The organism is Phocaeicola acetigenes (genome assembly GCF_027529745.1).
In the GTDB taxonomy this organism is placed as follows: domain Bacteria; phylum Bacteroidota; class Bacteroidia; order Bacteroidales; family Bacteroidaceae; genus Phocaeicola; species Phocaeicola acetigenes.
Window position 1 is genome coordinate 1 of record NZ_JAPZVM010000010.1, and the last position, 115343, is coordinate 115343.

Consider the following 115343-nt stretch of genomic DNA (forward strand, 5'->3'; position numbering starts at 1 on the left):
GGGAAAGAGCTATCTTTGCAAAAACTTATTTTTGAGATTTATCACTATGAAAAAACTACTATTACTTATTACAAGTCTTTATTTTCCTTTATCAGGATATGCAGCCGAGCATTCACAAGCCTCTATGCGAATCTGGTTTGATACCCCCAACCCCTCTGTAGCAAACCCTGTATGGAATGGAGCTTCTTCTCTTTCTACTTGCGGAGACGGACCTGCTAATTTAGATCCTAATTGGGAAAACTATTCACTTCCTATTGGAAATGGAAATATAGGAGCTAACATTATGGGGTCGATTCAAACAGAACGTATTACTTTCAACGAGAAATCATTATGGAGAGGAGGTCCCAACACATGCAAAAACAGTACACATTATTGGGATGTAAATAAACAATCGGCTTCCATTCTGAAAGAAATACGAGAAGCATTTATTCAAAAAGACATAGACAAAGCAACACAATTAACTCAAGATCATTTTAATGGCAAAGCAGCTTATAATGCTGATGGAGAAACTCCATTCCGTTTTGGAAGTTTTACCTCTGCCGGAGAATTTCAAATTAAAACAGATATTCCAGAAAACAATATCCAGCATTACAATCGTTCACTATCCCTCGACTCTGCCTTAGCTACAGTTGAATTTACACATCAAGATATACATTATCAACGAAACTACTTTATCTCCTACCCCGACAATGTGATGGTAATCCGTTTTTCTGCCAGTGAAAAAAGGAAACAAAATCTCACTTTTACCTACTCTCCTAACCCTTTATCCAGTGGGAGCTTTAAAAAAGATGGGAAAAACGGAATCAGCTACATAGCCCGGCTCAACGATAACCAAATGCAATATGCTGTGCGCATAAAGGTTCTTACTCAAGGAGGAAAGGTTGAAAATACGAAAGATAAACTGATTATCACAGCAGCTGATGAAGTCACATTCCTCATTACAGCTGATACAGATTATTTTATGAACTTCACTCCTGACTATAAAAACCCTAAGACTTATGTGGGAGTAAATCCAATCCAAACAACTCAACAATGGATGGAACAGGCAGCCCGACAAAGCTATAGCCAATTATTCCAAAAACATTATGCCGATTACAGCAGTCTATTCAAACGAAATACCCTATCCATCAATCCTCAATATACTTCTCAGGAAGTTCTGGATTTATCTATCCCCAAACGTCTTGAACGATATCGTACCGGTGCCCCCGACTACGATTTAGAAACTCTTTATTACCAGTTTGGACGTTATCTACTCATTGCCAGCTCACGCCCTGGAAATCTTCCAGCCAATCTGCAGGGCATATGGCACAATAATATCGATGGTCCTTGGCGCGTAGATTATCATAACAACATCAATATCCAGATGAATTACTGGCCTGCCTGTCCAACTAATTTAGCTGAATGCGAGAAGCCTCTAATCGATTTTATACGTACCTTGGTAAAACCAGGAGAGGTGACAGCCCGTTCTTATTTCAATGCACGAGGATGGACAGCTTCTATTTCGTCTAATATTTTCGGATTTACCAGCCCATTACGCGATAAAAACATGACATGGAATTTCTCACCAGTAGCAGGTCCCTGGCTTGCAACTCACGTATGGAACTATTACGACTATACCCGCGATTTAGATTTCCTCAAGCAGACTGGTTACGAGCTTATCAAAAGCAGTGCTCAGTTCGCGGTCGATTATCTGTGGAAGAAACCCGATGGAACCTATACAGCAGCCCCATCAACCTCACCCGAGCATGGACCGATTGATGAAGGAGCAACTTTCTCGCATGCTGTCATACGGGAGATCTTATTAGACGCAATTGAGGCAAGTAAAATACTCGAAACAGATGAAACCGAACGAAAACAATGGGAAAAAGTACTCAGCCATTTAGCTCCCTACCGCATCGGCCGATATGGGCAATTAATGGAATGGTCTACCGACATAGACGACCCCAATGATGATCATCGTCATGTAAACCATCTTTTTGGGCTGCATCCAGGACATACTCTATCTCCTATTACAATCCCTCAATTAGCCCGTGCAGCCCGTGTAGTACTGGAACATCGAGGTGATGGAGCCACAGGATGGAGTATGGGATGGAAACTTAACCAATGGGCACGCTTACAAGACGGAAACAGAGCTTACACACTTTTTGGAAATCTGTTAAAGAACGGCACTAACGACAATTTATGGGATTCTCATCCACCTTTCCAAATAGACGGCAACTTCGGAGGTACAGCTGGTATTACCGAAATGCTACTCCAAAGCCACATGGGATTTATACAACTTCTTCCAGCCTTACCGGCAGTATGGCACGAAGGTAGTTTTACCGGAGTACGTGCACGAGGTAATTTTTCTATTGATATGAAGTGGAAAGACAATAATCTTACTCAAGCAGTCGTTCATTCCGGCTCAGGAGGTGTCTGCCACTTATACTACAAAGGAGAAAAGCTAAGCTTCAATACAGAAAGTGGAAAAAGTTATATTATCACTTATACAAAAGGGAAATTAACACTGAATCCATAAACAGCTAAGACAACTATCAGTACCTTTTATTTTGGAAACTTCTGAATGAAAAAGGTACTGATAGTGTTTTAAATAATGACATAATATCACCAAACAAGAGAGAAAACAGCTAAAATCAAGAAAAAGCAACATAAAAATGGGCTGAAATTACAACAAATCAAGAATATTTTGTAACTTCGGGGAAAAGAGAGAAAGTCCAATGGTATCATTACCATACATTTCACCTTTATCTAATTATCACTCTCCTAAAAAATAGCCCATGGATCTGACTTTAAGACTAAATGCCCGTTTACAGCCCATACATCAATTTCAGTTTGAAGATGTAATCCACACCCTACTTACCAAAAAGGGAATAGGAGAAACAAGCGGAGGAGGTGTTGCCCAAGACCCTGAAGGTGAAACAACATACTGCGAAATAGAAATTCATTTAGACGATACCAAACCCAATAATATTATTCAGCTTCTTGAGATACTAAGTAAAACAGGAATTCCCAAAGGTTCCACCCTTTGGAGTGCAGACCCCGAGTTCAATATTGAAGTCGGTACATTGGAAGGACTTGCTTATTATTTCAACAATACAGAACTCCCCTATTCCATTTACGAGACTTGTGATGTAAACTATGCACTGGAACAAATGGAAAAGGCTATTGAAGGAATCGGGAAACTATATAGCTATTGGAAAGGAAGAGCATACACAGCACTCTACTTCTACGGCCATTCCTTCTTCGAAATGAAGCAGAAGATAGAAGCTTTCAATGCCACATATCCCCTTTGTCAGAAAAGCCGTATCGAACAAATTGCATAAGCCACACCCATCCTCTCTTACTCAGAGAATGACTTTTCTTTTCCGACAGACACAAATGTAACAAAGAAATGACTAACTTTGCAGCCGTAATACATTGAATTATAATTTAGATTAAATATTATGGCTTTACAATGCGGTATTGTCGGATTGCCAAACGTAGGTAAATCGACACTTTTCAATTGCTTATCGAATGCAAAGGCTCAGGCAGCCAACTTCCCTTTTTGTACCATCGAACCCAATGTGGGTGTAATCACCGTACCCGATGAACGTCTGAACAAACTGGCAGAGCTGGTTATCCCCGACCGTATCGTACCGACAACTGTAGAAATTGTCGATATTGCCGGATTGGTAAAAGGAGCAAGCAAAGGCGAAGGATTGGGAAACAAATTCCTTGCCAACATTCGTGAAACAGACGCTATTCTACACGTACTGCGTTGCTTCGATGATGAAAACGTTACACATGTAGACGGTAGTGTAGACCCTGTGCGCGACAAAGAAATCATCGATACAGAACTTCAGCTCAAAGACCTTGAAACCATCGAAAGCCGCATCCAGAAAGTACAGAAACAAGCACAGACTGGAGGCGACAAAGTAGCCAAGCAAACTTACGAAGTATTGGTTCGTTTCCGCGATGCATTGCTGCAAGGAAAATCGGCACGTACCGTACAGTTTGAGACTAAGGACGAACAGAAAATTGCTCATGAGTTATTCCTGCTTACCTCAAAACCTGTAATGTACGTATGTAACGTAGATGAAGGCAGTGCTGTAAACGGAAACAAATATGTAGAACAGGTACGCGAAGCTGTGAAAGAAGAAGGAGCTGAAATCCTGATTGTAGCAGCAAAAACAGAAGCAGACATTGCGGAGCTTGAAACCTATGAAGACCGCCAGATGTTCTTACAGGAAGTAGGTTTGGAGGAATCTGGTGTAAGCCGACTGATTCGTGCCGCTTACAAACTTCTTAATCTGGAAACCTATTTTACAGCCGGTAAGATGGAAGTTCGCGCCTGGACATTCCACAAAGGATGGAAAGCCCCTCAATGTGCAGGTGTTATCCATACAGATTTTGAGAAAGGTTTTATCCGTGCCGAAGTAATCAAGTTCGACGACTTTATCAAATATGGCTCTGAAGCAGCTGTACGCGAAGCCGGAAAACTGAATGTGGAAGGTAAAGAATACATAGTAGAAGACGGAGATATCATGCATTTCCGTTTCAATGTATAACGCATCACTTTTCAGAAAAACGAATGGCAGCTTTTTCTTAAAGCATCGTCTTTCTAAAAGAGTTATTTATACGACCAATAATCAGCAGAGGGCATCGTTATCTTTACAGACAGCAATGCCCTCTGTAAACTATATCCCTGTAATTTAATATAATATGAAAATACTTTCTTTTATTCTTTTCATGCTATTGGGTACTACAGCCTACGCACAACAACTAGGTAGCGACAGAGATGCTCACGGTTGTATTCCATCTGCCGGATATACTTGGAGTGAAGCACAAAAAGATTGTATCCGCTTATTTGAAAAAGGAATTCGTGTAGAATCGACCGACAGTACCCGCCAACAAGCTTTTATTGTATTCAGTCCGGATTCTACATTAGCAGAAATTTTTCTACCCGATTGCTCCCAAGGAGAAATTCTCTACAGACGCAATTTACCTAAAGGTGGTTATGCATGGAACATAGAAGACGACGATACTAAAAACGTACGCCTCATCGAAGGAATCTGGACCATCAGCCAGAGAGGTAAAGTCATTTATAAACAGAAACAATATACATGCTGCCCGAAGCACTCTTGTAAAAAGACTTGTGACAAGAATACCTGCTGCAAGAAAGCATGTAAAAAGAAAGTATGCTGTAAAAAGAAGAAATAACCATGAATTATCTGATTATAGGTACAGGAGGTGTAGGAGGAAGCATAGCAGGCTTCCTTGCACTGGCCGGAAGAAAAGTAACATGCATTGCCCGCGGAGAACATTTGGAAGCGATACGGGCACGGGGACTTCATCTGAAGTCTGATTTGAAGGGAGAACATTTTATCCCGGTCTGCGCCAGTACAGCCGACGAAGTGACAGAAAAGGCAGATGTAATCTTCGTCTGCGTAAAAGGATACTCCATCGACTCTGTAAAAGAGGTAATAAAACGTGCTTCTACTCCTACTACATTAGTAATTCCTATTCTGAATGTATACGGCACTGGTCCGCGTATCGGGCGCCTTGTTCCGGGAGTTGATGTACTGGATGGCTGCATCTACATTGTTGGCTATGTGTCGGGTAAAGGAGAGATAACCCAGTCAGGCAGAGTATTCCGTCTGGTTTGCGGAGCACGCCCCGAGCAGGGTATTGTCCAAGAACGGATAGAGCATGTAGCCGAAGACTTGCGCCAGTGTGGTATCAAAGTTGACGTATCCGACGATATCAACCGCGATACATTCATCAAATGGTCCTTTATCTCTGCCATGGCGTGTACCGGTGCATATTACGATGTACCCATGGGAGCTGTACAGCACGAAGGGGAACCACGCAATACCTTCAAGGGACTTTCTGCCGAAAGCGAAAAAATAGGCAAATGTCTGGGTATTACCTTCCCCGAAGATATGGTAACCTATAACTTGCGGATTATCGACAAGCTGGAACCGGAAACAACTGCTTCCATGCAAAAAGACTTGGCCAATGGTCATCAGTCGGAAATACAAGGTATACTTTTCGATATGATTGAGTTGGGTGAAAAATTTGATATTGAACTTCCTACCTATCAGAAGGTAGCTGCAAAATTCCGTCAAATATGAAACATCTGGTCGACATCGACACCTGGGAACGGAAAGATAATTACCTTTTCTTCCGCGATTTTGCCAATTCATGGATTGCAATAACAAGCGAAGTAGACTGCACCGAAGCTTATGATGCAGCCAAAAGCACCAAACGCTCTTTTTTTCTCCATTATCTGTATGCCGTAGTACGTGCTGCAAATGAAATCAAAGAGTTTCGCTACCGATGGGATAAACACGGACAAGTGGTCTATCACGATACTGTAGATATCACAACTCCCATAGCCGTACCGGGTAAGACTTTCTACACCGTACGTATTCCCTACATCGAAGATTTTGAAGCTTTCTACCGCAATGCGCGGCATATAATTGAAAACATCCCTACAGACGGAGACCCTTACGGCACAGACAAACAGATAACCGAACAGGGCGATTTTGATGTCATTCTGCTCAGTGCTACTCCCAAACTGTATTTTACCTCCATTACATATACCCAATATGCGCCCGGACACTCACTGGACTATCCGTTGATGAATGCCGGAAAAGCAGTACGCCGTGAAGGAAGGCTGGTAATGCCGCTCGCCATGACAGTGAGCCATGCCTTTGTAGACGGAGCCCATGTATCCCTCTTCTTCGAGAAAGTAGAGCAATACCTCAAGGAGGTAGGAAAGCAAAGCGTATAATCGCCTTATTTTATACAAAAGCATCCCATACACGTGTACATACGTGTACGGGATGCTTTTACTCTCTTAACGGTTCAAATAAGCACACAGAGCCTGTACGGCACGTGCACGATGGCTGATACGGTTCTTTTCTTCACTTCCCATTTCTGCAAAAGTTTCGGTATATCCTTCCGGCATAAATACCGGATCATAACCAAAACCGGAAGCACCGCGTTTTTCTTCGATAATTTCGCCTTTTACCACACCTTCGAACAAATGCTCTGCTCCACCCTCAATCAGGCAAATAGCCGTACGGAATTGCGCCTTACGGTTAGTTTTTCCTTCCATTTCTGCAAGCAGTTTACGCATATTCGCTTCCGAGTCGTGTCCTTCACCTCCGGCATAACGGGCAGAATACACTCCCGGAGCTCCATTCAGTGCTTCTACCTCCAGACCAGTATCATCGGCAAAACAGTCCAATCCGTAATGACGGTAGATATATTCTGCTTTCAGAACCGCATTTCCTTCCAGTGTATCAGCTGTTTCAGGAATATCAACATCACACTGAATATCCTTCAGACTCAACACTTCTACTTTATCACCCAAAATAGCACGGATTTCTTCCAGCTTATGAGCATTGTTTGTTGCAAATACTAATTTTCGCATATATGTAAAATTATAAGTTTTAAATTCTTACTGAACTGCTTTTTCCTGTGGTATGCACACCACATTTTTCATTTTCCCTTTAAAGCCCATCATACTATCTCCTATCTGTCGGAGCGGAAACACCAGCGTTTCCATGTACCAGATCCGGTCCTTACGCTTCCATTTCGCATTATACACTTCACCGACGCGGCCTTCCAAACGCTCCTCCAATTTCCCGTTTACAAACAGAGAAGTCCCTTTACCGTCTCCCTCTATTCTTATTTTGGTCCATTGTGCCGCAGGCAAGCGATAATTGTGAAACACAAACTCATACCCCTCTCTACGAAATGCAAATTTTCCCGTTCCATTCCAGTTGGTAAGCACTACAGAATGAGGTCCTTTGAACAACACCGCATCTGTCACCGGCTCTGCATCCGGACAGATTTCAAACTCCACAGCATAGGGATAACCGATTTCATCCAATACGGTATTCACAGTATCTGTCCCCGAGAAAACAAGTACCTCTTCGGAAGGAATTAAAGCTGTTTTTCCCTTTACCTTCGCCAGCAAATTCACTCCCGGTGCCTCTGGCATGTTATGACACAGCTTTTCAAAAGCCTCATAAGGCATCCTGTTCCGGTTTTCTCCTCCCCACATTTTCTCCGAAAGTACCTGTAAAGCAGGGAAACAACGGGCGTGTACATCTTGCTGGCTGATTCCGTTTCCTACTCTATCGTTCCATACCGCAAACATAGCCCCCAGCAAATCCGGATTTCCTTTTTCTACTTCAAACCCATTATTCATTTGCTCCGGAGTCCATTCATTGTACAACCATCGTGTATCCAGATAATCATGATAATAGTTGACACCGGGTACAATATAAAGATAGGCATCACAGGTATTAATCACTTTATATCCCTCTTTCAATGCCGTCTCAAGATCCAGCCACCCATAATTCCACGCATTTACATAACAGCCTTTTATATCTACCTGTGTAGTTCCCTTCATCTGTTTCAGACTTCCCCACAAACGGGGAATCTTGCCAAAACTTCTAATGTATTTCAGATAATAATCTGTAAAGTAACGGAATTGCTCCACTTCTTTGATGTTGTATTCATCGGTACCGATATGTACATACGAACCGGTAAAAACAGGATCATCACCCCCAATATATTCGGCAAACAAGGTATCGAGAAAAGCATATACCTCCGGCTTATACAAATCCAGATGGTCCATGCCGTACTCCTTCTTCTCGGCTGCCAGTCTCGGGTTATAATGAGTAAACGCCAACGAATGGGCCGGTACATCGATTTCCGGTATTATTTCAATGCCATAACGGTTTGCCAGTTTCTGAAACTCCTTGAATTCCGCCTTAGTATACGAACCATCTTTTGCTGTCAGCCCTGGAAAACAGTCGCTTTCCAGGCGAAAAGCGGCATAAGTCTGGTTCCAGTCATTATTGAAAAACTCCACAAATCCATTGTCATTCAAATGAATCTGAAACTCATTCATTTTATAGAATGAAAGTATTTTGACATAGCTTTTAAGAAAATCCATCGAAAAGAACTTTCTCCCGGTATCGAGCATAAAACCACGGTGTGCATAAGCCGGAAAATCGGCAGCCTTTCCTTTCTGCAACCCTTCCGGCTGGTTGTACAGCATTTGCAGCAAGGTACGGGTGCCCCAGAACACACCTTTCGGTGCCGAAGCACCTAACGATACATACGAACGGATGTCCAATTCATACCCCTCTTCACCCAGTGCTTTATCGGGCTTTGCCAGATACAGATAAATATCCTGCCGCGACGGCTTTCCGGTTGTTACCCGATACATCCGTCCGAACATTTCTTTCAAATCGTCTGCTAAAGTAGCAGCCACCTCACCAAGTTGTGCTTCTGCCGATGGCTCGATGACAATCCGCCCCTCCCCCGGCAAAACCAGTCTTCCTGAATATCCTTTCCAGTTCTGTAATGCAGGAATAACCTGCGGTATACTTTCCTGTGCCCATGCAGCCAAGCTACATACCCAGAGACTAATGATTAACGTGAACAGTTTTTTCATAAAACAAATAGGAATTAACCGGTACGAAGATACCGATTAATTCCTATTTACAAAAGAACCCTACCCAGATTCCGATACAATCTTACAAACGGTTCAGCTCGTCGTTGGCTGCACCCGTTCCTTTGTATTTGCTCTTCGATGCATTGAAACGGTATTGTACGGTCAGGCTCACGCTGCGCAGATTCAGCTTGGCAGTCTTGTCGAACCACATGTGAGGAGCGTAAATAAGATAAGACTCCTCGCGCGAATTAAACAAGTCGGCCGCTTTCAGACGCAGGTTCAGACGGTCGTCCAGCAGGCTTTTATTCACACTTAAGTCTACATAACCATTCGGTTTGAGTACAATCACCGAACTCTCTCCACGCGTTGAATATACTCCCATTACATTTGCTGTCCATCCTTTCCCGAAACGGAAGTTATTGTCCAGCGAGAACACTCCCATCGGATTGTTCAAATTACGGTATTCTCCCATCGCTTCTACTCGAAAGAACTGTTGCTGATACATCAGGCTCAGAGTAGGTTCGTAGAACCCGAATTTAGGAGATAAGATGAGTGAGAGGTTCAACTCCTCTTTCCTGTCGTAATTGATATTGGTAAAGATAGAAACCGAAGGGTCTTTTTCATAGATAAACGACGTACCCTCGATGGCATCCTTTCGGTAAATATAACTTGCCATGAACTGAATCCAGCGATAATTTCCCATCAAGGTTACATCGTGTATGGTTTCAGGCTTCAGCAGCGGGTTGCCTCCCTCGTAGGTAAAGCGGTCGTCGTACTGAAGGTTGCTACGCAACTCGTAATAAGCCGGACGGCGTGTCTTAGCCGTATAACTGAGCGACCACTGTGTATTCCGGACAGGAAACGACAAGGACACGTTGGGCAACAGATTGTCGTACGTACGGCTCTGCTCATCAATCCGCACTCCTTTGTCGAAGTAATCAGACACCACATGTTCGTAGCGAAGCCCTGCCACCATCTGCACCTTGCCCACAGAGAAAGCATATTCGGCAAAAGCGGCTACCTTTTCTTCCTGATTGCGCGTATCGCTGTCGGGCAGATAACCTTCGGGATTGAGATACCAGTCCGAACGCTCCGTATGGCTGTACTCCGCTCCTCCCTTCAGCTCACCGCTACCCAACAGATGAGACAGAACCAATTTCGCTGCATACAAGTCGGAGTTCACCCGGTTGTCGGTCGTTACCACGCGGTCATCCTGCACCTCGTTCTGCTCTTGGTTGTACTGGGTGTTGTGCTCCCCTCCTTTGTAATAGTCGGCATTGAAATCAATATTCAGTTTGCCCGCCGTACCTACGTAATACACGTTCAGCCGATGGTCATCACTCTGATTACTCCAACGCTGGTCGTAAGACGAACGGTCGAACCAATCTCCGTCCCGGTAGATTTCGTAATTGGAAGAAATGGTAGGCTTACTGTTAGGATTGCGTGAGAACTGATACTTACCTCCGAAAGAATGGTTTTCGTTAATCATGTAGTTGAATCCTCCGTTCGCGGTAAGATACTGGCGTGTACCCGCCAAGATCATATCGGAAGTCTGTTCCCACAAGTTTTCACTTTCCACATGCGTACGGTTCGACTGGTCAAGATGCGTCCCGCTGTGCGAATAATACGCCCCTCCAAACACATCAAGCCCCCCTTTGCGATAATTCAAATCCACTCGTTCGGCATGACTGAAGTGATATTTACTTTGTCCGGCATTGGCCCATACATTGGCACCGACTCCCTCTCCTTTCGGCTTCACGGTCTTAATCTTAATGACCGACTTCACGGTTACATCATACTCTGCCCCCGGATTGGTAATGACCTCTACGCTCTGTATGTCTTTGGCATCAAGGCGGTCGAGTTCGGTCAGGTCGCGCACCTGACGTCCGTTCAAGTAAATCAGAGGAGTTCCCTTCCCGAACACCGTATAGCCATCGTCTTTTGCCTGTACAAACGGTACATGCGCCAAGACTTCTCCAGCACTGCCTAAGGTACTGAGCAAAGAGTTTGATACACTGGTAACGAGACTGTTCCCCTTCATTCTATACGTAGGACGGCGGGCAGTAACCACCGTTTCCTGCAACTGCACAGCATCAGGCTGCATTGCAATCAGCAGATTGCCTGTACCATTCCCCTTCTCACACATACGGTACACTGTCTGATACCCTACCGATGAAACTTTCAGCAGATTTCCTCCGATCGAAAGCGCATCAAAGGCAAAGGCTCCTTCCTCATCAGTTACGGTTCCGGCAACAAAAGCCGAGTCTTGTCGTGTCAGTAAAACTACATTTGCATAAGGAAGTGGCCGATCGTTCTCGTCCAATAGTTTTCCTCTTACTTCTTGTGCTTGCAACGGCAGGAAAGCCAGTGCAATTCCTACCATCAAAAATAAAATCTTCATTCTATCATTGCATTAAATTCATGCGAATTTAGACTACACATTGATAGAAAGCAAATAAAAAAGGAATAAATCACTCAAAAAGATATACCCCCCCCCATTTATATACATACACTTTTTATGCAATATTTCCTTTGTCTTCTCCACGAATCTTTAAAAAGTTCCACTCCATCAGACACAAAAACACATCTTTTTGCCGATAAAATAAGAACGACGTCGTCGACCGTATAATCAGCGACGCCGGCTTTACATTCGGCGATGCTGAATCTACAGTCGACGGCGTCGAATATAGAACGTAATCAGAGAAATCGGTATACTCCACTCATCGCAAGTGCTTTATATACCAACTACCCTATCTGTATTTCAATGTTTCTTTAATTCTTCTGCCGGTACAATACGGTACAGTTTATCGCTCGGACGTACCCGTTCCGGTACTTTAAACGATACATGTACCCCCTTCTTCACTACATCTACCGGTTTCAGATTGACACGAGCCTCTTCCAACGTTACATACATTGCTCCTGTAGTAGGTCCTGTAATCAGCAACTTGTCGCCAACCTTGATTTCACTGGCTTCAATCAGGAACTCTGCCACGCCGATATTGGAGAAGTATTTGATACCTTTTCCGGCATAAACTTTACGTTCTGTAGCTTCCGAACCGTAATTACGGCTCCACTCTCCCAAACGCTGTCCCAAATAATATCCGTTCCAGAATCCACGGTTGAACACAGTCTTCAAGCGAGTATCCCAATCTGCCTTCTTTTCTTCGGTAAAAGTTCCATCCAGGTAAGACTGAATTGCTTCCTTGTAACACTCCACTACAGTACGTACATACTCTGGTCCACGTGCACGTCCTTCTATCTTGAACACCCGTACACCTGCCTCAATCATTTCATCCATAAAATGAATGGTCTTCAGGTCTTTAGGTGACATGATATACTGATTGTCCACTTCCAGTTCGATATCGCTCTCCTTGTCTTTCACTATATACGAACGACGGCAGACCTGCATGCAAGCTCCGCGATTGGCAGATGCATTCAGTTCATTCAGACTCAGATAACACTTGCCCGATACAGCCATACACAAAGCACCGTGACAGAACATTTCAATGCGTACCGGCTCTCCCATCGGTCCTTTGATACCTTGTTCCTGAATGGCATCGTATATCTTGCGTACCTGCTTCAGATTCAGTTCACGAGCCAATACCACGACATCGGCAAACTGTGCATAAAACTTCAAGGCTTCCGCATTGCTGATGTTGAGCTGTGTAGAAAGATGTACCTCCTGCCCTACTTTATTGCAGTAGGCCATTACTGCTACATCGGCAGCAATTACCGCACTGATACCTGCTTCTTTTGCCGCATCGACAATCTTGCGCATCAAAGTGATATCTTCGTCGTAAATAATCGTATTAATAGTAAGATAACTCTTCACTCCATTTTCATCGCAGATCTGTGCAATTTCGCGCAAATCATCGATAGTAAACGTACTTGCCGAACGCGCACGCATGTTCAGACTTTCGATACCAAAATAGATAGAGTCTGCTCCAGCATGAATAGCAGCAGCCAGAGATTCACGAGAACCCACTGGTGCCATGATTTCAAAATCCTTTATTGAATAATTCATCGCTTCTTATTGATTTACGCTACAAAGGTAACGATTTTTCCGGGAACCACAGAAAAAGCTTGTACAAACACCCCTTCCCCCCTCTCTTTTTCTCCTTCAGCAAACAGAATAATAAATAATTATTCATACAGATAGTAAGAAAAACGACGATTTTTTTTACTCTTTATTACTTTTTAATTAAAAATTTTATATTTTTGCGCCCCGATAAAGAAGAAGTATATAAAAATTTTAAATACTTTGAAAAATATTGATGCGAATCAATACCCTGATGAATAAAAAAACAGAGAGTTGTTTAATTATAAATCTAAGTAAACTTTAATTAAGAGAGATTTTATGAGTAAGATTTTATCCCTATTATGCAGTATGCTAATCTGCATAACGACTTACGCACAGAACATTACTGTGAACGGTAAAGTTACAGCCAACGGCGAAGAGATGCCGGGTGTAACAGTAGCGGTAAAAGGAGGAACCCAAGGTACCATTACCTCTATCGACGGAGGATACTCCTTGCAAGTAGACGCTAAAAGCACATTAGTTTTTTCATTTATTGGCTATGAAACTGTAGAAGTTCCCATCAAAGGCCAAAAAGTAATCAACGTAAATCTGGAAGAATCATCTATTGCGATGGAAGAAGTAGTGATTGCCGTGCCTTATGGTACTGCAAAGAAGTCTACCTTTACAGGTTCAGCCAGTGTAATTGACAAAAAAATTGTGGCCTCATCACAGGTAGCCAGCGTTTCTAAAGCATTGCAGGGAACCGTAGCCGGTTTGCAGTCATTCTCTACCAGCGGCCAACCGGGTGAAGATGCAGATATCTATATTCGTGGTGTAGGATCTGTAAATGCTTCACAAACTCCTTTGTATGTAGTTGACGGAGTTCCTTATGACGGAAAATTGTCTTCTATTTCATCACAAGACATTGCTTCTGTCACTGTACTGAAAGATGCAGCAGCAGCTTCACTGTACGGTTCTCGTGCAGCCAATGGTGTAATTATGATTACAACCAAGCAAGGACAAACCGGTTCTGCACCAACCATCCAGTTATCTGCTAAATATGGTTTTTCAAGCCGTGCTGTCAGCGATTATAATCAGTTAAGTACAAACGACTACTTCAAACTGCAATGGGAAGCACTCCGCAACAGCTATATGACCGGAAAAAATGCAATGAGCGCTGAAGATGCCGGAAAAGCAGCCTCAGCTGTCTTGACTACTACCGGTACTGGCGGACTGGGTATCAACCCTTATGGTAGCAAATACCCTCAACCCATTGACCAGTACGGAAATTTGGTAGAAGGAGCCACTCCTCTCTGGGACGACAGTTGGGAAGATGCATTGACACAAGATGCACATTATGCAGATTTGAATGCCAGTGTGTCTGGCGGTAGCGAGAAAACCAAATATTATTTCTCATTGGGTTACCTGGACGATCAAGGTGCTTATATCTGTTCTGGATTTAAACGTTACAACTTAAGAACCAATATTACCACTGATTTACGTGATTGGTTGCAAGTAGGTTTGAACGTATCAGCAAGCCACTCTATCCAAAATTATCCGAAACAGGATGATACAGCTATTGGCAACGTTGTATTGGCTGCTCGTGATATACCTTCATTCTATCCTGTTTACGAACGTAATATGGATACAGGAGAATATATTCTGGATGAAAACGGTAACCGGATCTATGATTACGGTACCTATCGTAAAGGTTCTTACAACGGACAGAACTTTGCACAGTCTATGTACTATGACAAAAAAGAATACAAACGTGACGCTGCATCTGTACGTGGATTTTTACAGATTACTCCGATTGAAGGACTGAGCTACAAGATGTCTGTAAACTTAGACTACAACAGTCGCTTTACTCATTTCTACGACAACCCGACTTATGGTAAACAACCTTTGATAGGAAGTGTGCAGAAAGAAAACGACCGTACTACCGGTATGACATTCAACAATGTAGTAAACTGGAATCATACATTCAACGATGCACACGATGTACGTGTAATGTTGGGTCAGGAGTATTATGAATACAATACATCCAGCTTCGGCGGTTCACGTTCGGGTGTAATTACCGACGGATATTTTGAACCCGATGCTGCTTCTACACTGAACAGTTTCTCTGGTTACAGCGACCAGTACAAATTATTGAGTTATTTTGGTAGTGCAGAATACTCATACCAAGGAAAATATTTTGCATCAACTTCTGTACGTACAGACGGTTCTTCTCGTTTCCATCCAGATCATCGCTGGGGAACATTCTGGTCTTTTGGTGCTTCTTGGAAAATCGTACGCGAAAAATTCCTCGAATCAGCAGCAAATGACTGGTTGACAAACTTGACTTTGCGTGCCAGCTATGGTGCACAGGGTAATGATAATGTAGGTTACTATGCATATCAGGCTTTGTATGGTATGGGAAGCCTGTTTGGAAACCCTGCATTGACAGCTTATCGTCTGGCTACTCCTAACTTGACTTGGGAAACTAACTTAAACCTGAATATCGGTTTGGATTTCGGATTCTGGAACAACCGCTTGAACGGTACTATCGAATACTTCCAGCGTTCATCTAAAGATTTGCTGTTCTCACGCGACCTGGTTCCATCAAGCGGATTCTCTAGTATTGATGCCAACATCGGTAAGCTGAAAAACTACGGTTGGGAATTCACAATCAGCGGTACTCCTATTCTGACCAAAGACTGGACATGGAAATTAAGTGTAAATGCAACTACCTATAAAAATGAAATTGTAGAACTTCCTACAGATGTTATGTGGAACGGTTCGAAGAAATGGGTAAAAGGCGGTTCTTTGTACGACTATTGGATGTATGAATGGGCAGGAGTTAATCCTGAAACAGGTGCGCCACAATGGTATAAGACACAAGAAGACGGAAGCCGAGTACCTACAAGCGACTACTCTTCTCTGAATTCAAACGATAAGGTGAAGTTGGGAAGTTCACTGCCGACACTGACCGGAGGTTTCCAGTCTGATTTGACTTGGAAAAATGTATCCTTGTCGATGCTGTTCTCTTATGCAATTGGTGGTAAGTTATACAACAACGACTATGTGATGATGATGAGCACATCAGGAGGTAACGGTAGCTCACTGAGCGAAGAAATGCTGGAACGCTGGCAAAAGCCGGGTGATATTACAGATGTCCCCAAACTGTCTTATAACCAGACAGACTACTTCACCAGTGGTTCAAGCCGTTGGTTGGTAGACCGTTCATTCTTACGTTTAAAAACTGTGACATTAAGTTATACATTACCGAAAAAATGGATACACGTAGCTTCACTGAAAGAAGCAAGCGTCTTCTTGCAAGGTGAAAACCTGCTGACATTCAGTCACCAGCAAGGTCTTGATCCGGAACAGCCTATCAGTGGTTCTGTTTCATTCCGCTACCCTGCCATGAAAACTTTCTCATTCGGTATTAATGTAACACTTTAATTTAATTCTTAAAATATGAAATTCAGTTATAAAAATATAACCTGGGGAATATTACTCGCATGCAGTATGGCATCTTGCGATCTGGATACCACCCCCACCAACTACCTTCCTTCTGAAGACGCATTTAAAACTACAGCGCGTTGCGAAAGTGTGCTAAACGGTACATGGAGCTCTCTTTTTACAAACGGTTCCACCTACGCATCTATCGGATTAGGCTCTATTATGATGAATGATGATTTTGCCGGATCGGATGTAGTAAGAACAACCAGCTACGGATATAGCTCAAGCTACAGTCTTACCAACGGCTACGGACGTGGAGAAATCAACGATATGGCATGGGATTTGTTTTACGATGCCATAAACAACTGCAACAACATCATTGCATACATTGACCAGGCCGAAGGAAGTGAAGAAGACAAAAACATCATCAAAGGTCAGGCTTTGGCTACCCGCGGTTATGTATATATGCTTCTGGCTACTCACTATTCTTTTGGAGTGGGTAATGAAAAGTATGCCAACAACGCTTGTGTACCTATCTACACAGAGCCGACAGACCTGAATATGGCATTGACCGGTAAGCCTGCATCCACTGTAAAAGATGTATTCCAGCGCTCTTTAACCGACTTAGGAGATGCCTATTCTTTAATTCCGGACAACTATAATAGAGGTATTAACGCAACTGACCAATACCGTATTGATAAAACTGTGGTAAAAGGATTATTGGCACGTACTAACTTATATGCAGGAGAATGGCAAGCTGCCTACAACTATGCAGACGAAGCGATGACAGCCAAAGGTAAATACCTGATGTCGGAAGAAGAATTCAAGAGCGGATTCAATGATGCAACCAACGAAGAATGGATGTGGGGATTTTCTTCTACACTGGAAGACAATCTGGCTGCCTACAATTTCAATTTCAAAGATTGTACAACCGAAGGCTCTTATTACAGTTGCTTTAATGTAGATCCGTTTTTCAAGGAAAAATTTGAAGATAATGACTATCGTAAAGATTTATTCCGTTGGGGAGCTAACGCTGGTTACGGCGAATGGACTATGCTGAATTATAAGTTTAAATTTGCGGATATCAACAACGGATTGGGAGACATTATTCTGATGCGTGTAGCAGAAATGTTCCTTATTAAAGCAGAGGCCGCAACTCACCTGCCAGGCAAAGAAGGAGAAGCACAGAGCTTACTGAAAGAATTACGTCAGGCACGATTGAAAGCCGGTAATACAGCAGCAGAAGTTACTGCTACAGGCGATGAACTGAGAGAAGAAATTTGGTTGGAACGCCGTAAAGAGTTATGGGGAGAAGGATTCTCACTGACAGATTTGATTCGTAACCAAAAGAGTCTGGAACGCAAAAACTGGAGTCACTACGTAGAATGTATCCTAAATCCGGATGGTAGCAACTCTAATATTCCTATTTTGGACGAAAATGGCGAACTGACTTATGCTGATGATAAACCTGAAAGCTATAAGAAAGAAAGATGTACGCTGCTTCAAGGACATATTGCATCCAGAACAGTATTCCCTGATGGTTCTGAGTTTGAGCCAAACAGTAAATACTACCTGTTCCGAATTCCTGAACAGGAAGAATTGCAAAACGCAAACTTGTATACAGAACATCCCATGCTTCCACTTTATAATTAAGGTGCGCATAAAAGAACTAACATAACTGCTCCCAGACGAAAATAATATTCGTCTGGGAGTTTTTTATTTACCTCCTTACCTTACTTCAATATACTTATCATTCCTTCTACACTGACTGCTCCTACCCCAACCATCATCAACTCATGCAGATTTTTATTAACTTTGCAGCCTAAAAGCATGTCAATATGAAGATTAGAAACATAGATTTAGGAGAAAAGCCTGTACTATTGGCTCCAATGGAAGATGTAACCGATCCGGCTTTCCGACTATTGTGTAAGGAATTCGGAGCCGATATGGTATATACAGAATTTGTATCGAGCGATGCACTGATCCGTTCCGTTGGGAAAACGATGCTAAAACTGAACATCAGCGATGCAGAACGTCCGGTTGCAATACAGATATACGGAAAAGATACAGAAACCATGGTAGAGGCTGCACGTATCGTAGAACAGGCACAGCCAGATATTCTGGACTTAAACTTTGGCTGTCCTGTAAAACGAGTAGCAGGTAAAGGAGCCGGATCTGGCATGCTGCAAAATGTACCTAAAATGCTGGAAATTACCCGAGCTGTCGTAAATGCTGTAAAGATTCCGGTCACAGTCAAGACTCGTTTGGGATGGGATGCCGAGCATAAAATTATTGTCGACTTGGCAGAACAGCTACAGGACTGTGGAATCGAAGCACTTACCATACACGGACGTACCCGTGCGCAAATGTATACCGGAGAAGCAGACTGGACACTAATTGGAGAAGTAAAAAATAATCCTCGGATGCGTATTCCTATCATCGGAAACGGAGATGTCACTACTCCCCAACGCGCCAAAGAGTGTTTCGACAAATACGGAGTAGATGCCATCATGATAGGACGCGGAAGTTTTGGACGCCCCTGGATTTTTAAAGAAGTAAAACACTATCTGAATACTGGAGAAGAACTTCCTCCCCTCTCCTTCAAATGGAGAATGGATGTCCTGCGACGGGAGGTGCAAGACAGTGTAAACTTGCTTGATGAACGCCGGGGTATTTTACATGTACGACGACACTTGGCGGCCTCCCCTCTTTTTAAGGGAATACCGAACTTTAAAGAGACACGGATTGCCATGTTACGCGCTGAAACTCTTGAAAGTCTGAATCAGATTCTGGATACAATAGAAGCTAATTTTGGAGAGAACTAATTCATAGTCACTCTAAAATGGTTTTTCATGCACATAATATATAAAAATGTGCAAAGAATATGCATTTATTTGCCGGAATATTTGTATAGAACAAGAAATATTCACACCTTTGCACCGAAAAGTAAACAATTTATTCTATTTATAAACTTAAAATTTTAAAATTATGTCTGAAATCGCATCAAAAGTACAGAAGATTATTGTTGATAAATTAGGCGTAGAAGAATCAGAAGTAACAACAACTGCAAGCTTCACTAACGACCTGGGTGCTGACTCTTTGGATACAGTAGAATTGATCATGGAATTCGAAAAAGAATTCGGTATCTCTATTCCAGATGATCAGGCAGAAAAAATCCAGACTGTAGGCGACGCTATCTCTTACATCGAAGCTAACGCAAAATAATTAATTCTTCTTATGGAATTAAAAAGAGTTGTAGTAACAGGTCTCGGTGCATTGACTCCTGTAGGTAATACTGTTCCTGAATTCTGGAACAACCTGATTAACGGAGTAAGCGGAGCGGGACCTATTACTCATTTCGATGCCAGCAAGTTCAAGACTCAGTTTGCTTGTGAGGTAAAGAACTTCAATGCGACCGATTTTATCGACCGCAAAGAGGCTCGTAAGATGGACCTTTATACTCAGTATGCCATCACTGCTGCCAAAGAAGCTGTAACTGATGCTAACATTGACGTCGAAAAAGAAGATTTAAACAAAATCGGAGTAATTTTCGGAGTAGGAATCGGTGGACTTCATACTTTCGAAGAAGAAGTTTTAAACTACGCACAGACCAAAGATACTATTGGCCCACGTTTCAACCCATTCTTTATCCCGAAAATGATTGCAGACATTGCATCAGGACACATCTCTATGATTTATGGATTTCACGGTCCTAACTTCACTACCACTTCTGCTTGTGCTTCTTCATCAAACGCTATCGGTGAAGCATTCAACTTGATTCGCTTGGGAAAAGCAAACATGATTGTGGCTGGAGGTGCTGAAGCAACAATCTACCCTGCTGGTGTAGGTGGCTTCAACGCAATGAATGCACTGTCTACCCGAAATGACGATCCAAGCCACGCTTCACGTCCGTTCAGCGCAAGCCGCGACGGTTTCGTAATGGGTGAAGGTGCCGGATGTTTGATTTTGGAAGAACTGGAACATGCAAAAGCCCGTGGTGCTAAGATTTATGCCGAACTGGCCGGAACAGGTGCATCAGCCGACGCTTATCATATAACAGCCTCTCATCCTGAAGGTCTGGGTGCGAAACTGGTTATGACAAATGCGCTCGAAGATGCAGGTATGCAACCGGAGGATATCGACTACATCAATGTACACGGTACTTCTACACCGGTAGGAGACATTTCAGAAGTAAAAGCAATCCAGGCTTTGTTTGGAGAACATGCTTACAAACTGAATATCAGCTCTACCAAATCTATGACTGGACACTTGCTTGGAGCTGCTGGTGCAGTAGAAGCAATTGCTAGCGTATTGTCTGTTAAGAACGACATTGTTCCTCCTACTATTAACCACGAAGAAGGTGACAACGATGAACAAATCGATTACAACCTGAACTTCACTTTCAACAAGGCACAAAAACGTACCGTTCGTGCTGCGTTAAGTAATACATTTGGTTTTGGTGGACACAATGCATGTGTAATCGTAAAAAAATACACTGAATAAACTGTGTTTAGCAATATAACAGATAAGATAAGACTCCTCTTCCGAAAGGATAAGGAGCCTTATCTTTGTTTTTATAGAATACTTGGATTTTATCCACACAACATTAGCATTTATCAACAAGCTCTGCTACATAAGTCTTCTTCTATCAAAGCAGGGAAGGGACGCTTGTTGAATAACGAACGACTGGAATTTCTGGGAGATGCTATTTTGGATGCAGTTGTAGCAGATATTGTTTACAAACGTTTTGAGGGAAAACGGGAAGGATTTCTTACAAATACACGTTCTAAAATAGTACAGCGAGAAACTCTGAACCACATCGGTAAGCAAATAGGTCTGGATAAGCTAATAAAATACACTACGAAACAGTCGTCGCACAACAGTTATATGTGCGGGAATGCATTCGAAGCTTTGATAGGAGCTATTTATTTGGACCGAGGCTACGGTGCCTGCAAAATGTTCATGGAAGAGCGTATTATCAAACAATATTTGAATTTGGAGAAAATCTCACGCAAAGAGGTAAACTTTAAATCGAAACTGATAGAATGGAGTCAGAAAAACAAATTTGAAATCAGCTTCGAATTACTTGAACAATCTCACGATGAAGATCAGAATCCTGTTTTCGAATCGCAAATATTGGTTGAAAATATAGCTGCTGGAAAAGGTAAAGGATACTCTAAAAAAGAATCACAACAGGAGGCTGCTCACGAAACACTGAACAAAATCAAAAATGATCCGCAATTTATTGATATCATTTTTGCAGCAAAAGCAGAACGTGAAAAAGCTGAAAATCCGACAAATACAGAAGAGGAGAAGCATCCGGCGCCGATTGATGAGCTAAAAGAGTCTTTCATACAGGAAGAAACTATTTCTGAAAAATATGAAGACCACGAACGCATTATTGCAGAAGCAGAAGCGGCTGCATTTCTTGAAAAAGAAACAACCGGAACAGATAACTAATAACCGGAATTTAGACAAAAAATATCCTATTGTACCAAGCTATTTTAATGCTCGATACAATAGGATAAATTGTATTTATATTTTCACTTATTTCACGAAATCAGCCCAGTTAGTCAAACGCATATCACCTTTCTCCATAAATACTTGATGCATACCCAATACAGCAGGCAAATAATGAGAAGTCTGTCCTTTGGTAGAGATCTTGAGATAATCCCACAATAGCTGTTTATAGTCGGGGTGAGCACAATTCTCAATAACAGTTTTGGCACGTTCCATAGGGCTTTTACCACGCAAATCGGCAACACCTTGTTCTGTGACAATCACATTAACAGAATGTTCACTATGATCCTGATGAGACACCATAGGTACGATAGAGCTGATACATCCTCCTTTAGCTGTAGACGGACAAGAGAATATAGAAATGTATGCACTGCGGGTAAAATCACCAGAGCCGCCAATTCCATTCATCATCTTCGTTCCGCAAATATGAGTTGAGTTCACATTTCCATAAATATCTGCTTCAATTGCAGTATTCATTGTAATGACACCGATTCGACGGACAACTTCCGGACAATTGGAGATTTCAGAAGGGCGTAGAATCAATTTGTGGCGGAAGAAGTCCATGTTATCATAAATATCCTGCAAACAATCATTGGTCACACTCAAAGAACAGGTACTTCCAAACTTGATACGACCTTCTTTTATCAGCTTGATTACTGAATTCTGAATAACCTCAGTATACATTTCGAACGGCGGAATGCTGGAATCTTTACCCAGAGCACTTAATACTGCATTGGCAATATTACCCACACCTGATTGCAACGGAAGGAAGGTAGAAGGAATTACACCTCTTCTCATATCTGCTGCCAGGAATTCAGCTACATTCTGGCCAATCTTATCAGTTACAGGATCTGAATCGTGGAAGCCACGAGCTTCATCCGGTATATTTACTTCAACTACACCAACTATCTTCGAAGGGTCCACTTGGATATAAGGAAGACCTATACGGTCGCTAGGACGTACAATTGGAATCGGACGACGATAGGGAGGACGTTCCATCTCATATAAGTCGTGCATACCAATCAGATTCTTACTATGGGCTGCATTCAACTCCACAATTATCCGGTCAGCCAGACGAGCAACAGTAGGAGTAACACCTACACCGGCTGTCAAGTAAATACGACCATCATCCGTGATTTCGCAAGCTTCAATAATTGCAGTACTTACATGACCAAGAAAACCCGAACGCAAGCGTTGAGCTAATTGTGAAAGATGAATATCTGTATAACGGATTTCTCCATTGTTTACAGCTTTACGGAAGTCTGTATTAGTGGTATAAGGAGCTCGGAAACTAATAGCCTTTGCACGGGTCAATGCACCGTCACAAGAATCTCCTGTAGAAGCTCCTGTAATAATTCCTACCTGGAACTGTTCACCACGTGCGTGTTTTTCTTCAGCTATCTTTGCCAATTCTGAAACAACAGCTTTCGGAGTACCTGCAGGGGTAAAACCACTCAATCCCAGAATCTCTCCGTCTTTTATAAGGCTTGCAGCTTCGGCTGCCGACATAAAAGTAAAACTCATTTTATTCAGTGTTTATCGTTAGTATTAAAAAAGTTCGGTTATCAAATTCAAAAATAGAAAAAATTCAGCAGGTCTGCCATACTATTCATACTTTCTGCTAAAAATTTCAGAATAGATAAAAGCACGACGCGCTTCTTCTCGCATATTCAGTCTGACAGAGGACGTCCGGGTTTCATGAACAGCTGATTGAGAAGGAAGAGGAGAGGTGGATGCTTGCTCAATCGGTTTTCGTAATTCTTCTTTCTTTTTTGTCCTTGCCTCCACAGGTATAGGAGGAGGTACAACAGTCAGATGTGCATCCAGTTTTTTCTTTAACTGTTGCTTACGAATTTGCATGCGTTTCACCCTTTTCTCTCTACTTTTTTGCCAAACAGCAATAGCAATCATTGCCACTACAACCAAAACCTGAAAGATTTCCATATCAAACAAATATTAAGGGTTTTAGCCAAAGATACGAATAAATCCTATATATCCTACCGGTTTTATGGAAGTTAACACGGAAAGAGGTATCTTTGCAAACAGTAACACTAATTTTTATAATAAGAATCCTATGACAAAAGAAAACACAGGAGCAGACTTTAAATCTGCAACTGAACACGAAAACAAGAAACTGTTTATCGAAACTTATGGCTGCCAGATGAATGTAGCCGACAGTGAAGTAATTGCTTCTATCATGCAAATGGCGGGATACTCGCCTTGCGAAACATTGGAGGAAGCCGATGCTGTATTCATGAACACCTGTTCTATCCGCGACAATGCAGAACAGAAGATTCTGAATCGTCTGGAATTTTTCCACTCTTTACGCAAAAAACGTAAACACCTTATCGTAGGAGTGTTGGGATGTATGGCCGAACGAGTAAAGAACGACTTGATTGAAAATCATCATGTAGATCTTGTGGCCGGTCCAGACTCATACCTGACACTTCCTGATTTGATAGCAGCTGTAGAAGCCGGAGAAAAAGCAATCAACGTAGAACTGTCTACCACCGAGACTTATCGTGATGTCATTCCATCCCGTATCTGTGGAAACCACATCTCCGGATTTGTATCAATCATGCGTGGCTGCAACAATTTCTGCCACTATTGCATTGTGCCTTATACACGCGGACGCGAACGTAGCCGTGATGTGGAAAGTATTTTGAATGAAGTACACGACCTGGAAAAGAAAGGTTATAAAGAGGTAACTTTGCTGGGGCAGAATGTCAACTCTTACCGGTTTGAAAGAGAAGGGGAGACAGTAACTTTCCCTATGTTGCTCCGTATTGTAGCCGAAGCGGTACCGGGCATGCGCGTACGCTTTACGACTTCACATCCTAAAGACATGAGTGATGAAACCCTCCATGTCATTGCAGAAGTTCCCAATGTATGCAAACATATTCATTTACCCGTACAAAGCGGAAGTTCCAGAATTCTGAAACTGATGAATCGTAAGTATACCCGCGAATGGTACTTGGAAAGGGTAGAAGCTATCCGTCGCATCATCCCCGATTGTGGCTTAAGTACTGATATTTTCTCCGGATTCCACTCCGAAACAGAAGAGGATCATCAGATGTCACTCTCGCTCATGCGCGAATGTGCCTACGATTCAGCCTTTATGTTTAAGTATTCTGAAAGACCAGGAACTTATGCATCAAAACATCTTCCCGATGACATTTCTGAAGAGGTAAAAATCCGCCGTCTGAATGAAATGATTGAGTTACAAAATCAGCTTTCAGCAGAAAGCAATGCCAAAGATGTGGGTAAAACATTCGAAGTATTAGTAGAAGGTGTTTCCAAACGATCTAAAGAGCAGTTATTTGGCCGTACCGAGCAAAACAAGGTTGTCGTATTCGACCGAGGAACACATCGTATCGGTGACTTTGTCAAAGTCCGGATTACCGAATCAAGTTCTGCTACATTGAAAGGCATAGAAGTTACAGAATAAACATTTCGAAATAACTATATTAAAATCGAGCAGGTAAATCAAGCATTCCTCAAAGCTTGTCTATCTGCTCGATTTTCTTTAGCCCAAAGCATTCCCTTTTCCATCTGAATGTATTCAAACAATCACACAAATTACACATCAGTTTCCTACAGCATTTTCAAGACCATTCCCATTATTTTTATACAATATATTAAAAACGTTTAATAGAATAGGGTATATAATCAATTTATTTGTTATTTTGCAGCAAATTAGGGAATAAAGTGAATATACTAAATATAAATAAATGTCCCCTTTGTGGGAATAGCCAATTTCAGAAAGTGATGACCTGTACGGACCACTATGCTACCGGCGAAAAATTCGACGTGGAGCAGTGTACCCATTGTCACTTCCTTTTCACTCAACGTGCCCCTGTAGAAGCCGAAATAGGCAGATACTACGAATCACCCGATTATATTTCGCACAGCGATACACATAAAGGCCTGATGAACCAAATATATCATCAGGTACGCCGTTATATGCTTGCCCGCAAGGCAAGACTCGTTAAACACAGCAGTCGCCTGAATGAAGGAAGTTTGTTAGATATCGGTACAGGAACCGGATATTTCAGCCATTTTATGGCAGAAAAAGGATGGAAAGTCACTGCAATAGAGAAAAGTCCACAGGCACGTGAATTTGCCAAAAAACATTTTGGCTTAGACGTACAGCCTTCCGAAGCACTTTCATTACAAGAAGAAGCATCGTTTGACGTTGTTACTCTTTGGCATGTAATGGAACATCTCGAACATCTGAATGAAACATGGGAAATATTGAACCGTATTCTAAAGGAAAGAGGAGTTCTGATTGTTGCGGTTCCTAATCCTAACTCATTCGATGCCCAGAAATACAAAGAAATGTGGGCAGCCTATGATACGCCACGACATTTGTGGCATTTCACTCCGTCTACCATGCAACAATTCGGAGCTAAACATGGCTTCATTTTAGCAGAACAACATCCCATGCCGTTCGATGCCTTTTATGTATCCATGCTCACCGAAAAATACAAAAAAAGCCGTCATCCATTCCTGAAAGGATTGTTGACTGGTACAGAAGCATGGTTTGCTTCACAAGCTAAAAAGGAGCGAAGCAGCTCCATTATCTACGTTTTTAGAAAGAAGTGATTATGAGTAAAAAATTGGTAGCTTTCTTCGACATGCAGTTTATCACTTCCAGTATCAGTACGATGCTGGTACTGCTTCTATTGGGATTGGTCGTGTTCTTTCTCATGGCCGCCAATAACTTATCTGTATATGTACGCGAAAACATAGCAGTATCAATACTTATCAGCGATGATATGAAGGAAGCAGAAATTACACGTTTCCAGAAAGAGCTGAACGGATTTCCTTACATCAAGAAAACTACTTATATATCCAAGGCACAGGCACTGAAAGAGCAGACCGAAGCCATGGGTACTGACCCTGCCGAATTTTTAGGCCATAATCCATTCACCGCTTCCATTGAGGTCACACTCAATGCCGATTATGCCAATGCGGACAGTATTGCGTGGATAAAGGATGAAATACTTTCCCATAAGCACATACTTGAAGTCAACTATCCGCAAGATTTGTTGGATGCGGTAAATAAAAACATCCAAAAAATCAGTATTGTCCTGCTGGTTCTGGCTGCTTTACTGACTCTAATCTCATTTGCTCTAATCAACAATACAATCCGATTGGCTATCTATTCCAAACGTTTCCTTATCCACACAATGAAGCTAGTAGGAGCCAGCTGGAATTTCATACGCCGTCCTTTCCTCATCCGTAATATTTGGGTAGGAGTTTTAGCAGCAGCAATGGCTAATGCTTTACTAACTGCAATGGCTTATCTTCTGGTACGATACGAACCGGATCTGTTAGCAGTCATCACTCCTTCGGTAATACTGGTTGTCATGACTTCTGTATTTGTTTTCGGTATCATTATTACAACTTTCTGCGCCTTGATATCCATCAACAAATACTTGCGTATGAAGGTTAGCGATTTATACAGCAAATAAAAAATCTATTAATATTTTATTTTTCATCAGTATGGACAAAAAGAACTTTGCCTTTGATAAGACTAACTTCATCCTATTGGGAATAGGGATGGTAGTAATTATTATCGGCTTTTTACTCATGACCGGACCTGGTTCCAATGAAACGATGTTTCAACCAGACATTTTCAGCGTACGTCGTATTAAAGTCGCTCCGGTAGTTTGTTTCCTGGGATTTATATTTATGATTTACGGTATACTCCGAAAACCTACAGATAAAATAGAAAAATAAACATGAGTTGGATTGAAGCTTTAATCTTGGGTATTCTGCAGGGATTGACAGAATACCTTCCAGTCAGCAGTAGCGGACACCTTGCTATCGGATCAGCATTATTTGGTATTGAGGGAGAAGATAACCTGACCTTTACCATCGTTGTCCATGTAGCTACAGTATTAAGTACACTGGTCATTCTTTGGAAAGAAATTAACTGGATATTCCGTGGACTATTCAAGTTCCAGATGAACGAAGAAACCCGTTATGTAGTCAACATCATCATATCCATGATTCCGATTGGCATCATTGGTGTATTCTTTAAAGATTATGTCGAAGATATTTTCGGATCAGGTCTGCTTGTGGTAGGATGCATGTTGCTTATCACAGCACTTCTGCTCACTTATTCTTATTATGCCAAGCCGCGTCCAAAAGAAAAAATCAGTATGAAAGACGCATTTATCATCGGTTTAGCCCAAGCTTGTGCTGTATTGCCCGGATTGTCACGTTCCGGCTCAACAATTGCTACCGGACTTATCTTAGGAAATAAGAAAGAATCGTTGGCACAATTCTCATTCCTAATGGTCATTCCTCCTATTTTAGGAGAAGCCTTGCTCGATGGAATGAAAATTATAAAAGATGCCTCCATGGCCGGAGCCGAAATATCTACCTTGTCACTGATAGTAGGCTTTTTGGCGGCATTCATATCGGGATGCATCGCCTGCAAATGGATGATCAACATTGTAAAGAAAGGTAAACTGATTTATTTTGGAATTTATTGTGCCATTGCCGGTATACTGACCATCATACTCAGCTAACCCATTGTCCCCATATATAAAGAATGAATTTCAAGGAAGGAGAAATATTATATTTCAACAAACCGTTACGATGGACATCGTTTGCGGTTGTCAACAAGATAAGATATCACATCAGCCGAAAATTAGGCGTAAAAAAGATTAAGGTAGGACACGCCGGAACACTCGATCCGCTGGCTACAGGAGTCATGATTATATGTACCGGAAAAGCGACCAAACGTATCGAGGAATTCCAGTACCACACCAAAGAGTACATAGCAACCCTTCAACTGGGAGCTACTACTCCTTCATTCGATTTGGAAAAAGAAATTGATGCGACTTATCCTACCGAACATATTACCCGGGAACTGGTAGAAGAAGTGCTGAAAAAGTTCGTAGGAACCATCGAACAAGTACCACCGGCTTTCTCAGCCTGCAAAGTAGACGGAAAACGTGCTTACGACCTGGCAAGAAAAGGAGATGAAGTAGAGTTGAAAGCCAAAACACTGGTCATCGACGAAATAGAATTGCTGGAATGTAACCTGCCGGAAATAAAAATCAGGGTAGTATGCAGCAAAGGCACATATATCCGTGCGCTGGCACGCGACATTGGTGAAGCGTTGAACAGTGGTGCCCATCTGACAGGACTCATACGCACAAGAGTAGGAGAGGTCAGACTTGAAGATTGCATGGAAGTAGAAAACTTCCCGGAATGGCTCGAGAAACAAGAAATAGAAGTTATAAACGATTAAGGAAAGAAAGGAACGCAAAAGATGAAGCTATCACAATTCAAATTCAAATTACCGGAAGAACGTATCGCCCTTCATCCGGCAAAATACAGAGATGAATCTCGTCTGATGGTAGTCAATAAAGCTACCGGAGAAATTGAACATAAAATCTTCAAAGATATTTTAAACTACTTTGATGACAAGGATGTATTTATCTTCAATGATACTAAAGTCTTTCCTGCACGTTTGTATGGAAACAAAGAAAAAACCGGAGCCCGTATTGAAGTATTCCTGTTGCGCGAACTGAACGAAGAACTGCGTTTGTGGGATGTATTGGTAGACCCGGCCCGCAAAATCCGTATCGGAAACAAATTGTATTTTGGTGATGACGATTCGATGGTAGCCGAAGTAATCGACAATACCACTTCACGCGGACGTACCCTTCGCTTCCTGTACGACGGGCCACACGATGAATTCAAAAAAGCCTTGTATGCACTGGGAGAACCCCCATTGCCTCCATTTATCAAACGACCGGCAGAACCTGAAGACGAAGAGCGTTTCCAAAATATCTTTGCTAAAAACGAAGGAGCAGTTACTGTCCCTGCCGCAGGCTTGCATTTCAGCCGCGAATTGATGAAGCGTATGGAAATCAAAGGTATTGACTTCGCTTTCATTACCATGCATGCCGGTTTGGGCAACTTCCGCGACATTGATGTAGAAGACCTGACCAAACATAAAATGGATTCAGAGCAGATGTTTGTCAATGCAGAAGCATGCCGCATTGTCAACGAGGCCAAAGACCGTGGCAGCCGTGTGTGTGCCGTAGGTACTACAGTGATGCGTGCCATCGAAACTGCCGTAGGTACAGACGGACATTTGAAAGAATTCGAAGGATGGACCAACAAGTTTATCTTCCCTCCTTACGACTTCTCTGTAGCCAACGCTATGGTAAGCAACTTCCATATGCCGCTGTCTACCATGCTGATGCTGGTATGTTCTTATGGAGGTTATGAACTGATTATGGAAGCCTACAACACCGCATTGAAAGAAGATTACCGCTTCGGAACATACGGTGATGCCATGTTGATTTTAGACAAATAAAAACACAACTGCATCATGGCAAAAGTATACGTAGGCTTAGGTACAAACTTAGGCAATAAAGAAGAAAACTTACGTACTGCCGTCTATTTAATAAACAGGAAGATAGGGAAAGTAATTTCCCTGTCTTCTTTTTATGAAACCGCTGCATGGGGATTCGTTTCCGAGCATACCTTCCTTAATGCGGCAGCTTGTATAGAAACCACATTATCTCCTACTGATATATTACACTTTACACAGGAAATAGAACGGGAAATGGGACGAAAACAGAAATCTGTACAAGGAGTATATTCCGACCGTCCGATAGATATTGATATCCTGCTGTACAATAATCTTACACTGCAGACTCCCGAACTTACCATTCCGCATCCCTTGATGACGGAACGTCGCTTCGTAATGGAACCTTTGGCAGAAATTGCTCCTGATTTCATTCATCCTGTTCTTCATCAGTCTCTTTCCGAACTAAACAAACTCTTGCTCACTGAATCCGAATAAATTGCATCGCAATCACAAAGAAAGAGGTGTTAAACAGTTGTAAAATTCTGTCAAAATTCCGATATTGCGTACCCTTAGAAAACCTATTATACGCAATGTTATGAAGACATCTGGCTTAATGTTCCTTTTCTATTATGCAGGAGCATTCCTATCGGCAAATTCTTTATTTGCACAAGAAACACAAGTAGCCCATACAGACACTGTAACTACAGCTTTAGGTCGTGCACAAGACCTTCGTACTCTCCCTTTCCAGATTCAAAAGATAGAGGGGAATGAACTAACCCAAGTAAAAGACGCCAATTTCCTCCATTCACTGATTGGAAGAACCACGGGTGCCACTCTCAATCCAAGCTCTGCCGGAACAGGAGCAGGAGTACGTGTACGAATGAGAGGTACACGCAGTATTTGGGGAAACAACAATGTGCTGTATGTCATCGACGGAATTCCCTTCCCCCAGCTTTCCACCAATACCCTTTCGGCTATCTACACCGGATACGGGCTGACCGCCGATGCCATTGCTTCTCTTAATGCCGAAGATATAGAAGATGTCTCTATTCTCTCCGGTCCGTCGGCAGCCGCACTGTACGGAAGCGATGCCGCCAACGGTGCCATTCTTATCACCACCAAGAAAGGGAAGGCTACCCACCGGCCTGCCATTCATGTGTCTCAAAGCACTACGTTCAGCAAGCCTTTCGTCATGCCGGAATTTCAGAATCAGTATTATCAGTGGAATACAGCTTCGGATACCGGAGATCCCACCTGGAATCCTTCCGACTTCTACCGTACCGGACACACCATTCAGAATCATGTCAGTCTTTCTGCCGGTACCGACATCAACCAAAGCTATTTCTCGGCTGCCACACAGCATGCCACCGGACTGATAGAAAACAATCTCTCCAACCATTACAACCTGACTTTCCGCAACAGCACCCATCTGCTGAACAACAAGCTGCATATTGATTTCGGCCTAATGTATATGCGCACCAAAGAACAGAATATGCTGTCGCACGGAGACGATTTTAACCCTATCATTCCCGTTTACCTCTATCCGGAATGTCTGAACTTCCGACCTAATCAATATGGACAAATTACCGGTGTTCCCTGGTACGAACGCTATGACCCTGATAAAGATTACTATGCCCAATACTGGCCGTATTCCGAGTGGCAGAATCCCTATTGGATTATCAACCGAAACACCTTTCTCAATAAGAAAGACCGTTTCTTAGGCAATATCGGTATCAGTTACGACATTACCCCCTGGCTTTCTGCCTCCGCCCGCGTACGCTATGATAAAGATGTAATAAAGCAGGCACAAGAACTTTACGCATCGACCAGTGCCTATCTCATCAACTCGGAAAACGGACTGTACGGGGAAAATAAAGCCGACCTGCACCAACTGTACAGCGACCTTTCCCTTGACCTGCACCATCGCATAGGAGCATTTTCGTTCAATGCATTATTAGGAGGAAGCATACAGAAACGGCAATACGATTTCGATTTGCTCAACGGAGGTCTGATCCAACCCAACGGATTCTCAGCCGACAATATTGATGATGCGCTGAAAAACAGTGTTTCCGAATCATTCGAAGATAAAAGGAAAAGTCTCTTTGCCTCCTTGCAGATAGGCTTTAAAGACATGCTTTACGTGTATGCTACCGGACGGAAAGAATGGAATGATTTCAAGTACCGCACTTTCTATTCGGAAACCGATGGATTTTATCCCTCTGTCGGAATAGCCTTTATTCCCACAGCTTTTTCTGCGATTCGCTCCGATATTCTGTCATTCACTAAACTCCGCTTCGATTACAGCGAGACTGGAGCTACCCATCAGTATGCCTTGATAGAAGGACTGTGGCAAAAGAACCAAAACTTCGACTACGAGGCACTAACACAAGGAAAAAGCCCTGTCGAAACCACCAAATCGTACGAAGCCGGCATCGACTTAGGAATGTTCCAAAACCGGTTGAACCTATCTCTTACTTTATATACCTCTACCACTCACAGTGTAGCACTGACCCAACAAGCGAACTATAACCAGTTAATGAATGCCACTATCGAAAACAGAGGAGTCGAAATGTCTCTCCAACTCAAACAGCCCTTAGGTCCTGTAGAATGGAATAGCAACCTTACTTACACACTAAATAAGAACAAGATAAAAGACTTTACAAATATCTCTTCTGATGGAACAGAAACAGATATCCCATCGTTTGAAATGATAACTTCTTATCACCCTATCGCACAGGAAAAACTTGTAAAAGGCGGCTCCATAGGCGACATATACGTCCGCGCATTCCGCACCGACAGCAAAGGAAACCTTGTCATCGGGAGCGACGGGTTACCGGAAAAAAACAATGAATACACCTATGCCGGTAATGCTGCTCCCAAGTATCAGATAGGATGGAGCAACGACTTCAACTGGAAAGAAATAGCCTTAAGTTTCGTTCTACAGGGAAACTTTGGAGGAAAAGGTCTGTCCCTCACTCAGGCGATGATGGACCAGTACGGTGTATCGAAGGCTACTGCTGATGCACGTAACAACGGCGGTGTATGGGTAGGACAGCAGCTTATCCCAGCCAAGCAATATTATAATTATGTAACTGGTCTGGAGGGGGTAGGAGCAGCCTATATATACGACGCTACCAATGTGCGTCTGGCAGAACTCTCGGTAGGATATACCATTCCTATGCACCGTTGGGTAAACTGGATACAGAGTATCAAGGTTTCGTTTGTAGGACGCAATCTGTGCATGATTTACAACAAAGCGCCGTTCGACCCCATGAGTACGGCCAGTATGGGCAACTTCATGCAGGGAATAGATTATTTCAACCTGCCCAGTTTGCGCAACCTCGGTTTTTCTGTCAGCATGGACTTTTAGTTCAAAAAACAATTTAGCTGACACAGTAAACTGATAGAAAAGACTCTTCAAGAAGAGTAAGTAATATTAGTCGTATAAAGTGTCCCACTGCAAGGAGACACCTGTCTCCTTGCAGTGGGACACTCGTCTCTTTATAGTGAGACGGACGTACCCTTACAATGAGACACCCTTCCTGTTTAAGTATCCAACGAGATAAAACATCAAACAAGATACAACTATTTCATTTATTTTCTATATTTGCTCACGAATTGGTTCCACATCCTTGTTCTAGGAAACGGATTAAAAGGGAATCGGGTGAAAATCCCGGACAGTCCCGCTGCTGTAAAGCTCTATACCAAACTTTCTGAAAAATGCTCATACCACTGATATACAATGGCTATATTGGGAAGGTTTCAGAGAGGGAGTCAGTCAGAAGACCTGCCATCATTCATTTGCTCAGTGCCCTCTGGGGTTAGGGAAACTGTTGCCTGTTTTTTCATTTTATAAGAACCGACATGTATAAGCAGACCATCATGCGTGCCGTTTGGCTGATGTGTATCCTTGTATGGGGACATTGTATCTCTATATATGCACAAAGTAAGCTGGATAGCCTACAACATTTGGGAGAAGTCGTAGTAACGGCACGTACTTTCCAAAAAGAAGTTATTCCCGTACAGCAACTGTCCGGAAACGAATTGCAGCGCCTCAGCTCACATAATGTGGCCGATGCATTGCGTTATTTCTCCGGAATACAAATCAAAGATTACGGAGGAGTAGGAGGTCTGAAAACCGTAAACATCCGAAGCATGGGAACCAATCATGTAGGGGTATTCTACGATGGCATTGAACTGGGTAACGCACAGAACGGTACCGTAGACCTGGGACGATTCTCTTTGGACAACATGGAATCGGTTACACTGTACAACGGCCAGAAAAGTGCTATTTTCCAACCTGCAAAGGATTTCGGCTCTGCCGGCTCTATTTATTTACAATCACGTACCCCAAAGTTTGAAAACGAAGAACGTTACCATGTAAAGACAACCTTTAAGACCGGTTCGTTTGGAGTAGTCAATCCCTCCATATTATGGGAGCAGAAAATTCACGACAAACTTTACAGCTCTCTCAGTGCCGAGTATATGTATACCACCGGAAAATATAAATTCCGCTATCAGACTAAAGACGGATACGATACTACCGCTGTACGTCAAAATGGTGATGTACAGGCTCTGCGCGTAGAAGGCGGACTGTTTGGAAAAATAGACCAGGGATATTGGCGTGCAAAAGCCTATCTGTATAACTCCGAGCGAGGATATCCCGGTGCCATTGTACGCAACAAGTTCTCACACGAAGACCGTCAGTGGGATACTAATTTTTTCACACAGGGTACATTCAAAAAAGATTTTTCGTCCCGGTACAGCCTGTTATGCAACATAAAATATGCCTACGACTATTTGCATTATCTGGCAGACCCGAACAAAGATGAATCTTTGATGTATACCAACAATCATTATTACCAACAGGAAGTTTATGCTTCGGCTGCAAACCGGTTTACCATTTTACCGGGATGGGATGTCAGCGTGTCTGCCGACTATCAGTTCAATTTACTGAATGCCGATTTACAGGACTTTGTATATCCTCGCCGGCATACCGGACTGATAGCAGCTGCCACAGCCATTTCACTCGACCGGTTTAAAGCACAGGCCAGCCTGCTTGGAACTTTTGTACACGATAAAGTCCGGACAGAAAACGAATCGGCCCCCAACAAACAGGAATGGACTCCAGCTGTAGTCGCCTCGTATCAGCCATTCAAATCAATTGACTTGAATATCCGTGGCTTTTACAAGCGTATCTTTCGAATGCCAACCTTGAACGACTTGTATTATACTTTTGTAGGAAATGTAGATCTGGACCCTGAGTATACAAACCAGTACAATCTGGGATTTACTTATAGCAAATCTTTTTCCCACAGTTGGCTTCGCTACATAGAAATACAGACAGACGTATATTACAACGAAGTTGAAAACAAAATTATAGCTACACCGACTTCCAATTTTTTCCGGTGGACAATGATTAACCTGGGAAAAGTGGAAATACGAGGTATTGACGCTGCCCTGCAAACGGGATGGCAAATAGGAAGAGAGTTCCGCCTGAACGGAAGAATCAACTATACCTATCAAAAAGCACAGGACTTCACCGACCCTTACGATGAGTTCTATGGAGGACAGATACCTTACATTCCCTGGCATAGCGGTTCGGCAGCAGTAAATGCCAACTGGCGCTCGTGGGAAGCCAACTATAGTTTTATCTATACAGGAGAGCGGTATTCGTCGCAAGCCAATATTCTGGCCAATTACCAGCTGCCGTGGTATACCAGCGACTTATCGGTAGCCAAAACCCAGCGAATCGGTCCGGGCGACTTGAAACTAACATTAGAAATCAACAATCTGTTCAACCAGCAATACGAAGTGGTGATTTGCTATCCTATGCCGGGTATCAATTTCAAACTCATTGCACAATATACTTTTTAAATGAAAACGGACTTTATAAAATTATTCCACCATACATACAGTTTTGTTCTATCTGTCTTCATCGGCTTCATGCTTGCAGGATGCCGGGGAGAACTGCCGGTCATTGAATCTGAAATAGAATATGTAACCGATCCCACTTTGCCGAAGTCAATCAAAGGACTCTATGTATTGAACGAAGGAAATATGGGAAGCAACAAGTGTACACTCGACTTCTTCGACTATAATACCGGAGGCTATCACCGCAACATTTATGCAGAGCGAAATCCCGGAGTAGTAAAGGAGTTAGGCGATGTAGGAAATGACATTGCTATTTACGGGAATAAACTTTTTGCCGTAATCAACTGCTCACACTTTGTAGAAGTAATGGATGTACGCACAGGGGTGCATATCGGAAGCATTAATATCACAAACTGCCGATACATCACTTTTAATGAAGGAAAAGCTTATATCAGCTCATATGCAGGTCCCGTGCAAATTGACCCTAATGCACGTCCGGGAAAAGTGGTAGAAGTAGATGTCAATACCTTGCAAATTACGCGGGAAGTGGTAGTAGGATACCAGCCGGAAGAAATGGTAATCAACAACGGCAGACTATATGTGGCCAATTCCGGAGGATACCGTTTCCCCAATTACGACCGGACAGTTTCTGTAGTCGATTTGAATACATTTCAGGTAGTCAATACCATTGATGTAGCCATCAACCTGCACCGCATGGAAATTGACAAGTTCGGACGTATCTACGTCAGCTCAAGAGGAGACTATTACGGTACAGGATCTGATGTTTTCGTAATCGACAGCCAGACAGAAAAGGTTATCGGGAACTTAGGAGTGGCAGCCAACGAAATGTGCCTTTGCGACGACCAGCTCTACATGATAAGTACCGAATGGAATTACATAACCGGAAGTAATACAATCGGATTTTCACAATACGACACTCAGAAAGAAGAACTGATTCCGGGCAATTTCATTACCGATGGCACAGAAAAAGAAATCAAACTTCCTTACGGAATAGCTGTTAATCCGGAAACGAAAGAAATCTTTGTATCCGATGCTACCAACTATGTAACACCTGGATACTTGTATTGTTTCTCCAAAGAAGGAAAGCTACGCTGGAAAGTTCGTACAGGAGATATTCCGGCACATTTTGCCTTTACGACACAAGATTTTAATTAAATACTAAATAAAGAATAGATCTTATGAAAACAAAGTTACAACATTCAGCCTGGTTAATTATAGCCGCAAGTAGCCTGATGGCGGGAACTATGATATCTTGCTCTTCCGAGTACGACCCTAATGAAAAACCTGAAGTCTGTCCTCCAGGAAGTACACCCTATATTACTCAGGTTCTTGATTATATGCCAGCCGTAGGACAGCTGACCAATACCATGCCCGAATACGAAGAAGGAGATACTCAGGAGACTATGAATCAGAAGGTTTTAAAAGCCATCGGTCATAACAAGAAAGGAATGATTTCTTTGGGAGGATATGGAGGATATGTGACTGTAGGATTCGATCACACCATTGAAAACAAAGACGGGCTATGCGATTTTCGAGTATTGGGAAATGCCTTTTACTCTGCTGCTAACCCTAACCCTGATGCCCCGATAGGAGGAAGCTCAGAACCAGGCATCATCATGGTTGCCTATGATAAAAATGGGAATAAACAGCCGGACGCAGACGAATGGTACGAGATAGCCGGAAGTGCTCACCGAAATCCTTCGGGAGAAGCCTGGTACACTCTGGCGCAAAATGCAGGAAACGATGTCCATCTGTATAAAGGATATGAAATTACCTATTATCGCCCGGAAAAAGTACCTACAACACCGGAAGAGAAGGAAAAATACATCCGATGGGAAGACAATCAGGGTAACAGTGGTTATAAAGTGATGAATCAGTTTTACAGCCAACCTTATTTCCCACAATGGGTCAATGCCGATAAACTTACCTTCAAAGGAACCTGCCTTCCACAAAACGGAATTGATGAAAGCGGCCAAGGCAACTATTTTGTATTATATAAATTTCAGTATGGATACGCTGACAATGCAATGAACACAGAAACAGAAGCAGCTATTGACATTGACTGGGCTGTAGATGCACAGGGAAATCCCGCTCATCTTCCTGGGGTAGATTTCATAAAAATATATACAGGTATTAACCAGGAAAATGGATGGATAGGAGAGTGCTCTACAGAAATATCAGGCGTAGAGGATTTACATTTGCTGAAAGAAGAAATCAGATCACTTTATTAATACTAATCACAACACAATAAAATGAAAACAAAACCAATTAATCTTTGGAATATTGCTTTACTCTCACTTTTGATATGTACCTCTTGTAATGACCTTAATGATCCCACTCAAGAGGGTAATATAATTGAAGACTCTACGCCAACTCCTCCAGTGGCTGCAAAAGGATTTTTCGTAGCCAATGAAGACTGGTTTGGACATGACGAGGGAACAGTCAATTATTTTCTGAAAAATGGAGATAATTACGACATCACTTATCGTGCTTACCGCAATGCCAACGAAGGAGAAACACTCGGTACAACTACCGAATTTGGTACGATATGGGGAGGCTGCATTTATCTCATATCCAAACAAGGTACTCGCATGGTGGTAGCCGATGCTACGACCTTAAAAAAGAAAGTTTCCATTACAGATTTGCAGGGAGATGGACGTTATTTTATCGGAATAGATGATCAAAAAGGCTACGTCAGCACAAGCAACGGTATCATAGTATTTGATATTGCCCAACTAAAAACAGGTAATGCCATAGAAGGAATAACCGGGGAAATAGGAAACATGTGTTATGCCAATGGTAAAGTATTTGCTGTATCTTCCAGAAAGATATATGTAATTGATGCTCATACAGATCAGTTAATCCATACAATAGAAGGTTCTTTCAACTCAATTACCCAAAGTAAAGATGGTACAATATGGGGAGGCGGTTCCGACAAGCTGATGAAGATAAATCCTGAAACATTGGAAACTACAGAGATAGACTATCCTGATGGACAAAAAATGAGTAATGTATGGGGCGCTTGGAATGCCGGAAGTTTTTGTGCAAGCACACAGAAAAATGTACTCTACTGGGCAAGTGGAGGCGGTATGTTTGGAGGTTCCAAAAGTATTGTCCAATATAATATTGATACAAATACAGCTAACACTAATTTCTATAAGTTGGGAATAAGTGATGAAGGACAGCAGCTTTGTTTTTATGGAGCTGGATTACGTGTAGATCCCCTTACCGACGAACTGATTCTCACGGTTTGTCATGACGGATGGGGAAGCAGTTATTTATATAACTGGATTTACAAAATCAATAATGAAGGACAAGAAATTACTCATTTCGGACTAAAGGGAAACAACGGCACAGCAGGAGAAGGAGAATGGTATTATTGGTTCCCGGCAATTCCTTTCTTCGAAGATGCCAACAAGCCCCAAATTTTATTGAATCAGATATCATTAGCACCAGGAGAAACAAAAACCATCAATCTCAACGATAAAGTTGTAGACTACGATAACATACAATCTACTATCCAAAAATCTGTAGAATTTGCCAATGAAGATTTATTCAGCAAAATAAACCTTGAAAATGGGATATTGACGATTACAGCAGGAAATACGACTGGGGAAACTACATGTACTATCGATGTAATATCAAACGGAGTACGTATAAACAAAACAATCCAGGCTATTATTACTGCAAACAGCAAAGTTCAATAATCAATATCTATTTGTAAATAAAGATCCGTATAAATGATATACCAGTCAATTTATACGGATCTTTTAGTTTAAATACTCTATAAACAAAAGACAAAAGAAGTACTAAAACATCCATAATCTGAGTGTTATTAACCTGATACCCAATTGTTACCCCAAACGGATATTCCAACAAACCACCCCACAATAAACCGACGTTAAATGTGTTAAAATAAAGCATAAATTGTAATTATTCCAATTTATATCTCTATCTTTGCAGCCGAAAAGAAAAAGTGGAAAGATTTGAGTAGCTTGCAACCACGCAAAAAAATGCTAAAATACATAGTGCTTCCTTGCAGATAACACTTCTACTCTTGTCCGTACACGGATAATATTAATCATTAATTACTTAATTATTAAAAACATGGGATACTTATTCACATCTGAATCTGTGTCTGAAGGACACCCTGACAAAGTAGCGGATCAGATTTCTGATGCCGTACTCGACAAATTGCTGGCTTACGATCCTAACTCGAAAGTAGCTTGCGAAACATTGGTTACTACCGGACAGGTAGTTTTGGCAGGAGAAGTGAAAACCAAAGCGTATATCGACCTGCAACGTGTAGCACGCGAAGTCATCAACAAAATAGGATATACCAAGAGTGAATACATGTTCGAAGGAAACTCTTGCGGTGTATTCTCGGCTATCCACGAACAGAGTCCTGACATCAACCGAGGAGTAGAACGCGAAGACCCGATGAATCAGGGTGCAGGCGACCAGGGAATGATGTTTGGCTACGCAACCAAAGAAACAGAAAACTATATGCCACTGTCTCTCGACTTGGCACATAAAGTACTGATGGTACTGGCAGAAATCCGCCGTGAAGGCAAGGTTATGACTTATCTTCGTCCGGATGCAAAGAGCCAGGTAACCATTGAATACGATGACAATCGCCGTCCGGTTCGTATCGATACAATCGTTGTTTCTACTCAGCACGACGAATTTGTTCAGCCTGCCGACGACTCTAAAGAAGCACAGTTGAAAGCAGACGAAGAAATGCTGGCACAAATCCGCAAGGATGTCATCGAAATCCTGATGCCTCGTGTCATTGCAGAAATTCACAATCCGGAAGTATTGACTTTGTTCAATGACCAGATTACTTACCACGTAAACCCAACCGGTAAATTCGTAATCGGTGGCCCACATGGAGATACCGGACTGACTGGACGTAAAATCATTGTCGACACTTACGGAGGTGCCGGCGCTCATGGCGGTGGTGCTTTCTCTGGAAAAGATCCAAGCAAAGTAGACCGTAGTGCAGCTTATGCAGCACGTCACATTGCCAAAAACCTGGTAGCTGCCGGAGTAGCCGATGAAATATTGGTACAGGTTTCATATGCTATCGGAGTCGCTCGTCCGATTAATATCTATGTCAATACATACGGACGCAGCAATGTAGCTATGACCGACGGTGAAATTGCCAAGAAAGTTGACGAAATATTCGACATGCGCCCACGTGCCATCGAAGAGCGCCTGAAACTGCGTAATCCTATTTATAGCGAAACTGCAGCATACGGCCACATGGGACGTGAACCTAAAGTTGTAACCAAATACTTTGAATCTGCCTACGAAGGTAACAAAGAAGTAGAAGTAGAACTGTTTACTTGGGAAAAACTTGACTACGTAGACAAAGTTAAACAAGCTTTTGGACTCTAATCCTTTTCAATAAAAGAATAAAATAAAGAATGAGTTATAAATTTATTTCTCATTCTTTATTTTTTATTTCCCGTATTGTATTCCTCGTTTATGAATGATATAAAAAATGTATGCGTCTATAGTGCTTCCAGTACTAAAATCGCTCCGATTTATTTTGAAGCAGCACAAGAATTAGGTAAACTACTTGCTCGTCAGCGTATCAATTTAATCAATGGTGCCGGATGTTTAGGCTTGATGTGTAGTATCAGCGATGCCGCACTGGCTGCCGGAGGAACAGTGACGGGAGTTATACCTCATTTTATGGTAGAACAAGGATGGCACCATAAAGGGCTTACCAAACTGATAGAGACCGAAAGCATGCACGAACGCAAAAAAATCATGGCCGATCTTTCGGACGGTGTCATTGCACTGCCGGGAGGTTGCGGAACACTGGAAGAATTGCTTGAAATCATTACCTGGAAACAACTTGGACTATACTTGAAACCGATTGTCATTCTTAATATAAACGGATTCTACAATCCGTTACTTGAAATGCTGGAGCATGCTATAGAAGAAAATTTCATGCGCCGGGAACATGGACATATCTGGCAGGTAGCTACAACTCCACAAGAAGCCCTCAATTTATTATACTCTACTCCTTTGTGGAGCAAAGATATTCGTAAATTTGCAGCAATATGAACGGAGAACCCATACCTTACATGCTGCGTGCAGACTGGTTTATCACCTGCATTGTACTGCTTTGCTTTTTTCTCGGTACATTTGTACTGAAAGACGGCAAGAAATATCTGCTCTTCAGAATCAAGAAATTATTTCAAGGAGGACGGAAAAACAATCAAACAACAATTGTAGCAAACGCATACTTTCATCATAGTATTGTTTTAAACTGCATCACCTATATTTTAGGAGGATTATGCCTGTATGATTACTTTGCAGATCACTCTTCCTATCTTTTCACTCATATACCACATGGGCTTCTTTTGACGATCTACATTTTTACGGTCGTTTTATTTATATTGCTGAAATACGCCTTATATTCTTTCATTAACTGGATTTTTTTCGAGAAAGAGCAAAACAAGGCATGGATAGAAACATATTTTGACGTAATAATTTTAGGAGGGCTATTATTATTTCCGGTGGTACTATTGATTATTTATTTTGACCTGAATTTTGCCACAACAAAAGTTTTCATACTATTTATTCTTATTTTTACTAAAATATTGCTATTTTATAAGTGTATTAGAAACTTTTTCAAACAAATTCATGGTATTCTACATTTAATTCTGTACTTTTGCGCTCTCGAATTAGCACCCTCTTTCTTGTTATGGGAAGGAATAAATTATACTAATCATTTTTTATTTTTAAACTTTTAGAAAATTGAAGATAAAGAAAATTCTGGTTTCTCAGCCTAAACCCACATCAGAAAAGTCACCCTATTTTGACATTGCTGAGAAGTACGGCGTGGAGATAGTTTTCCGTCCGTTTATAAAAGTTGAGAGTCTGTCGGCAAAAGAATTCAGACAACAAAAAATATCAATTTTAGATCATACAGCAGTCGTATTTACATCACGTCATGCTATTGATCATTTTTTCAATCTGTGTACTGAGTTGCGCGTCACAATTCCTGAGACAATGAAATACTTCTGTACTTCAGAAACAATTGCATTGTACATACAGAAATACGTACAGTATCGCAAACGTAAAGTATTCTTTGGAGCAACCGGTAAGTTTGCTGATTTGATACCACAAATCGTCAAACATAACACAGAAAAGTATTTTATCCCAATGTCTGACGTGCACAACGATGAAGTAAAAGACTTATTGGACAAACATAAAATACAACATACAGAAGGCGTTATGTACCGTACGGTAAGTAACGACTTTACTCCTGAGGAAAAGTTCGACTATGACATGCTGATATTCTTCAGTCCGGCCGGTATCCAGTCGCTGATGAAGAATTTCCCGAACTTTGAACAGAAGGACATTGCCATTGGTAGTTTTGGACCTACTACAGCCAAAGCTGTAAAAGATGCAGGATTACGTCTCGACTTAGAAGCTCCTACAAGTGTAGCACCTTCTATGCCTGCAGCATTGGACATGTTCATTGGCGAGCATAACAAGTAATTCATTTGAATATCATTGTCCTGAACATAATAAAAAGTCTGCAACTGCGCTGAGAAACGCAATTTAAGTTTATCTTTGTAGACAGTTATTATGTTCAGGACTATTTTTATATAATTCCCATCATGGCAGAAACAGAAAAACAGACTTTACGAAAAGCAGAACGTTTAAACAGCCGGATTCTTATTGAACGTTTGTTTTCCGGTGGCGGAAAATCATTCCCTGCCTTTCCGCTACGTATTGTCTATATGCCTGTTGAAAAAGAAAATCTGCCAGTTGTGTCTATTCTTATCAGCGTACCTAAAAAACGTTTTAAACGGGCAGTCAAACGCAATCGTGTGAAACGTCAGATAAGGGAAGCCTACCGCAAACATCGGCAAATTCTGACCGACTCTCTGGCTGCTTCCGGCAAAAAGGCTATCATAGCCTTTATTTGGTTGGATAATGAACTTCATTCTTCCAATGAAGTAGAAGCAAAAGTAAAGAAACTTCTGACGCTTACTACAGAGCATTTCTCATGAGAAAACTGATTACGTATCTGCTTTTACTTCCCATTTATTTCTACCGGAACTGTATTTCTCCTTTCACGCCTCCTTCATGCCGGTTCACCCCAACGTGTTCACAGTATGCCATTGAAGCACTTCAGAAACACGGACCGATAAAAGGATTATATCTCACCATACGCCGTCTTCTGCGCTGTCATCCATGGGGAGGCTCAGGATATGACCCTGTACCGTAATAATCACCAGACTATGTTGCTCGATATCCATACCCACCGGTTGCCTTCCTCTGCATCATCAGCTATTCTCAGCTGTTCCATGTGGAACACACCAATACCCAATGAAACTGTATTCCTATCGGCAGGTATTCATCCGTGGTATGTATCTGAGGCGGATTATAAAGACCAATTGGAATGGGTTCGTACCATGGCTGCAACTGACATAAGGACTATTGCCATCGGCGAAGCCGGATTGGATAAATTGTGTCAAACTCCCTTTGAACTTCAGCTAAAGGTATTCCGTGAAATTATTTCCATAGCCGAACATTACCGGCTTCCACTTATTCTACATGCCGTTAAAACCACAAACGAACTAATCGCATTAAAAAAAGAATACTGCCCACATAATGCGTGGATTATCCATGGTTTCAGAGGGAAAAGAGAACTGGCACAGAGTCTTGTCCGACAAGGATTTTATCTTTCTTTCGGAAGTAAGTATAATCACGAAGCCTTACAAAGTATCCCCAACGACCGAATTCTGATCGAAACAGATGAAGATGAACAGTCCGTACACAGTCTTTATCAAGAAGCCGCATCTTTACTCCATACCGCTGAAGAAGAGCTCAAAGATAGGGTTCAGACAACGATTAACCAGCTCTTTTTTAGCCGATAAAAGTTGGTTATTCAGAGAAAGAGTCGTACTTTTGTCTTTTACAAGAATCTAACAAATATTTAAACCAAAGAATATCATTCGATGAATTTTGTAGAAGAATTAAGATGGCGCGGAATGGTACATACCATGATGCCCGGTACAGAAGAGTTACTGGAAAAAGAAATGGTTACAGCTTACGTAGGTATTGACCCAACAGCCGATTCATTGCACATCGGCCACTTGGTAAGCGTAATGATTCTGAAGCATTTCCAGCGTTGCGGACACAAACCGCTGGCTCTGGTAGGCGGTGCAACAGGTATGATTGGAGACCCTTCAGGAAAATCACAGGAACGTAACCTGCTGAACGAAGAAACACTGCGCCACAACCAGGAGTGTATCAAGAAACAGTTGAGCAAATTTCTCGACTTCGAGTCGGATGCTCCTAACCGTGCAGAATTGGTCAACAACTACGACTGGATGAAAGATTTCACCTTCCTCGATTTTGCCCGTACTGTAGGAAAGCACATCACTGTAAACTACATGATGGCAAAAGACTCTGTACAGAAACGTTTGAACGGTGAAGCACGCGACGGTCTTTCATTTACCGAATTTACTTATCAGCTTTTACAAGGATACGACTTCCTGCATTTGTACGAAACCAAGAACTGTAAACTTCAGATGGGTGGTTCAGACCAGTGGGGAAACATTACTACCGGTGCCGAACTGATCCGTCGTACAAACGGGGGAGAGGTATTTGCATTGACTTGCCCGTTGATTACAAAGGCAGACGGAACTAAGTTCGGAAAAACTGAGTCGGGAAATGTATGGCTGGATCCACGCTATACTTCTCCATATAAATTCTATCAGTTCTGGCTGAATGTAAGCGACGAAGATGCAGAACGCTATATCAAAATCTTTACTTCTCTTACCAAAGAAGAAATTGATGCATTGATTGCTGAACACAAAGAAGCTCCGCATTTGCGTACATTGCAGAAACGTCTGGCAAAAGAAGTTACTATCATGGTACACTCTGAAGAAGACTACAATGCAGCGGTAGAAGCTTCGAATATCTTGTTCGGTAATGCTACTTCAGAAGCATTGAAAAAGCTGGATGAAGACACTCTGCTGTCTGTATTCGAAGGAGTACCTCAGTTTGAAGTAGCTAAGACTGACATCGAGGCTGGTATCAAGGCTGTAGACTTGTTTGCCGAAAAGACCAACATTTTCCCATCAAAAGGTGAAATGCGTAAAATGGCACAAGGTGGAGGCGTATCACTGAACAAAGAAAAGTTAACTGCTTTCGATCAGATGATTACCACAGCAGATCTGTTGGATGAGAAATATTTGCTCGTTCAGCGTGGTAAGAAAAACTACTACTTGATTATTGCTAAATAAACAGAAACCTGTTTATATCTTATAAATACCCCTTTGCAAGTCAAACATTTGCAGAGGGGTATTTTTATTTCATATACTATCCAATTAATAAAAAGAATGATGCCACTGCAAAAACACAACGATACGATTCGTATAGATGTATTTCTACAGCGGCATAACCACTCTATTCTTCATTAACCTTTATCTCACAAAAGAAAAATATCTATTTATATTCTTTCGTAGCTTTTACCTTATACTTTCTTAATTCGGAACGATACCAGTGCCAAATAAAGCAAACAAAGCAATAATACCGCCATTCCAGCTGTCAGACTAAATCCATCTGAAACGACTCCCATCAACAATGGAACCAGTGCTCCACCAGATACGCCCATGATCATTAAAGCAGAGATTTCACTATCGTATTCTGGTTTATGTTGCAAGGCACAAGAAAACAGAATAGAAAATACATTAGCACAAAGCAAACCTACCAGTACAATCATTGTACAAAGCAACCATAAAGACTGAAATGATAGCAATCCAATAAATACCGGAATACTAAGCAGCATGCTAAGCTTAAGGAAAGTACCGGAAGAAATTCTTACCAAAAGGAAAGTTCCGACAAATGTACCGATAGTACGGGCAGAAAAGTAAAGACTAGTACCCAATCCAGCCTCATCCAAAGACAAGCCAACACGTTCCATCAACAGTTTAGGGATAGTAGTATTCAGTCCCACATCAATTCCGACTACGAATAAAATACCTAGGAACAACATCAGGATATAACGGTCTTTAAATAATCCGATAGCTGAAGAAAAACTGGTTACATGTACCTCTTTTGATGCATTTTCGTGTACACATCCCAACAACCAAAGCATTGAAATCAATGTAACAATGGCATATACGGGAAATATCAGTTTCCAATCTCCCCATAAAGAAGCTGCTCCTCCGGCGATAAGCGGACCAAGGAAAGAAGAAACTGCTTTCAAAAATTGTCCCAATGTAAGCACACTGGCCAATGCATTCCCCGAAATCAGTCCAGCCACCATAGGGTTTAAGGTAACCTGCAGAATTGTATTACCAATGCCCAACAAGGCAAAGGCAAACAAAACTACAGGAAAACTGTAACTACACATCGGCAAGATCATTGCTACAATGGTTATCAGCATAGCTGTAGCCACTGTATTTTTCTTACCAATCTTACTCATCATCACTCCGGCTGGGATAGAGAAGACAGCAAACCAGAAGAATACCATCATCGGCAACAAATTGGTTAATGTTTCCGACAGAACAAAGTCCTTCTTTACATAGTTTGCTGCAATCCCTACCACATCCACAAATCCCATCACAAAAAAGCCAAATAAGATGGGAAATAACGTATTCTTAGATACGTATATAGGCGTTTTCATAGTAATGTCATTATTTAATATTGATCTTTAGGCTGACTGCCCATTTCTATCTGTAAATATCCTCCTTCTGTCAGTGCAGAGAACGGTATACGCGTTTCATGCAACGCTTCTCCATTTAATGTATATTGCTGTACATAAGGATTTTCTGCTGTATTGTTCTTCACCTCAATGACAAATTCCTTACCTTTGTAGTATTGATTATTTAATTGAATGGTAATCTTATCGAACAAAGGAGCTCCCAAACCAACAGAGGGTTCAGAATCTGTCAATCCTTTTACATCAAAAAGTCCCATTGAAGAAATCACGTACCAAGCTCCCAACTGACCTTGATCCTCATCCTGACCATATCCATAGCCGTGAATACCTTCTGTTCCATAGAACTCGTTCAAGATAGCACGAACCCATTTCTGAGTGAGCGACGGACGACCAGCTTCATTGAACAACCATGAAATATGCAGACAAGGCTGGTTACCCTGATTATAAAGCGTCTGAAGTCCGGCAAAGGCTCCTACCTCAGTACCACCACTAAATATCTTCTTCTGCGACTGAGTAAAGATACTGTCCAAACGAGCAGTAAACACATCAGCTCCCACTTTTTCGACCAAAGACTTTGTATCATGAGGTACATAGAAAGTATACTGCCATGCATTTCCTTCCTGGAATCCTCTCCAAACCTGCATCGGGTCGAAAGGTTCTATAAACTGACCATCAGCCTTCTTCGGGCGGATAAAGTTTGTAGAAGCATCATAAAGTCTTTCCCAACCCTTAGACAAACGCATCAATTCATTATAATTCTTCTCATCTCCATTTTCTTTTGCCCATTGAGCTACCGCCCAAGCACTGTACGAATACTCCAATGTATGAGAAGCAGAGAACATAAACGCCTCATCGGGGCCATTTCCTTCATCCAGATGAGGAACATAGCCATATTTTACAAACATCTCTGTATCGACTTTTCCAGCTCCTAAAGGACGGTTCTTTCCATCCAGTTCGTTCTTCAAGCAAGCTTCATAAGCCAGTTTTGTATCAAAATCACGTATACCGCATTGATAAGCTCCCGCAATTACCGTACTCAACAGATTAGTACCTACTCCTGATACATAACGGTTATTGGCTAAGCCATCGGCCAGCCATCCTGCATCTTTGTAAGCCTGCAAATGACTACTGATATAATCGGAAAGGTATTCCGGATAAGCCAATGCCCAAATCTGAGCCAAATTCCACTGACCTCCCCAAATAGCATCGGTATTATACACATTGTGTACAGGCTTGTCTCCTTCCATTGGAAGCTGACCAATAGAGCCATTGTGATGCGGATAAGCACCATTCACATCGTTCACCAGTCCTCTTCCCAGCAACGCATGGTACAGACCGGTATAGAACTTAATTTTATTGTTCTTATCGGCTGTTTCCACACGTACTCGTCCTAAGTAGTTTTCCCATGTTTGGTGTGACTGTTCTTTTACTTCGTCGAACGACAGATTTTCAGCTTCTTTCTGCAAGTTGATTCGTGCATTTTCTACAGAAGTATACGACAAACCCACTTTTGCAGTCACTTGTACAGAATCTTTTACCTGATAAGTGAGATAAACACCAGCGCCTACACCTTTTGTTTCACGTACTCCCTGTTTTACATTATCACCATTGAATACACCAAAACCATCAGGCTGTTTGTCTACTACAGCAGAAAAATACAATGGCACTTGTGCTCCCGGCTGATATTTCTTTACATATTCGGGTTCAGTTATTACCCATCCCTCTATCCTGCCGTCTTCGGTATAAACGACAGAAGCATCTACTGCTGCTCCACTCTCTCCCTGACGGTTACCTATATCAAACAAAATATGATTTTCTCCACCTTTCGAGAAAGAAAAACGTTGAAAAGCGACACGAGGAGTTGCAGTAACCTCTGCCTTAATCTGATAATCTTTCAGTAGTACAGAATAATATCCAGGCTGTACAACTTCTGTATTACGGTCGAATGCCGAACGATATCCCTTCTTTACACTATCGGTAGGTAGTCCCGGTATTGTTTTCAACTCACCTTGAGTAGGCATCAAAACGATTCCTCCTACTTGGAATTCATGTAAGCATGGAAAACCTTCAATAGAAGTATCACGATAATCGTATCCCGTTGCTTCCCATCCGGAAGCATTTCCTAAAGAGCCATTGGTAGAAGGTCCCGGTTTAGCCATACCAAAAGGCATTGCACCTGGTGCAAAATGAAACCAACGGCAATGAGCCGTACCGATACGCGGCTCTACATATTGCGATAATTCTTCCTGAGAAGCTACCTGCTCTTTGCTTGTACTACAAGCTACGCCACCCAAAGCAAGTAATGCGACCGACAATGTCTGTATATATTTCTTCATATTCTATTTATTTTTATCCAACTCATTCAATGCATACCAATATGCTCCTAAAGCAATAGCACGATTTGCGCCCACATGAGACAAAAGTACACCAATCTTCTTATCGAAGCAGCAACGTATTTTCTTATCTGTACCCGGTATATCAAGTTCATAAGAATCGCTTTGAAGAAAAGCTTCCAATTCATTCGGATTCTCCAGACAATACGGAATTGATGAAAGTCTATTAAACTCTGTACCGTCTTTCATACTGATTTTTCCTTTCAATTCGTCCATCAGTGCCGGCAGAATATACTTCGCTGCACCAGCCAGTCCTCCCCCTATCACGACCAGCCCGTCTATCAGTGACAAAGCTGTAGCAATGGCATCACCAGCCATGGTTCCCAACTCAGAGAAAGCTGCTATAGCTGCTTCTCTGTTACCAGGACATACCCCTTCGGCAATATCAAATACATCTTTAGGGGTCAATTCAGAAGTATTACCAGATAATTCATTATATACTCTGGGAACAGCCCGTTTGCTTACACTTTCTTCTACGATGTACGAAGGATACTTCTTATTACGCAAGCACCAGATGTGTCCACCAGTCTGATTGTCTCCAAACAATAATTCCTGGTTAATAACAATTCCACATCCGAATCCGGTACCAAACGTAATACCGATAAGATTATGATAGCGTTTCGAGTTACCTGCCTTTTCCAGCAATGCGTTCACTTCCGGCAATGCTCCAGCCAAAGCCTCTCCATATGCAAAAAGATTACCGTCATTATTAATGAACACAGGAATACCGAAATGCTCCGACAAAAAAGGACCCAAGGGAACTCCCTTTCCACGGAAAGCCGGGAAGTTAGGCAGATTTCCGATAATACCAGCACGATAATCTGCCGGACCGGGAAAGGCAAAACTGATAGCAACAGGAGATTCGGAAAGCAAAGCCTTTACTTCCTCAAAACCTTTCAACAGAGTTTGAAGACATATCTGAATGTCATCCACCTCCGACGGATATGTAATAGGGGAGACTATCTCCTTTCCGTCCTGAATGGCAGAGAAAACCAGATTGGTTCCCCCTGCATCCAATGTCATTACAATTCGTTTTTCCGTCTTCATAATCTTATGCATTAAAGCGTACAAATGCCTTGATGGTACCACATTCCTTACCTTCTGAAGTACCGTAAGGGCGGATAGTATATTCACCTACCGAAGCCGGTATAATAAATGTTTCAGCATAATGTACTACAAATGGTTCGAATGCATTTGTCGGACTTTCTACAATCAATTCTTCGCCTTCGATTACGTTCAATACATTCACACCGCCATTTGTATGATGAGCAACTTTACCAGTAAACCAGTGTCTGCGTGTTTCGATAAATTCATTTTCATGCAAACCTGTACGTTCTTCTCTCCAGCCTTCTCCAGAACCCATCGGTTCTACATGGTTGATAAGGTGTTCGCGAGTAAATTCTGTCTGACGTTCCCACTGAATTACTTTTGAACCATGACCAATATTGATAGGACGAGGACGACCATCCAATCCCAAACGGCCCCAGTCCCACAACTTAAATGTAAAGATATTCGGAGTAGAACTGATTTCCAATACCATTGCACCTGCTCCAGAGCAGTGAATAGTACCACCAGGAATCAAATAATGGTCATGTTTCTTAGCCGGCCACTGATTTACATATTTATTTGCATCAAAAGCTTTTCCTGTCTGCTGCGATTCATTCAAAGCATCAATCATTTCATCCGGATTTACACCTGTCTTCAAGCCGAGGAATACAGTAGCACCTTCTTCTGCATCCAACAAATAGTAACTTTCGTCCTGAGTATAGTAGATACCGAATGTATCACGGATATATTGTGTAGTAGGATGTACCTGCAAACTCAAGTTGCCTCCCTGCATCGTATCGAGGAAGTCGAAACGGATAGGGAAGTCCTGACCAAAGCGAGCTTCTACCGGTCCACCCAACAGATTTCTTGTCTGATAGAATACCAAGTTGTTTGCAGGCATTTCAAACAATTCACCTTGTACCTGAAGATTCAAGCTGTTTTCCTCAGGAACACAGTCGAAACACCATCCGAAATTTGCTCTCGAACGATCCAAATCGCACACTTCCTTCATCCACTGTCCACCCCAAGGTGCCGGATCGAAGAATGGTACTACACGGAACGGACGATGTGCTGTTTTTTCAAGACCTTTACGCAAAGTTTCTCCTTCAATCATCTTAGGTTGTCCGCTGATAGTTGTATCCAACCAATAGTCGGCTACCGGCAACAAAGTCTTTTTCAAGTTGTCACAAACTATCCAGTCTACAAAATAACCTCTCTTGTATTGATAAGAAGGAGCTTCTTCACTATTATGTACACCCAAACCGTTAATTTCATGACGACGTGCACGCAACTGGATTTCCCAACGAGGCATATCGGCATATACCAAAACATCAGCCGGACATACAGTAGCCGCACCATGTCCATATACCAACACTAAACCTTTTGCATCAGCAACCTGTTTTTGTGCAGCCTTTACCTTATCCTGATCCAAAAAGTCGGCATACGAGAAATGAGCACGGAAACCAAACAAACAGTCGTCTGTAATATTCGGCTGCAACATCGGCTTCAATTCTTCTTCCGATTTAAACAAATCTTTTGTGTGAATAGTCAAAGCCGGTTTCAGCAAAGCAAATCCAGCTTCCAATTCTTCGTGATGAACTCCATGGTAACATTCTACCACACATACACAAGTACCCTGCTGTGCTTTCTGCTGGATACAATGCATCAGTTCTTCACTAATATTCTCCCATCCTTTCCACAAATTACCGTTTACTGCGGTAAAAGGATGTTTATCGTAATTACTTGCTCTCATGACAACTATATATTTTAAATTTTAGACAAAAGTACAGCAATTCTTACGGAACATTCCTTACCTTTGTTGTGAATTGATTGTACAATCTTACTATTTTAGATAGTGATGAAAATAAAAGAAGGATTCAGAGGCGAACGTGTACTTTCCCTGCCAGAAGATTTGCTGTCTACTTACAGTAAAGATCCTCTGATAGGAAACTTATATCTTAGAAGGATAGGTTTCTTCCCGCACGTGAAATATCATTATATTCAGAAAAATAACGGATGTGATTATGCCATGCTGATTTACTGTACTGCCGGAGAAGGATGGTATCAGATACATGGAAAGACCTATACAGTAAAACAAAATGAATATATCATTATTCCTCCCGGAAGCCCTTATGCATTCGGGGCTAATAATGATAATCCATGGACTATCTATTGGATTCATTTCCGTGGAAAATTATGCGCAAACTTTCTTCCCTCTTTTCCCAATCCTCAGCCCATTCAGCCTGGAAATTCTTCAAGAATGCAAGAACGTTTAGACCTATTCGAAGAGATCTATCAATGTTTCTCCATGGGATATATCAAAGAATACATGGTATATACTTCCCTCAGTCTATACCGTTTCTTAGGCTCTTTCATTTATCTGGAACCTTATCGGTATATCAATGTAGCTGCAGGTAACAAAGACAGTTCACTGGCTTCTAAAGCTATTCATTATATGCAGGAAAATATACATCATAATATGACCCTCAAGCAGTTGGCCAGTAACTTCAAATACTCTCCCTCACACTTTTCTGCATTGTTTCAGAAAGAAACGGGAGTATCACCAATCAATTACTTCATCTGCCTAAAGATACAGAAAGCCTGCCAATACATTGAACTGACCGATATGAAAATAAACGAAGTGGCTATTCAACTAGGATTTGAAGAAACCGCCTATTTCTCACGAGTATTTACCAAAGTAATGGGAATATCTCCTTCGGAATACCGCAAGAAAGAAACAAACCGGAAATAAAGCAGTTATCAAATATAAAAAAGAATCCCAGAGTACTCTTTAAGAGACTCTGGGATTTTTCTCTTTGGTAAAGAGAATATAAAAGACTCTCTCTACACAATCTATCCCTTAGAACAACACAGCTTACTTAATTACAATCTGATGAGTAACCGGTGTCATAATGAAAGTAAATTCATAATCACCATAAGGCAATCTATACTCTTCTCTTGGCAATTCTCCCCAACTGTCTACACATCCCAGTCCCATCTGAGCTTTATCAATCAGTAGGTTCACCAAATCAGCCTCTTCCACCTCATTGGAATGTTTCTGTTCTTTTACCCAACCGGAATCCAATGAATCAATAGTATAATGTAGAGCCGATGCAGAGAAAGGAGCTTCGGACACGAAGCATAATCCGTTACCCGCAGCATTCGTCTGTCTCCACCAACGTATATCCGACTTCGTTCCATTTTCCTGTGGACGGATATAAGCATAGAACTGATCTTTTACCAATTGATTATAGATACCTAAATCGGCACTACTCTTACGGTCTACATAATTCTCTACCGGACCACGTCCATAATAAGCAATTTTATCGAACGCTTTAGGCATCACCAATTGCATACCAAAACGGAATAAATTGGAAACTTCAGCATTTTTGTCTGCTGTCATTTTCTGTACCACTTTTACCGCACCCTTATTATTAATGAAATAAGTCAACTGTAATTCAGCAGAAACTTTTTCCATTTCATACTCAGCAGAAACTACAGCTATACCTTCTTTCATTTCTCCTTTCAAAGACAACAGTTTCATACCTGGATTTTTCCATGCTACATATTTCTGCTGAAGCATGGCTCCAAAATCATTATCAGTCGGAGCACGCCAAAAATTTGGTGTCAATGCCTCTCCATCTTTTATCATATTCACTCCATTCACCTCATACTTATCCATATATCCATTTTGTTTGTTAAACTGGATATTGAAATGAGTACCTTCTACCACCATCCGATTTTGATTCTTATTCTTTATACGAGGAACAACAACAGTTTGATTGCTTTCTTCAACATTCTTCAACTCCATAGAAGGTACCTGATATTCGGTCAAAGCCAACTGAGCTTTTGCGACCACATGACCGGCAGGTATCAATCCTTCCCGATTCTTCTGAAGATATTTCACATTCAGCAACCATTCCCCTTTTGTATCAGTCTGTCCAAGGTCAAGTTTCAGTACAGAAGTTGTTCTCGGAGCGACCTTCAGTTCTTCCACTCTTCCGCTACGCATTACTTGCCCGTCTTTCAACACTTGCCATTCCAAGGCATAAGCAGACAAATCACGGAAAAAGTTTTCATTGTACACATTGATTTCTCCTTTCGAGAGATCGCGAGCGGTAGTCCAAATATTCTGATAAAAATACCCCACCTCATACATATGCGGATTAGGTTTACGGTCCGGACTAATCAATCCATTATCACAGAAATTATTGTCGCTTGCATCAAAACGGTTGAAATCACCTCCATATGCATAAATCATCTTTCCGTTTTTACCAGTCCATCGACACGACTGATCCACGAAGTCCCAGATAAATCCTCCCTGCAACTTCGGATACTTACGAAACAAATCCCAATACTCCTTAAATCCTCCCTGAGAGTTACCCATAGCATGAGCATATTCACACTGAATCAACGGCTTCTGATACTGATTATCTGTTGCATATTCTTCACACCATTTATAACGAGCATACATCGGACAATAGATATCAGTCTTTCCCGAGGTACCAGCCTGTTCATATTGTACCATACGGCTCGGATCTTCAGCCTTAATCCAATCGTAAGCAGTTTCAAAATTCGGGCCATATCCAGCTTCATTACCCAATGACCAGAAAATAATACTTGGATGATTGAAACCACGCTGTACATTACGCTGATTACGTTCCAGATGTGCTTTTTTATAAGAAGGATTCTTGGCTAATGTCAACTCGTCATATCCCATTCCGTGTGATTCTATATTCGCCTCAGCAACTACATAAATACCGTATTTATCACACAAATCATACCAAAAATTATCATCCGGATAGTGACAGGTACGTACTGCATTCAAATTGAACATCTTCATAATCTGTATATCCTGAATCATACGCTCACGAGAAACATGATATCCTTCATCCGGATCCATCTCATGACGATCTGCACCTTTAATAAGAATAGGCTGACCATTTACCAGCAACTGTGCATTTTTCATCTCTATTTTGCGGAAACCTACTTTTACAGGAACCACTTCATTGATTGTATTTCCATTTTTCAAGGTAGCACGCAGTGTATACAGATAAGGTGTTTCTGCAGTCCATTTATGTGGATTTTTCAAACCGATGGTAGCAGCAAGTTTACCAGCACCTTTGGTATATGCTGTAGCTACTACTTTATTCTCTGCATCCAGAAGTTCTAATGTAACATCAGAATTACCTCTCAACTGTAAACGAACATCCAATGAACCATCCTTGTATTCACTATCCAAATCGGGAGTAACCCTAATATCTTCAATATGATTCTTGTTTCGTGCATACAAATAGCAATCGCGTGCTACACCAGTATAGCGGAAAAAATCCTGATCTTCCAAATAACTTCCATCACACCAACGAAATACTTGAAAGGCTATAACATTTTTCTGTCCCGGTTTCAGATACGGAGTCAGATTAAACTCGGCCTCCAGTTTGCTATCTTCACTGTAACCAACATATTTTCCGTTTACCCACAAATACATATTCGAACTTACCGCTCCGAAATGGGCCATAATTTCCTTTCCTTTCCAATCTGCAGGTACTGTAATCTCCCGGCGATAAGATCCCACATGATTGCCTTCTACCGGCACATAAGGTGGATTATTAGTATACTGATTTCGCCAGGCATATCCTATATTTACATAAATAGGATCTCCATATCCGTTCAATTCCCATACAGCTGGTACCTGTAGCTGGTCCCATCCCTTATCATTAAAATCTACTTTCCAGAAATCAGTAGGACGAGCATCTGCATTCTTTACCCAAAAGAACTTCCAGAGTCCGTTCAATGTCATAAAATTATCTGATTTCTCTTTTAAGCCTTCAGTAGCCAATTCAGTGTTTTCATATGCAAAAAAGTTAGTGTGCATGGGTGCACGATTTACCGCATTCACCTCCGGATCTTGCCATTCCTTAAATGTCTGTGCATGGGATACAAGTGCACAAGCTCCCCAGATGCCTAATAGAATTTGTCTTTTCATAATAAATTTAAGTTAGTAATAGATTATTTCCACACAAAAATAATGATTTCCCTTTACATAGTCTTTTCTTTAATTATAATTAGATTCAATATTTATGCCATTCCTACTCGTATAAACTACAAGAAGTATGGAATAAATTACTAGTAGATTATTCCAATTTACCACACTTATCTCTATTGATATCCCAAAGTGTATCTACCTAAAGATAATCTCAAGAATACGAGAAAATACTTCAATACTTAGCTACCCGTGTAATGATGTTTATTCCAGTAAATCTTTCTTGTCAATAAACAGTAAACGATTCTGATTGTCAAGTAGAATAAGCTGTGTATCAGTCATCATACCCTGCTTCCATCCTACCGACAGAGAGGAAATCGGCATACCCAGTTTATGAATCAGTCTAAAATCATCCTTATTGTAGATGCATACGTAGTCACCCATATCCGCACAAGGGAAATAAAGCGATTCGGCTCCGTATTCGTGGTATACACACAAGTTTTTGTCTACCACATATAGACGTCCCTGCTCTGTAAAGACAGGTAAGCGAGTTTCATTATACTCTACTGGCAGAAAACCACCCGACAATGAATCACATTCATATACCGTATAATTAATCATTCCTTCCAGCTTTCCACGTTTCTCGGTATCCCACCGTGCCACATTCAGCACAGAATCTCCTACATTCCGATAAGCCAGCCCCTCGGGCATCAGCATATATGTTTTATCTTCTGCATATGCACACTCTATAATCCGGTCTTCCTTTTCAGGGAGATAGTTCCAATACAGTTGTTCTCCGGTCGATACTCGAAATCCCGCCACAAACGCTTTCCCGACCTTAACCTTATTGATTCCACCTTTTACACCATATCCAGTATTAACCAAATGCAAGACATCGTCTTCCATTCTCAAATATGAAGAAGCTGCCTTATCCGGCAATTCACATTCCCATTTTGGAGTCAACTGCAAATCCAGACACGCCACTTTATTCCGGTCGGCTAAGTAGAAACATGAATCAGTCTGTATTACATTCGAAGTCATTCCCGAGATAACTTCTGCACTGGGTACAGGAAAACAATAGGGAACCACTACCGAACCTCCAGGAGCTACCATAGCCCCAGCCATAGCTCCCATAGCCCCGGCTACAACTCCCAGCATCACCATGCCTGCAATCATTTTCTTGTCTATAATTCCGGTTTTTGCTTCATAAGTAGAGTGTTGGCCTGTCAGTAGATTCAGTCGCTCCACCCGATCACCTACAATCAAGACCTCTTCCGGTGTAAGCGGATAAAACTGAGTCCACCCATATTTATGCCCAATCTTAGCCTCCCAAAGCAATTTCCCATCTTTCATCTGTATAGCCTTGAGCTTTTTCTGGTTATTACCATATCCCAATACAATACCCAGTGAATCATCAAGGTATGCAGGAGACAATGTCAACTTCCACAATGGTTCCATAGTTACAGTATCAATCAGGGAAAGTTTGGCAAATCTATTTTTCAAAATACCCCACCGGGTATAGCTTACCTTGGTATAAGGAAAATCCATTTCCCACTCCCACTCTTTCCGCATGGTATGCAAATTATACAAAGCAAACTGCCCTTTATTTTTGAGCGATTTCGGATACTTGTCCCAATCGGGAGAAGTAATCAGCAACTTCTTCCCATCAGGCGAAAGAGTAAACGATTCGATATAGCGATGGAAAGAAAAAGCTGCTGCCTTCAGTTCCGTTCCATCCGATTTCACACCTACCGATACAGTATCACACTGGGCATACAAGGTCGTAATACTTCCCCAAAGCCACAAAAGAAGCAATATAGAATATTTCATAAGTAATTAGATTAAAAATAGATACAGTCGGGAGAAGGTTAAAACAGATATGTACCACCTCCAAACTGTATCAGTTATAACTTAGGTTTATTGAGGTAAAGTGACTGGGAATAAATCATTAGGACGATGTTCCCGACGAATAATATCCTTCATACGTTCTACCAAATCAGGATGTTGTGCTGCCACATCATGGTCTTCATGGATATCCTCAGCCAAATTATACAGATAAGGAGTACCTTGCTTCACCACCAGTTTCCAGTCGCCCATACGTACTCCAATCTGGTCTGTTTCATGAAATTCCCAATACAGAAAATCGTGCTGTTTCTGGTTATTATTGTTTCCCAGCAGAGTAGGAGCGAAAGAAATACCGTCGAAACAATCACCTTCTAACTTCTTATTCAGATATTTTTTAGGGAATTTTTTATCACCTATCAGTTCGCAGAAGGTAGGCATTACATCGTAAAAAGCCAACTGATGATCATTGACTACACCTGCCGGAACATGTCCCGGCCATCGCACAATAAATGGTACGCGAATTCCTCCTTCATGACACTGTCGCTTCAGTCCACGCAACTTTCCGTCTCTTCCAAAGAATTCCGGATCGGCTCCTCCTTCTTCGTGAGGTCCGTTATCGCTACTGAATATAACCAGAGTATTCTCGTCCAAACCCTTTTCTTTCAGCTTTGCCAAAATCTCTCCTACATATGCGTCAAGACGTGTAATCATACCAGCAAACTCGGCATGTGTATGTACTACCGGATTATAGCGAGAACCTTCACTTCCTCCCCAAGTCTTGTCTTCAAAGAATTTTTCCTTATAGTGCTTCAAAATAGAATCATTAGGCTGTGCCAACTCTGCATGAGGAAGTGTATAGGTAAAGAATCCATAAAAAGGCTGTGTACCATCTTGCTTGTCGAGCCATTCCAAGGCTTCCCGGTGAATCATATCTGCCGAATATTGGGGACGTTTCTTATATTCGTCACCATACATCGGATACTGAATATTCTCATCCATCACCACCCGAATTGTAGCTGTATCTCCCTTCGACCTGCTATAACGGTTCAGAAAGTTGGGATAATACAAATGTGCCTGAAACTGACAAATAAAGCCATAATACTCGTCTATTCCACGTTTATCCGGAGTAGAACTGGAGCCTTCATATCCTCCAGCCCATTTGCCGAACATACCGGTTGTATAACCGTTTTTCTTCATGATTTCGGGCAAAATGATATGTCCTGGATCGTACGGTTCCTGTCCCACTAATGTATACTCATCGTTATTGCCATACTTCATCATAGGTACATCTTTCCAGTATTCTCTGTTTCCACGTATATGTCCGTGGCCGGAATGTTGGCCTGTCATCAGAGAAGCACGCGAAGGAGCACTCACCGGACTTCCGGCATAGGCTTGTGTAAAGCGCATACCTTCCTGAGCCATACGGTCTAAGTGAGGAGTAGAAATATACTTCTGTCCATAGCAACCTAAGTCGCCATAGCCCATGTCGTCACAAAGAATAAAAATAATATTGGGCTTAGAAGGTTTGTCGGCTGCGTGAATACCTGGGGATGCAGCAGCCAAAACACCTGCACTTACAAATAAAGAACGATAATTCCACATCATACGATAGATTTAAGCATATTAACAAACAAATATGCCGGTTCTTTCTGCCACTATCAGCAAAGAAGAACCGGCATCAATCTTTTTTATTTTCTATTACGATCTATGTCTTTCAACAACTCGTCGACAGCAGCTTTCAATTGTGTATCTTCTCCTTTGACAATGGTTTCAGGAATATTCAATACATATACATCCGGCTCAAGTTGTGTATTTTCCAAATAACTGCCATCGGGCAAACGATAACCTACTACCGGTATACCAAATACCAGACTACGATCCTGCAAGGTAACCCAATTCACACTGGTCATTGTTCCCGGTACAGGTGCTCCAACAAGTTTACCCAATTTCTGGTGACTATACACCCAAGGGGTACCATGTGCATTGGAATAGTTGGCCTCACACTGCAGCATGATAGAAGGTTTATTCCAACGGCGACTCGGCATATCACAGGCTTCACGTCCACGTACTACCTGAGTAAAATATTTTTTACCGCTGAACAGTACTTCAATATCTTCGTGCAAACGGCCACCTCCATTGAAACGAGTATCAATTACAATGCCTTCGCAGTCGTTGTATTTACCCAAAATATCCGAATACACAGTACGGAAACTTTCATCGTCCATCGACTCGATGTGTACATAACCCAAACGACCGTTCGACCATTTTTCTACATCTGCCGCACGCTGTTTCACCCAACGCTTGTAAAGCAAAGAAGAAAATGCACCGTTAGAAATAGGTTTCACCACTTCTTCCCAACGCGATTTGGTTTGTGGATCATACAAAGAAACCAATACTTTCTTTCCACCCTTACCATTGAGCAACGGTGTATAATCCATACCTTCCTTGATTTCTTCTCCATCGATCTTTTCAATGATAACTCCAGCCTTTACCTTCGATGTACTACGGTCGAAAGGAGATTTCTCTACCACTTCTGCCACACGCAATCCGTTGCCTGTATAGCCCCAGTCGTACAGCAAGCCTAAATTAGCTGTTACCTCACCAGGAAGAGAAGCTGAATAACGTCCACCGGTATGAGATACGTTCAGCTCACCCAGCCACTCGCTCAAAAGTTCGGCAAAGTCATAGTTATTGTTGATATGAGGCAGGAACTTACGATATGCAGCAGCCATAGCATCCCAATCTACTCCATGCATGTCGGTTCTGTAAAAACGTTCCTTTTCTTCCTTATATACATAATCGAACATATATTCACGTTCGGCAGCCAAGTCCATCTTCATCTGTGCCTTAAAAGAAATCGGCTTCAGTTTTTCGGATGCACTATCCATTTTTTTCATCGAACTGCTGCTGATGATAAAGATATTCTTTCCGTCCTTATCAGTCTCCATGAAGGCAGCATCCGAATCCATCTTATGCAGCAGACTGGTATTACCTTTTCTTAATTCCAGTTTCCACATATCAAATCCTCCTTCGAAGGCAGACAGATAATACAGGTCTTCTCCATCTTTGGAAAGGATAGCCGATGCAAGACTTGAAGAGTTAGGAGTCAGGCGTACGATACGGTCTTCGATACCATCCAGTTCTACCACAACAGACTTCGGTTCTTCTTTCTTGTCATTCTCTTCTTTCTTATCTTTCTTCTTGTCCTTGTCTTCCTTCTTTTCTGCAGCTTTCTTCTGTTCGGCTTCCAGCTCTTTCTGCAATTCGTAATCCTCCTTGCTGAGACGGAACTTATCGTATGCATCCCGATTCATGAATACCATCATTACGTCATCCAGCGAACCCCATGAAGCATGGTTACGCATACCATAACGTTCGGTAGTAAAGAGTAAGGCATTTCCATCCATTGCCCACTTAGGAGAACCGCTGGTATACCCACTATTAGTAAGATTTACAATCTGACCTTTTCCATCAGCACTCACGATACCTACATCCGAATACGGGTCATGCTTGTTACCGATAAACTCCAAAGCAAACCATTTTCCATCCGGAGACCATGAATAGTCGAATGGATAAGAACGAGTATACCAAGTAGAACCGTCTGTTATCTGACGTACCTTTTTACTCTTCAGGTTTACCACCATCAAACGGGAACGGTCTTCAATAAAAGCCACTTCCTTACCGTCTGGAGAGAACTGAGGAGCGGTACGTTCCACCTTATCAGAAGGGAGCAATGCTTCTTCTTCAATCAATGTTGCATTAGGGAAGTTGAGATCTTCTTCACGGGTAATCTTGGCAAGATACAATCCTTTCTTTCCGCCTCGCTCACTACAGTACACCAAAGTACGGTTATCTGCTCCGAAAGAAACTCCACTTTCCGCTTCCGGAGTATGTGTAATCTGTTTGGTAGTACCATATTCTACAGAAGTTACAAACACCTCTCCACGTACAATAAAGGCTACCTGCTTTCCATCGGGAGAAGGAGTAGCTGCAGTAATACCTCTTGTCATGTTCAACATCACCGGAATATCCTCATCATCACGGGTAACGTTAATTTTTACCTTTTGAGGTTTCGCTCCTGTTGCCTGTGTATAGATTTCACCATCGTATGTATAGCAAAGCATCCCATTTTCCGCAACCGACAGAAAGCGAACCGGATGTGTCTTGAAAGAAGTTACAGCCTGTACTTTCTCCGGAGTTTCCAAAGCAAACTGATATACATTGAACGAACCATTATTACGTTCGCTCAAAAAGTATACATCTTTTCCGTTTGGTGCCAATACCGGTTCACGGTCTTCGCCTGCACGCTTCGTCAGATTAGTATGAGAACCAGTCTTTACATCATATTTCCAGATATCACGTGTAACAGAAGAAGTATGATGCTTACGCCACTTGTCTTCGTATCCTTTACAATCCTGATACAAGAAGAAATCTCCAGTCAAAGCAAAAGAAACCATTTCGGCAGGTGTACCCAATACTTGCTGTACAGCTCCTCCTGCGACAGGAACCTTATAAAGCTCTGTCATTGCCGAAGTAGGAAATAAAGCACTCGTTGCCGGATCCTGAATAGAAGCCGAAAACAATATATACTTACCGTCAGGAGTAAATGAAGACGGAGTTTCAGCAGCAGAATGAGTCGTCAGACGCTTTGCAGAACCTCCATTGGCCGACATGATAAAGATATCGCTGTTTCCATAGCGGTTGCTTGAAAATGCGATTTGCTTTCCATCCGGCGACCACACCGGATTGTCTTCATAAGAATCCTGAGTAGTCAATTGAACAGCTTCCCCTCCTTTTGTACTAACTTTATAAATATCACCTTTGTAACAAAATACTATTTCCTGACCATTAGGAGAAATACGCACATCACGCATCCATAGCGGAGTAGTAGCAAAACCTGCCACACCGCTTGCCCCCAATGCAAGACAGACTAACAATTTCTTCATATAATTCTTTGATTAATTGACAGACAAAGATAATGATTCTACCTTAGCCACGAAAAAAAGTGAAAAATTATTTGGAGCATATAATACAAAACATTTATCTTTGCAACGCTTTCTAAGGAAAGTGAATTTAATGTTTGGACTATGGTGTAATGGTAGCACAACAGGTTTTGGTTCTGTTTGTCCAGGTTCGAATCCTGGTAGTCCAACGCTGAAAGCTCTGAATTTTTTTTCAGAGCTTTTCTTTTTATATACTCTGTGCTATTTATTCTCCCCACAGCATCTCCGATTCATTTCAACTCTCTACTATCCAGATTTTACAACTTCACTGTGTAGATTCTTTCACCTATTCTGTAGAAAAACTCTACAATACTTTTCCTGTATACCTTGTTAAAACCCATTAAAACCCCTATTCCCGTTTGGCCTGAAATTTGAACTATTGTTTTATGCTAAAGATAAAACATTATGAAGACAATTTTCAGAATCAAGATTTTGCTTGCTATACTGATTAGTCTCTGCTATCAGCCATTGCTTGCACAGAACAAGGAAATCAAAGGAATTGTAACTTCCGCAGAAGACGGTGAGCCGCTTATCGGTGCTACAATCTCTGTAAAAGGTAACGAAGCACAAGGTGTAGTAACCGACATTGAAGGGAAATATATACTTCAAATCCCGAATTCGGACTGTACACTGGTAGTTGCATACCTAGGAATGAAAACCCAAGAACTGAAAGCCCCCAGCAGCGGCATATTAAACATCAGCCTGGAAGCTGAATCCATGAATTTGGACGAAGTGGTAGTAACCGGATACGGGAACTTCTCCAAATCCTCCTTTACCGGTTCGGCAAATACACTCCGCGCAGATATGATGAAGAACGTTCCTGTAATGACCGTGGAACAAAAGCTGCAAGGTATGACTACCGGTGTCAATATTACCAGCAGTTCCGGACAACCGGGTGCCAATCAAAGTATCCGTATCCGTGGTATGGGTTCTTTCAATGCTTCACAAGAACCTTTATTTGTAATCGACGGAGTTCCTGTAACATCAGGTAGCCTCAGTACTGGAGGGGCTGATGCAGCTTATATGAATAACTCCAAAACCAATATCATGAGTACACTGAACCCGTCGGATATTGAGAATATTACCGTCATCAAGGATGCAGCGGCAGCTTCACTCTACGGTTCACGAGCAGCCAATGGAGTAATTCTTATCACTACCAAACAGGGAAAAGCAGGACGAACTCAAGTTTCACTGAACATTGCCGGAGGTTTTTCGGATGCTGCTGTCGACTTCAGACCGACTTTAAGCGGTGACCAGCGATACGAACTACTATACGAAGGCTTGTACAACTATGCACTCGACAAACAAATGAAATCGCCTTCGGAATATGCCGGACAGGAAATAGGCAAATACGCTTATGTTCCTGAACTGGGATATACCGACTGGAGGAAAGAACTGCTCCGCACAGCCATACATCAAAATTACGAAGCTTCTGTTTCGGGAGGAAACGAACGCACTACTTTCTATGCTTCATTAGGTTATAACAGTCAGGAAGGGTTGGCAAAAAATTCCAGCCTCGACCGCTATTCAGCACGATTGAATATGTCGCAGAAAGTAGGAAAATACGGAGAAGTAGGAGCTAACGTAATGTTTACTCAGATGAATCAGGAAATGAACGAAGAACGAGGTTCTTCCATCAATCCATTCCTTGATGTAGCCATGCTCATGAACCCCTCCATGACTGTAAGAGACAAAGACGGGAATTATGTAGGAGCTTATCCCGGCACAACATTGAATCCTTTACGGGATATCCTTACCGACTATAACCGTACACGCATGACCCGTATGTTTTCTACAGGTTATGCCAGCATCGAACCCCTCAAAGGACTGAAACTAAAAGAAACTTTAAGTTACGACTATACCATTCAGAAGGATTCACGATACTTCAACCCACTGAGTGCCGCCGGCCCTAAAAGCGGAAGCGATGCACAGACTTCCAAAGGATTTATTGAATACGGAAAACTGATTTCTTCTACTTCGCTGAACTATGTACATACGTTCAACTATAAACATCATCTGGATGTACTGGCAGCATACGAAATAGAAAGTTATCAGACAGATAAAGCTTCAGGAGAGCGTTCTCGCCTTCCGTCGAACAGCAATCTGGTAGAACCGGACAATGCTTCTGTATTGAACAGCTTTATTTCGTCTACCCAGGCATACAGAATGCTATCGTATCTCTCTCGTCTGAATTACGATTACGACGACCGTTACTACATTGCCGGAAGTTTCCGTCGGGACGGAAGCTCACGTTTGTCACCCAAAAACCGTTGGGGCAATTTCTGGTCTGTATCCGGTATGTGGCATTTAAGCAACGAATCGTTTATGAAACCAATCAAACACATTCTAAGTGATGTGAAAATCAGAGCTTCTTATGGTGTAAACGGAAATCAACCCGGTTCTTTATACGGATACATGGGATTATACACCTACGGCCAAAGTTATATGGGTGGATTTGGTTCTTATGAATCGTCGCTGGCTAATCCGAATCTGAAATGGGAAAAGAACTACAATCTGAATATCGGACTGGATTTAGCCTTCCTTAGCCGTATTTTCCTGAGCATAGAATATTATAACCGAGATACCAAAGACTTGCTTTACAGTCTTCCTATCAGTGCCACAACCGGATTTACCAATTATCTGAGTAATGTAGGGCAACTGAATAACAAAGGAGTAGAGCTTGAACTACGTACCATCAACTTTGCAACTCCACATTTCAACTGGAGTACCGTCCTTAATTTAAGCCATAACTCAAATAAGATTATTTCCTTGAACGGCCAATTGGAACAATCTATCGAAGGCACCTGGTTCATACACAAGGTAGGATTGCCATATCACACATTTTATGTGAAAGAGTTTGCCGGTGTAGATCCTCAAAACGGAGATGCACTCTATTACACCAATACTCTGAATAAAGACGGTTCTTACAGCAGAGAAATCACCAACGATATCAGCAAGGCACAAGCTATCCCATACAAGTCTGTGAATCCTAAGATATCGGGCGGTCTGACCAACATATTAAATTATAAGCAACTGGATTTAAGTTTTACACTTACTTATTCACTGGGAGGATATTCGTTCGACAAACTGGGAACTTACATTGAAAACGGAACAACCAACATATACACTTCGAAGTATAATCTTCCTGCTTATGCTATGGACCGTTGGCAGAAACCCGGCGACCAGACAGATGTTCCCCGCTTTGTTTACAACCAGTCGGCAAGCGACAACAATTCCTCACGCTATATCCACAGCACCGACCATTTGCGTCTCAAGAACCTGACTTTGGGATATACTCTACCTCGAGAGTGGACCAGAAAAGTAATGGTAAATAAAGCCCGTTTCTATTTCTCGGGAAGCAACCTGCTGACCTGGGCAAAATGGAAACAATACGATCCGGAAACTCCTGTCAACGGAGAGGTATTCTGTGAGGCACCTCCCATGCGTACTTTTAGCTTTGGTGTACAACTGACTTTCTAAACTCTATTTTAATACTGAATGTTATGAAAAAATTTTATACTTATATACTCATTCTGATGACTCTCGGAAGTTCCTCTTGCTCCGAGAGTTGGCTCGACTTAGACCCGTCGACTTCTATCCAAACTCCGGAGGCTATCCGGACATTGGAGGATGCACAAAGTGCCTTGAACGGAATTTATCGTCTGGCTTCTGCCCACAGCTACTATGGGGATAACTACCTGTATTATGGAGATTGCAGGGCAGAAGATGTACAGGCCCGCGAAAGCAAAGGAGCCGGACGACGTGTATCTCCTTATTATGAATACAATGTACTGGCAAGTGATAACTTCAACATTACCCTGGTATGGAATCAGGCTTACAAAGTAATACGCCAGACCAATAATCTATTGTATTATATCGAACAGGGAAATGTAAAGACCAGTGATACCCAATCGCTAAACCGTATCAAATCGGAAGCATTGGCCATGCGCGGACTGGCTTTATACGACCTGACACGTCTTTTCGGTATGCCTTACAGTTACGATAACGGCGCTTCGCTTGGAGTACCTATCGAAACGACTATCACCGACCAGACTCATCAGCCAAAGCGGAATACAGTAGCAGAATGTTATAAACAAGTGATTGAAGACCTCAGCAACTCATTGTCCGGATTGAGCACAGAAAAAGCAGACGGATTCTTAAATTACTGGGCCGTACAAGGTCTGCTCTCCAGAGTATATCTGAATAAAGGAGATAACGAATCCGCTTATACAGCTGCTACCGATGTTATTGAAAACAGCAAACAACTTTATCAACTGTACTCGTACGAAGAGTATCCTAATGTATGGGGCAAAGACTTCCAGTCGGAATCATTATTCGAATTTTATTTTTCACTCACAGAACCTTCCGGCGGATCGGGAGGAGAAGGTGCTCCCATGGTGTATGCCAACGAAGCCAAAGTAGACTGGAACAATCTGATACTGACAAAAGCTTATCTGGATTTACTGAACGAAGATCCGAATGACATCCGGCACTGTCTGACACAAGCTTCCGTCATTTCCAACAATGAAGGTCTTCCTGAAGCTGCCCGTTCGGAAAAAGTCTATCTGACTAAATACCCGGGAAAAAGCGGCGACCCAAGAGACAATAACCTCTGTATTGTACGCTTATCCGAAATCTATCTGAATGCAGCAGAAGCAAGTTTCAAGCTGGGTGGAGATAAATCCTCCAAAGGCAGAGAGTATCTTAACGAAATCGTAAGCCGTCGTACCAATCCGGCAAAGACTGTAGAAGCAGCAGAATTTACATTGGAAAGAATCTTGAAAGAACGACGCAAAGAACTGGTAGGAGAGGGGTTGGCTCTTTACGACTATACCCGAAATAAACTGACCATCAAGCGGGAAGGCGGATGGCATCTGAACACAATCAAGGATGCACAAGCCAACAGTATTGCTCCCAACGATTTGCGTCTGGCATTGCCTATTCCACAAACGGAAATAGATGCAAACCCTAATATGCAGCAGAATCCACGATAAGATATTGTTGAAAGGTGATGACTGTATAATAAAGTTTTCATTCTGGGCCGGCTTCGGATATGAAGTCGGCTTTTTTTATGCCATACAAGAAAAGAAGTAAATTGCAATCTACTTGTATGCAAAATAAAGAAGAGCAGATAGCTGTAGCTTCATCTGCTGCCATAAACAACAAAGTGTAATCCGCGCCGTCGGCTGTACGGCCAGCGACGCGGATTACAAAACCAACGACGACGATTGTACATCCGACGTCGTCGATTATAGAAAAAGACAAATATAACAAACAATTTTTACTGGAGCAGACAAAGACTTTTACTCCAAAAACATACCTCTTTTTCTTTCTATAAGCAGATTACTTTACATTCTCATCAACCCATACATGAGTAATTTCCACTACATACATTTTATGGAAATTACCATGTCCTTCGCCATACCAGCGATCTATCAGTTCTTTATCGAAAAACAGTTCAGGCTTAATCATATCGGCATACAGCTTTTTACATTCAAAGACAAGACGGGCCTGTTCGAATGTTACATTGCCTTCTTCTGTAATATAAGGTTTCAATCCGGTTGCTGTTACCTTATCCACATTTCTTCCCGACTGAAATCCACAAACCTTGTGAATATCTTTGTGTGCTTCTCCCAAGAAGGACAAAGTCAGCGTATCCTGCTGTTCTATAAATTCATAAGTATAACGCTCCGGACGGATAAAAACAAAAGCTACCGGCTTGTTCCATAACCATCCTGTACCACCCCAGCTTGCTGTCATGGTGTTAAACTTTTCCGGTGTTCCGGCTGTCACCAGCATCCACTCTTTTCCTATTGTCTGAAACAGATTATCTGTCAGTTCCGTTGCTTTTATTTCTTTCATATCTTCAGTATTTGTGTTAAAAACTAACTTACAAAAGTAAGAAAAATAACGTATCTTTGCCTTGTTAATAGAAAGGTATAATCAAAAAAAAGAAAGGACTTGACTGTGGCAAAAGATACTGATGTTGTATTGACTCCTATGATGAAACAATACTTCGACCTGAAAGCCAAGCATCCGGATGCAATCATGTTGTTCCGGTGTGGTGACTTTTACGAAACTTACTCGGAAGATGCAGTAGCAGCTGCCGATATCTTAGGAATCACACTGACTAAACGTGCCAACGGACAAAGCAAAACAGTGGAAATGGCAGGATTTCCACATCATGCACTCGATACATATTTACCCAAACTGATTCGTGCCGGAAGAAGAGTAGCCATCTGCGACCAGCTGGAAGACCCGAAAACCACCAAGAAACTGGTGAAAAGAGGTATTACCGAACTGGTTACACCGGGAGTAGCTATCAGCGACAATGTCTTGTCGTACAAGGAGAACAACTTCCTTGCGGCTGTACACTTCGGGAAAACCGCATGTGGAGTAGCATTTCTTGACATCTCTACCGGAGAGTTCATGACAGCCGAAGGTCCTACCGATTATATAGACAAACTTCTGAATAATTTCGGCCCGAAAGAGATATTGTTCGAACGGGGAAAGAAACCAATGTTCGAAGGAAATTTCGGCAACAAATTCTTCACATTCGAACTGGATGACTGGATTTTTACCGAGACTTCTGCACGCGAAAAACTGTTGAAGCACTTCGAGACCAAGAATCTGAAGGGATTTGGAGTAGAACAGTTGAAAAACGGTATCATTGCTTCTGGAGCTATTCTCCAGTATCTGGATATGACGCAGCATTACCAGATAGGACATATCACTTCACTTTCCAGAATAGAAGAAGACTCTTATGTACGTCTGGATAAGTTTACTGTACGCAGTCTGGAACTGATTGGAAGTATGAACGAAGGAGGCACAAGCCTGCTCGATGTCATCGACCATACCATCAGCCCTATGGGAGCGCGTATGCTGAAACGGTGGGTTGTATTTCCCCTGAAAGATGTAAAGCCTATCAACGAACGGTTGGATGTAGTAGAGTATTTCTTCCGCGAACCGGAGTTCAAGGATTTTATTGAAGAAAAAATGCATCTGATAGGCGACTTGGAACGTATCATTTCGAAAGCTGCAGTAGGACGTATTTCTCCGCGCGAGGTGGTACAGCTTAAGATCGCACTCCAAGCCATAGAGCCGATAAAAAATGCCTGCCTGAATGCGGATAACGAAAGCCTTCGCCGCATTGGGGAGCACCTGAATCTGTGTACTTCCATCCGCGACCGGATTGCCAAAGAGATAAAGAACGATCCGCCTTTACTGATTAACAAGGGGGGAGTTATTGCAGACGGGGTAGACGAGGAGTTGGACGAATTGCGCCGCATCTCTTATTCCGGAAAGGACTATTTGCTTCAGATACAGCAACGGGAAATAGAACAGACAGGTATTCCCAGCTTGAAAATAGCATACAACAATGTATTCGGTTATTACATAGAGGTACGTAACACTCATAAAGACAAGGTCCCTGCAGAATGGATTCGTAAGCAGACTTTGGTGAATGCAGAGCGTTACATTACCCAGGAACTGAAGGAGTACGAAGAAAAAATATTAGGAGCGGAAGATAAAATACTAATCCTTGAAAACCGCCTCTATACAGATCTGGTCATGGCATTGGCAGAATTTGTTCCAGCCATCCAGATTAATGCTAATCAGATAGCACGGTTGGACTGTCTGCTTTCATTTGCCAGTGTGGCAAAAGCTAACAAATATATACGTCCGGTAGTAGCCGATGACGATATACTGGATATTCATCAGGGAAGACATCCGGTAATCGAGAAGCAATTGCCTTTAGGAGAGAAATACATTGCCAACGATGTATATCTTGACACAGAAGAGCAGCAGATAATCATTATTACGGGTCCGAATATGGCCGGTAAATCGGCTTTACTCCGACAGACGGCTCTGATTACATTAATGGCACAGATTGGCTGCTTTGTTCCTGCGGAAAGTGCTCACATCGGACTGGTCGACAAAATCTTCACCCGTGTAGGGGCCAGCGACAATATCTCGGTGGGAGAGTCTACTTTCATGGTAGAGATGAACGAAGCTGCGGATATTCTCAACAATCTGTCACCACGTAGTCTGGTGCTTTTCGACGAATTGGGTCGCGGTACCTCTACTTACGACGGTATTTCCATTGCCTGGGCCATCGTAGAGCATATACACGAGCATAAGAAAGCACGTGCCCGTACACTTTTTGCTACTCACTACCACGAGCTGAACGATATGGAGCAAAGTTTCAAGCGTATCAAAAACTACAACGTATCTGTCAAGGAGGTAGACAACAGAGTAATTTTCTTACGTAAGTTGGAAAGAGGAGGTAGCGAGCATTCTTTTGGTATCCATGTAGCCAAAATGGCCGGAATGCCGAAATCGATTGTCAAACGTGCCGATGAAATTCTTCACCAACTTGAAACAGAGAACCGTCAGGAAGGAATACAGTCAGGCAAGCCGAAAATGGAAGTAAAAAAGACACATTCCGACGGTGTGCAGCTTAGCTTCTTCCAATTGGACGACCCGGTACTCTGTCAGATACGCGACGAGATACTTCATTTGGATGTAAATAATCTGACACCACTCGAAGCACTGAATAAGCTGAATGATATAAAGAAAATCGTCAAGGGGAAATAATTCTTCCCTTGACGATTTTTTTATTTTCTGACAAGTATTATTTAAATGATCTTTTTTCACAGAAGACACTATAAATAAGAAGACCTAATACTTTCACTTATCTGATTAACCCGAAATTAAACACGTAATAAAGAATATTCCTATACAAAAAAGAATCATTGATAAATATTGCTTGAAATGCTTATATAAAAAAAGTCCCCTAAGAAATTCTTAGAGGACTTTTTCAAGCGGTGCGTACGGGACTCGAACCCGTGACCCCATGCGTGACAGGCATGTATTCTAACCAACTGAACTAACGCACCATTAAGTTTTTTGTTTTTATCGTTGCTTTCTCTCTCGATTGCGGTGCAAAGGTAGTGCTTTTTTTTAATCCTGCAAAACTTTCCCAAACTTTTTTCTAAAAAAATGATGTTTTTTTCTCTCTATCCAATAGAACAAAAATGTAAAAAAACATGTAATATACTCATTATAAGCAAGAAAAATAAATTCACATCAAAAATTTATTTTTCGGTTCCCAACAATAAAAAATGGAAGAAAAGAGAAATTTATAGCATGAAGTTATCTCACTTTTATAAAAAAACGGACTACTTTCGGTAAAAGCAGTCCGTTTCACTTACCCAATATGTGATATCATCATTTAAATTCGTTTGTATCCGTATACAGCCAAATCTCCTAATTCTTCTTCAATACGGAGTAATTGATTATATTTAGCCATACGGTCTGAACGACTCAACGAACCAGTCTTAATCTGTCCACTATTAGTTGCTACAGCAATATCAGCAATAGTAGCATCTTCAGTTTCTCCAGAACGGTGAGAGGTTACGGTAGTGTATCCATGACGATGTGCCATCTCAATTGCATCAAGTGTCTCGCTTAATGAACCAATCTGATTTACCTTAATCAGAATAGAATTTGCGCATCCGGTAGCAATACCTTTCGACAAGAAATCCACATTTGTCACAAACAAATCATCTCCAACCAACTGACAACGGTTACCGATACGCTCTGTCAACTTCTTCCAACCTTCCCAGTCGTTTTCACTCATACCATCTTCTATAGAATCGATAGGATATTTGTTTATCAACTCTTCCAGATAGTCTATCTGTTCATCGGAAGTACGTTTCTTTCCATGTTCTCCTTCAAAAATAGTATAGTCGTATACTCCATCCTTATAAAATTCAGAAGATGCACAGTCCATACCAATCATCACATCTTTTCCCGGCTCATATCCGGCTGCCTTAATCGCAGAAAGAATGGATTCAAGTGCATCTTCGGTGCCATTCAAAGCAGGAGCAAAACCTCCTTCATCGCCTACAGCTGTACTAAGTCCACGGTCGTGCAATACTTTTTTCAGAGCATGAAAGACCTCAGCTCCCATACGTAAGCCTTCACGGAAAGAAGGAGCACCTACCGGACGAATCATAAATTCCTGAAAGGCAATAGGAGCATCACTATGAGAACCTCCATTGATAATATTCATCATTGGTACCGGCATCACAAATGTATTTACTCCACCTATATAACGATATAAAGGAATATTCAAATAATTGGCAGCAGCTCTTGCAACAGCAAGTGATACACCTAAAATGGCATTGGCACCTAATTTAGACTTTGTTTTGGTACCATCCAGTTCTAACATTTTCTTGTCAATAGCCCGCTGTTCCAATACAGACCATCCTTCCAAAGCAGGAGCAATAATCTTATTCACGTTTTCAACAGCTTTCAACACCCCTTTTCCACCGTAACGATTGGCATCTTTATCGCGAAGTTCCAAGGCTTCATGTTCACCAGTCGATGCACCAGAAGGAACAGAAGCTCTGCCCACAATTCCTGATTCTAACTTCACTTCTACCTCTACAGTTGGATTGCCACGAGAGTCCAAAATCTCACGACCTATAATAGCTTTAATTTTCATATCATTTACATTTAATTTAAACAATCATTTATCGATATTGCAAAGATGATAAGTTCTGACACACAGATCAATACCTTAAAATAGGTATTTTATTCCTTCTCTTTTTATAGAAAAGAAAAGAGCCTGGCTTCAAAAGAGAAACCAGACTCTTCTTATCTGCTCTGAACAAAACAAGAACTGTACTTTCTCTTATTCTATCCAGAAAACCTACCACTTATTAATAGTTATTCTTCTTTACTTCGAAAAATGCCTGAGGATGCAAGCAAGCCGGACAGATTTCAGGAGCTTCAGTACCTTCGTACAAGTATCCACAGTTACGGCACTGCCATACTACTTCAGTATCTTTCTTGAATACTTTTCCTTCTTCAATATTCTTCACGAAAGCCAAATATCTTTCTTCATGACCTTTTTCTGCCACAGCGATTTCGCGATACATTTTTGCAATAGCAGGAAAACCTTCTTCATCTGCAATATCTGCAAATTTCGGATAATCCAAAGACCATTCTTCATTTTCACCAGCAGCTGCTGCTTTCAAGTTTTCAAGAGTAGTGCCAATCACGCCAGCAGGATAGCTTGCAGTAATTTCTACCATTCCTCCTTCAAGCCATTTAAACATACGCTTTGCATGTTCTTTTTCCTGATCTGCTGTTTCAGCAAAAATAGCTGAAATCTGTTCGTAACCTTCTTTCTTTGCTACGCTTGAAAAATATGTATAACGCATTCTTGCCTGTGATTCACCTGCAAACGAAACCATCAAATTCTTTTCAGTTTTTGTTCCTTTAATACTTTTTCCCATAGTCGTAAAGTTTTAGTTATTAATTTTATTTCTTGACACAAAGGTAATGCTTTTATTCAAATTTGTAATAATTACAATCTTATATTTAATATATATTAACAAAGGATGTTCTTGTAGTAATATTTAATATTACCTATTGAAGAAAAAACATCTGAAAACCAGTAAAAGTTCTATGTTTTATATACTTTTGCACTAATTTTTATATTTAATAACATTTAAGAAAATCATGAAAGGAATTGAGTTTAACCCCAAGTTATTCTCCACACTTAAGAATTACACAAAGGCAGATTTCAGCACAGACCTCATGGCAGGTATTATTGTGGGAATTGTAGCATTACCATTAGCCATTGCTTTCGGTATTGCCTCAGGAGTAAGTCCGGAGAAAGGAATCATTACTGCTATTGTAGCAGGTTTCATTATTTCATTTTTAGGAGGAAGCAAAGTACAGATTGGAGGTCCTACAGGTGCTTTCATTGTTATCATTTATGGTATCATCCAGCAATACGGAATCGAAGGATTGATGGTAGCCACTATGATGGCAGGAGTTCTCCTTATATTATTAGGAGTATTCAAGCTCGGTACTGTCATCAAATTTATTCCTTATCCTATTATTGTAGGCTTTACCAGCGGTATCGCAGTAACGATTTTCACCACTCAGATTGCCGATATATTTGGTTTAAAATTTGGCGATGAAAAAATACCAGGAGATTTCATCGGAAAATGGATTCTTTATTTCCACCATTTTGATACAGTCAACTGGTGGAATGTAGCAGTCAGTCTGGTTAGTATTATCATCATAGCCATCACTCCAAAATTTTCCAAAAAGATTCCAGGCTCACTGGTAGCCATCATCTTTGTTACACTCGGAGTATACGCTCTGAAAATGTATGGAGGCATTACCTGTATTGATACAATCGGCGATCGTTTTAGTATTAAAGCACAACTACCAGCTGCAGCTATTCCAGCTTTAGACTGGGAAGCAATTAAAAATCTGTTTCCTGTAGCAATCACAATTGCTGTATTAGGAGCCATCGAATCCCTGCTGTCTGCTGCTGTGGCCGATGGAGTCATTGGCGACCGTCACGACTCAAATACAGAACTCATTGCACAAGGAGCAGCTAATATCATTTCACCGATATTCGGAGGAATTCCAGCAACCGGAGCTATCGCACGTACGATGACCAATATCAACAACGGAGGCCGTTCTCCTATTGCCGGTATTGTACATGCTGTTGTATTACTACTTATTCTGTTGTTCCTTATGCCACTGGCACAATATATTCCTATGGCATGTCTGGCAGGAGTACTGGTGATTGTTTCTTATAACATGAGTGGCTGGAGAGTGTTTAAAGGACTGTTGAAAAACCCAAAATCGGATGTCACTGTCCTGTTGATTACTTTCTTCCTGACCGTAATCTTCGATTTGACAGTCGCTATTGAAGTAGGATTGGTTATTGCCTGCGTACTGTTTATGAAGCGTGTAATGGAAACCACTCAAATTTCTGTTATCACCGACGAAATAGATCCGAACAAAGAATCTGATTTAAAAGTAAGCGAAGAACATCTGATTATCCCGAAAGGAGTAGAAGTATACGAAATAAACGGTCCTTACTTCTTTGGTATTGCTACCAAGTTTGAGGAAATCATGGCACGCTTGGGAGACCGTCCTACCATCCGTATCATCCGTATGCGAAAAGTTCCTTTTATCGATTCTACCGGAATCCATAACCTGACTACCCTGTGTAAAATGTCACAGAAGGAAAATATTCACATCATTCTGTCGGGAGTAAACGACAATGTACACAAGGTATTGGAAAAATCGGGCTTCTACGAGCTGTTGGGTAAAGAAAACATTTGCAGTAACATCAACGAAGCGCTGGAAGTAGCGAATAAAGAAATAGCCGAACTATCACGGTAGTACGGCTACCTCTTATTTATTTAATAACCCTTAATGAATAATATCCATTTATTAAAACATGTTACAAAACATACTTTTCTTGTAGATTTATTTGCAGAATATCAGAAAAGCCGTACCTTTGCATCGTGTTTTTCATAGTATTAGATTTAAGGTTAACAAAGGTTGGAGTACAGCGGTACTCCTTTTTTTATGCCCATACCTCTGATACTATATTTCAAACAGTAACACACTATACTTACCGAATACAAAAAAGCTATCCCAAATTTTACTTTGAGATAGCTCATCTATCAGATTTTCTTGTTGAAATCTTTATCAGAAACCGATTTTATCTTCTTCCTTTAATAGGAAGCAGTAGCATAAAGTCCGGCTTCCTGCAACAAAGACACAATACGGTCTAACTCTTCATGAGTCGCTTTTTGCAGTAGTTGATCGGGAGTTTCCCTGTCTATCGTATAAATCATTACCTGACGAGGAGCAATCTCCTTTACCACCTTTATCCATTCCATTACAAAATCATCCGTTGTATTATCTACGCTCCTTCCGTCCTCTGTCGTCCCTTTCATAAACATAGTCTGTACAATCAGATTTCCCTTGAATGCCTTCATTCCTTCAATAATACGCTTTACATCGTAATGACCAGTAGGACGGTCTACCATACGGATATACTCTTCGTTGACAGTATCAAGTTTTAGAATATTATTGTCTACCTTATTCAGTGCCGCAAACACTTCCGGTTTATGAATAAATGTAGAATTACTCAACACACTTACTTTTGCATCTGGAAAATATTTATTACGCAACTCCAATGTATCTTCTATAATCTCCGGAAAATGAGGATGCGCGGTAGGTTCTCCATTTCCTGCAAATGTCAATACATTAGGAATAACTCCTTCTTCCTGCATCTTTTTCAAACGGCTTTCCAATGCTTCACGCACCTCTTCCCGTGTAGGAAGCTTACGCGTAGGACGATGATCTTTATTATATCCGCATTCACAATAAATGCAGTCGAATGTACAAAACTTCCCATCGGAAGGAAGCAGATTTATACCCAATGATATACCTAATCTGCGACTATGTATCGGCCCGAAAATGGGAGAGGGATAAATTACTGTTGCCATAATTTACTAAGTTGATTTATTCACAAAATACAATGGAAAAGTCGGACAAACCATGAATTACAGTCTACGCCTCGACTATCCTTGTCTTTTCCGAACAAAGATAGTGAATAAATCTCCACAGTATTCAGAACACCCACAAAAAGAGCCCACCTCAGAATAAACCTGAAAAGACCTTTGTTTTTTATTTTATCTTAAGCTATTACAAAATTACAAGGACGACATTCATCATCATATGTATCCATAATTCTATTCACTGGTTCCAATCAACGACGTCGGCTGCATAATCGCCCACGTAGAATATACAGCCAACAACGCCAACTCTATATTCAACACCGTCGATTACAGTATCCGACATTTATCATCATCTGTTTATTCCTGCCACATCATCTTTCTGTTGAAAAAAGACAATTTCCAATTTAGTTTCTATTTCTATTCGGATTTGAATAAAAGTATAATTTATACTGCATCCTTAGAGTATTTCAAACGTTTCTGATACAGGAAATATCCGGTCTTTCCACAAATTTCTTTTCATTATATCAGAAAGTCCATCCTAAACGGATATTAGGTTCTACAGAAAAATAACATTTATTTTCTCTCTGTTCCATTGTATCCCATTGTGTCATTATTTCATCGGTTACCAAATTAACAAATGTGTTTTCCATCTTTTTTATTTTCAATGAACTGACAGAAAAACCAACTTCAGCTCCCACATAAAAACCTTTATACAAATAGCAGTCTGCTCCTACTAGTGCAGCCACTCTAAATCCAGCTTTAGCTTGTTGTTCCGATGATAAACTCCGCAAATCAATACTTCCTATACTTGACATTTTATCTTGTTCTACAAATGCATTAGAAACACCGACAGAATGAGACTTTCCATTATGCATCACTTCTCCTGTAGTCTCCGCAAAATGCCGTACCCATCCGGCTTCACCCCCAGCATAAAAATCAAAACGATTTCCCTGTATCATATGATATTCATAGCCTGCATTGAGTGTAAAATAGGTTTCTCGTGCTGTAAAAGAAGACTTTTGGGTCCCTTTTTCCAAACTTTCCTCAAAGGAATACTCCTCCTTGTTTGTCCCCCAATTTACATCCAATCTTAATGCATGTTTTTGATGTAAAAAATAACGGAACTTTATTCCGTCAAGAACAGATGTCTTTCCATAATCATCGAAAGGATTAACTCGAACTTCTGCACTGAAACTTCCCTTATCCGGAAGATTTTGTGCAATTAACGTCCCATTTCCCAATAGGACGAAAAACAATGCTATAGCGTACTTCTTCATCACTTATATTTTTAATAATCACAAAAGTATGAAAAGTAACACTAAAAGTATCCCTATATTTATCAGAATTTTATCCGAAGCTGAAACTGCAAATCCGCTTTATTATTCCCCATAATTTCTTCCGGTCCTGAACTAATCCGATTACGGTCTGTATAATGCGTCCATCCCCATTTGCCCTGTATCATTAACCAATTATTACAGTCATATCGTAAATTCACAGCCAGACGAGTACCTTTTCCATAAAACGAATTCATGGAAAAAGCATACAATAGTCCGGGTTCATACATATAAATACGAGAGTTATAGTCATCTGTACGAAACCATGCCCCACTGACCGATGCCCGAAACGGAAAACCGGTAAATCCAACTTTCGCACTTCCCCCTATCATCAGTCCGTTGGAATATTCTCTTTTATAATAAGAAGTACGGATATATTCGGCCATGGTTTTAAACACGGTCTGTTTATTGAGTGAATAAGACAGTTGATAATGCAGACGATGACGCATATAAGGCAATACAAACTTTGTTTTTTGAGAAGAAGTATAGTTTTGAGCCTTATTTTTATAGCTATACTTTATTAACATTGACAGTGAATTAATCGGTGAATAGCTTATCTGTATTCTTTCTTCTATTCCTATTGTTTTTTCCTTATCTACCCGATAACGATAATAGGGAAAATAAAAGAAATCGGTATAATACAAGAGCCTTATCCTATTTAATAACTTAGTTTCCAAACCAATATAAATACCCGTTTCATTCTGTATACGAGAATTCTCTCCAAAAGCATTAGCATATAAGGCCTGATAACGTTTGTCAAAATACCTGTTCATAAGTAGAAAAGTTGTATTGACAGTCGGTGAATAACTTAATATATTAATTGTAGCAATCTTTCCCTGCCTGTCTACTGCCGTTTCTCCCGAAAAGACCATCCGACGGAAAAAGAATTTATAGTTGACTCCTGCATTAAAGAAATCTTTTCCACGAGGATAGTACCGGTTGTATTTACGATAATCGGGATTCAACACCTTATCAAATATATTATAAACAACTGTTAATCCAAATTCAACATGCTTTCCATTGTAAGATAAGTTACTGCCAGCCAAATGATTACTTACAGTATTCATCTTTTCTACATCCTTCCTCAACCGATGATATCCATCGGTTTTCAACGAGGTTATAAACATGTTTTCCACATTTGCATCTTGCTTTCTAAAGGAATAAAAAGCCGAAATATTCCATCTTTCAGACAAACGATAAGTAGCTCCAGCCCCTTGAAGATAATTGTATTCACCTATGGAAGTATATTTGGATAATCCCCTTCCCATCCGGTTCATTGTATAAAGAGAAGCAGACTTTCCCATACTAAATGCCTGGTTAATTACCAGTCCATATCCAAAGCTGACACGATAGTGTCCCAATGCTATCGCTTTCCACCTTTTCACATCTTGTAAAAACAGATAACCTGAATAAAAATCATAGCCTTTCTTATTAAACAAGCGAAAGAAAGGTTCTCCGGCATCTTTCTCAGCCGTCAGTCCGGCAAACAATTGCTGACGATACCGGAAGCGGTAACGAATATTGTTGTATATTGGATCTCCATAATACCTTTTATTAGGTAACTTTTCCAAAATCTCCGGATCATAATCAGCATATCCTGCTTTTTTATTCAACGGAATATCCACACGTGTGAATAACTCCTGTTTATTATATTTCCAAATATTCCTCCAACGTAATTTACTCTTTTCATCTTCTGCTTCGCCTACATATACACACTTTTCCAACAAACGCCTTGTTTGCCAGTCCATTCCTTCTATACCAAACAATTCTTTTTTACTCACCATCGGGCCATATTTATAAAGATAATATAAGATGTTTTCAATTAACTTATCAGACAAGAAAGGCAATTGCTCCAATTGCTCTTTGGTAATTGTATTGATATTGAACGGATGTTCTATTAATTCAGACATTTCTTCGTAGCGTTCCTGCCAGTAAACTATATCTTGTTCATCGGCAACCTGCTCCTCCCATTCTACCCACGTTTGTGCAGAGATATTCACTCCTGTATAACTAATTAATACACAAACAATAAAATACTTTATCCACATTGTTATTTACAAGTTTTTCACAGCTATATTCATTCTATATATCGAATAAATCTGTATTTTTGCGTATATGAAACATCGTATTTACATACTTCTGTTTCTGCTTCTTGCTTGTATCTTAAAAACCAGCGCACAGCAGAATATACGGCAATCCGAAAAAGGGTATATGCTTCCTGTCTGTGTATATCAAGGAGATACAATACCTTATATAACGCTAAGAAATGTGTATATATACCCCAGAATAAAGTTTAAAAGCAAAAAACAAGAAAGATATTACTGGAAACTGGTACGCGATGTAAAGAAAACGCTTCCTCTTGCAAAAGAAATAAGACGGGCAGTTGTGGAAACTTATGAGTATATGGAAACTCTTCCCGATAATAAATCACGTGAACGTCATATAAAAGCCGTAGAAAAAGGATTGAAGGAGCAATATACGGCACGTATGAAAAAACTTACCTTTTCGCAGGGCAAACTACTCATCAAACTGGTCAACCGAGAATGCAATCAATCCTCTTACCAATTGGTTAAAGCTTTTATGGGACCATTCAAAGCTGGATTCTACCAGACTTTCGCAGCACTCTTCGGAGCAAGCCTGAAAAAAGAATATCATCCGGAAGACGATGATAAGTTAATAGAAAGAATAGCTGTCCTTGTAGAAAACGGACAGCTATAATATATTGCAAAACAATAAATTAACAAGTTATTAATAGGTTATAAACAAGTTTGTTTAAGCTGTATCAACTTGTTGGCAAACTCCCACAGCACAATTCCCGTAGTAACTGATACATTCAATGAATGTTTGGTTCCATATTGAGGTATCTCGATACAGCCGTCACACATATCCACTACCTCCTGCTGTACACCTTTCACCTCATTACCCATTACGATAGCATATTTTTTTCCAGGTTCTAATACTAGTTTATCCAGCATTGTACTACCGGCACACTGTTCAATAGCCAATACAGTATACCCTTCTTCATGAAGTTCATTCACAGCATCTTGTGTACGTTTGCAATACTTCCAATCTACCGTATATTCAGCTCCAAGTGCTGTTTTATGCATTTCCGGATGAGGAGGAACAGCAGTAATACCACATAAATATATCTTATTGACCAAGAAAGCATCAGAAGTACGGAATACAGCTCCAATATTGTGTAAACTACGTATTTCATCCAATACTACTACCAATGGAAGTTTTTCCGCTTCCTTAAATTCTTCTACCGTCAGACGGTTCATTTCTGTTACTTTCAGCTTTCTTAATTCAGACATACATGTATTATGGTTATTTATTTTCCACAAAGATAGAAACTATCTTCATAACCTTGTTAAAAACGGTTGAAAAGGTGTATAAAACCAATTCAAATAAAATCATAAAAACTTCTTGCATACTTAAAAGAAGCAATTATAGAATACAAGAAACGAACAAACCAAAAAACTTAATAAAAAGTTTCATTATCAGTTTAAACATATTTTTTATACAAAAATAAGCAGTTAACAAAGGGAAAGTTTTTAACTTTGCATTCTATCAACAAATTGTTAATAGAATAAGTAAGTCAGCTATTATCAATAAATAAGCCTGTTGATTTGCTGATAATAGGATAAACCCAAATATTCATAATTCAAAAAACAAAGAAAATAGCCTTATTTTTAATAACACTATTAACGGGCTATTATTAGCATCATAAATTCCTTTTTAAAAGAAGAAAAAATATAATCTTATTATGAATAAAGAAGAATGGTTGAAAAGAGGGTATGTCACTGAACCGATACCTCAGTCGGTAGATCTGAAAGCGGAAATAAAGAAACTGTGTAAAGAAAAGAATGCCGTCATCTTGGGACACTTCTACCAATCTGACGAAATTCAGGAGATAGCCGATTTTATAGGAGATAGTCTGGCATTGGCACAATGGGCTGCTAAAACAGACGCAGACATTATAGTAATGTGTGGTGTTTATTTTATGGGTGAAACGGCCAAAATATTGTGCCCGGATAAAAAAGTGCTGATACCTGATTTAAACACCGGATGTTCGTTGGCCGACAGTTGTCCTGCTGAAGAGTTTACAAAGTTTGTTAATGCTCATCCGGGACATACGGTAGTTTCTTATGTAAATACCAGTGCAGCAGTAAAAGCAGTAACTGATGTGGTAGTCACTTCTACAAATGCTAAACAGATTGTAGAAAGTCTTCCAAAAGATGAAAAGATTATCTTTGGTCCAGACCGTAATCTGGGAAATTACATCAACTCTATTGCAGGTCGAAATATGCTGCTTTGGAATGGAGCCTGTCATGTACACGAAAAGTTCTCTATAGAAAAGATTATAGAATTGAAAAAGCAATATCCGGAAGCACAAATATTGGTTCATCCCGAATGTAAAGGAGCATTGGCTAAAATGGCTGATAAGGTAGGATCTACAGCCGGATTGTTGAAGTTTGCAATGGCAAGCGATAAAAAAGACTTTATCGTAGCTACTGAAAGTGGTATTTTATACGAAATGAGAAAACAGTGTCCGGAAAAGAATTTTATTCCGGCTCCTCCAGAAGACAGTACTTGTGCTTGCAATGAGTGTAATTTTATGCGCTTGAATACATTGGAAAAACTGTATAATACCTTAAAATATGAATGGCCGGAAGTACAAGTAGAAAAAGCAGTTGCAGAGAAGGCTATTCTTCCTATTCAAAGAATGTTGGATATTTCTAAAAAGTTAGGTTTGTAAATTTTTTATACTGTATTTATATTACAATATGGTTTTATGATGTGTATACATTATAAAACCATATTTTTTTATAGATATATGTTGACGTTATATAATAGGTTTTATACTTTATATATTGTACACAAATATAAGTAATATAGTTACAGAAAGATGGTAGAGTGTTTATATTAATTTAAAGTATAATTGTTATATAAATAGTAAATAAAGTATTATTTATCTCTATAAATCTGTATTTTGTAAGAAAAATATAGAATATGGTTATTGTTTTATATAATAAGAAGAATCCATCCTATTGTTAAAAAGAAAATTAAACAGAGATAAAAGGCTTTTTAAGTTTGTTTAGTCTATTATTTTTAATTTACTTTGCAAAAATAAAATACAATATAAAAAAGGTAAAATGACCTTAGAATAAAACTTATGAAAACTTAAATTGACTCTATACCTTATATCTATTTCTTCATTAAAAGAAATTATATTTTAGAAATATAATCATTAATATCAACATTCAAATTAACCTTATCTTATGAAACGAAGTAAGTATTCGCAATTACTATTGTTTTTGCTAATGGTTCCGGGAGGCATGTCATTTGCTTCTTCTCATGGAGCATCGGAATCAAATGGTTTTTCCATGCTTCAGCAGTCTGTAACAACAAAAGGAACTGTTGTAGATGCTAAAGGGGAACCTTTAATCGGTGTAAGTATTTTGGAAAAAGGTACTACCAACGGTACAATTACAGATTTTGATGGAAACTTTACTTTGCAGACTGCAAAGGGAGCTACATTGGAAATCTCTTATATCGGTTATAAAACTTTAAGTTTACCGGTCAAAGCTGATTTTGGTAAAATTACAATGACAGAAGATACCGAGGTTTTGGACGAAGTAGTAGTTACAGCTTTGGGTATCAAGCGTTCACAAAAAGCATTGAGTTATAATGTGCAGGAAGTGAAAGGTGATGCTGTAACAGCTGTAAAAGATGCTAACTTTATGAACTCCTTGGCTGGTAAGGTAGCCGGTGTGCAGATTAGTAGTGGTGCAACTGGTGCCGGTGGTGCAACTCGTGTCGTAATGCGTGGTATGAAATCTTTGACTAAAGACAACAATGCCTTGTATGTAATCGATGGTGTACCTATGTTTAATACTGGTAGTAGTGGTGGTGAAGGACAGTTTGGTGAAATGGGTGGTTCTGATGCAGTAGCCGACTTGAACCCGGATGATATCGCAAGTATCAGTATGATGACCGGTCCTTCTGCAGCTGCATTGTATGGATCTGCTGCTGCCAATGGTGTTGTTTTGGTAACAACAAAGAAAGGACAGACAGAACGTACTTCAGTTACAGTTTCAAACAGTACAACTTTCTCTAAGGCATATATCATGCCAGAAATGCAGAACCGTTATGGTACAAGTACCGGTTTGTTCAGCTGGGGAGGTTTGACTGATAGAAGATACGATCCATCTGACTTCTTCAATACAGGAACAAATATTATTAACTCTATAGCTTTGTCTACTGGTAATGCAAAGAATCAGACTTACTTGTCAGCTTCTACTACCAACTCAGACGGTATTTTGCCAAATAACAGCTATAACCGTTATAACTTTACAGCTCGTAATACAACAAATTTCTTAAATGATAAATTGACTTTGGATTTGGGAGCACAGTATATTGTGCAGAATAATACCAACATGGTGTCTCAAGGTCAATATTACAACCCACTTCCTGCATTGTATTTGTTCCCTCGTGGTGATAACTTTGATGAAATTCGTTTGTACGAACGTTATAACACCAACTATGGCTATATGGAACAGTATTGGCCTTATGGTGATGGAGGTATGTCTTTGCAGAACCCTTACTGGATTCAGAATCGTATCCGTCGTACTTCAGAAAAGAAACGTTATATGTTGAATGCTTCTTTGAAATGGAAGGTAACAGACTGGTTTAATATTACAGGACGTGTAAACTTGGATAACTCTGACTATCGTAACAGAGAAGAAAAATCTGCATCTACATTGACTACATTCTGTGGAGTAAGTGGAGGTTTGAAAGATGCAATGCGTCAGGAACGTTCTTTATATGCAGACGTATTAGGTACAATTGACAAAACATTTGGAGATTTCCGTTTGAATGCAAACTTTGGTGGATCTATCTATCATACTTCAATGAATGAACTTTCTATTGCAGGTGATTTGATTATCCCTAACTTCTTCCAGATGAATAATATCAATTTCTCTTCTAACTACAAACCAGAACCAAGTGGTTATACAGATGAAATTCAGAGTATCTTTGCAAGTGCTGAATTAAGTTGGAAGAATCAATTGTATTTGACATTGACAGGACGTAATGACTGGGATTCTAAATTGGCTTTCTCTAACCAGTCTTCATTCTTCTATCCTTCAGTTGGTTTGTCTGCTGTGTTATCTGAAATGATGAGCCTTCCTGAATGGTTGACTTATGCAAAAGTTCGTGGATCATATACTGTTGTAGCTTCTTCATTCGACCGTTTCTTGACAAATCCGGGTTATGAATACAATGGACAGACTCATAACTGGGAAAATCCGACTGTATTCCCTATGGATAATATGAAACCGGAAAAAACTAAATCATGGGAAGTTGGTTTGAACTTGAAGTTCTGGGAAAACCGTTTCAGCTTAGATGCAACTTATTATCGTTCTAATACCTTGAATCAGACATTTAAGGTAGATATTCCTTCTTCATCTGGTTATAATAAAGCAATTGTACAGGCTGGTAATGTACAGAACCAAGGTTTGGAATTGGCTTTAGGATTCCATGATGAATGGGCTGGATTTGGATGGTCTTCTAATGCAACGTTTACTTTGAACCGTAATAAAGTAAAACGTTTGGCAAGCGGTAGTATCAACCCTGTTACTGGTGAAGAAATTCAGATGGATGAAATGTACGTTGGATGGTTAGGTAAGGAAAACGTTGCTCCTCGTGTTATTTTGACAGAAGGAGGCTCTATGACTGATATCTACGTATATAACCAGTTGACCAGAGACAATAATGGTAATATCGAAGTTGATCAAAACGGTAATATCAGCATGACTACTTCTTCTACTCCGACAAAAGTAGGTGATTTGGATGCTGATTTCAACTTGGGATGGACTAACCACTTTACTTATAAAGGAATTGACTTGGGTGTTGTATTGACAGCTCGTGTAGGAGGTCTTGCTTATTCTGCTACTCAAGGTATTTTGGATTATTATGGTGTATCTGAATCTTCAGCTATTGCTCGTGACAATGGTGGTGTACCTGTTAATAATGGTACAGTAGAAGCTCAGAAATATTATCAGACTATCGGTACCGGTGAAGGTGGTTATGGACGATACTATTTGTACAGTGCTACAAACGTTCGTTTGCAAGAGTTGAGTTTGAACTATACTCTTCCTAAAAAATGGTTTAAGAATGTAGCCAATGTAACTTTAGGTGTAGTAGGACGTAACTTATGGATGATTTACTGTAAAGCTCCATTCGATCCGGAATTGTCTGCATCTACTTCAAGTAACTACTATATGAACGTAGACTATTTTATGCAGCCAAGCTTGCGTAATGTTGGTTTTAACGTAAAAGTTCAATTCTAATAAGGGAGACTAATGTCATGAAACAATATATAAGAAATATTACAGCTGGTGCTGCTTTATTACTGATGGTAGGAAGCTGTACTGATAAATTTGAAGAATATAATACGAATCAGTATCAGATCCACGAAGCTGATCCTGCAACTTTGATGAAGTCAATGATTGAAACCATTGTAAACATTCAGCAGAATGACTCTCAGATGCAAGACCAGATGGTTGGACAATTCGGAGGATATTTGTGTCCTTCTAATACTTGGAGTGGTACTAACTTTGGTACATTCAATATGAGTGATGCATGGAATGCCAATCCTTGGAATACTAATTTTGAAAAAATATATGGTAACTTTTTCCAGATTCAGGAAGCAACCAATTCTGTAGGTCACTACTATGCATTTGCTCGTATGATCCGCGCTATAACCATGTTGCGTGTAGCAGACTGTTATGGTCCGATGCCTTATAGTCAGGTAAAGAAAGGAAACTTCTATGTAAGTTATGATACTCAAGAACAAGTATATAAAAATATCTTGGATGACTTGGCTAATGCAGCTGATGTTCTTTATGATTTTAATACAGAAACTAATGGCTATGCTCCGTTAGGTGCAAACGACCCTGTATTCAGTGGTAACTATGCAAAATGGGCTAAATTGGCCAACTCTATGCGTCTGCGTGTAGCTATGCGTATTAGTAATTTCTTGCCTGATGTGGCTAAGGCTGCTGCAGAAGCTGCTGTTTCACACAGAGCAGGATTGATTGAAACAAATGCTGATAATGCAATTATGAGTTGTGGTACACAGAATAACCCTTATCAGATTGCTGCAGTAAGCTGGGGTGATTTGCGTGTAAATGCAAATATTGTAGATTACATGAATGCTTATGAAGATCCTCGTAGAGAAAAGTATTTCAATAAATCTACAATTTCAGGAATGACAGACCAGTATGTAGGAATGCGTACAGGAGATCAGGATGTAATCAAGGCAAATGCTGGAGGTTTTTCATCTCCTAATGTAACAGCTAATGACCCTATGTTGGTATTCTGTGCTGCAGAAACTGCTTTCTTGCGTGCTGAAGGTAAACTTCGTGGTTGGAATGTAGGTGATAAAGAAGCAAAGGCATATTACGAAGAAGGCATTAATCTTTCAATGAGTCAATATAATGTATCTGGAGACGAATATATGAAAATTGATGCAGCACCAATGGTTTCTCATGCTAGTGATAATGTACAAAAAGCTCCTGCATCTATTTCAAACACAGTATCTGTAAAATGGGATGATGCAGATAATACACTTACAGGAAAGAACTTCCAGCGTATTATTACTCAGAAATGGATTGCTAATTATCCATTGGGTATGGAATCATGGGCAGAATATCGTCGTACCGGATATCCTGAAATGTATCCTTGTATTGATAATCTTTCTAATAACGTAGTAAGTACTGCTCGTGGTATGCGTCGTTTGGCTTTCCCATATACAGAAAAGCAAAATAATAAAGCAAACTGCGATCAAGGTGCTACTGATTTAGGTGGAGCTGATACACCAGCTACTGATTTGAAGTGGGCTAACAAGAACTAATAACGTTAAATGAAAATTTATGAAAAAGATATCTTTATTATATACCTTATGTTTGTCATTATTGACTTCTTTTTTTGTAAGTTGTAGTGATTGGACAGAAATGGAAGCAGAATCATTTCCAGAAGAAATGACTTCTGACGAATATTATGCAGCATTGCGTGCATATAAACAGACTGATCATCAAATTGCCTTTGGATGGTTTGGTAACTGGACTGGAGAAGGAGCTTTTATGAAGAGTTCATTGGCTGGTATTCCAGACAGTGTAGATATTGTTTCTATTTGGGGAAACTGGTCTAATCTTACTGAAGCAAAAATTAAAGATTTACGTTTTTGCCAGGAAGTAAAAGGTACTCGTTTTACAATGTGTTTTATCATTACTTCTGTAGGTACTCAAATCACTCCTCAAAGTGTATATGATACTTGGGAAGAAGAAGGATATGCTTCTGAGCAAGAAGCCGTAAATGCTTTTTGGGGATGGCCAAAGGATGAAAGTGATAGAGAAGCAGTAGAAGCTTCTATTCGTAAATATGCTTCTGCCATAGTAGATACAATCAGTAAGTATGGATACGATGGATTTGATATCGACTATGAACCTAACTATGGAAATAGAGGTAATATTGTAAATGACGACGACAATATGTTCATATTTGTAGATGAATTAGGTAAACATTTAGGACCTAAATCAGGTACAGGTAAATTGTTACTAATTGATGGAGAGCCTCAAAGTATTAAGACAAGACCTGAAATTGGACATTATTTTGATTATTTCGTTATACAATCGTATAATAATGGTACTGGAGGTGGAAGTGATTCAAATTTGGATGCTCGCTTAATTACTGGTGGAATTGCAGGAAATGGATTGGTTCAAACTTTTGGTGAAGAACTTGGTGAAGAAAGAGTAACCAATATGACTGTAATGACTGAAAACTTTGAAGCAGTAGATGCTGCTATGAATGGAGGATATAATTATACAGACCGTTGGGGAAATAAGATGATGTCATTAGAAGGTATGGCACGTTGGCAACCTAAAAATGGTTTCCGTAAAGGAGGTGTAGGTACTTACCATATGGAAGCAGAATATGGAACTAGTCCTGAATATAAAAATCTGCGTAATGCCATTCAGATTATGAACCCTTCTTCACATTCATTAATTAAATATTGATTAGATTATGAAACTTAATTATATAAAAACATTACTATTCTCGGCTGTTGTAGCTGGTGTGGGAATATTTGCAGCATGTGATGATGCAGAATATTCAGTTCTTGATACTCATGCTTATATTGATGAAGCACTTGGAGGAACAAGTTCTAAAGTAACGGTTCAGGCTACAGGTGAAACTACTACTACCATTAATATTCATATGAGTAATGCTGCTTCTGTAGACAGTCATTATAAACTTGTAGTAGATCCTTCTGTATTGGAAGAATACAATAAAATGAATGGTACAAGTTATATCACAATACCTGAAGGTCAATATAAGTTACCTGATGATATTCTTATTAAATCTGGAGAATATAATGCAGAAGAAACAACAATTACATTAGAGGCATTTAGCGAAGAAATGGTAAACTCTGGTGAAGCTTATGCATTGCCTGTCAGATTGGTTTCAAAGGATGGTAATTATCCAGTAATGCCTAATACCGGAGCTTATATTATTTTAGCTGAAAATATTATTCAGTTCTCTGCTCCTCAGTTCTTTGGAGGTGCTAAATTGTCTTCACCGGAATATGCTTCAGATCCGAAGAGTTATGCTCAATATACTGTAGAAGCACGTTTCCAGATTAGTGATACTAATAACCGTAACCGTGCCGTATTTACGACAAGTGATGGAGAAGCTAATGGAGGAAGTTTGTTATTGCGTTTTGAAGACCCTCAATCTGATAATTCCGAACATAAAGCTCATTCATTGGTTCAGATTCAGTTGAATGGTTCATATGTAAATCCTACTAATCATTTTGAAACAAATAAATGGCAGCACATTGCTGTTACTTTCGATGGTACTACTTATCGTATTTATGTAAATGGTATTGATAGTGGTAAATTGGAAGGTGGAAAGCCTTGTTTGAAATTCAAAGGTATTGGTTGGTTTACTGATGGAGATGGAAATCAGTCGGGTTGGTGGAATGGCTGTAAGATCTTAGTAAGCCAGATACGTATTTGGTCAGTAGCTCGTAATGCGGCTCAGATTCAGAACAGCATGACACAGGTAAGTCCGAAGTCTACTGGATTGGAGGCATACTGGCGTATGGATAAAGGTACTACAGAGACAAGAAGTGATGGTACTTATACAGTATTTAAAGATGTAACCGAACATGGTTATACCTTGGAAACTAAACAAAATGTAACTTGGGTAGATGGAATATTGTCTACTGATACAGCAACTTCTTGGAGATAAATGTTTTAATAATATTTCACCTCTCTCTTTAGTAGAGAGGTGAATGAAAAAAGAATTATTTTATGAAAAAGTTTTTTCATTATATATTAATGGCTGCCTTTATAGGTGGAACCATTCCTTTCTCATCATGTAATGATGATGATGAAAATCAGCTGAATGAATGGAATATGAGCTATGTTTCATTATTGCCAGCAGATTATTTACGTCCAATTCCATCTTTTACATTGAAGCATATCATAGATAAAGGTATTGAAGGAAGTGTAGAATTTCAAGTGATGGCTACTTTGCAGAAGCCAGCAAGTCAGGATGTTTCGGTAAATATTGATGCAACTTGCGATGGCATAGCAGCAGATAAGATTGTTAAATCAAGCGATGCTGCCATTATTAAAGCAGGAGATTTAAAATCAGAACCTGTTACAATTAGTATTACTGATTGGTCTGATATAGAAAGTGTAGAAGAGGCTGCAGAATATACTTTAAATATTAAAGTAAAAGATATTGTAACTGGAGCTGTAGAAGTTGCCAATTCTGAATTTAATCAATCTGTTGCGGTTAAAATAGTGAAAGAACAGGCAAAGATGGAAGAATTCTTATTCTTTAATCAAGTACCGGAAAATAGTACTTTATACACTAATGCTACAGATTGGGACTTTTCTTTTATGGATGGAGTTGAAAATGCTGGAGCCAATAGTGTGGCTGGTACAGGTGGAAATGATGTTGCTACTAACGGAGTTCCATTTTGGGTAAGTGTTGATTTTAAAGAAGTGAAAAAATTGACAGGTATAAAAACTTCTCACTGGGGACCAGGATTTGCACCTTCTAAAGTAGAAATTCTTACATCTGATAACGGTAGTACTTGGAAATCTTGGGGAGAGGTACAAACTTCAGGATCTTATCAGACTATAGCATTTAAAAATGTAATAGAAGCTCGTTACTTAAAATATCAGATGGTAACTGTACCTAGTCGTGTAGAAATAACAAAACTTCATGTTTATATGTCTAATAACTGATTGTATTTTTGTGATATAATATAAATAAAGAGAGCAGCCTATAATAATGTAGGTTGCTCTTTTTTTATTGAAATTACAACTAAAGTGCAGTAAGCATTTGTTTGAATACATACTGATATTCCGAAAAAAGTAGTACATTTGTTTCCTTAAAAGCAATGGGGTTAAAAAATAATTTGTTAACTAATCAATCATTTTTCAAATGAAAAAGCAGTACATTTTAGGACTGTTCCTTCTTTGTGGAGGACTCTTTTCCTGTTCGTCAGGAGTAAAAAATCAGGCTAATTTTGATGTCATTCCTTTACCACAAGAAGTACAAGCAACTTCTGAGGGTGACTTTGTGTTGAATAATCATACAGTCATTGCTTATCCGAAAGGAAATGAAGTAATGAAGCGTAATGCAGAATTTCTGGCTGAGTATATAAAAGAACAGACAGGTAAGACTATCCAGCTTACAGAAGAAACTCCTTCATCAGATGCTATTGTCTTGGCTCTTGGATTAGATGATGCGAATGAAGAAGCATATCGTTTGGAGGTTTCCAAACAGCAGATTACCATTACCGGAGCAACAGAAGCAGGTGTGTTTTATGGTATTCAGACATTGCGCAAAGCCATGCCTGTAGCAGAAGGTGATGTAAATTTCCCTTCTACTGTAGTAAACGATTATCCACGTTTTGCTTATCGTGGAGCACATCTTGATGTTTCACGACACTTCTTTTCTACCGATTCTATCAAACGCTTTATCGATATGCTGGCGTTGCATAACATTAACCGTTTCCATTGGCATCTTACAGACGATCAGGGATGGCGTATCGAAATAAAGAAGCACCCTAAACTGACAGAAATAGGTTCAGTACGTGAAGGTACCATTCAAGGACGTAATTCCGGAGAATGCGACAGTAAACCATATGGAGGTTTCTATACACAGGAAGAAGCAAAAGACATTGTAAAATATGCACAGGAACGTCATATTACTGTTATTCCTGAAATTGATCTTCCGGGACATATGTTGGCAGCTATAACCGTTTATCCGGAATTAGGCTGTACAGGAGGTCCATATAAAGTTTGGACAAGATGGGGAATTTCCGATGATGTGCTTTGTGCCGGAAATGATAAAACATTAGATTTTATTGATGACGTGTTGGAAGAAGTAGTAGAAATATTCCCTTCTGAATACATTCATGTAGGAGGAGATGAATGTCCGAAAGTACGTTGGAAATCTTGTCCAAAATGTCAGGCACGTATCAAGCAATTAGGACTGAAAGCCGATAATAAACATACAGCAGAAGAGAAACTGCAAAGCTTCATTATTCATCATGCCGAAAAATTCCTGAACGGTAAAGGCCGTCAGATGATTGGATGGGACGAAACTCTGGAAGGAGGACTGGCTCCCAATGCTACAGTGATGTCATGGCGTGGAATAGAAGGAGGTATAGAAGCTGCCAAACAGAATCATGATGCGATTATGACTCCTACTGCTTTTATGTATTTCGATTATTATCAGACAATTGATACGACAAACGAACCGCTTGCTATCGGTGGATACGTTCCGGTAGAAAAGGTGTACAGTTTTGAGCCGGTTCACGAAAGTCTGACACCGGAAGAAGCTAAACATATTATCGGAGTGCAGGCTAATTTATGGACAGAATATATTCCTACTTTCCGTCAGGTAGAATATATGGAACTTCCTCGTATGGCAGCACTTGCTGAAGTACAGTGGACAATACCCGAAAAGAAAAATTACGATGCATTCCTGCAGCGTTTAGTTAGACTGATTCCTATCTATGATAAGGAAGCATACAATTATGCAAAACATGTTTTCAATGTAAAGGCAGAATATTTACCTGATACAAAGAATAATGTATTGAATGTGGTATTGTCTACTATTGATGCTGCACCAGTTTATTATACACTCGATGGAACAGAACCGACTGCTTCATCTGCACAGTATACAGATACATTAAAAATCAGTCAAAGTTGTGTATTGAAGGCAGTTGTGGTTCGTCCTGCCGGTGTTAGTTCTGTATTGAAAGAAAATATTACACTTAATAAGGCCAGTATGAAGCCTGTTACCATGCTGCAGCCTATTAATGAAAAATATAAATTTGGAGGTGAAAATACGCTGATTGATGGTCTTGAAGGTACAAGAAACTATCGTACAGGCCGTTGGATTGCATTCTATAAAAATGATATGGAAGCAGTAGTCGATCTGCAGAAAGAGACTTCAATCAGCAAAGCATGGATACGTGCCTATGTGGAAATGGGTGAAGAAATATTGGATTTACGTAAGTTTGCAGTAGCAGTTTCTACAGACGGTAAGACTTATAAGGAAATAAAGTCTGAAGCTTATCCTGCTGCCAAGAAAGAAGACAAGAATGGTATTTTTACCCATGAATTGACATTCGATCCTGTAAATGTGCGTTATGTTAAGTTTATTGCACAACCTGAATATAGTATTCCGGCATGGCACGGTGGAAAAGGTCGTCCGGCATTTATTTTTGTCGATGAAATAGGTCTTGAATAAGTTTTGTGAGTTTGTGAGTTTTTCAGTTTGTAAGTTTGCCGATGCAGTAAATCTACAAACTTATAAGCTCACAAACTTAAAAACTAAAATGAATATTTAAGTTTGCTGATACATACACCTATAAGCTAAAAAATTCACAAACTTAAAAACTTAATAACCAAATACTCATGAAAACAGACATCTTTAAACTTTTATTGCTTTCGGGGGCTATATCTATGGGAGCCTCTGCTTCTGCTCAGGTAGATTTGGTAAAGGAAGGGAAAAGCAAATCAAAAATTGTATTAGCCGAACGTACTGAAGTGAACCGTACGGCAGCTACTATCTTGCAGGACTTCGTGCAGAAAATCAGCGGTTGCAAACTGGATATTAAAGAGAAGGGCAAAGCCGGACAAGGCGATATTCTGATAGGCAGTTCCACTTCCTCTTTTTTGCAGGAAGACGGTTATCAGCTTTCTACTACCGGTGGTAAACTGGTGATTACAGGAAAAGACAACGGACCTGTATATGGTGTGGTATCTCTTCTGGAAGATTATCTGGGTGTGGATTACTGGGGCAATGGGGAATACAATCTGGAAAAGCGTACAACTATTTCCCTTCCTTCCATCGAGAAAACTGACAATCCTGCTTTCCGTTACCGTCAGACACAGAATTATGTAATGGCTACCGATTCTTTATACAAATGGTGGTATCGTCTGGAGCAGCCTGATGAAGTCTTTGCAGCCAATTATTGGGTACATACCTTCAACCGTCTTCTCCCTGTAGAAGAATACGGAGAGAAACATCCTGAGTATTATGCCTATTTCGATGGGAAGCGTCATCCGGGAGCACAATGGTGTCTTACCAATCCGGAGGTATTCGAAATCGTATCCCAGCGTATTGATTCTATCTTTAAGGCCAATCCGGAACAGAAAATCATCAGTGTAAGCCAGAACGACGGTAACAATACCAACTGTACCTGTCCGGAATGTAAGAAGCTTGACGATGCAGCGGGTTCTCCTTCGGGAAGTTTGATTTATTTTATGAACAAGCTTGCCAAACGTTTCCCAGATAAGGAAATTTCTACATTGGCTTATCTTTATACGATGAATCCTCCCAAGAATGTCAAGCCTGAGCCAAATGTGGTTGTGATGCTTTGCGACATCGACTGCGACCGTGAAGTCTCTCTGACAGAAAATGCCAGCGGTCAGTATTTTATGAAGGCTTTGAAGGGATGGTCAGATATTACAGACAATATTTTCCTTTGGGATTACGGAATCAACTTCGATTGTCAGATGTCTCCTTTCCCTAATTTCTATATTATGCAGGATAATATGCGTCTTTTCCGCGACCATCATGTAAAAATGCATTTTTCACAGATTAACAGCAGTTACGGAACTGATTTTGCAGAACTTCGTTCCTACATTGCTTCCAAACTGATGTGGAATCCGGATAGAGAGGTAGACCAACTTATCAGACATTTCCTGAAATCTTATTATGGAGCGGCTTCCGATTATCTGTATCAGTATATCCAGTTAATTCAGGGTGCTTTGTGGGGAAGTGGTCATCGTCTGTGGATTTACGACTCTCCGGTATCTCATAAAGAAGGTATGCTGAATCCTGTTCTGATGAAACGTTATAAAGTTCTTTTCGATAAGGCTGAAGCAGCGGTAGCCGATGATCCTGTAGCTTTGGACCGTGTTCGCCGTACCCGTCTTCCCTTGCTTTATTCAGAACTGGAACTTCTTCGTGCACAGCAGGAAAAAGATTTTGATGAAGTGGCTCAGAAGCTGAATTATTTTGAATCGGAAGCCAAATACTTTAACGATCCGGTTATCAATGAACGTAATAACCATGCATTGGATTATTGCAAACTTTACCGTGAACGCTATATGCCAAGTACTGAAAAGAATTTGGCTTTGGGTGCTACTGTTACTTATCTGGTAAATCCGGAAAACAAGTATGTAGAACTTGGCAAAACAGCCTTGACAGACGGTCTGTTTGGTGGTGCTTCCTTTATGGAAAGCTGGGTAGGCTGGGAAGGCAAGGATGCAGCTTTTGTGGTAGATTTGGGCGAAACCAAGGAAGTAAGAAGCATCGATACCGACTTCCTGCATCAGATCGGTCAATGGATTCTATTCCCTCTGAAGGTGGTTTACAGCTATTCGGAAGACGGAAAGACCTATCATCCTTGGGAGACTATTGAAATGCCCGAAGAACGTGCCGGTATGGTAATGTACAGAGGTGTGAAAGCCGAATCTCAGACACCTTTGAAAGCACGTTATCTGAAAGTTGAAGTAACAGGTACCAAAGTCTGTCCTACCTGGCATTATGGAGTAGGTAATCCTTCCTGGTTCTTTATTGATGAAATAACCGTAAGATAATTTTCTCTATAAATACAAAAGACATTGTTATTTGCTTGAGCTAAAAAAGAGTAAGTAACAATGTCTTTTATTTTATATGGCCTTTCTGTAAATTTGTTTTGATTCTTTCTTATTTAATGCAAATTCGATATAAAATCTTTATAAAAATCATTTGCCATATAATAAATCTCTGTAATTTTACCGACCGAGGATATATTGATGAAATAAGTTTGTGAGTTTTTTAGTTTGTGAGTTTGCTAATGTAGTACCCCATAAACTTATAAACTAAAAAACTTAAGAACTAAAATGTGTTTTTCAGTTTGCTGATGCAGTAAATCTACAAACTTATAAACTCACAAACTTAAAAACTTAATAACTAAATACTTATGAAAACAGACATCTTTAAACTTTTATTGCTTTCGGGGGCCATTTCTATGGGAGCCTCTGCTTCCGCTCAGGTAGATTTGGTAAAAGAGGGGAAAAGCAAATCAAAAATCGTATTGGCCGAACGTACTGAAGTGAACCGTACGGCAGCCACTATCTTACAGGACTTCGTTCAGAAAATCAGCGGTTGCAAACTGGATATCAAAGAGAAGGGCAAAGCCGGACAAGGTGATATTCTGATAGGCAGTTCCACTTCTTCTTCTTTGCAGGAAGACGGGTATCAGCTTTCTACTATCGGTGGTAAACTGGTGATTACAGGAAAAGACAACGGACCTGTCTATGGTGTGGTATCTCTTCTGGAAGATTATCTGGGTGTAGATTACTGGGGCAATGGGGAATACAATCTGGAAAAGCGTACAACTATTTCCCTTCCTTCCATCGAGAAGACCGATAATCCAGCTTTCCGTTATCGCCAGACACAGAATTATGCGTTAGCTACCGATTCTTTATATAAATGGTGGTATCGTCTGGAAGAACCTGGTGAAGTCTTTGCAGCCAATTATTGGGTACATACCTTCAACCGCCTTCTTCCGGTAGAGGAATACGGCAAGAAACATCCTGAGTATTATGCCTATTTCGATGGGAAGCGTCATCCGGGAGCACAATGGTGTCTTACCAATCCTGAAGTATTCGAAATCGTGTCTCAGCGAATCGATTCTATCTTCAAGGCCAATCCTGATCAGAAAATCATCAGTGTAAGCCAGAACGACGGTAACAATACGAACTGTACCTGTCCGGAATGTAAGAAGCTTGACGATGCAGCGGGTTCTCCTTCGGGAAGTTTGATTTATTTTATGAATAAGCTTGCCAAGCGTTTCCCAGATAAGGAAATTTCTACATTGGCTTATCTTTATACGATGAATCCTCCCAAGAATGTCAAGCCTGAGCCAAATGTGGTTGTGATGCTTTGCGACATCGACTGCGACCGTGAAGTCTCTCTGACAGAAAATGCCAGCGGACAGTATTTCATGAAGGCATTGAAGGGGTGGTCGGATATTACAGACAATATTTTCCTTTGGGATTACGGAATCAACTTCGACTGTTATTTGTCTCCTTTCCCTAATCTCTATATTATGCAGGATAACATCCGTACATTCCGCGACCATCATGTAAAAATGCATTTCTCACAAGTAGCCAGCAGTTATGGAGGTGATTTTGCAGAACTTCGTTCTTACCTTGCTTCCAAACTGATGTGGAATCCGGATGTAGATGTAGACCGTGTGATTAAGCATTTCCTGAAGTCTTATTATGGGGCAGCTTCCGATTATCTGTATCAGTATATCCAGTTAATTCAGGGTGCTTTGTGGGGAAGTGGTCATCGTCTGTGGATTTACGACTCTCCGGTATCTCATAAAGAAGGTATGCTGAATCCTGTTCTGATGAAACGTTATAAAGTTCTTTTCGATAAGGCCGAAGCAGCAGTAGCCGATGATCCTGTAGCTTTGGACCGTGTTCGCCGTACCCGTCTTCCCTTGCTTTATTCAGAACTGGAACTTCTTCGTGCACAGCAGGAAAAAGATTTTGATGAAGTGGCTCAGAAACTGAATTATTTTGAGGAACAAGCTAAGCATTTTAATAATCCGGCTATTAATGAACGTAATAACCGTGCATTGGATTACTGCAAACTTTACCGTGAACGCTATATGCCAAGCACTGAAAAGAATTTGGCTTTGGGTGCCACTGTCACTTATCTGGTAAATCCGGAAAGCAAGTATGTAGAAATCGGTAAAACAGCCTTGACCGACGGTCTGTTTGGCGGTGCTTCCTTTATGGAAAGCTGGGTAGGCTGGGAAGGCAAGGATGCTGCTTTTGTGGTAGACTTGGGTGAGACCAAGGAGGTAAGAAGCATCGATACCGACTTCCTGCATCAGATCGGTCAATGGATTCTTTTCCCTCTGAAGGTGGTATACAGCTATTCGGAAGACGGAAAGACTTATCATCATTGGAAAACCATTGAAATGCCCGAAGAGCGTGCCGGTATGGTGATGTACAGAGGCGTGAAAGCCGAATCTCAGACACCTTTGAAAGCGCGTTATCTGAAAGTTGAAGTAACAGGTACCAAAGTCTGTCCTACCTGGCATTATGGAGTAGGCAATCCTTCCTGGTTCTTTATTGATGAAATAACCGTAAGATAACTCCCTATAAAATACAATAAGGTAGACATTGCCGCTTACTCTTATAAAGGAAGAGCAAGTGGCAATGTTTTTTTGTTTTTTGTAATGTTTTCTGTAAATTTGTTCCCATTCATTTTATTTATAATTGAATACTGTGTTGAACCTTAAGCACAATGAACGAACTGTCAAAAGAAGAAAAAGAAAAGTTTGAAGCACTTTTTCGTACAATGTATCCTAAAGTAAAAGCCTTTGCTGCAAAGATTTTACAGTCGGAAGACGATGCGGAGGACATCGCCGAGGATATTTTTGTGAAACTTTTGAATGATTTTCAGGCTTGGGAAAATCCGGAAACCCGGAACAGTTTTATTTATACTTTAACTCGCAATCATATATTCAATTTTTTAAAGCATAAAGCCATTGAACAGAAATTTCAGGCAGAGAAAGAGATCAACCTGTCCGATTATTATGAAGAGAGCGAAATACATAATAGTCTTTATGCAAAAGAACTGAAACTTCTGGTCGAGCTGACTATTAAAAACATGCCCGAACAGCGTAGAAAGATATTTGTGATGAGCCGTTTCCAGAAAAAAACACATGCAGAAATAGCAGAAGAACTCGATTTATCTGTCCGTACCGTGGAGCGCCATGTGTATCTGGCTCTGAAGGAATTGAAAAAAGTAATATCAATGTTTATGTTACTTTGTTCGTTATGATAAAGTAAAAGTCTGAATTAAAAAACAAATGATAGCAAAAAGAATTTTTATAAACGATTCTTTTTGCTATCATTTGTTTTTAAACGGTTTGAAAATTGAGTAATATCTCTGTATGAATTGTTTTTATATAAAGCATAATTATTTTTATATCATACATAGAAAACTATGAAAAAAAGATTTTTGACATTATTGGCAGTTGTAGCTTTGCCATGGGTGATGTTTGCCCAAAACATCGTAGACGTATTTCTGATAGGAGGACAATCTAATGCCACAGGACAAGGTATAGTAAAAAATATTCCTTCTTCCTTTCATACAGACGAAAGGGTACATTTCTATTATTCAAAATTTCTGAATCAAGGAGAAGGAGGCGGACAATGGACTGCTTTATGTTCGGCTTCTGATACAAAAGAAAAATTTGGAGTAGAACTCAGTATGGGTACTGCATTGAAAAAATATTTTCCCAATAGGGAGATTGCATTGATTAAACATGCATTATCCGGTTCTAATCTGTACAGTCAGTGGAATCCGGGAAATAGAAATGGAGAAAAAAAAGGATTGGAATATGAAAAGTTTATAAATACCGTACAGAAAGCTTTGGGTGAATTAAGAGAACAAGGTTATCATCCCGTTATCAGAGCCATGGTATGGCAACAAGGTGAAGCAGATGCAAGAGAACTTGCAGGATTAGATAATTCCAGAATGTATGGAAATAATCTTCGGAACTTCATTTTACAGATACGTAAAGAATTGGAAGCTCCCGATATGTTATTTATATATGGAGAAGTTATTCCTATGCCGGCCATTCGCTTTCCGGGAAGAGAATTGGTAAGACAGGCACAGATAGAGGTTTCTGAAGGAGCCTGCTCTCCTCTTTCTGTAAAAAATGCAATCCTTGTAGAGGGAGATGACTTGCAGATGAAACGCACCGATTATCAGACTCCCGTACCGCAGGATGATGTGCATTTAGGAACATTTGGACTTCTTACTCTTGGAGAACGTTTTGCAAAAGCTATTTACGATAATTCGAAGTGTTGGAAATAAATGATTTATATTTCATTCTACAAAGAAATGATGTGATTTGTTCATCGTCCCACTATAATGGTACGACCGTCTCATTGGAGTGGGACGGTCGTACCATTATAAAGAGACGGGTGTCTCACTGCAAGGAGACACCTTATGTTTCTGTTGTTTTTCCTTTCTTTTATACTGAATATCCGTAGGCTTGTTCTATTTCTTTTTACTGATATCTTCCCATTGCTGATTCATTCTTTCTACAGAGCGGGTTCCATATTCATTTCCTTCGAACGATTGTTGGAAAGATTTCATCTGTTTCCAGAGGTAATCCGAAAGTTTTTTCCTGATTTCCGGATAAGTGCGACTGACATCTGTTCTTTCGAAAGGATCTGATTTCAAGTTATACAGTTCGGTGGTACCCTGGTTGTAATAAAGTTTATATCCGCCGTCTACTACAGCTCCTTGTGTACCGGAACAGAACACCAATGGTTTTTGGCGTTGAATATCAGAATTATTCAAGAATGGTACAAACGATTCTCCATCCAGCTGGTAAGGTACCGAGGTGGAGATATTAGCCAGTTCCAGTATACTTGGAAGATAGTCGGATGTACTGCAAGGTTGCGTTATCTTTCCGGTTTTTTGTGTTCTTCCGTCTATCATGAAAGCCGGAACCCGTATGCCTCCTTCATAAAGCGAACGTTTCTTACCCTTAAAGTTCCCTGCTGTACCGGGAGTATTCAGTTCCGGACCATTGTCGCTACAAAAGAAGATAATGGTATTTTCGTATACTCCTTTTATTTTCAGATAGTGTACCAATCGTTCTATCTGGTCGTCCATGGCTGTGATACAACCGTAATAGTTTCTTTCCTTTAAAGGCAGATTCTGGTAGCGTGCGGCATATTCCGGACCAGCTACACAAGGTAGGTGAGGAGTATGAAACCAAATGGTAGCCAGAAAAGGTTTCTGTGCTCCGATGGCTTTGTCGATAAACGGTAATGTACGGTCTATAATAATCCGGCTGTCGTCTCCCCGGAGTCCTTCTGTTACTTTATTCCCTTCAATATCCCAATAATAAGTACCGTATGCTTTGGTTTTTTCGTATTCGGGCAGATAATCCCAAAAACGTCCGTCGCTTGACAAGGGAGCTCGCATAGGGTCGAAGGTCGGCACTTTCGATTCTGTCACAAAGGCATCGTCATATCCATGCTCTGCAGGCGGATTGAGTAAGTGCTTGTTTTCCGGTCTTCCCCTATTAGCATCTATTTCCTTACAGGTCAGTGTTCCCAGATGCCATTTCCCAAAGTGTCCGGTTGTATATCCTTTTTCTTTCAATATTTCCGGCAATGTCATTTCTTCCGGTCGGAGAATACCTACATTAGGGGCAAATACTCCCATACGGTATGCGTTTCTTCCGGTCAGTACACTGGCACGTGTGGGTGAAGACAAAGGAGCACCGGCATAAAAATGTTCGAAAACAACTCCTTCGGATGCAAGTCTGTCCATACACGGAGTTTGGATATTAGTATTTCCATTGAATCCTACATCTCCCCATCCCAGGTCGTCTGCCATAATTAAAACAATATTGGGAGAATTGTTTGTCTGTGCGTAGCCCCAGGAAGCAGCAAATAGAGGCAGCAGGCTACATAGTTTCAAAGTCTTTTCCATAATTAAAGTATAATTTATTTTTTAAGTTTTGCGAGTGGTTCATAATTGTCAATCACAGCTTTCAGTGCTTTGGCCACTTTCTTTTGCTCTTCCGACATTTGTGACTGAGGGATAGGATGTTTTTCATCGAAGTCTGCCTTTATATCATAAAACTCTCCTGTGCGATAAAGTTTGTATTGCTTGTTTCTTGCAAATACGGCAGCTTGAGTGTCGTATACTTTTCTGGGGGCATACCAGCAGTAAATCCATTCTCTGGCATGGGTTGTGTCTCCTTTTAGTTGAGGATAAAAGCTTTTTCCATCCAGTTCTTTGTCTGTGGAAAGAGGGATGTGAGCAGCTTCGCAAAGAGTTGGCAGGAAATCTGTAAAATCAATCAACTGGGTATTGACTGTATTTTTTAATCCTTCCGGTGCAGATACAATTAATGGGACATGGGTTCCGGAGTCCAATGTCTTTCCTTTTCCACCGGGGTAAGGTTTTCCGTTCAGCATTGTTACAATGGGTTTGTCTGTACCATTGTCTCCGGTAAATATAATAAGCGTGTTTTCTCTCAGGTTTAGTCGGTTTATTTCGTCTACAATGCGTCCTACCAGTTTATCTGTATATTTTACCATATCCGGAAAATGGACGGCATTTCCTTTGTATGTAGCAGAACGTTGTCGAGATTCGTTTTCAGAGTCCGGAGTGGCTACAAAGGGACAGTGTGTCAGCATCATCGGATAATAAACAAAAAAAGGTTTTTCTTTATTTTGCCGGATAAAATCGATGATATAGTTACACGCGATATCGGGTCCGAAATCTTTTCCTGAAAACTCGATACTTTCTCCATTGATATCCATTACCGGATATGTATAGCGTGTATCATTTCCTTGTGCGTCTACTGCCTTTTGGGTATGTTGCCACAAGCAAGCTTGATCAAAACCAAAATGATGTGGAGAATCTTTTTCTTTTCCCAACTGCCATTTTCCTGCGATACAGGTTGTATATCCTGCCTTTTTCAATAAGTTGGCAAATGTAGTTTCTTTGCGGTCTAATTCTCCGAAGGAGATGTAGTTACGAACATTATATTTTCCTGTCATCAGTTGTACTCTGCTTGGCGTACTAAGCGGGTTGGAGTGACAATTCTCAAACCTTATTCCTTCTTCTGCAAGTCTGTTGATGTTGGGTGTCTGATACTCTCCTCCATTAGCTCCGATACATTCATATCCGAAATCGTCTGCCATAATCAATACGATATTAGGACAGTGCTCTGTCTGTGCATGAATATTGGAACTTGAAAGGATAGGTAATAAAAAACTTAAATACACGGTCTTTTTCATGGTGTTAGAATATTATAAATAAACAATCGTTTTTTATAGATAAAACAACCGAAAGTTTGTTACTACTCATTTAGGAAAGAATAATACCATTGTAGAAAAATTTTTTCAAAGTTGGTTGCGTAGTCTGTTTATATGGATTGTTTTTAGAATATAATCGCGATAAAGAATGAGAAATTATTTTAAAGACATTATAAATCTTTTTACTTCTTCTTCTCAAGATGAAGAAATGAAAAGTAAGTTCTACGGATGGCTGACCGACGAACAGCATGCCGAAGAAAAGAATTCTGCCTTATATGAGTATTGGACAAACGTAAAAGGCAGTACAGAATTGAATTTAGAGGATAAATTGCAACGGGTATATGGAAAAGCCGGTGTCCGGGTACCAATGCAGAAAAAGAATTACTGGTTGAGACCATTACGCTATGCAGCAGCTGTGGCGGTGTTGATGGTTTCTGTATATACTGCTCATGTATGGACCAAAAAACAGTATGCCGATGTAGCAACGATAGAGAAGTATGTAGCTCCGGGAGAAATGCAACTTATCAAATTGCCGGATGAAACCATGGTACATATCAATGCAGGCAGTTTGTTGCTTTATCCTGAGAAGTTTGTAGGAAGCACACGTACAGTGTTCTTAATAGGTGAGGCTAATTTTAAGGTAAAGAAGAATGCCGGACAACCGTTCATTGTACGTTCCAGTACAATGTCGGTTACGGCATTAGGAACAGAATTTAATGTAAGAGCTTATGCCGATGACCGGGATATGGAAGCTACTTTGCTTGAAGGAAAGGTAAAGGTAGTTTGCGGAAACGAAGGAAAAGATTATATATTATTGCCGGGAGAACAGGTTTCTTACAATAAGATAACAGGAGAGAGCTCTTTGGCAAAAGTAGATGTAGCAGATGCTACAGCTTGGCAGCGTGGAGAGTTGGTTTTCCGTAGTGTGACGGTAAAAGAGATAGCAGCTGTATTGCAACGTAAGTTTAATGTTCGTTTCTATGGTACTTCAAATCATTTTAATGACGATAAATATAACTTCCGTTTTTCAGATAAGGCTTCTTTCGATGAAGTGATGAAAATTATACAGTCTGTAGTAGGAGATTTCAGTTACCGGATAGAAGGACATGATTGCTATATAGAGTGAGTTGCTTTAAGTTTTTGAGTTTTTAAGTTTTTTAGTTTGATTATCAGATAGAAAGAAACTTAAAAACTAAAGAACTCAAAAACTTACAAACTAAAATATGAATGATATAAAGTTGTGCGTATGAAAAAAAGTATCCGGAAAAAGGAGGCCGCCTTATTTCCGGATATGAAATGGAAAGTCTTTAGCATTTTACCTTAATGCGTGAATATGAATAGTAATATTATGAAGTTAAACACTAAAAACTTTAGCAAGATATGAATAAATATCGAATTAGAGCAAAAGCAGTAACATTATTTAGCTGTTTGATGCTTTCTCAAACAGTTCTTTGGGCCCAGGATGCTCATAAAATATCTATCAAAAAAGAAAAACTCACATTAAAGGAAGCTTTAAAAGAAGTAGAAAAACAGTCTAAAACTTCTATTGCCTACAATGAATCTCAATTAGGAGCCAATAAGGTGATTTCGCTGAATTTATCTGATGTGACATTAGATGATGCTTTAAATCAAATATTAAAAGGTACCGGATTTTCTTATCGTCTGGAGGGGAACTATGTCATCTTGCAACCTGCAGAAAAACAACAGAAGGGGAAAATCAAGCAGGTAAGCGGTCAGATTGTCGATGAAAGTCAGATGCCGATGATTGGTGTCAATGTCATGATTAAGGGAAAACCGGGGGTAGGTACTATTACCGATTTCGACGGTAATTTCTCTTTGGAAGTAGCAGAAGGCGATGTATTGGAAGTATCGTATGTAGGCTATGCAGCCCAGAATGTGAAAGTACAGGCAAGCAATGTGTATAATCTTACTATGAAGGCTGATACCGAAGTGCTGGAAGAAGTCGTAGTCACTGCCTTGGGTATCAAACGTAAATCGAAAGCCTTGGGGTATAACCTGACCGAGTTGAAATCGGATGAGGTAACTGCTGTAAAGGATGCGAACTTTGTCAACTCACTGACAGGTAAGGTAGCCGGTTTACAAATTAACAGTAGCGGGGGTATCGGTGGTTCTACCAAGGTGGTAATGCGTGGTGCAAAATCCATCAGTAAGAGCAACAACGTACTGTATGTCATCGATGGTGTGCCTTTGAACAATACCAATGGTGGAGATGTAGAAACGACTCAAGGTTTTTATACTACTGCTCCTAAGGGAGAAGGTATTGCAGATATCAACCCAGAAGATATCGAGAGCATGTCAGTGCTGACCGGTCCTTCGGCTGCTGCTCTTTACGGTAGCAATGCGGCCAATGGTGCCATCTTGATTACTACGAAGAAAGGAGCAGCAGGCAAACCCAAAATTACTTTGGCGCACAATACCGATTTTTCTAAACCCTTCGTATTGCCCCGTTTCCAGAATACGTATGGAAATAAACCGGGAGAATTTACCAGTTGGGGGGATAAATTGGATACTCCGTCCGATTATGATCCTGCTGATTTTTTCCGTACCGGTTACAATACCACTACTTCATTGTCTATCTCGTTAGGTACAGAAAAGAATCAGACTTTTGCTTCGGCTTCTACTACAGCTTCAGAAGGTATTATTCCGAACAACAAATATCAGCGTCATAACTTTACGGTACGAAATTCTACCAATTTCTTCGATGATCGTATGACCATGGATTTGGGTTTCAGCTATGTGTTGCAGAAAGACCAGAATATGATGTCTCAAGGACAGTATTTCAATCCGCTGGTACCGGTTTATCTTTTCCCGCGCGGCGAGGATTTTACTCCTTACCGTATGTTCGAGCGCTATGACGAAGGTCGTCAGTTGATGACACAGTACTGGCCGTATGGAGAAATGGGTATGACCATGCAGAATCCCTATTGGATTACCGAACGGAATATGTTCAACAACGATCGTGACCGCTACATGGCCAATGCCGGATTGAAATATAAGGTATTTGACTGGTTGGATATCAGTGGTCGTGTGCGTATTGATAATGCCATTACCCGCCATACTAAAAAATTGTATGCCGGAACAGATGCGAAATTATCACAAGATAAAGGATATTATGGAGATTATACGGATATTGACAGACAGACTTATGCGGATGTATTGATGAATATCAATAAACGTTTCAATGAGTTTGATTTGACTGCCAATATCGGAGCCAGCATTCAGGATATCCGTTTTGAAAGAAACGGGGCGGAAGGACAACTTAGTATGATTCCTAACTTTTTTACCTTGCACAATGTGGATTTGGATGCAAATAATTCCCGTATTAAACAGGATGGTTGGAAAGAACAGACTCAGTCTGTATTTGCCAGTGCTGAATTGGGATGGAGAAGTATGGTTTACCTGAGTGCCACTGCTCGTAACGACTGGGCTTCGGCTTTGCAGAATACTCCGAATACTTCGTTCTTCTATCCTTCTGTAGGTCTCTCGGGAGTGATTACTGAAATGGTAAAATTGCCGGAATGGCTGACTTTCTGGAAAGTGAGAGGATCTTACAGTTCGGTAGGTAATGCTCCTTCCCGTTATTTGACAATTCCTACTTACGGTTATAATTCTAACGGAGAATTCCAGACCAATACTCACATGCCTATTCCAGAACTGGAAGCAGAACGTACCAAGTCGTTTGAAATAGGTACCAATATGAAGTTCTTTAATGGAAAACTGGGCTTCGATTTTACTTATTACAAATCGAATACCTACAACCAGACTTTTGAAGCAAAAGCTTCCCCGTCTTCCGGATATTCTACTTTCTTTATTCAGGCTGGAGATATCGAGAACTGGGGTATTGAATCAATGTTATCATACGAAGATAATTTTGGTGGTGTAAACTGGAGTTCACAACTGACATTCAGTATGAACCGCAACCGTATCAACGAATTGGTTCGCAATTATCCAGATCCTACTACCGGGGAATTGATTAGTATTCCAAGTCTGGAAGTGGCTAAATTCGGTACTTATCGAATGATTTTGGAAGAAGGTGGCTCTATGGGAGATCTTTATGTAACCAGCCGTTTGCGTGAAGACGGCAACGGATTCATCTATGTAGATCCGGACAGCAATCAGCTGCAGACAGTAGAAGAACTTCAGAAAGTAGGTAATGCCAATCCGGATTTCAATCTTGGATTCCGCAACAGTTTCTCCTGGAAGGGAGTCAGTCTGGGATTCCTGATTTCAGCACGTATCGGTGGAGAAGTGATGTCGGCTACTCAGGCTATTCTGGACCGTTATGGAGTATCGGAAGCCTCTGCTATTGCCCGCGACAATGGAGGTGTACCTGTAAACTTTGGAAAAATGGATGCCCAGTATTTTTATGAATACATTGGTAACGGTGATACCGGTATGTTGTCCAACTATGTATACAGTGCAACCAACGTACGTTTGCAGGAATTGACCGTAGGATATAATCTGCCTAAGAAATGGTTTAACGAAAAAGTAGATATGACTGTTTCTTTTGTAGGACGTAACTTGTGGATGATTTACAACAAGGCACCGTTCGACCCAGAGGCAATTGCTTTTACAGGAACCTATTACCAGGGATTGGATTATTTTATGCAGCCGAGTATGCGCAATGTAGGTTTCAGTGTACGTATGAATTTTTAACTGATAAATTGAAAATGCTGATATGAAAAACTCAAAAATAAAACTTTTTAGCCAAGGTCTTTTGTTTGTCGGTGCATTGTCGATGACAGCTTGTACCGGATGGTTTGATAATGTACCGCCTTACGAAGCTACCGATGATATGCTGGATGGGGACAATGTAAAGATTGGAGCATTCTTCCCTCAGTTGCAGAGAAATGTAATTTCTACTCATAACAATCAGTTTCAGTTATCTGAGAATTTGATAGGTGATATCTATTCGGGCTATTTGGCTATACCGACTAACTTTAATAGCAACAAGAACAATGCGACTTATTTTTTCCAGGATAACTGGTTAAACTCTCCTTATGAAAAGGTATATACCCAGGCAATTGGTGCCTATATGGAAATCAAGAAAAATACAGAGGGGGATGAAAATTCTCATATCTATCAATGGGCACAGATTTTGAAGATTGCTTCCATGCATCGCTTTACAGATATGTGGGGACCTATTCCTTATCTGGCAGTGGGTAGTGGAGCAATGACTACTCCTTACGACAGTCAGGAAGCGGTCTATATGAAGTTTTTTGAAGAATTGGACAAGGCGGTAGAAGTCCTTTCCAAGTTTGTAGCCAATAATCCGGGTTCCAAACCTATGGCAGAATACGACCTGGTATATGGAGGAGATTATGCCAAATGGATAAAATTTGCCAATTCCCTGCACCTTCGTCTGGCCATGCGTCTGGCTTATGTAAAACCGGATGTGGCACAGCAGGAAGCAGAAAAAGCGGTAACTGCACAAGGAGGATTGATTACTTCGAACGATGACAATGCCGGGGTGAAAAGTGTAGGTGCCAATGAGGTTATCAACCAGCTATGGACCATGTGGGCAAGTTATCAGGATATCCGTATGGGGGCTTCTTTCCTCTCTGTATTGGACGGATACGACGACCCGCGTCTTAGTAAAATGTTTTCTCCGGGTAAGGTAAAAGAGCAGGAAGGATATTTTGCTTTGCGTACAGGTATTAATTTGGACTCGAATAAGGATTCACGCTTGGGATATTCTTGTCCGAACATTCAAAGCAATACACCGATTGTCTGGATGAATGCGGCAGAAGTGGCTTTCCTGAAAGCGGAAGGTGCTTTACGTGGATGGAACATGGGAATGGATGCCGAGGAAGCTTATAAACAGGGAATTACGCTGTCGTTTGCCGAATGGGGTGCCGGAAGTCCGGATACTTATATGACAGATTCGGAAAAGACTGCTGCTAACTATGTAGACCCATTGACCAGTTCGAACAACATCAATGCGGTAAGTCATATTACCATTGCATGGAATGAGGGTGATTCAAAAGACAAGAATCTGGAACGTATCATTACACAGAAATGGATTGCCATGTTCCCCAATGGACAGGAAGCATGGACCGAGTATCGTCGTACAGGCTATCCACAGTTGTTCCCTGTGAAAATAAACAACAGTGCCGGTACTATTGATACGGATATTCAGATTCGTCGTATGCCTTTTGCTAAGTCGGAATATACTTTGAATCCGGATGGAATTCAGAAAGCAGTAGAATTGCTGGGTGGTCCGGATAATGGAGGTACTCGCCTTTGGTGGGATGTGGAAAATAAATCGGTTAATTGATAAATAGAATAGATATGAAAAATATAATAAAATCAATTGGTTTGTGCTTTGGATTGGGATTGGCTCTACAAGCGTGCGATGATTGGACCATTCCGGAAAATGAGGTAATTCAGAATCTGGAGGGAACTCCTAAATCGGAAGAATATTATGAAAAATTAAGAGCTTATAAGAAGACAGATCATCAGCTTGCTTTTGGATGGTTTGGATTTTGGAATGGAGGAACTTCAACTTCTGCTCGTGGTTCTTTGAGAAGTGTGCCTGATAGTGTGGATCTTGTTGCTATTTGGGGTACAGAACATGCTTTCAATTTAACGCAAACCAAGATAAATGACATGCGTTATGTACAGGAAAAATTTGGAACAAAAGTTTTGTTTACAATTTTTGCACATGAAATCCCAGAACCATTTGATGCAACTCCTGAAGGTATAAAAGCGTATGCTTCAGCAATGTGTGATACTGTATATAAATATGGATATGATGGCTTAGATTTGGACTACGAACCAGGATTTGGAGGATCTGGTCCATTGGTTTCTGGACCTGGGCATATGGATAATATGGAAATATTTGTTCGTAAGTTAAGTGAAAGATTAGGTCCAACTTCTGGAACTGGTAAATTATTGGTTATTGATGGAGTTCCTTATCATTTGAATGAAGGCTTATCAGCTTTGTTTGATTATGGTATTGTGCAGGCTTATTCTTCTCGTGGAGATAGTGATTTACAAGGTAGATTTAATAATGCATATGCTAATGGATGGAAGCCTGAACAATATATTTTTACGGAAAATTTTGAATCTCTTTGGAAGACTGGAGGAACTACTAATTATCGGGATAAGGATGGAAATATTATGAATTCTTTACAGGGGATGGCTCGTTTTAATCCAGAGCAAGGTAAAAAGGCTGGCTGTGGAACTTATCATATGGAATATGAATATGCCCATAACCCAGAATATAAATTTTTGCGTCAGGCTATTCAGATTATGAATCCGGCTAATCCTAACAATTAAAATCTAATGTATTATGAGAAATAAATTGAAATTAGCAATATTGGCTTTGGCTATAGGTGGTTTTACTGCGGCCTGCCAATCTGAATATGATATCATTGAAAACGGTGTGTATCTGACCGATGCACAGAGTTCGCAGGCAAAACGCGTAACCATAGACGATAAAGGGGCCAGTACTCGTCTGTCTTCGCGATTGGGAGCTCCGGCAGAAGGAGATGTCACTGTAAGTTATGGTTTTGATGCTGCTGCTTTGCAGGCTTATAATGCAAAGAATGGAGTGGACTATCAGTTGCTTCCTGAAAAATATTATTCTTTCTCAGAAACACAAGCTACTATAAAGGCCGGGGAAGTGTCTTCTGCTCCCGTAGATTTGATAATCAAGCCTTTTGATGAAGGAGTAGATGCAACAAAAAAGTATGCTATTCCAGTATCGATTGTAAGTGCTTCGGGAGCAGATGTGCTACAGGCTTCTTCCTCTCTGATGATTCTGATTGATCAGGTAATTGTTACAACTGTACCTTATTTGGGAACAGGGAATTATATTGCTGTAACTCCTACTGAACCTTTAACCGGATTGGGTGCTTGGACTTTGGAATGGAACCTTTGTATGGATGCTTTTAATCGAAACAATGTGACACAATGGAAAATTACTGGCTTAGATGATAAAGTTGCTGTATATACCCGATTTGGGGATGTGACTTGTGATCAGAATCAGTTTCAGGCAAAAGTGGGTGCCGGTAAGCCGCAGAGTATTACTCGTTTTACTGCAAAAAAATGGTATCATCTGGCATTTACTTATGATGGTGCTAACTTACGTTTGTATGTAGATGGTAAATTAGACTTTACTTATCCGCATGCAGCTCCAGGAGAAGTTTTCGATTTTAAGAAAATTGTTTTTGCGAATGATGAAAAATCCACTTATTCTTTAAAAGGTAAAGTAAGTGAGCTACGTGTATGGTCGGTAGCTCGTAGCCAGGCAGAAATAGAAAATAATATGTATGTAGTATCTCCTGATTCTCCAGGACTGGAAGTATATTGGAAATGCAATGAAGGAAGCGGTACTTTGATTAAAGATCATAGTAATCATGGTAGAGATGGTCAGTTGAAAATGGAAGCTACTTGGGAATCTGGTGTCCGTTTCCCCGATACAGAAGAATAAAATTGCTTTTTTTTCATAGATAGGTTAATTTAAAACGTAAAGGCATACCGAAATAGAATGGTTTTATATCAGCTATGAGGTATGCCTTTTTTAATATAAAAGGCATAAGGTTGTTTGGGCTTTTAAAGGAACATAATAAAAATATTTTAGCTTAAAAAATAAACAGAATGAAGGTAAGTATAAGATTGCAGTGGAGATAATGAAAGAAAAGAATGAAAACAGCAAAGGAAATGCTTGTAGGATTGTTCATTTTCTGGTAAACTGAAAGATATAGAATATCGTGAATATGATATATAAGTTGATTTTGGATTAAAATATTTTATGAGTAACGATAAATATTAATATTATGAGAAAACTATTGATATCGGCTCTGATTGTTTGGTTGGAAAGTACGGTTTTATTTGCTCAAAAAACAGATGATTTGGATTTATCGGTTTTAATAAAACCTGTTAGTGAATCATCTTTTATGAGAGATCAGAGATATTTTCATTGGTGTAATTCGATTATAAAAGACGAAGAAGGTACGTATCATTTATTTTATTCCCGTTGGCCTAAGTCTATTGGGTTTTGTGGCTGGCTCACTCATTCAGAGATTGCTCATGCAGTATCAAAGTCTATGTCCGGACCATATTTATATAAAGAAACAGCATTGAAAGCAAGAAAAGGAGCTTGGGATGCAGTGACGGCTCATAATGTGCAAGTAAGGAAGTTTGGCAATCAATATTATATGTATTATACCTCTACAAATACAGGAGGGGTGGAAATAGATAAGTATAAATTGGATGAAATAGGAAAAGTCGGTTATTCGCATAAGGATTGGGACTTGCTTCGGTCTCATCAGAGAGCAGGAGTAGCAGTATCGAGTTCTCTGAATGGTCCTTGGATAAGGAGTGAAAAACCTTTGCTGGAACCGGAAGGACCGATTAAAAATGTGGCAGTAAATCCGTCTGTTTGTCAAGGAAAAGAAGGGCGGTTTTATTTGATTATTAAAGGAGATGACAAATTAGCTGCAAAGAGAAGACTGATTCAGGCGGTAGGATCTTCTTCTGATCCCGATGGAGGATTT

General features: G+C 40.5%; 78 protein-coding genes, 2 tRNA genes, 1 pseudogene and 1 riboswitch (1 of these 82 running past the window's edge). Of the genes and pseudogenes, 57 read left to right on the forward strand and 24 right to left on the reverse strand.

Annotated elements, in window-relative coordinates:
- Positions 1–46: 46 nt before the first annotated feature.
- From O6P32_RS10920 to O6P32_RS10945, 6 genes and pseudogenes are all read left to right on the forward strand, one after another.
- A complete protein-coding gene (locus O6P32_RS10920) occupies positions 47–2518 on the forward strand; it encodes a glycosyl hydrolase family 95 catalytic domain-containing protein (protein ID WP_269878539.1) in 2472 nt (823 codons plus the stop codon).
- A 259-nt stretch (positions 2519–2777) separates the two neighbouring features.
- Positions 2778–3323, forward strand: coding sequence for a hypothetical protein (locus tag O6P32_RS10925; protein WP_178265778.1), 546 nt, complete (start codon positions 2778–2780; stop codon positions 3321–3323).
- A 120-nt stretch (positions 3324–3443) separates the two neighbouring features.
- On the forward strand, positions 3444–4547 hold the full coding sequence (ychF, locus tag O6P32_RS10930) for a redox-regulated ATPase YchF (RefSeq protein ID WP_269878540.1): 1104 nt from the start codon (positions 3444–3446) through the stop codon (positions 4545–4547).
- 214 nt (positions 4548–4761) lie between these two features.
- Positions 4762–5094 (forward strand): annotated as a pseudogene (locus O6P32_RS10935) (copper resistance protein NlpE); the annotation flags it as partial.
- 107 nt (positions 5095–5201) lie between these two features.
- Positions 5202–6113 (forward strand): ketopantoate reductase family protein, encoded by a 912-nt coding sequence (locus O6P32_RS10940; RefSeq protein ID WP_269878541.1) that lies wholly within the window; start codon positions 5202–5204, stop codon positions 6111–6113.
- On the forward strand, positions 6110–6775 hold the full coding sequence (locus O6P32_RS10945) for a chloramphenicol acetyltransferase (RefSeq protein ID WP_269878543.1): 666 nt from the start codon (positions 6110–6112) through the stop codon (positions 6773–6775). The genes O6P32_RS10940 and O6P32_RS10945 overlap by 4 nt, the downstream gene beginning before the upstream one ends.
- A gap of 66 nt (positions 6776–6841) precedes the next feature.
- On the opposite strand, the gene O6P32_RS10950 is transcribed toward O6P32_RS10945, so the two are convergent.
- The 4 genes from O6P32_RS10950 to O6P32_RS10965 form a co-directional block, all read right to left on the reverse strand.
- Positions 6842–7420 carry a non-canonical purine NTP diphosphatase gene (locus O6P32_RS10950; protein ID WP_178267191.1) on the reverse strand — a complete coding sequence of 193 codons (579 nt, stop codon included), beginning with the start codon at positions 7418–7420 and terminating at the stop codon, positions 6842–6844.
- Positions 7421–7447: 27 nt separating this feature from the next.
- Positions 7448–9460, reverse strand: coding sequence for a family 20 glycosylhydrolase (locus O6P32_RS10955; RefSeq protein WP_269878544.1), 2013 nt, complete (start codon positions 9458–9460; stop codon positions 7448–7450).
- Between the two features lie 82 nt (positions 9461–9542).
- Complete coding sequence (locus tag O6P32_RS10960; protein WP_269878545.1) at positions 9543–11861, reverse strand: TonB-dependent receptor domain-containing protein; 2319 nt, start codon at positions 11859–11861, stop codon at positions 9543–9545.
- 360 nt (positions 11862–12221) lie between these two features.
- Positions 12222–13484 carry a peptidase U32 family protein gene (locus tag O6P32_RS10965; protein WP_178267194.1) on the reverse strand — a complete coding sequence of 421 codons (1263 nt, stop codon included), beginning with the start codon at positions 13482–13484 and terminating at the stop codon, positions 12222–12224.
- A gap of 333 nt (positions 13485–13817) precedes the next feature.
- On the opposite strand from O6P32_RS10965, the gene O6P32_RS10970 reads away from it, so the two are divergent.
- The 6 genes from O6P32_RS10970 to rnc all read left to right on the forward strand — a co-directional run bounded on the left by O6P32_RS10970 (position 13818) and on the right by rnc (position 22385).
- Entirely contained in the window at positions 13818–16925 is a 3108-nt protein-coding gene (locus tag O6P32_RS10970) for a SusC/RagA family TonB-linked outer membrane protein (protein ID WP_269878546.1), read from the forward strand.
- Positions 16926–16991: 66 nt separating this feature from the next.
- Positions 16992–18578: a RagB/SusD family nutrient uptake outer membrane protein gene (locus O6P32_RS10975; protein WP_269878547.1), complete on the forward strand. Its 1587-nt coding sequence runs from the start codon at positions 16992–16994 to the stop codon at positions 18576–18578.
- A gap of 185 nt (positions 18579–18763) precedes the next feature.
- Positions 18764–19750, forward strand: a complete 987-nt coding sequence (gene dusB / locus O6P32_RS10980; RefSeq protein ID WP_178267320.1) for a tRNA dihydrouridine synthase DusB — start codon at positions 18764–18766, stop codon at positions 19748–19750.
- A gap of 163 nt (positions 19751–19913) precedes the next feature.
- The gene (locus tag O6P32_RS10985; RefSeq protein ID WP_178267321.1) at positions 19914–20150 is read left to right on the forward strand and encodes an acyl carrier protein; all 237 of its coding nucleotides are present in this window, start codon (positions 19914–19916) and stop codon (positions 20148–20150) included.
- Between the two features lie 12 nt (positions 20151–20162).
- Positions 20163–21428, forward strand: a complete 1266-nt coding sequence (gene fabF, locus O6P32_RS10990) for a beta-ketoacyl-ACP synthase II (protein ID WP_269878549.1) — start codon at positions 20163–20165, stop codon at positions 21426–21428.
- Between the two features lie 3 nt (positions 21429–21431).
- Positions 21432–22385 carry a ribonuclease III gene (gene rnc, locus O6P32_RS10995; RefSeq protein WP_269878550.1) on the forward strand — a complete coding sequence of 318 codons (954 nt, stop codon included), beginning with the start codon at positions 21432–21434 and terminating at the stop codon, positions 22383–22385.
- An 87-nt stretch (positions 22386–22472) separates the two neighbouring features.
- On the opposite strand, the gene O6P32_RS11000 is transcribed toward rnc, so the two are convergent.
- Complete coding sequence (locus O6P32_RS11000; RefSeq protein WP_178267178.1) at positions 22473–23969, reverse strand: acetyl-CoA hydrolase/transferase family protein; 1497 nt, start codon at positions 23967–23969, stop codon at positions 22473–22475.
- A gap of 81 nt (positions 23970–24050) precedes the next feature.
- Positions 24051–24389: a hypothetical protein gene (locus tag O6P32_RS11005; protein ID WP_269878552.1), complete on the reverse strand. Its 339-nt coding sequence runs from the start codon at positions 24387–24389 to the stop codon at positions 24051–24053.
- 130 nt (positions 24390–24519) lie between these two features.
- On the opposite strand from O6P32_RS11005, the gene miaB reads away from it, so the two are divergent.
- The 21 genes from miaB to tyrS all read left to right on the forward strand — a co-directional run bounded on the left by miaB (position 24520) and on the right by tyrS (position 46967).
- Positions 24520–25893, forward strand: a complete 1374-nt coding sequence (miaB, locus tag O6P32_RS11010) for a tRNA (N6-isopentenyl adenosine(37)-C2)-methylthiotransferase MiaB (protein WP_269878553.1) — start codon at positions 24520–24522, stop codon at positions 25891–25893.
- Positions 25894–26153: 260 nt separating this feature from the next.
- Entirely contained in the window at positions 26154–27050 is an 897-nt protein-coding gene (locus tag O6P32_RS11015; protein ID WP_269878554.1) for a class I SAM-dependent methyltransferase, read from the forward strand.
- 2 nt (positions 27051–27052) lie between these two features.
- Complete coding sequence (locus O6P32_RS11020) at positions 27053–27922, forward strand: cell division protein FtsX (RefSeq protein WP_178267174.1); 870 nt, start codon at positions 27053–27055, stop codon at positions 27920–27922.
- 31 nt (positions 27923–27953) lie between these two features.
- A complete protein-coding gene (locus O6P32_RS11025) occupies positions 27954–28190 on the forward strand; it encodes a DUF3098 domain-containing protein (protein WP_178267173.1) in 237 nt (78 codons plus the stop codon).
- 2 nt (positions 28191–28192) lie between these two features.
- On the forward strand, positions 28193–28987 hold the full coding sequence (locus tag O6P32_RS11030) for an undecaprenyl-diphosphate phosphatase (protein WP_178267172.1): 795 nt from the start codon (positions 28193–28195) through the stop codon (positions 28985–28987).
- Between the two features lie 23 nt (positions 28988–29010).
- Entirely contained in the window at positions 29011–29715 is a 705-nt protein-coding gene (truB, locus tag O6P32_RS11035) for a tRNA pseudouridine(55) synthase TruB (protein ID WP_178267171.1), read from the forward strand.
- 21 nt (positions 29716–29736) lie between these two features.
- Complete coding sequence (gene queA, locus O6P32_RS11040; RefSeq protein ID WP_178267170.1) at positions 29737–30792, forward strand: tRNA preQ1(34) S-adenosylmethionine ribosyltransferase-isomerase QueA; 1056 nt, start codon at positions 29737–29739, stop codon at positions 30790–30792.
- 15 nt (positions 30793–30807) lie between these two features.
- On the forward strand, positions 30808–31284 hold the full coding sequence (gene folK, locus O6P32_RS11045) for a 2-amino-4-hydroxy-6-hydroxymethyldihydropteridine diphosphokinase (RefSeq protein ID WP_269878556.1): 477 nt from the start codon (positions 30808–30810) through the stop codon (positions 31282–31284).
- 100 nt (positions 31285–31384) lie between these two features.
- Positions 31385–34159 (forward strand): SusC/RagA family TonB-linked outer membrane protein, encoded by a 2775-nt coding sequence (locus O6P32_RS11050; protein ID WP_269878557.1) that lies wholly within the window; start codon positions 31385–31387, stop codon positions 34157–34159.
- A 232-nt stretch (positions 34160–34391) separates the two neighbouring features.
- A riboswitch (cobalamin riboswitch) is annotated at positions 34392–34600 on the forward strand.
- A gap of 53 nt (positions 34601–34653) precedes the next feature.
- The gene (locus O6P32_RS11055) at positions 34654–36666 is read left to right on the forward strand and encodes a TonB-dependent receptor (protein WP_408636065.1); all 2013 of its coding nucleotides are present in this window, start codon (positions 34654–34656) and stop codon (positions 36664–36666) included.
- Between the two features lie 69 nt (positions 36667–36735).
- Complete coding sequence (locus O6P32_RS11060) at positions 36736–37839, forward strand: DUF5074 domain-containing protein (RefSeq protein WP_269878612.1); 1104 nt, start codon at positions 36736–36738, stop codon at positions 37837–37839.
- A gap of 77 nt (positions 37840–37916) precedes the next feature.
- On the forward strand, positions 37917–38915 hold the full coding sequence (locus tag O6P32_RS11065; RefSeq protein ID WP_408636068.1) for a PKD domain-containing protein: 999 nt from the start codon (positions 37917–37919) through the stop codon (positions 38913–38915).
- A 21-nt stretch (positions 38916–38936) separates the two neighbouring features.
- Entirely contained in the window at positions 38937–40391 is a 1455-nt protein-coding gene (locus O6P32_RS11070; RefSeq protein ID WP_269878559.1) for a DUF5074 domain-containing protein, read from the forward strand.
- Positions 40392–40791: 400 nt separating this feature from the next.
- Complete coding sequence (metK, locus tag O6P32_RS11075; RefSeq protein ID WP_269878560.1) at positions 40792–42084, forward strand: methionine adenosyltransferase; 1293 nt, start codon at positions 40792–40794, stop codon at positions 42082–42084.
- Positions 42085–42174: 90 nt separating this feature from the next.
- Positions 42175–42762: an LOG family protein gene (locus O6P32_RS11080; RefSeq protein ID WP_178267162.1), complete on the forward strand. Its 588-nt coding sequence runs from the start codon at positions 42175–42177 to the stop codon at positions 42760–42762.
- A gap of 20 nt (positions 42763–42782) precedes the next feature.
- Entirely contained in the window at positions 42783–43454 is a 672-nt protein-coding gene (locus tag O6P32_RS13645) for a DUF4271 domain-containing protein (protein WP_405371376.1), read from the forward strand.
- Positions 43455–43458: 4 nt separating this feature from the next.
- The gene (locus tag O6P32_RS11085) at positions 43459–44205 is read left to right on the forward strand and encodes a uroporphyrinogen-III synthase (protein ID WP_178267160.1); all 747 of its coding nucleotides are present in this window, start codon (positions 43459–43461) and stop codon (positions 44203–44205) included.
- A gap of 122 nt (positions 44206–44327) precedes the next feature.
- The gene (rnpA, locus tag O6P32_RS11090) at positions 44328–44723 is read left to right on the forward strand and encodes a ribonuclease P protein component (RefSeq protein ID WP_178267159.1); all 396 of its coding nucleotides are present in this window, start codon (positions 44328–44330) and stop codon (positions 44721–44723) included.
- A complete protein-coding gene (gene yidD, locus O6P32_RS11095; RefSeq protein ID WP_178267158.1) occupies positions 44720–44941 on the forward strand; it encodes a membrane protein insertion efficiency factor YidD in 222 nt (73 codons plus the stop codon). Before rnpA ends, yidD begins: the two co-directional genes overlap by 4 nt.
- A complete protein-coding gene (locus O6P32_RS11100) occupies positions 44925–45593 on the forward strand; it encodes a TatD family hydrolase (protein ID WP_269878562.1) in 669 nt (222 codons plus the stop codon). The genes yidD and O6P32_RS11100 overlap by 17 nt, the downstream gene beginning before the upstream one ends.
- A gap of 81 nt (positions 45594–45674) precedes the next feature.
- The gene (tyrS, locus tag O6P32_RS11105; RefSeq protein WP_178267157.1) at positions 45675–46967 is read left to right on the forward strand and encodes a tyrosine--tRNA ligase; all 1293 of its coding nucleotides are present in this window, start codon (positions 45675–45677) and stop codon (positions 46965–46967) included.
- A gap of 230 nt (positions 46968–47197) precedes the next feature.
- Here tyrS and O6P32_RS11110 read toward each other — a convergent pair whose 3' ends face one another.
- The 4 genes from O6P32_RS11110 to O6P32_RS11125 are packed head-to-tail and all read right to left on the reverse strand — an operon-like array spanning position 47198 to position 53581.
- Positions 47198–48352 carry an MFS transporter gene (locus O6P32_RS11110; RefSeq protein WP_269878564.1) on the reverse strand — a complete coding sequence of 385 codons (1155 nt, stop codon included), beginning with the start codon at positions 48350–48352 and terminating at the stop codon, positions 47198–47200.
- A 14-nt stretch (positions 48353–48366) separates the two neighbouring features.
- Complete coding sequence (locus tag O6P32_RS11115; protein ID WP_269878565.1) at positions 48367–50724, reverse strand: GH92 family glycosyl hydrolase; 2358 nt, start codon at positions 50722–50724, stop codon at positions 48367–48369.
- Positions 50725–50727: 3 nt separating this feature from the next.
- The gene (locus O6P32_RS11120; protein WP_269878566.1) at positions 50728–51828 is read right to left on the reverse strand and encodes an ROK family protein; all 1101 of its coding nucleotides are present in this window, start codon (positions 51826–51828) and stop codon (positions 50728–50730) included.
- A 4-nt stretch (positions 51829–51832) separates the two neighbouring features.
- Positions 51833–53581 (reverse strand): class I mannose-6-phosphate isomerase, encoded by a 1749-nt coding sequence (locus tag O6P32_RS11125; RefSeq protein ID WP_269878568.1) that lies wholly within the window; start codon positions 53579–53581, stop codon positions 51833–51835.
- Between the two features lie 102 nt (positions 53582–53683).
- Between O6P32_RS11125 and O6P32_RS11130 the strand changes: the two genes are divergently transcribed.
- A complete protein-coding gene (locus tag O6P32_RS11130; RefSeq protein ID WP_269878569.1) occupies positions 53684–54580 on the forward strand; it encodes an AraC family transcriptional regulator in 897 nt (298 codons plus the stop codon).
- A 123-nt stretch (positions 54581–54703) separates the two neighbouring features.
- Here O6P32_RS11130 and O6P32_RS11135 read toward each other — a convergent pair whose 3' ends face one another.
- From O6P32_RS11135 to O6P32_RS11150, 4 genes are all read right to left on the reverse strand, one after another.
- Positions 54704–57814, reverse strand: coding sequence for a glycoside hydrolase family 2 TIM barrel-domain containing protein (locus O6P32_RS11135; protein WP_269878570.1), 3111 nt, complete (start codon positions 57812–57814; stop codon positions 54704–54706).
- A 261-nt stretch (positions 57815–58075) separates the two neighbouring features.
- Complete coding sequence (locus O6P32_RS11140; protein WP_269878572.1) at positions 58076–59641, reverse strand: hypothetical protein; 1566 nt, start codon at positions 59639–59641, stop codon at positions 58076–58078.
- A gap of 87 nt (positions 59642–59728) precedes the next feature.
- Entirely contained in the window at positions 59729–61261 is a 1533-nt protein-coding gene (locus O6P32_RS11145) for an arylsulfatase (RefSeq protein WP_408636066.1), read from the reverse strand.
- 83 nt (positions 61262–61344) lie between these two features.
- On the reverse strand, positions 61345–64602 hold the full coding sequence (locus tag O6P32_RS11150; RefSeq protein ID WP_269878573.1) for a S41 family peptidase: 3258 nt from the start codon (positions 64600–64602) through the stop codon (positions 61345–61347).
- 135 nt (positions 64603–64737) lie between these two features.
- Between O6P32_RS11150 and O6P32_RS11155 the strand changes: the two genes are divergently transcribed.
- The 3 genes from O6P32_RS11155 to O6P32_RS11165 all read left to right on the forward strand — a co-directional run bounded on the left by O6P32_RS11155 (position 64738) and on the right by O6P32_RS11165 (position 69653).
- Positions 64738–64808: transfer RNA gene (locus O6P32_RS11155), tRNA-Gln, on the forward strand.
- Between the two features lie 256 nt (positions 64809–65064).
- Positions 65065–68139: a SusC/RagA family TonB-linked outer membrane protein gene (locus O6P32_RS11160; RefSeq protein ID WP_405371365.1), complete on the forward strand. Its 3075-nt coding sequence runs from the start codon at positions 65065–65067 to the stop codon at positions 68137–68139.
- A gap of 23 nt (positions 68140–68162) precedes the next feature.
- Complete coding sequence (locus tag O6P32_RS11165; RefSeq protein WP_269878574.1) at positions 68163–69653, forward strand: RagB/SusD family nutrient uptake outer membrane protein; 1491 nt, start codon at positions 68163–68165, stop codon at positions 69651–69653.
- A gap of 349 nt (positions 69654–70002) precedes the next feature.
- Here O6P32_RS11165 and O6P32_RS11170 read toward each other — a convergent pair whose 3' ends face one another.
- The gene (locus tag O6P32_RS11170; RefSeq protein WP_269878575.1) at positions 70003–70521 is read right to left on the reverse strand and encodes a flavin reductase family protein; all 519 of its coding nucleotides are present in this window, start codon (positions 70519–70521) and stop codon (positions 70003–70005) included.
- Between the two features lie 138 nt (positions 70522–70659).
- Here O6P32_RS11170 and mutS point away from each other — a divergent pair, with 138 nt between their 5' ends.
- Positions 70660–73254: a DNA mismatch repair protein MutS gene (gene mutS, locus O6P32_RS11175; protein WP_269878619.1), complete on the forward strand. Its 2595-nt coding sequence runs from the start codon at positions 70660–70662 to the stop codon at positions 73252–73254.
- Positions 73255–73482: 228 nt separating this feature from the next.
- Here the strand turns inward: mutS and O6P32_RS11180 are convergent.
- From O6P32_RS11180 to rbr, 3 genes are all read right to left on the reverse strand, one after another.
- A tRNA-Asp gene (locus O6P32_RS11180) sits at positions 73483–73556 on the reverse strand.
- 335 nt (positions 73557–73891) lie between these two features.
- Positions 73892–75169, reverse strand: a complete 1278-nt coding sequence (gene eno, locus O6P32_RS11185) for a phosphopyruvate hydratase (RefSeq protein WP_269878576.1) — start codon at positions 75167–75169, stop codon at positions 73892–73894.
- Positions 75170–75386: 217 nt separating this feature from the next.
- Positions 75387–75965 (reverse strand): rubrerythrin, encoded by a 579-nt coding sequence (gene rbr / locus O6P32_RS11190; RefSeq protein WP_269878577.1) that lies wholly within the window; start codon positions 75963–75965, stop codon positions 75387–75389.
- 226 nt (positions 75966–76191) lie between these two features.
- On the opposite strand from rbr, the gene O6P32_RS11195 reads away from it, so the two are divergent.
- The gene (locus tag O6P32_RS11195) at positions 76192–77883 is read left to right on the forward strand and encodes a SulP family inorganic anion transporter (protein WP_269878578.1); all 1692 of its coding nucleotides are present in this window, start codon (positions 76192–76194) and stop codon (positions 77881–77883) included.
- 338 nt (positions 77884–78221) lie between these two features.
- Here the strand turns inward: O6P32_RS11195 and O6P32_RS11200 are convergent, their stop codons facing one another.
- From O6P32_RS11200 to O6P32_RS11210, 3 genes are all read right to left on the reverse strand, one after another.
- Positions 78222–79001: a radical SAM protein gene (locus tag O6P32_RS11200; protein WP_269878579.1), complete on the reverse strand. Its 780-nt coding sequence runs from the start codon at positions 78999–79001 to the stop codon at positions 78222–78224.
- A 536-nt stretch (positions 79002–79537) separates the two neighbouring features.
- Positions 79538–80290 carry an outer membrane beta-barrel protein gene (locus O6P32_RS11205; RefSeq protein WP_269878580.1) on the reverse strand — a complete coding sequence of 251 codons (753 nt, stop codon included), beginning with the start codon at positions 80288–80290 and terminating at the stop codon, positions 79538–79540.
- A gap of 62 nt (positions 80291–80352) precedes the next feature.
- A complete protein-coding gene (locus O6P32_RS11210; protein ID WP_269878581.1) occupies positions 80353–82395 on the reverse strand; it encodes a helix-hairpin-helix domain-containing protein in 2043 nt (680 codons plus the stop codon).
- Between the two features lie 67 nt (positions 82396–82462).
- Here O6P32_RS11210 and O6P32_RS11215 point away from each other — a divergent pair, with 67 nt between their 5' ends.
- Positions 82463–83065 (forward strand): DUF4294 domain-containing protein, encoded by a 603-nt coding sequence (locus tag O6P32_RS11215; protein WP_408636067.1) that lies wholly within the window; start codon positions 82463–82465, stop codon positions 83063–83065.
- Between the two features lie 38 nt (positions 83066–83103).
- Here the strand turns inward: O6P32_RS11215 and O6P32_RS11220 are convergent, their stop codons facing one another.
- Entirely contained in the window at positions 83104–83661 is a 558-nt protein-coding gene (locus tag O6P32_RS11220) for an RNA methyltransferase (RefSeq protein ID WP_178266321.1), read from the reverse strand.
- 452 nt (positions 83662–84113) lie between these two features.
- Between O6P32_RS11220 and nadA the strand changes: the two genes are divergently transcribed.
- The 11 genes from nadA (at position 84114) to O6P32_RS11275 (ending at position 102844) form a co-directional block, all read left to right on the forward strand.
- A complete protein-coding gene (gene nadA, locus O6P32_RS11225; RefSeq protein WP_269878583.1) occupies positions 84114–85106 on the forward strand; it encodes a quinolinate synthase NadA in 993 nt (330 codons plus the stop codon).
- Between the two features lie 628 nt (positions 85107–85734).
- A complete protein-coding gene (locus O6P32_RS11230) occupies positions 85735–88701 on the forward strand; it encodes a SusC/RagA family TonB-linked outer membrane protein (RefSeq protein ID WP_178266345.1) in 2967 nt (988 codons plus the stop codon).
- A gap of 17 nt (positions 88702–88718) precedes the next feature.
- Complete coding sequence (locus tag O6P32_RS11235) at positions 88719–90266, forward strand: SusD/RagB family nutrient-binding outer membrane lipoprotein (protein ID WP_269878584.1); 1548 nt, start codon at positions 88719–88721, stop codon at positions 90264–90266.
- Between the two features lie 19 nt (positions 90267–90285).
- Entirely contained in the window at positions 90286–91428 is a 1143-nt protein-coding gene (locus tag O6P32_RS11240; protein WP_269878585.1) for a glycoside hydrolase family 18, read from the forward strand.
- Between the two features lie 4 nt (positions 91429–91432).
- Entirely contained in the window at positions 91433–92662 is a 1230-nt protein-coding gene (locus O6P32_RS11245; RefSeq protein WP_269878623.1) for a DUF1735 and LamG domain-containing protein, read from the forward strand.
- A 62-nt stretch (positions 92663–92724) separates the two neighbouring features.
- Positions 92725–93672, forward strand: coding sequence for a DUF4999 domain-containing protein (locus tag O6P32_RS11250; protein WP_269878586.1), 948 nt, complete (start codon positions 92725–92727; stop codon positions 93670–93672).
- 199 nt (positions 93673–93871) lie between these two features.
- Positions 93872–96193 carry a glycoside hydrolase family 20 protein gene (locus O6P32_RS11255; RefSeq protein ID WP_269878587.1) on the forward strand — a complete coding sequence of 774 codons (2322 nt, stop codon included), beginning with the start codon at positions 93872–93874 and terminating at the stop codon, positions 96191–96193.
- A 167-nt stretch (positions 96194–96360) separates the two neighbouring features.
- Complete coding sequence (locus O6P32_RS11260) at positions 96361–98553, forward strand: DUF4838 domain-containing protein (protein WP_269878588.1); 2193 nt, start codon at positions 96361–96363, stop codon at positions 98551–98553.
- 365 nt (positions 98554–98918) lie between these two features.
- Complete coding sequence (locus O6P32_RS11265; protein ID WP_269878589.1) at positions 98919–101111, forward strand: DUF4838 domain-containing protein; 2193 nt, start codon at positions 98919–98921, stop codon at positions 101109–101111.
- Positions 101112–101263: 152 nt separating this feature from the next.
- A complete protein-coding gene (locus O6P32_RS11270) occupies positions 101264–101803 on the forward strand; it encodes an RNA polymerase sigma-70 factor (RefSeq protein ID WP_178266329.1) in 540 nt (179 codons plus the stop codon).
- 165 nt (positions 101804–101968) lie between these two features.
- Complete coding sequence (locus O6P32_RS11275; protein WP_269878591.1) at positions 101969–102844, forward strand: sialate O-acetylesterase; 876 nt, start codon at positions 101969–101971, stop codon at positions 102842–102844.
- A gap of 186 nt (positions 102845–103030) precedes the next feature.
- Here the strand turns inward: O6P32_RS11275 and O6P32_RS11280 are convergent, their stop codons facing one another.
- Positions 103031–104482, reverse strand: coding sequence for a sulfatase family protein (locus O6P32_RS11280; RefSeq protein ID WP_269878593.1), 1452 nt, complete (start codon positions 104480–104482; stop codon positions 103031–103033).
- A 14-nt stretch (positions 104483–104496) separates the two neighbouring features.
- Complete coding sequence (locus tag O6P32_RS11285; RefSeq protein WP_269878595.1) at positions 104497–105801, reverse strand: sulfatase-like hydrolase/transferase; 1305 nt, start codon at positions 105799–105801, stop codon at positions 104497–104499.
- Between the two features lie 166 nt (positions 105802–105967).
- On the opposite strand from O6P32_RS11285, the gene O6P32_RS11290 reads away from it, so the two are divergent.
- From O6P32_RS11290 to O6P32_RS11315, 6 genes are all read left to right on the forward strand, one after another.
- Entirely contained in the window at positions 105968–106945 is a 978-nt protein-coding gene (locus O6P32_RS11290; RefSeq protein WP_269878596.1) for a FecR family protein, read from the forward strand.
- A gap of 254 nt (positions 106946–107199) precedes the next feature.
- Entirely contained in the window at positions 107200–110496 is a 3297-nt protein-coding gene (locus O6P32_RS11295; protein WP_269878598.1) for a TonB-dependent receptor, read from the forward strand.
- 22 nt (positions 110497–110518) lie between these two features.
- Positions 110519–112117, forward strand: coding sequence for a RagB/SusD family nutrient uptake outer membrane protein (locus tag O6P32_RS11300; RefSeq protein ID WP_269878599.1), 1599 nt, complete (start codon positions 110519–110521; stop codon positions 112115–112117).
- Between the two features lie 14 nt (positions 112118–112131).
- Positions 112132–113121 (forward strand): glycoside hydrolase family 18, encoded by a 990-nt coding sequence (locus tag O6P32_RS11305; RefSeq protein WP_269878600.1) that lies wholly within the window; start codon positions 112132–112134, stop codon positions 113119–113121.
- Positions 113122–113134: 13 nt separating this feature from the next.
- A complete protein-coding gene (locus tag O6P32_RS11310) occupies positions 113135–114277 on the forward strand; it encodes a DUF1735 and LamG domain-containing protein (RefSeq protein WP_269878601.1) in 1143 nt (380 codons plus the stop codon).
- 346 nt (positions 114278–114623) lie between these two features.
- Positions 114624–115343 carry the 5' portion of a glycoside hydrolase family protein gene (locus O6P32_RS11315; protein ID WP_269878603.1) on the forward strand. The gene runs 330 nt beyond the window's last position, so only the first 720 of its 1050 coding nucleotides appear in the window; its start codon is at positions 114624–114626; the stop codon falls past the right edge of the window.

Coding starts and splice junctions, on each gene's coding strand:
- O6P32_RS11160 (WP_405371365.1), top strand. CDS start 65,065: ATGAAGACAATTTTCAGAATCAAGATTTTGCTTGCTATACTGATTAGT.
- mutS (WP_269878619.1), top strand. CDS start 70,660: ATGATGAAACAATACTTCGACCTGAAAGCCAAGCATCCGGATGCAATC.
- O6P32_RS11295 (WP_269878598.1), top strand. CDS start 107,200: ATGAATAAATATCGAATTAGAGCAAAAGCAGTAACATTATTTAGCTGT.
- O6P32_RS11065 (WP_408636068.1), top strand. CDS start 37,917: ATGGCGGGAACTATGATATCTTGCTCTTCCGAGTACGACCCTAATGAA.
- O6P32_RS11150 (WP_269878573.1), bottom strand. CDS start 64,602: ATGAAGAAATTGTTAGTCTGTCTTGCATTGGGGGCAAGCGGTGTGGCA.
- O6P32_RS11280 (WP_269878593.1), bottom strand. CDS start 104,482: ATGGAAAAGACTTTGAAACTATGTAGCCTGCTGCCTCTATTTGCTGCT.
- O6P32_RS11270 (WP_178266329.1), top strand. CDS start 101,264: ATGAACGAACTGTCAAAAGAAGAAAAAGAAAAGTTTGAAGCACTTTTT.
- O6P32_RS11100 (WP_269878562.1), top strand. CDS start 44,925: ATGACCCTGTACCGTAATAATCACCAGACTATGTTGCTCGATATCCAT.
- O6P32_RS11195 (WP_269878578.1), top strand. CDS start 76,192: ATGAAAGGAATTGAGTTTAACCCCAAGTTATTCTCCACACTTAAGAAT.
- queA (WP_178267170.1), top strand. CDS start 29,737: ATGAAGCTATCACAATTCAAATTCAAATTACCGGAAGAACGTATCGCC.
- yidD (WP_178267158.1), top strand. CDS start 44,720: ATGAGAAAACTGATTACGTATCTGCTTTTACTTCCCATTTATTTCTAC.
- O6P32_RS11030 (WP_178267172.1), top strand. CDS start 28,193: ATGAGTTGGATTGAAGCTTTAATCTTGGGTATTCTGCAGGGATTGACA.
- O6P32_RS11240 (WP_269878585.1), top strand. CDS start 90,286: ATGAAAAAGATATCTTTATTATATACCTTATGTTTGTCATTATTGACT.
- O6P32_RS11205 (WP_269878580.1), bottom strand. CDS start 80,290: ATGAAGAAGTACGCTATAGCATTGTTTTTCGTCCTATTGGGAAATGGG.
- O6P32_RS11220 (WP_178266321.1), bottom strand. CDS start 83,661: ATGTCTGAATTAAGAAAGCTGAAAGTAACAGAAATGAACCGTCTGACG.
- O6P32_RS11210 (WP_269878581.1), bottom strand. CDS start 82,395: ATGTGGATAAAGTATTTTATTGTTTGTGTATTAATTAGTTATACAGGA.
- O6P32_RS11285 (WP_269878595.1), bottom strand. CDS start 105,801: ATGAAAAAGACCGTGTATTTAAGTTTTTTATTACCTATCCTTTCAAGT.
- O6P32_RS10925 (WP_178265778.1), top strand. CDS start 2,778: ATGGATCTGACTTTAAGACTAAATGCCCGTTTACAGCCCATACATCAA.
- O6P32_RS11000 (WP_178267178.1), bottom strand. CDS start 23,969: ATGAGTTTTACTTTTATGTCGGCAGCCGAAGCTGCAAGCCTTATAAAA.
- O6P32_RS11290 (WP_269878596.1), top strand. CDS start 105,968: ATGAGAAATTATTTTAAAGACATTATAAATCTTTTTACTTCTTCTTCT.
- O6P32_RS10975 (WP_269878547.1), top strand. CDS start 16,992: ATGGCATCTTGCGATCTGGATACCACCCCCACCAACTACCTTCCTTCT.
- O6P32_RS11125 (WP_269878568.1), bottom strand. CDS start 53,581: ATGAGAGCAAGTAATTACGATAAACATCCTTTTACCGCAGTAAACGGT.
- O6P32_RS11165 (WP_269878574.1), top strand. CDS start 68,163: ATGAAAAAATTTTATACTTATATACTCATTCTGATGACTCTCGGAAGT.
- O6P32_RS11265 (WP_269878589.1), top strand. CDS start 98,919: ATGAAAACAGACATCTTTAAACTTTTATTGCTTTCGGGGGCCATTTCT.
- O6P32_RS11215 (WP_408636067.1), top strand. CDS start 82,463: ATGAAACATCGTATTTACATACTTCTGTTTCTGCTTCTTGCTTGTATC.
- O6P32_RS11020 (WP_178267174.1), top strand. CDS start 27,053: ATGAGTAAAAAATTGGTAGCTTTCTTCGACATGCAGTTTATCACTTCC.
- metK (WP_269878560.1), top strand. CDS start 40,792: ATGGGATACTTATTCACATCTGAATCTGTGTCTGAAGGACACCCTGAC.
- O6P32_RS10970 (WP_269878546.1), top strand. CDS start 13,818: ATGAGTAAGATTTTATCCCTATTATGCAGTATGCTAATCTGCATAACG.
- O6P32_RS11055 (WP_408636065.1), top strand. CDS start 34,654: ATGTATAAGCAGACCATCATGCGTGCCGTTTGGCTGATGTGTATCCTT.
- O6P32_RS11200 (WP_269878579.1), bottom strand. CDS start 79,001: ATGGCAACAGTAATTTATCCCTCTCCCATTTTCGGGCCGATACATAGT.
- O6P32_RS11250 (WP_269878586.1), top strand. CDS start 92,725: ATGAAAAAGTTTTTTCATTATATATTAATGGCTGCCTTTATAGGTGGA.
- O6P32_RS11110 (WP_269878564.1), bottom strand. CDS start 48,352: ATGAAAACGCCTATATACGTATCTAAGAATACGTTATTTCCCATCTTA.
- eno (WP_269878576.1), bottom strand. CDS start 75,169: ATGAAAATTAAAGCTATTATAGGTCGTGAGATTTTGGACTCTCGTGGC.
- O6P32_RS10955 (WP_269878544.1), bottom strand. CDS start 9,460: ATGAAAAAACTGTTCACGTTAATCATTAGTCTCTGGGTATGTAGCTTG.
- fabF (WP_269878549.1), top strand. CDS start 20,163: ATGGAATTAAAAAGAGTTGTAGTAACAGGTCTCGGTGCATTGACTCCT.
- O6P32_RS11060 (WP_269878612.1), top strand. CDS start 36,736: ATGCTTGCAGGATGCCGGGGAGAACTGCCGGTCATTGAATCTGAAATA.
- O6P32_RS11140 (WP_269878572.1), bottom strand. CDS start 59,641: ATGAAATATTCTATATTGCTTCTTTTGTGGCTTTGGGGAAGTATTACG.
- O6P32_RS10965 (WP_178267194.1), bottom strand. CDS start 13,484: ATGAATTATTCAATAAAGGATTTTGAAATCATGGCACCAGTGGGTTCT.
- O6P32_RS11135 (WP_269878570.1), bottom strand. CDS start 57,814: ATGAAAAGACAAATTCTATTAGGCATCTGGGGAGCTTGTGCACTTGTA.
- O6P32_RS10945 (WP_269878543.1), top strand. CDS start 6,110: ATGAAACATCTGGTCGACATCGACACCTGGGAACGGAAAGATAATTAC.
- O6P32_RS11080 (WP_178267162.1), top strand. CDS start 42,175: ATGAATGATATAAAAAATGTATGCGTCTATAGTGCTTCCAGTACTAAA.
- ychF (WP_269878540.1), top strand. CDS start 3,444: ATGGCTTTACAATGCGGTATTGTCGGATTGCCAAACGTAGGTAAATCG.
- O6P32_RS10920 (WP_269878539.1), top strand. CDS start 47: ATGAAAAAACTACTATTACTTATTACAAGTCTTTATTTTCCTTTATCA.
- O6P32_RS11120 (WP_269878566.1), bottom strand. CDS start 51,828: ATGAAGACGGAAAAACGAATTGTAATGACATTGGATGCAGGGGGAACC.
- O6P32_RS10960 (WP_269878545.1), bottom strand. CDS start 11,861: ATGAAGATTTTATTTTTGATGGTAGGAATTGCACTGGCTTTCCTGCCG.
- O6P32_RS10940 (WP_269878541.1), top strand. CDS start 5,202: ATGAATTATCTGATTATAGGTACAGGAGGTGTAGGAGGAAGCATAGCA.
- O6P32_RS11115 (WP_269878565.1), bottom strand. CDS start 50,724: ATGAAGAAATATATACAGACATTGTCGGTCGCATTACTTGCTTTGGGT.
- O6P32_RS11310 (WP_269878601.1), top strand. CDS start 113,135: ATGAGAAATAAATTGAAATTAGCAATATTGGCTTTGGCTATAGGTGGT.
- O6P32_RS11255 (WP_269878587.1), top strand. CDS start 93,872: ATGAAAAAGCAGTACATTTTAGGACTGTTCCTTCTTTGTGGAGGACTC.
- O6P32_RS11170 (WP_269878575.1), bottom strand. CDS start 70,521: ATGAAAGAAATAAAAGCAACGGAACTGACAGATAATCTGTTTCAGACA.
- O6P32_RS11260 (WP_269878588.1), top strand. CDS start 96,361: ATGAAAACAGACATCTTTAAACTTTTATTGCTTTCGGGGGCTATATCT.
- O6P32_RS11235 (WP_269878584.1), top strand. CDS start 88,719: ATGAAACAATATATAAGAAATATTACAGCTGGTGCTGCTTTATTACTG.
- O6P32_RS13645 (WP_405371376.1), top strand. CDS start 42,783: ATGCTGCGTGCAGACTGGTTTATCACCTGCATTGTACTGCTTTGCTTT.
- truB (WP_178267171.1), top strand. CDS start 29,011: ATGAATTTCAAGGAAGGAGAAATATTATATTTCAACAAACCGTTACGA.
- folK (WP_269878556.1), top strand. CDS start 30,808: ATGGCAAAAGTATACGTAGGCTTAGGTACAAACTTAGGCAATAAAGAA.
- miaB (WP_269878553.1), top strand. CDS start 24,520: ATGACAAAAGAAAACACAGGAGCAGACTTTAAATCTGCAACTGAACAC.
- rnpA (WP_178267159.1), top strand. CDS start 44,328: ATGGCAGAAACAGAAAAACAGACTTTACGAAAAGCAGAACGTTTAAAC.
- O6P32_RS10950 (WP_178267191.1), bottom strand. CDS start 7,420: ATGCGAAAATTAGTATTTGCAACAAACAATGCTCATAAGCTGGAAGAA.
- dusB (WP_178267320.1), top strand. CDS start 18,764: ATGAAGATTAGAAACATAGATTTAGGAGAAAAGCCTGTACTATTGGCT.
- rbr (WP_269878577.1), bottom strand. CDS start 75,965: ATGGGAAAAAGTATTAAAGGAACAAAAACTGAAAAGAATTTGATGGTT.
- O6P32_RS11300 (WP_269878599.1), top strand. CDS start 110,519: ATGAAAAACTCAAAAATAAAACTTTTTAGCCAAGGTCTTTTGTTTGTC.
- O6P32_RS11050 (WP_269878557.1), top strand. CDS start 31,385: ATGAAGACATCTGGCTTAATGTTCCTTTTCTATTATGCAGGAGCATTC.
- O6P32_RS11305 (WP_269878600.1), top strand. CDS start 112,132: ATGAAAAATATAATAAAATCAATTGGTTTGTGCTTTGGATTGGGATTG.
- O6P32_RS11025 (WP_178267173.1), top strand. CDS start 27,954: ATGGACAAAAAGAACTTTGCCTTTGATAAGACTAACTTCATCCTATTG.
- O6P32_RS11275 (WP_269878591.1), top strand. CDS start 101,969: ATGAAAAAAAGATTTTTGACATTATTGGCAGTTGTAGCTTTGCCATGG.
- O6P32_RS11005 (WP_269878552.1), bottom strand. CDS start 24,389: ATGGAAATCTTTCAGGTTTTGGTTGTAGTGGCAATGATTGCTATTGCT.
- tyrS (WP_178267157.1), top strand. CDS start 45,675: ATGAATTTTGTAGAAGAATTAAGATGGCGCGGAATGGTACATACCATG.
- O6P32_RS11230 (WP_178266345.1), top strand. CDS start 85,735: ATGCTTCAGCAGTCTGTAACAACAAAAGGAACTGTTGTAGATGCTAAA.
- O6P32_RS11070 (WP_269878559.1), top strand. CDS start 38,937: ATGAAAACAAAACCAATTAATCTTTGGAATATTGCTTTACTCTCACTT.
- O6P32_RS10985 (WP_178267321.1), top strand. CDS start 19,914: ATGTCTGAAATCGCATCAAAAGTACAGAAGATTATTGTTGATAAATTA.
- O6P32_RS11145 (WP_408636066.1), bottom strand. CDS start 61,261: ATGATGTGGAATTATCGTTCTTTATTTGTAAGTGCAGGTGTTTTGGCT.
- nadA (WP_269878583.1), top strand. CDS start 84,114: ATGAATAAAGAAGAATGGTTGAAAAGAGGGTATGTCACTGAACCGATA.